117 protein-coding genes, 1 tRNA gene and 1 riboswitch (2 of these 119 running past the window's edge) are annotated in these 111489 nt (G+C 58.6%); of the genes, 47 read left to right on the forward strand and 71 right to left on the reverse strand.

Going from position 1 to position 111489, the window contains the following annotated elements:
- Together AC2FD8_RS13695 and AC2FD8_RS13700 are read left to right on the forward strand one after the other, a co-directional pair.
- On the forward strand, nt 1-117 hold the 3' portion of the coding sequence (locus AC2FD8_RS13695) for a serine hydrolase domain-containing protein (RefSeq protein ID WP_496857035.1). Its footprint begins 1047 nt before the window's first position; 117 of the gene's 1164 nt are visible here — the last part of the coding sequence; its start codon lies off the left edge, out of view; it ends in the stop codon at nt 115-117.
- 10 nt (nt 118-127) lie between these two features.
- Nucleotides 128-505: a DUF2237 domain-containing protein gene (locus AC2FD8_RS13700; protein WP_170665802.1), complete on the forward strand. Its 378-nt coding sequence runs from the start codon at nt 128-130 to the stop codon at nt 503-505.
- A gap of 139 nt (nt 506-644) precedes the next feature.
- On the opposite strand, the gene trpB is transcribed toward AC2FD8_RS13700, so the two are convergent.
- From trpB to AC2FD8_RS13740, 8 genes are all read right to left on the reverse strand, one after another.
- Nucleotides 645-1892, reverse strand: coding sequence for a tryptophan synthase subunit beta (gene trpB, locus AC2FD8_RS13705; protein WP_496857033.1), 1248 nt, complete (start codon nt 1890-1892; stop codon nt 645-647).
- A 101-nt stretch (nt 1893-1993) separates the two neighbouring features.
- Nucleotides 1994-2635 carry a phosphoribosylanthranilate isomerase gene (locus tag AC2FD8_RS13710; protein WP_496857031.1) on the reverse strand — a complete coding sequence of 214 codons (642 nt, stop codon included), beginning with the start codon at nt 2633-2635 and terminating at the stop codon, nt 1994-1996.
- A 9-nt stretch (nt 2636-2644) separates the two neighbouring features.
- Entirely contained in the window at nt 2645-2995 is a 351-nt protein-coding gene (locus AC2FD8_RS13715; protein ID WP_496857136.1) for a lipopolysaccharide assembly protein LapA domain-containing protein, read from the reverse strand.
- A 7-nt stretch (nt 2996-3002) separates the two neighbouring features.
- Nucleotides 3003-3287, reverse strand: a complete 285-nt coding sequence (gene ihfB, locus AC2FD8_RS13720; RefSeq protein WP_008758048.1) for an integration host factor subunit beta — start codon at nt 3285-3287, stop codon at nt 3003-3005.
- Nucleotides 3288-3556: 269 nt separating this feature from the next.
- Nucleotides 3557-5233 (reverse strand): 30S ribosomal protein S1, encoded by a 1677-nt coding sequence (gene rpsA / locus AC2FD8_RS13725; protein WP_496857029.1) that lies wholly within the window; start codon nt 5231-5233, stop codon nt 3557-3559.
- Between the two features lie 230 nt (nt 5234-5463).
- Nucleotides 5464-6354, reverse strand: a complete 891-nt coding sequence (locus tag AC2FD8_RS13730) for a hypothetical protein (protein ID WP_496857027.1) — start codon at nt 6352-6354, stop codon at nt 5464-5466.
- Nucleotides 6355-6603: 249 nt separating this feature from the next.
- Nucleotides 6604-8289: a tryptophan halogenase family protein gene (locus AC2FD8_RS13735; RefSeq protein ID WP_496857025.1), complete on the reverse strand. Its 1686-nt coding sequence runs from the start codon at nt 8287-8289 to the stop codon at nt 6604-6606.
- 261 nt (nt 8290-8550) lie between these two features.
- Nucleotides 8551-9087 carry a hypothetical protein gene (locus AC2FD8_RS13740; protein ID WP_496857023.1) on the reverse strand — a complete coding sequence of 179 codons (537 nt, stop codon included), beginning with the start codon at nt 9085-9087 and terminating at the stop codon, nt 8551-8553.
- A 218-nt stretch (nt 9088-9305) separates the two neighbouring features.
- Here AC2FD8_RS13740 and AC2FD8_RS13745 point away from each other — a divergent pair, with 218 nt between their 5' ends.
- The gene (locus AC2FD8_RS13745; RefSeq protein ID WP_496857021.1) at nt 9306-9782 is read left to right on the forward strand and encodes a YHS domain-containing (seleno)protein; all 477 of its coding nucleotides are present in this window, start codon (nt 9306-9308) and stop codon (nt 9780-9782) included.
- 28 nt (nt 9783-9810) lie between these two features.
- On the opposite strand, the gene cmk is transcribed toward AC2FD8_RS13745, so the two are convergent.
- The 11 genes from cmk to miaB form a co-directional block, all read right to left on the reverse strand.
- Nucleotides 9811-10425 (reverse strand): (d)CMP kinase, encoded by a 615-nt coding sequence (gene cmk, locus AC2FD8_RS13750; protein WP_496857019.1) that lies wholly within the window; start codon nt 10423-10425, stop codon nt 9811-9813.
- Complete coding sequence (gene aroA / locus AC2FD8_RS13755; RefSeq protein ID WP_496857017.1) at nt 10422-11768, reverse strand: 3-phosphoshikimate 1-carboxyvinyltransferase; 1347 nt, start codon at nt 11766-11768, stop codon at nt 10422-10424. The genes cmk and aroA overlap by 4 nt, the downstream gene beginning before the upstream one ends.
- A gap of 85 nt (nt 11769-11853) precedes the next feature.
- Nucleotides 11854-12927, reverse strand: a complete 1074-nt coding sequence (locus tag AC2FD8_RS13760) for an amidohydrolase family protein (protein WP_496857015.1) — start codon at nt 12925-12927, stop codon at nt 11854-11856.
- Between the two features lie 85 nt (nt 12928-13012).
- Nucleotides 13013-13726, reverse strand: a complete 714-nt coding sequence (gene trmB / locus AC2FD8_RS13765; RefSeq protein ID WP_496857014.1) for a tRNA (guanine(46)-N(7))-methyltransferase TrmB — start codon at nt 13724-13726, stop codon at nt 13013-13015.
- 126 nt (nt 13727-13852) lie between these two features.
- On the reverse strand, nt 13853-15034 hold the full coding sequence (metK, locus tag AC2FD8_RS13770; RefSeq protein ID WP_496857012.1) for a methionine adenosyltransferase: 1182 nt from the start codon (nt 15032-15034) through the stop codon (nt 13853-13855).
- A 5-nt stretch (nt 15035-15039) separates the two neighbouring features.
- A riboswitch (SAM-SAH riboswitch) is annotated at nt 15040-15088 on the reverse strand.
- 41 nt (nt 15089-15129) lie between these two features.
- The gene (gene lnt / locus AC2FD8_RS13775) at nt 15130-16635 is read right to left on the reverse strand and encodes an apolipoprotein N-acyltransferase (RefSeq protein ID WP_496857010.1); all 1506 of its coding nucleotides are present in this window, start codon (nt 16633-16635) and stop codon (nt 15130-15132) included.
- Entirely contained in the window at nt 16632-17513 is an 882-nt protein-coding gene (locus AC2FD8_RS13780) for a hemolysin family protein (protein ID WP_496857008.1), read from the reverse strand. Before AC2FD8_RS13780 ends, lnt begins: the two co-directional genes overlap by 4 nt.
- Nucleotides 17514-17549: 36 nt before the next feature.
- A complete protein-coding gene (gene ybeY / locus AC2FD8_RS13785) occupies nt 17550-18044 on the reverse strand; it encodes an rRNA maturation RNase YbeY (protein ID WP_496857007.1) in 495 nt (164 codons plus the stop codon).
- 34 nt (nt 18045-18078) lie between these two features.
- A complete protein-coding gene (locus AC2FD8_RS13790; protein ID WP_496857005.1) occupies nt 18079-19101 on the reverse strand; it encodes a PhoH family protein in 1023 nt (340 codons plus the stop codon).
- Nucleotides 19102-19223: 122 nt separating this feature from the next.
- Nucleotides 19224-19976, reverse strand: a complete 753-nt coding sequence (locus tag AC2FD8_RS13795) for an outer membrane protein (protein WP_496857004.1) — start codon at nt 19974-19976, stop codon at nt 19224-19226.
- Nucleotides 19977-20146: 170 nt separating this feature from the next.
- Nucleotides 20147-21469, reverse strand: coding sequence for a tRNA (N6-isopentenyl adenosine(37)-C2)-methylthiotransferase MiaB (gene miaB, locus AC2FD8_RS13800; RefSeq protein WP_496857003.1), 1323 nt, complete (start codon nt 21467-21469; stop codon nt 20147-20149).
- Between the two features lie 121 nt (nt 21470-21590).
- Here miaB and AC2FD8_RS13805 point away from each other — a divergent pair, with 121 nt between their 5' ends.
- Nucleotides 21591-22454 (forward strand): hypothetical protein, encoded by an 864-nt coding sequence (locus AC2FD8_RS13805; RefSeq protein WP_496857001.1) that lies wholly within the window; start codon nt 21591-21593, stop codon nt 22452-22454.
- Between the two features lie 64 nt (nt 22455-22518).
- Here AC2FD8_RS13805 and AC2FD8_RS13810 read toward each other — a convergent pair whose 3' ends face one another.
- Nucleotides 22519-23316 (reverse strand): phytanoyl-CoA dioxygenase family protein, encoded by a 798-nt coding sequence (locus tag AC2FD8_RS13810; protein WP_496857000.1) that lies wholly within the window; start codon nt 23314-23316, stop codon nt 22519-22521.
- Nucleotides 23317-23400: 84 nt separating this feature from the next.
- On the opposite strand from AC2FD8_RS13810, the gene AC2FD8_RS13815 reads away from it, so the two are divergent.
- The gene (locus tag AC2FD8_RS13815) at nt 23401-24312 is read left to right on the forward strand and encodes a LysR family transcriptional regulator (protein ID WP_496856998.1); all 912 of its coding nucleotides are present in this window, start codon (nt 23401-23403) and stop codon (nt 24310-24312) included.
- Between the two features lie 80 nt (nt 24313-24392).
- On the opposite strand, the gene irrA is transcribed toward AC2FD8_RS13815, so the two are convergent.
- Complete coding sequence (irrA, locus tag AC2FD8_RS13820) at nt 24393-24818, reverse strand: iron response transcriptional regulator IrrA (RefSeq protein ID WP_496856996.1); 426 nt, start codon at nt 24816-24818, stop codon at nt 24393-24395.
- A gap of 187 nt (nt 24819-25005) precedes the next feature.
- Between irrA and fabA the strand changes: the two genes are divergently transcribed.
- Genes fabA through AC2FD8_RS13840 form a run of 4 tightly spaced genes read left to right on the forward strand, consistent with a single transcriptional unit; the run spans nt 25006 to nt 27828 of the window.
- Nucleotides 25006-25515, forward strand: a complete 510-nt coding sequence (gene fabA / locus AC2FD8_RS13825; protein WP_480732430.1) for a bifunctional 3-hydroxydecanoyl-ACP dehydratase/trans-2-decenoyl-ACP isomerase — start codon at nt 25006-25008, stop codon at nt 25513-25515.
- Between the two features lie 47 nt (nt 25516-25562).
- Nucleotides 25563-26792 carry a beta-ketoacyl-ACP synthase I gene (fabB, locus tag AC2FD8_RS13830; RefSeq protein ID WP_496856994.1) on the forward strand — a complete coding sequence of 410 codons (1230 nt, stop codon included), beginning with the start codon at nt 25563-25565 and terminating at the stop codon, nt 26790-26792.
- A 5-nt stretch (nt 26793-26797) separates the two neighbouring features.
- Nucleotides 26798-27589, forward strand: a complete 792-nt coding sequence (locus AC2FD8_RS13835; protein ID WP_496856992.1) for an enoyl-ACP reductase FabI — start codon at nt 26798-26800, stop codon at nt 27587-27589.
- Between the two features lie 59 nt (nt 27590-27648).
- On the forward strand, nt 27649-27828 hold the full coding sequence (locus AC2FD8_RS13840) for a hypothetical protein (protein ID WP_496856990.1): 180 nt from the start codon (nt 27649-27651) through the stop codon (nt 27826-27828).
- 20 nt (nt 27829-27848) lie between these two features.
- Here the strand turns inward: AC2FD8_RS13840 and AC2FD8_RS13845 are convergent, their stop codons facing one another.
- Complete coding sequence (locus AC2FD8_RS13845) at nt 27849-28277, reverse strand: FKBP-type peptidyl-prolyl cis-trans isomerase (RefSeq protein ID WP_496856988.1); 429 nt, start codon at nt 28275-28277, stop codon at nt 27849-27851.
- Between the two features lie 153 nt (nt 28278-28430).
- Between AC2FD8_RS13845 and AC2FD8_RS13850 the strand changes: the two genes are divergently transcribed.
- Nucleotides 28431-29051, forward strand: a complete 621-nt coding sequence (locus AC2FD8_RS13850; protein WP_496874311.1) for an energy-coupling factor ABC transporter ATP-binding protein — start codon at nt 28431-28433, stop codon at nt 29049-29051.
- 120 nt (nt 29052-29171) lie between these two features.
- Here the strand turns inward: AC2FD8_RS13850 and rplQ are convergent, their stop codons facing one another.
- The 8 genes from rplQ to AC2FD8_RS13890 all read right to left on the reverse strand — a co-directional run bounded on the left by rplQ (nt 29172) and on the right by AC2FD8_RS13890 (nt 34821).
- Nucleotides 29172-29591, reverse strand: coding sequence for a 50S ribosomal protein L17 (rplQ, locus tag AC2FD8_RS13855; RefSeq protein ID WP_117870177.1), 420 nt, complete (start codon nt 29589-29591; stop codon nt 29172-29174).
- 181 nt (nt 29592-29772) lie between these two features.
- Nucleotides 29773-30789 (reverse strand): DNA-directed RNA polymerase subunit alpha, encoded by a 1017-nt coding sequence (locus tag AC2FD8_RS13860; protein ID WP_170377644.1) that lies wholly within the window; start codon nt 30787-30789, stop codon nt 29773-29775.
- Between the two features lie 115 nt (nt 30790-30904).
- Nucleotides 30905-31294, reverse strand: a complete 390-nt coding sequence (gene rpsK, locus AC2FD8_RS13865; RefSeq protein WP_209194638.1) for a 30S ribosomal protein S11 — start codon at nt 31292-31294, stop codon at nt 30905-30907.
- 15 nt (nt 31295-31309) lie between these two features.
- A complete protein-coding gene (gene rpsM / locus AC2FD8_RS13870) occupies nt 31310-31678 on the reverse strand; it encodes a 30S ribosomal protein S13 (RefSeq protein WP_170377641.1) in 369 nt (122 codons plus the stop codon).
- Between the two features lie 201 nt (nt 31679-31879).
- The gene (locus AC2FD8_RS13875; RefSeq protein WP_496856984.1) at nt 31880-32455 is read right to left on the reverse strand and encodes an adenylate kinase; all 576 of its coding nucleotides are present in this window, start codon (nt 32453-32455) and stop codon (nt 31880-31882) included.
- The gene (gene secY / locus AC2FD8_RS13880; RefSeq protein ID WP_496856982.1) at nt 32452-33816 is read right to left on the reverse strand and encodes a preprotein translocase subunit SecY; all 1365 of its coding nucleotides are present in this window, start codon (nt 33814-33816) and stop codon (nt 32452-32454) included. The genes AC2FD8_RS13875 and secY overlap by 4 nt, the downstream gene beginning before the upstream one ends.
- Nucleotides 33817-33925: 109 nt before the next feature.
- Nucleotides 33926-34399, reverse strand: coding sequence for a 50S ribosomal protein L15 (rplO, locus tag AC2FD8_RS13885; protein ID WP_496856980.1), 474 nt, complete (start codon nt 34397-34399; stop codon nt 33926-33928).
- A gap of 206 nt (nt 34400-34605) precedes the next feature.
- Nucleotides 34606-34821 carry a DUF1127 domain-containing protein gene (locus tag AC2FD8_RS13890; RefSeq protein WP_496856978.1) on the reverse strand — a complete coding sequence of 72 codons (216 nt, stop codon included), beginning with the start codon at nt 34819-34821 and terminating at the stop codon, nt 34606-34608.
- Nucleotides 34822-35262: 441 nt separating this feature from the next.
- On the opposite strand from AC2FD8_RS13890, the gene AC2FD8_RS13895 reads away from it, so the two are divergent.
- Both AC2FD8_RS13895 and AC2FD8_RS13900 read left to right on the forward strand, forming a co-directional pair.
- On the forward strand, nt 35263-35745 hold the full coding sequence (locus AC2FD8_RS13895) for a hypothetical protein (protein ID WP_496856976.1): 483 nt from the start codon (nt 35263-35265) through the stop codon (nt 35743-35745).
- Between the two features lie 14 nt (nt 35746-35759).
- The gene (locus tag AC2FD8_RS13900) at nt 35760-37055 is read left to right on the forward strand and encodes a hypothetical protein (protein WP_496856974.1); all 1296 of its coding nucleotides are present in this window, start codon (nt 35760-35762) and stop codon (nt 37053-37055) included.
- Between the two features lie 168 nt (nt 37056-37223).
- Here the strand turns inward: AC2FD8_RS13900 and AC2FD8_RS13905 are convergent, their stop codons facing one another.
- The 3 genes from AC2FD8_RS13905 to dgcN all read right to left on the reverse strand — a co-directional run bounded on the left by AC2FD8_RS13905 (nt 37224) and on the right by dgcN (nt 40194).
- A complete protein-coding gene (locus AC2FD8_RS13905) occupies nt 37224-38084 on the reverse strand; it encodes a D-amino-acid transaminase (RefSeq protein ID WP_496856972.1) in 861 nt (286 codons plus the stop codon).
- A 76-nt stretch (nt 38085-38160) separates the two neighbouring features.
- On the reverse strand, nt 38161-39126 hold the full coding sequence (dgcA, locus tag AC2FD8_RS13910) for an N-acetyl-D-Glu racemase DgcA (RefSeq protein ID WP_496856970.1): 966 nt from the start codon (nt 39124-39126) through the stop codon (nt 38161-38163).
- Between the two features lie 66 nt (nt 39127-39192).
- On the reverse strand, nt 39193-40194 hold the full coding sequence (gene dgcN / locus AC2FD8_RS13915; RefSeq protein WP_496856968.1) for an N-acetyltransferase DgcN: 1002 nt from the start codon (nt 40192-40194) through the stop codon (nt 39193-39195).
- Between the two features lie 296 nt (nt 40195-40490).
- On the opposite strand from dgcN, the gene AC2FD8_RS13920 reads away from it, so the two are divergent.
- A complete protein-coding gene (locus tag AC2FD8_RS13920; RefSeq protein WP_496856966.1) occupies nt 40491-41453 on the forward strand; it encodes an L-malyl-CoA/beta-methylmalyl-CoA lyase in 963 nt (320 codons plus the stop codon).
- Between the two features lie 42 nt (nt 41454-41495).
- Here the strand turns inward: AC2FD8_RS13920 and AC2FD8_RS13925 are convergent, their stop codons facing one another.
- Complete coding sequence (locus tag AC2FD8_RS13925) at nt 41496-42065, reverse strand: PA14 domain-containing protein (RefSeq protein ID WP_496856964.1); 570 nt, start codon at nt 42063-42065, stop codon at nt 41496-41498.
- Nucleotides 42066-42157: 92 nt separating this feature from the next.
- Entirely contained in the window at nt 42158-42610 is a 453-nt protein-coding gene (locus AC2FD8_RS13930; RefSeq protein WP_496856962.1) for an Lrp/AsnC family transcriptional regulator, read from the reverse strand.
- Nucleotides 42611-42683: 73 nt separating this feature from the next.
- On the opposite strand from AC2FD8_RS13930, the gene AC2FD8_RS13935 reads away from it, so the two are divergent.
- Entirely contained in the window at nt 42684-43280 is a 597-nt protein-coding gene (locus AC2FD8_RS13935) for a LysE family translocator (protein WP_496856960.1), read from the forward strand.
- Here the strand turns inward: AC2FD8_RS13935 and AC2FD8_RS13940 are convergent, their stop codons facing one another.
- Nucleotides 43281-44114, reverse strand: a complete 834-nt coding sequence (locus AC2FD8_RS13940) for an AraC family transcriptional regulator (protein WP_496856958.1) — start codon at nt 44112-44114, stop codon at nt 43281-43283.
- A gap of 123 nt (nt 44115-44237) precedes the next feature.
- On the opposite strand from AC2FD8_RS13940, the gene AC2FD8_RS13945 reads away from it, so the two are divergent.
- Nucleotides 44238-45200 carry an acetyl-CoA carboxylase carboxyltransferase subunit alpha gene (locus tag AC2FD8_RS13945; protein WP_496856956.1) on the forward strand — a complete coding sequence of 321 codons (963 nt, stop codon included), beginning with the start codon at nt 44238-44240 and terminating at the stop codon, nt 45198-45200.
- Between the two features lie 4 nt (nt 45201-45204).
- Here the strand turns inward: AC2FD8_RS13945 and AC2FD8_RS13950 are convergent, their stop codons facing one another.
- The 3 genes from AC2FD8_RS13950 to AC2FD8_RS13960 form a co-directional block, all read right to left on the reverse strand.
- Nucleotides 45205-46335, reverse strand: coding sequence for a lytic murein transglycosylase (locus AC2FD8_RS13950; protein ID WP_496856954.1), 1131 nt, complete (start codon nt 46333-46335; stop codon nt 45205-45207).
- A 211-nt stretch (nt 46336-46546) separates the two neighbouring features.
- Entirely contained in the window at nt 46547-47194 is a 648-nt protein-coding gene (locus tag AC2FD8_RS13955) for a GntR family transcriptional regulator (RefSeq protein ID WP_496856952.1), read from the reverse strand.
- Nucleotides 47195-47224: 30 nt separating this feature from the next.
- Nucleotides 47225-47920 (reverse strand): M48 family metallopeptidase, encoded by a 696-nt coding sequence (locus AC2FD8_RS13960; protein WP_496856950.1) that lies wholly within the window; start codon nt 47918-47920, stop codon nt 47225-47227.
- A 100-nt stretch (nt 47921-48020) separates the two neighbouring features.
- Here AC2FD8_RS13960 and AC2FD8_RS13965 point away from each other — a divergent pair, with 100 nt between their 5' ends.
- Entirely contained in the window at nt 48021-48347 is a 327-nt protein-coding gene (locus AC2FD8_RS13965) for a TIGR02300 family protein (protein WP_496856948.1), read from the forward strand.
- Nucleotides 48348-48486: 139 nt separating this feature from the next.
- Nucleotides 48487-48562, forward strand: a tRNA-Ala gene (locus AC2FD8_RS13970).
- Between the two features lie 605 nt (nt 48563-49167).
- Here AC2FD8_RS13970 and AC2FD8_RS13975 read toward each other — a convergent pair.
- The 14 genes from AC2FD8_RS13975 to AC2FD8_RS14040 form a co-directional block, all read right to left on the reverse strand.
- Nucleotides 49168-49791, reverse strand: coding sequence for a GIY-YIG nuclease family protein (locus AC2FD8_RS13975; protein WP_496856946.1), 624 nt, complete (start codon nt 49789-49791; stop codon nt 49168-49170).
- A 12-nt stretch (nt 49792-49803) separates the two neighbouring features.
- Nucleotides 49804-50424, reverse strand: coding sequence for a thermonuclease family protein (locus AC2FD8_RS13980; protein ID WP_496856940.1), 621 nt, complete (start codon nt 50422-50424; stop codon nt 49804-49806).
- Nucleotides 50425-50948: 524 nt separating this feature from the next.
- Nucleotides 50949-51275: an ion channel gene (locus tag AC2FD8_RS13985; protein WP_496856938.1), complete on the reverse strand. Its 327-nt coding sequence runs from the start codon at nt 51273-51275 to the stop codon at nt 50949-50951.
- A 32-nt stretch (nt 51276-51307) separates the two neighbouring features.
- Nucleotides 51308-52534, reverse strand: a complete 1227-nt coding sequence (locus tag AC2FD8_RS13990) for an HlyD family secretion protein (RefSeq protein ID WP_496856936.1) — start codon at nt 52532-52534, stop codon at nt 51308-51310.
- Nucleotides 52527-52865 (reverse strand): hypothetical protein, encoded by a 339-nt coding sequence (locus tag AC2FD8_RS13995; protein WP_449318608.1) that lies wholly within the window; start codon nt 52863-52865, stop codon nt 52527-52529. Before AC2FD8_RS13995 ends, AC2FD8_RS13990 begins: the two co-directional genes overlap by 8 nt.
- 591 nt (nt 52866-53456) lie before the next feature.
- Nucleotides 53457-54086, reverse strand: coding sequence for an urease accessory protein UreG (ureG, locus tag AC2FD8_RS14000; RefSeq protein WP_496856934.1), 630 nt, complete (start codon nt 54084-54086; stop codon nt 53457-53459).
- Complete coding sequence (locus tag AC2FD8_RS14005; protein ID WP_496856932.1) at nt 54083-54736, reverse strand: urease accessory protein UreF; 654 nt, start codon at nt 54734-54736, stop codon at nt 54083-54085. Before AC2FD8_RS14005 ends, ureG begins: the two co-directional genes overlap by 4 nt.
- Complete coding sequence (ureE, locus tag AC2FD8_RS14010; RefSeq protein WP_496856930.1) at nt 54720-55172, reverse strand: urease accessory protein UreE; 453 nt, start codon at nt 55170-55172, stop codon at nt 54720-54722. Before ureE ends, AC2FD8_RS14005 begins: the two co-directional genes overlap by 17 nt.
- A 28-nt stretch (nt 55173-55200) precedes the next feature.
- Nucleotides 55201-55425: a DUF1127 domain-containing protein gene (locus AC2FD8_RS14015; protein ID WP_109312318.1), complete on the reverse strand. Its 225-nt coding sequence runs from the start codon at nt 55423-55425 to the stop codon at nt 55201-55203.
- A gap of 121 nt (nt 55426-55546) precedes the next feature.
- Nucleotides 55547-57307, reverse strand: a complete 1761-nt coding sequence (ureC, locus tag AC2FD8_RS14020; protein ID WP_496724937.1) for an urease subunit alpha — start codon at nt 57305-57307, stop codon at nt 55547-55549.
- Complete coding sequence (locus tag AC2FD8_RS14025; protein WP_496856927.1) at nt 57282-57614, reverse strand: urease subunit beta; 333 nt, start codon at nt 57612-57614, stop codon at nt 57282-57284. The genes ureC and AC2FD8_RS14025 overlap by 26 nt, the downstream gene beginning before the upstream one ends.
- On the reverse strand, nt 57611-57772 hold the full coding sequence (locus AC2FD8_RS14030) for a hypothetical protein (RefSeq protein ID WP_496856925.1): 162 nt from the start codon (nt 57770-57772) through the stop codon (nt 57611-57613). The genes AC2FD8_RS14025 and AC2FD8_RS14030 overlap by 4 nt, the downstream gene beginning before the upstream one ends.
- 18 nt (nt 57773-57790) lie before the next feature.
- The gene (locus AC2FD8_RS14035) at nt 57791-58093 is read right to left on the reverse strand and encodes an urease subunit gamma (protein ID WP_058272437.1); all 303 of its coding nucleotides are present in this window, start codon (nt 58091-58093) and stop codon (nt 57791-57793) included.
- Between the two features lies 1 nt (nt 58094).
- Nucleotides 58095-58910 (reverse strand): urease accessory protein UreD, encoded by an 816-nt coding sequence (locus AC2FD8_RS14040; RefSeq protein WP_496856923.1) that lies wholly within the window; start codon nt 58908-58910, stop codon nt 58095-58097.
- 395 nt (nt 58911-59305) lie between these two features.
- Between AC2FD8_RS14040 and urtA the strand changes: the two genes are divergently transcribed.
- The 15 genes from urtA to AC2FD8_RS14115 all read left to right on the forward strand — a co-directional run bounded on the left by urtA (nt 59306) and on the right by AC2FD8_RS14115 (nt 74367).
- Nucleotides 59306-60586, forward strand: a complete 1281-nt coding sequence (gene urtA / locus AC2FD8_RS14045; RefSeq protein ID WP_496856922.1) for an urea ABC transporter substrate-binding protein — start codon at nt 59306-59308, stop codon at nt 60584-60586.
- 59 nt (nt 60587-60645) lie between these two features.
- Nucleotides 60646-62598 (forward strand): urea ABC transporter permease subunit UrtB, encoded by a 1953-nt coding sequence (urtB, locus tag AC2FD8_RS14050; protein ID WP_496856920.1) that lies wholly within the window; start codon nt 60646-60648, stop codon nt 62596-62598.
- Nucleotides 62599-62601: 3 nt separating this feature from the next.
- Complete coding sequence (gene urtC, locus AC2FD8_RS14055; RefSeq protein WP_496856918.1) at nt 62602-63831, forward strand: urea ABC transporter permease subunit UrtC; 1230 nt, start codon at nt 62602-62604, stop codon at nt 63829-63831.
- The gene (gene urtD / locus AC2FD8_RS14060) at nt 63828-64568 is read left to right on the forward strand and encodes an urea ABC transporter ATP-binding protein UrtD (RefSeq protein WP_496856916.1); all 741 of its coding nucleotides are present in this window, start codon (nt 63828-63830) and stop codon (nt 64566-64568) included. The genes urtC and urtD overlap by 4 nt, the downstream gene beginning before the upstream one ends.
- Before the next feature lie 3 nt (nt 64569-64571).
- Entirely contained in the window at nt 64572-65267 is a 696-nt protein-coding gene (gene urtE, locus AC2FD8_RS14065) for an urea ABC transporter ATP-binding subunit UrtE (RefSeq protein WP_496856914.1), read from the forward strand.
- A gap of 574 nt (nt 65268-65841) precedes the next feature.
- The gene (locus tag AC2FD8_RS14070) at nt 65842-66528 is read left to right on the forward strand and encodes a haloacid dehalogenase type II (protein ID WP_496856913.1); all 687 of its coding nucleotides are present in this window, start codon (nt 65842-65844) and stop codon (nt 66526-66528) included.
- Complete coding sequence (locus AC2FD8_RS14075; RefSeq protein WP_496856911.1) at nt 66528-67355, forward strand: alpha/beta fold hydrolase; 828 nt, start codon at nt 66528-66530, stop codon at nt 67353-67355. The genes AC2FD8_RS14070 and AC2FD8_RS14075 overlap by 1 nt, the downstream gene beginning before the upstream one ends.
- Nucleotides 67352-68326, forward strand: a complete 975-nt coding sequence (locus tag AC2FD8_RS14080; protein WP_496856909.1) for a threonine ammonia-lyase — start codon at nt 67352-67354, stop codon at nt 68324-68326. Before AC2FD8_RS14075 ends, AC2FD8_RS14080 begins: the two co-directional genes overlap by 4 nt.
- A 55-nt stretch (nt 68327-68381) precedes the next feature.
- Nucleotides 68382-69170 (forward strand): 3-oxoadipate enol-lactonase, encoded by a 789-nt coding sequence (gene pcaD, locus AC2FD8_RS14085; protein WP_496856907.1) that lies wholly within the window; start codon nt 68382-68384, stop codon nt 69168-69170.
- Between the two features lie 11 nt (nt 69171-69181).
- Nucleotides 69182-69895: an alpha/beta fold hydrolase gene (locus tag AC2FD8_RS14090; protein ID WP_496856905.1), complete on the forward strand. Its 714-nt coding sequence runs from the start codon at nt 69182-69184 to the stop codon at nt 69893-69895.
- Nucleotides 69896-69992: 97 nt separating this feature from the next.
- Entirely contained in the window at nt 69993-71192 is a 1200-nt protein-coding gene (locus tag AC2FD8_RS14095) for a TCR/Tet family MFS transporter (protein WP_496856903.1), read from the forward strand.
- 81 nt (nt 71193-71273) lie between these two features.
- Entirely contained in the window at nt 71274-72365 is a 1092-nt protein-coding gene (locus AC2FD8_RS14100) for a Zn-dependent alcohol dehydrogenase (protein WP_496856901.1), read from the forward strand.
- A 4-nt stretch (nt 72366-72369) separates the two neighbouring features.
- Nucleotides 72370-72738 carry a hypothetical protein gene (locus AC2FD8_RS14105; protein ID WP_496856899.1) on the forward strand — a complete coding sequence of 123 codons (369 nt, stop codon included), beginning with the start codon at nt 72370-72372 and terminating at the stop codon, nt 72736-72738.
- Between the two features lies 1 nt (nt 72739).
- On the forward strand, nt 72740-73972 hold the full coding sequence (locus AC2FD8_RS14110) for a mandelate racemase/muconate lactonizing enzyme family protein (protein WP_496856898.1): 1233 nt from the start codon (nt 72740-72742) through the stop codon (nt 73970-73972).
- 56 nt (nt 73973-74028) lie between these two features.
- A complete protein-coding gene (locus AC2FD8_RS14115; RefSeq protein ID WP_496856896.1) occupies nt 74029-74367 on the forward strand; it encodes an ArsR/SmtB family transcription factor in 339 nt (112 codons plus the stop codon).
- Nucleotides 74368-74401: 34 nt separating this feature from the next.
- On the opposite strand, the gene AC2FD8_RS14120 is transcribed toward AC2FD8_RS14115, so the two are convergent.
- Nucleotides 74402-77398 carry an ABC transporter transmembrane domain-containing protein gene (locus AC2FD8_RS14120; protein ID WP_496857134.1) on the reverse strand — a complete coding sequence of 999 codons (2997 nt, stop codon included), beginning with the start codon at nt 77396-77398 and terminating at the stop codon, nt 74402-74404.
- Between the two features lie 216 nt (nt 77399-77614).
- Here AC2FD8_RS14120 and AC2FD8_RS14125 point away from each other — a divergent pair, with 216 nt between their 5' ends.
- Nucleotides 77615-78004 carry a DUF3307 domain-containing protein gene (locus AC2FD8_RS14125; RefSeq protein WP_496856895.1) on the forward strand — a complete coding sequence of 130 codons (390 nt, stop codon included), beginning with the start codon at nt 77615-77617 and terminating at the stop codon, nt 78002-78004.
- Between the two features lie 357 nt (nt 78005-78361).
- Here AC2FD8_RS14125 and AC2FD8_RS14130 read toward each other — a convergent pair whose 3' ends face one another.
- The 7 genes from AC2FD8_RS14130 to AC2FD8_RS14160 form a co-directional block, all read right to left on the reverse strand.
- The gene (locus AC2FD8_RS14130) at nt 78362-79666 is read right to left on the reverse strand and encodes an NAD(P)/FAD-dependent oxidoreductase (RefSeq protein WP_496856894.1); all 1305 of its coding nucleotides are present in this window, start codon (nt 79664-79666) and stop codon (nt 78362-78364) included.
- Nucleotides 79663-80337, reverse strand: a complete 675-nt coding sequence (locus AC2FD8_RS14135; protein ID WP_496856893.1) for a TetR/AcrR family transcriptional regulator — start codon at nt 80335-80337, stop codon at nt 79663-79665. Before AC2FD8_RS14135 ends, AC2FD8_RS14130 begins: the two co-directional genes overlap by 4 nt.
- Nucleotides 80338-81891, reverse strand: coding sequence for a trimethylamine methyltransferase family protein (locus AC2FD8_RS14140; RefSeq protein WP_496856892.1), 1554 nt, complete (start codon nt 81889-81891; stop codon nt 80338-80340).
- Entirely contained in the window at nt 81891-84293 is a 2403-nt protein-coding gene (locus AC2FD8_RS14145) for a GcvT family protein (RefSeq protein WP_496856890.1), read from the reverse strand. The genes AC2FD8_RS14140 and AC2FD8_RS14145 overlap by 1 nt, the downstream gene beginning before the upstream one ends.
- A gap of 112 nt (nt 84294-84405) precedes the next feature.
- The gene (locus AC2FD8_RS14150) at nt 84406-85035 is read right to left on the reverse strand and encodes a glutathione S-transferase family protein (RefSeq protein ID WP_496856889.1); all 630 of its coding nucleotides are present in this window, start codon (nt 85033-85035) and stop codon (nt 84406-84408) included.
- A gap of 18 nt (nt 85036-85053) precedes the next feature.
- Entirely contained in the window at nt 85054-86202 is a 1149-nt protein-coding gene (locus AC2FD8_RS14155; protein WP_496856887.1) for an acetate/propionate family kinase, read from the reverse strand.
- Nucleotides 86203-86257: 55 nt separating this feature from the next.
- Nucleotides 86258-86755 (reverse strand): class I SAM-dependent methyltransferase, encoded by a 498-nt coding sequence (locus AC2FD8_RS14160; RefSeq protein WP_496856885.1) that lies wholly within the window; start codon nt 86753-86755, stop codon nt 86258-86260.
- Nucleotides 86756-86986: 231 nt separating this feature from the next.
- Here AC2FD8_RS14160 and AC2FD8_RS14165 point away from each other — a divergent pair, with 231 nt between their 5' ends.
- From AC2FD8_RS14165 to AC2FD8_RS14185, 5 genes are read left to right on the forward strand one after another with little or no spacing between them, the layout of a single operon-like run.
- The gene (locus tag AC2FD8_RS14165; protein WP_496856884.1) at nt 86987-88759 is read left to right on the forward strand and encodes an ABC transporter ATP-binding protein; all 1773 of its coding nucleotides are present in this window, start codon (nt 86987-86989) and stop codon (nt 88757-88759) included.
- Nucleotides 88752-90662 (forward strand): ABC transporter substrate-binding protein, encoded by a 1911-nt coding sequence (locus AC2FD8_RS14170; protein WP_496856882.1) that lies wholly within the window; start codon nt 88752-88754, stop codon nt 90660-90662. Before AC2FD8_RS14165 ends, AC2FD8_RS14170 begins: the two co-directional genes overlap by 8 nt.
- A 14-nt stretch (nt 90663-90676) precedes the next feature.
- Entirely contained in the window at nt 90677-91705 is a 1029-nt protein-coding gene (locus AC2FD8_RS14175; RefSeq protein WP_496856880.1) for an ABC transporter permease, read from the forward strand.
- A complete protein-coding gene (locus AC2FD8_RS14180) occupies nt 91702-92856 on the forward strand; it encodes an ABC transporter permease (protein WP_496856878.1) in 1155 nt (384 codons plus the stop codon). The genes AC2FD8_RS14175 and AC2FD8_RS14180 overlap by 4 nt, the downstream gene beginning before the upstream one ends.
- Nucleotides 92853-94196 (forward strand): CoA transferase, encoded by a 1344-nt coding sequence (locus AC2FD8_RS14185; RefSeq protein WP_496856876.1) that lies wholly within the window; start codon nt 92853-92855, stop codon nt 94194-94196. Before AC2FD8_RS14180 ends, AC2FD8_RS14185 begins: the two co-directional genes overlap by 4 nt.
- A 91-nt stretch (nt 94197-94287) precedes the next feature.
- On the opposite strand, the gene AC2FD8_RS14190 is transcribed toward AC2FD8_RS14185, so the two are convergent.
- On the reverse strand, nt 94288-96648 hold the full coding sequence (locus AC2FD8_RS14190) for a mechanosensitive ion channel domain-containing protein (protein WP_496856874.1): 2361 nt from the start codon (nt 96646-96648) through the stop codon (nt 94288-94290).
- Between the two features lie 272 nt (nt 96649-96920).
- Here AC2FD8_RS14190 and AC2FD8_RS14195 point away from each other — a divergent pair, with 272 nt between their 5' ends.
- The 7 genes from AC2FD8_RS14195 to AC2FD8_RS14225 are packed head-to-tail and all read left to right on the forward strand — an operon-like array spanning nt 96921 to nt 103415.
- On the forward strand, nt 96921-98135 hold the full coding sequence (locus tag AC2FD8_RS14195) for a glycosyltransferase family protein (RefSeq protein ID WP_496856872.1): 1215 nt from the start codon (nt 96921-96923) through the stop codon (nt 98133-98135).
- Nucleotides 98132-99379 carry a glycosyltransferase family 4 protein gene (locus AC2FD8_RS14200; protein ID WP_496856870.1) on the forward strand — a complete coding sequence of 416 codons (1248 nt, stop codon included), beginning with the start codon at nt 98132-98134 and terminating at the stop codon, nt 99377-99379. Before AC2FD8_RS14195 ends, AC2FD8_RS14200 begins: the two co-directional genes overlap by 4 nt.
- Nucleotides 99379-100455 (forward strand): glycosyltransferase family 4 protein, encoded by a 1077-nt coding sequence (locus AC2FD8_RS14205; protein WP_496856868.1) that lies wholly within the window; start codon nt 99379-99381, stop codon nt 100453-100455. Before AC2FD8_RS14200 ends, AC2FD8_RS14205 begins: the two co-directional genes overlap by 1 nt.
- Nucleotides 100452-101036, forward strand: a complete 585-nt coding sequence (locus AC2FD8_RS14210; protein ID WP_496856866.1) for a histidine phosphatase family protein — start codon at nt 100452-100454, stop codon at nt 101034-101036. Before AC2FD8_RS14205 ends, AC2FD8_RS14210 begins: the two co-directional genes overlap by 4 nt.
- Nucleotides 101033-102175 (forward strand): glycosyltransferase family protein, encoded by a 1143-nt coding sequence (locus tag AC2FD8_RS14215; protein ID WP_496856865.1) that lies wholly within the window; start codon nt 101033-101035, stop codon nt 102173-102175. The genes AC2FD8_RS14210 and AC2FD8_RS14215 overlap by 4 nt, the downstream gene beginning before the upstream one ends.
- Nucleotides 102172-102942 carry a polysaccharide deacetylase family protein gene (locus AC2FD8_RS14220; protein ID WP_496856863.1) on the forward strand — a complete coding sequence of 257 codons (771 nt, stop codon included), beginning with the start codon at nt 102172-102174 and terminating at the stop codon, nt 102940-102942. Before AC2FD8_RS14215 ends, AC2FD8_RS14220 begins: the two co-directional genes overlap by 4 nt.
- Entirely contained in the window at nt 102939-103415 is a 477-nt protein-coding gene (locus AC2FD8_RS14225; RefSeq protein ID WP_496856861.1) for a class I SAM-dependent methyltransferase, read from the forward strand. The genes AC2FD8_RS14220 and AC2FD8_RS14225 overlap by 4 nt, the downstream gene beginning before the upstream one ends.
- On the opposite strand, the gene AC2FD8_RS14230 is transcribed toward AC2FD8_RS14225, so the two are convergent.
- Nucleotides 103416-104558, reverse strand: coding sequence for an alpha-D-ribose 1-methylphosphonate 5-triphosphate diphosphatase (locus AC2FD8_RS14230; RefSeq protein ID WP_496856859.1), 1143 nt, complete (start codon nt 104556-104558; stop codon nt 103416-103418). It lies immediately after the preceding gene.
- A gap of 53 nt (nt 104559-104611) precedes the next feature.
- Between AC2FD8_RS14230 and AC2FD8_RS14235 the strand changes: the two genes are divergently transcribed.
- Nucleotides 104612-105295, forward strand: coding sequence for a DUF1045 domain-containing protein (locus tag AC2FD8_RS14235; protein WP_496856857.1), 684 nt, complete (start codon nt 104612-104614; stop codon nt 105293-105295).
- Here AC2FD8_RS14235 and phnN read toward each other — a convergent pair.
- Genes phnN through phnG form a run of 8 tightly spaced genes read right to left on the reverse strand, consistent with a single transcriptional unit; the run spans nt 105277 to nt 110861 of the window.
- Complete coding sequence (gene phnN / locus AC2FD8_RS14240; RefSeq protein WP_496856855.1) at nt 105277-105825, reverse strand: phosphonate metabolism protein/1,5-bisphosphokinase (PRPP-forming) PhnN; 549 nt, start codon at nt 105823-105825, stop codon at nt 105277-105279. The two genes, AC2FD8_RS14235 and phnN, sit on opposite strands and share 19 nt — an antisense overlap.
- Nucleotides 105822-106505, reverse strand: a complete 684-nt coding sequence (gene phnL, locus AC2FD8_RS14245; protein WP_496856853.1) for a phosphonate C-P lyase system protein PhnL — start codon at nt 106503-106505, stop codon at nt 105822-105824. The genes phnN and phnL overlap by 4 nt, the downstream gene beginning before the upstream one ends.
- A 22-nt stretch (nt 106506-106527) precedes the next feature.
- A complete protein-coding gene (phnK, locus tag AC2FD8_RS14250) occupies nt 106528-107298 on the reverse strand; it encodes a phosphonate C-P lyase system protein PhnK (protein ID WP_496856851.1) in 771 nt (256 codons plus the stop codon).
- Nucleotides 107295-108155: an alpha-D-ribose 1-methylphosphonate 5-phosphate C-P-lyase PhnJ gene (locus AC2FD8_RS14255; protein ID WP_496856849.1), complete on the reverse strand. Its 861-nt coding sequence runs from the start codon at nt 108153-108155 to the stop codon at nt 107295-107297. Before AC2FD8_RS14255 ends, phnK begins: the two co-directional genes overlap by 4 nt.
- A complete protein-coding gene (locus AC2FD8_RS14260) occupies nt 108152-108748 on the reverse strand; it encodes an HAD family hydrolase (RefSeq protein WP_496856847.1) in 597 nt (198 codons plus the stop codon). Before AC2FD8_RS14260 ends, AC2FD8_RS14255 begins: the two co-directional genes overlap by 4 nt.
- On the reverse strand, nt 108745-109836 hold the full coding sequence (locus tag AC2FD8_RS14265; protein WP_496856845.1) for a carbon-phosphorus lyase complex subunit: 1092 nt from the start codon (nt 109834-109836) through the stop codon (nt 108745-108747). Before AC2FD8_RS14265 ends, AC2FD8_RS14260 begins: the two co-directional genes overlap by 4 nt.
- A 3-nt stretch (nt 109837-109839) precedes the next feature.
- Nucleotides 109840-110415 carry a phosphonate C-P lyase system protein PhnH gene (gene phnH, locus AC2FD8_RS14270; RefSeq protein WP_496856843.1) on the reverse strand — a complete coding sequence of 192 codons (576 nt, stop codon included), beginning with the start codon at nt 110413-110415 and terminating at the stop codon, nt 109840-109842.
- Complete coding sequence (phnG, locus tag AC2FD8_RS14275; RefSeq protein WP_496856841.1) at nt 110415-110861, reverse strand: phosphonate C-P lyase system protein PhnG; 447 nt, start codon at nt 110859-110861, stop codon at nt 110415-110417. Before phnG ends, phnH begins: the two co-directional genes overlap by 1 nt.
- Before the next feature lie 115 nt (nt 110862-110976).
- On the opposite strand from phnG, the gene phnF reads away from it, so the two are divergent.
- On the forward strand, nt 110977-111489 hold the 5' portion of the coding sequence (phnF, locus tag AC2FD8_RS14280) for a phosphonate metabolism transcriptional regulator PhnF (RefSeq protein WP_496856840.1). It continues 198 nt past the right edge of the window; 513 of the gene's 711 nt are visible here — the first part of the coding sequence; the start codon lies at nt 110977-110979; the stop codon falls past the right edge of the window.

Raw genomic sequence — 111489 nt, forward strand, 5'->3', positions numbered from 1 at the left:
TTCGACCAGCCTCGTGGCGTTCTCATCATGACAACCGGCGCGGATCGCAAATTCCGTGATCCGGGCGTCAACGAAGAGAATGTCGAAATGTTCCGCAGTATCGCGCAAAGCCTGTAAGGTGAGCCTTATGCAGAAAGAAGACAGCATCAATGTTCTCGGAGGAGTCCTGGCCGATTGCTCGAAAGACCCGTTGACCGGGTTCTTCCGGGACGGAGCCTGCAACACCTGCATCGAGGATCAAGGCAGCCACACCGTCTGCGCCGTCATGACGGCCGAGTTTTTGGCCTATTCGAAATATGTCGGCAACGACCTCAGCACCCCTCGGCCCGAGTTCAACTTTCCGGGCCTCAACCCCGGGGACAGCTGGTGTCTTTGCGCCGGTCGCTTTCTTCAGGCGCATGACGAAGGCTGTGCGCCCAAGGTGCATCTTGAGGCCACGCATCAGCGCGCGCTTGAAATCGTGCCGCTGGACATCCTGCACCAACACGCAGCGCGCGCCAATTGACGGCAGGCGGGGAACAGGAAGACATTATCCGAGCGGAGGGGACCGCCGTAGGTTGAGCGGTTTGAAACCGGTCTGCACGAGCGGCAAAAAAACGGCCCCGCTCTTGGGGTCGGTTCTTTCTGTTACGGTCTGTCAGAGATCAATCCGCCGAGCGGCCCTCAGTATCCGACATGTCGAAGTCCAGATATTTCGCCACAGTCTGCACGTCCTTGTCTCCGCGTCCGCACATATTCATGCAGATCAGGTGATCCTTCGGCAGATCGGGTGCGATCTTCATTACATGGGCCAGAGCGTGGCTGGGCTCTAGCGCGGGGATGATGCCTTCGGTGGCACAGCATAGTTGGAACGCCTCAAGCGCCTCTTTGTCGGTGATGGCGACATAGTTCGCGCGGCCGATATCGTTCAGCCACGAATGCTCAGGCCCGATGCCCGGATAGTCCAGACCGGCCGAGATCGAATAGCCCTCGAGGATCTGGCCATCATCGTCCTGCAGCAGGTAGGTGCGGTTGCCATGCAGCACACCCGGACGACCACCTGTCAGCGAGGCGCAATGCTCCATCTTCTCGTTCACGCCTTTGCCACCGGCTTCGACTCCGATGATGTTGACCGATTTGTCATCGAGGAACGGGTAGAACAGGCCCATCGCGTTCGAGCCACCGCCGATGGCGGCAATGATCGTATCGGGTAAACGGCCCTCGGCCTTCATCATCTGCTCTTTGGCTTCTTTGCCGATGATCGACTGGAAGTCGCGCACCATAGCCGGGTACGGGTGCGGACCGGCCACGGTGCCGATGCAATAGAACGTGTCGCGCACATTGGTCACCCAGTCGCGCAGCGCGTCGTTCATCGCGTCCTTCAGCGTCCCACGGCCCGAGGTTACGGGAATCACCTCGGCCCCTAGCAGACGCATGCGGAACACGTTCGGCGCCTGGCGCTGCACGTCATGGGCGCCCATATAGACGATACATTTCAAGCCGAACTTGGCACAGACGGTGGCCGTGGCCACGCCGTGCTGCCCTGCCCCGGTTTCTGCGATGATCCGGGTCTTGCCCATGCGGCGTGCCAGAATGATCTGGCCCAGCACGTTGTTGATCTTGTGCGCGCCGGTATGGTTCAGCTCATCACGTTTGAGGTAAATCTTCGCCCCGCCCAGATGCTCGGTCAGGCGTTCGGCGTAATACAGAGGCGACGGGCGGCCCACATAATTGGCCCACAAATCGTCCATCTCGGCCCAGAAGGTTGGATCATCCTTGGCGCGGTCATATTCCTCTTCCAGCGACAGGATCAGCGGCATCAGCGTTTCGCTGACGAACCGTCCGCCGAAAATGCCAAAACGTCCCTGTTCATCAGGGCCGGACATGAAGGAATTGAAAAGATCGTTGGCCATGGAAGTCTCCCGCGTCGTACACGTTGTTCATAGGAGGTAGCGGCTGGTTTTGCCATGGCAAAACGTATCTGACCCCTGCTGGGCGCGTCCGGCTGATCAGGTCACTTTGTCGCGTCGATGAAGGCCTTCATCAGGGTGGCATCCTTCACCCCCGGCGCGCTTTCAACGCCGGATGCGACATCAACCTGCCTCGCACCGGTCATGCGGATCGCCTCGGCCACATTGTCGGGGGTCAGGCCACCGGCCAGCATCCACGGCTTGCGCCAATATTTGCGGCCCGCCAGCAGACGCCAGTCAAAGGCCAAGCCATTGCCTCCGGGCAGAACGGCGTTCTTTGGTGGCTTAGCGTCAATCAATAGCTGATCCGCCACATCACTGAACGCATCAATGGCGGCCAGGTCGGTCTCATCGGCCACCCCGATCACCTTCATCACCGGCAGCCCGTATCGATCCTTGATCTGCTGCACACGCTCAACCGCCTCGCCCCCATGCAGCTGCAGGATATCGAACGGAGCGTTCTGGGTAATGCTGTCCAGCACCTCATCCGAGGCATTCACCACCAAAGCCACCTTGGCCACGCCCGCCGGCACATGGTTCGCCAACTCGGCGGCCTGTTGGGGCGAGACATAGCGGGGGGATTTGGCGAAAAAGTTGAACCCCAGATACCGCGCACCCGCATCAACCGCAGCGCGCACGTGATCAGGGGCGGTCAAACCGCAGATTTTTACAGACACATCAGGCATTGCTTTGGCTCAGCTTGCCTCATCCAGAATGGCGAGAACCTCGTCCTTGCCTTCATTCTGCTTTTTCTTGAGCTTCTTGACCTCACGCTCAAGCTTGCGCACTTCGCCTTTCTTGACGGTCGCATCGCGACGATGCTTGTGCTCGCGCATCCATTCCCACAGGAACCCGATGACCAGACCGGCCACAACACCCCCCAGAACCACCAGAAACAGCGGCAGAGAGGTGGCCAGATTGAATCCCAGCAACTCGGCCAGAGGATCCGGCATCAGCTTGAGTTCCACGGATTCCACATTGGCAAGAGAGACCGAGATCAGGATGATCCCCAAAGTCCCCAGAAAAGCATATCGAATGTAGCGCATCATAAGGTCAGGCTTTACCGTTCAATCGGTCCCTAAGCAACTTGCCCGTCTTGAAAAATGGTACGCATTTTTCTTCGACCTGCACGGTTTCACCGGTGCGGGGATTGCGACCTACACGGGCATCGCGCTTTTTCACCGAGAACGCGCCAAATCCGCGCAACTCGACCCTGTCACCGCGCGACATCGCGTCGGTGACTTCCTCGAATACTGTATTCACAATCCGCTCGACATCGCGCTGATATAAATGCGGGTTTTCATCAGCAATTTTTTGAATCAATTCAGAACGGATCATGCGCGCTACCCTCCCAGGCGACCGGTTTACCATCTCTAGTGTTCTGGACAGTATAGAAAAAAACCGGGTTCGGGGGAACGTAAACTCTGTGTGTTGAGGCGGCTATTTCAAGCAATCTCGCATGATTTTTCTCTTGAATACCCAAAATCCCGTTCATGCACACGGGATGTACGTTTTATCGCCCAATTGGGGAACTTGTTGATTCGCAACAAAAACGGCCCCGAACCTATGTTCGGGGCCGCCAAATTCTTTCGGGTCAGAGACCGGGTTTAGTCGCCGGATTTCAGCGCTGCACCCAGGATATCGCCCAGCGATGCACCCGAGTCGGAAGAACCGTACTGTTCCACGGCTTCTTTCTCTTCGGCGATCTCGCGTGCCTTGATCGACAGGCCCAGACGGCGGGTCTTGCTGTCGACATTGGTGACGCGCACGTCGATCTTGTCGCTGACCGAGAAACGCTCGGGGCGCTGCTCAGCACGGTCACGCGACAGGTCCGAACGACGGATGAACGACTTCATGCCTTCGTATTCGACCTCGATGCCGCCATCTTCGATCGCGGTGACTTCAACGGTGATGATCGAGCCACGCTTCACGCCGCCCACGGCTTCGGCGAACTTGTCGCCACCCAGGGCTTTGATCGACAGCGAGATACGTTCTTTTTCAACGTCAACTTCCGAGACAACAGCCGAAACCATGTCGCCTTTGCGGTAGTTCTGGATCGCATCTTCGCCACGCTCGTCCCACGAAAGGTCGGACAGGTGAACCATGCCGTCGATGTCGCCTTCGAGGCCAATGAACAGACCGAATTCGGTGATGTTCTTGACTTCGCCTTCGACTTCGGTGCCCTCGGGGTGCGTTTCTGCAAACACTTCCCATGGGTTGCGCATGGTCTGCTTCAGGCCCAGAGACACGCGACGCTTGGCGCCGTCGATTTCCAGAACCATGACGTCGACTTCCTGGCTGGTCGAAACGATCTTGCCGGGGTGGACGTTTTTCTTGGTCCAGGACATCTCGGACACGTGCACCAGACCTTCGACACCGGCTTCCAGCTCGACGAATGCGCCGTAGTCGGTGATGTTGGTAACACGACCCTGATGGACCGAGCTCAGCGGGTACTTGGCAGCAACCAGATCCCATGGATCTTCCTGCAGCTGCTTCATGCCCAGGCTGATGCGGTGGGTCTCTTTGTTGATCTTGATGACCTGAACATTGATGGTTTCGCCGATCGTCAGGATCTCGGACGGGTGGTTCACACGGCGCCATGCCATGTCGGTGACGTGCAGCAAGCCGTCAACGCCGCCCAGGTCAACAAATGCACCGTATTCGGTGATGTTCTTGACAACACCTTCGACGGTCTGACCTTCGGACAGGTTGCCGATAACTTCGGCACGCTGTTCGGCACGCGATTCTTCCAGGATTGCGCGGCGCGACACAACGATGTTGCCACGGCGGCGGTCCATTTTCAGAATCTGGAACGGCTGCTTCAGACCCATCAGCGGGCCAGCGTCGCGTACGGGGCGCACATCAACCTGCGAGCCGGGCAGGAACGCAACTGCGCCGCCCAGATCGACGGTGAAGCCACCTTTGACGCGACCAAAGATTGCGCCTTCGACGCGCTGGTCGTCGGCATATGCTTTTTCCAGACGGTCCCATGCCTCTTCACGGCGGGCCATCTCGCGCGAGATGACAGCTTCGCCACGGGCGTTTTCTGCGGCACGCAGGTAGACTTCTACCTCGTCACCAACAGCAATTTCAGGGGCTTCGCCGGGATTTGCGAATTCTTTCAGATCAACGCGGCCTTCCATTTTGTAGCCTACGTCGATGATGGCCTGGCCGGCTTCGATCGCCAGAACCTTGCCTTTGACAACAGAACCCTCTTCGGGCGTGTCCATTTCGAAGCTTTCGTTCAGGAGGGCTTCGAATTCCTCCATAGTTGTATCAGCCATGTGGCGTTCATTTCCTTTACATACGTTTTTGCTGGCCGAGCGGTTGTCTCCGCCGGTCTTGTTTGATGCCCATCTGCGACGGGACTATTTGGTCACGGTTACCGAAAAACAAAGAGGGTCGGTTGTTCCGACCCTGCTCGCTCTCTCAATTTTCCGGTGTTTTCACCTTGTGGACGGTGCGTCTATAGAGGCTTCGCCCCAAACAGGCAAGGCCTCAAGCGATGTTCTGCCTACAGCGGAATTTGCAGACCGACGAAGAGCGAGAATGCGTCCACGTCGCTGCTCCGCGATCCGGTCGCGCCATGGGTGTTGCGCGTGGTCGTATTGTAATTCGTGGTGTCCATGACATTGAACAGCTTTGTGTACCCGACACCAATTTCGAGCGCCCCTCCATCAACAAGCTGCCTGACCGGCACGGCAATGCTGGCGGCCAGATCCAAAGAATAAACTGTTTGGCGCTCTTTGCGCGTCAATTCCCCGGCGTTGGATAGCCACGCGTCCTCGATTCTCAGTTCTCGGTCGCCTGTATAAGCACCTGCAAACCCCTCAAGCCGCAAAACGGCCGCGTTAGTCAGGGCGAATTCCTTGCGGGCACCGAAAACTGCTCCGACACCTGAATAGAGGCTCTCACGCCGCTGAGCCGAATATTCAGTCGCGAAAAACATCCGACCATACGATCTGGAGGAAAAGTCAAGAATCCCAAGACCACCCAGAACTTCGATCCCGGTTGATGGGAGTTGTCGCGTCGCCAAAAGTCGGACTTGCGAGAACCGAGTCGTGTTAGACGTTCTTGCGGCATCCATTCCGAGGGTATGGGACAGGCCAATGATGTCGAACGTCCTGTCACCGACCGGCCCTATGTAGTCGTCATCACCCGTGATGCGGTAGAATGTAAACGATAGTTCACCGCCAAAAGATCCGAACAGATCGCTATCAGACAGGGCAACGTAACCATACGCCCCATCGCCGAAATTCGATCCAACAACCAAATCTTCATTGGAGTCGTAAGCGTAAGGGTAATCTGACGTCGCAGAGCTGTACCCACCACGAAGCGTTAGTTTCGTTTCAGCCAACACGCTTGAGGCAAGAAACAGACCGCATAACACGGTCATCATCAGCATTTTCATTTCAACACACTTTACTGGTACCAAAAATACAGGGGTCAACATATCAGGACATCCGGCAGAAGCCTTGGGTTGCTTCACAATTGGTTAACTATTTGCCCAGCGTTGCGCATGGGCAACAGTTTCCAGTAGCATCCACAGCCGCCTATTCCCATAGCCAAGCAACTAAGTGTCACTCTGAAAAGCCAAGCAAATAAGGGAACGTTGACGCAAAGTTCTTTGCTCCCTCTACCTTGCTCAAAATGATCAGAACAACTGCAAATCCTTTGCGCCGCTTTGAATCTCGGCCAGGTTCGGCATGTTCTGGATCCTCGCCGGGGCGGGCATGGTGTCTGGCATGGCCACCGTGGGCTTCACTGCAGCCGCCTTGCCAAAGGCTGGCTTCTCCAACTCACCCCGAATATCGCGCAGAAGCGTTTTGTGATCCGGCATTGTTTGCAGAATCTCATTGAGATGCATGCGCGCGCCCTTCCACCAATGGAACCAGATCGGTTTCTTCAAGGGCCGCAGTCGGTCGCGGATACCTTCGCCATAGCCCGTATCATAAACCTGTTTGCCCAACAGAACCGTCTGATAGACGCGATGATCGAACAGGGATACGAACTCGATATCATGCTCCATCGGCAAGCGATGCTGCCAGAGTTCAAGGTTCTCGGCCAACCGGTCAGGCAGTTTCATTTCGGTCCGCGCATCAATCCAGTATTGATCATCGGTGCGGTTACCAAGGCGGTAGTGCAGACAGATGAACTCCAACACCTCGTTATAGAGCTTGTCCATCTGTCGGTTGTAGCGCGTCCGCAAGGCCGGTTCGATGTCCTGCGTCGGCAGATGCTCGGCAAACCAGCGCACGGCATGATCGATCATGTGGATCGCGGTGCTTTCCAACGGCTCGATGAACCCGCCAGACAAGCCGATCGCGACACAGTTCTTGACCCATGCGTTGCGCACACGCCCAACGCGCATCGGGATCACGCGCGGCGTCAGGCCCTTGCCGCTGTCGCCCAGCCACTCAAGGTATTCATCCGCCGCCTGATCATCCGTCCGGTGCGCGGATGAGAATACATAGCCCGTCCCCACACGGTTGAAGAGCGGCACTCGCCATGTCCAACCCGCACCAAGCGCGGTGGATCGGGTCAGGCTTTCGATCTTTTCCGGATCTGGATGTTCAATCTGCAACGCCATGGCCCGGTCATTCGGCAAATAGTCCGAATAGTCCATGAAGGGCTCACCCAAGGCCTGATTGATGATCAACCCGCGGAACCCGGTGCAGTCAATGACCATTTCAATGTCATGACGGCCTTTGCGCTCGAGCATCAGATGGCTGACATTGCCCTGCTCATCCAGCTCGACCGACTGCACTTCGTCCTGAATGTGTTCAACACCACGTTTGGTGCAGACCTTGGTCAGCATGCCCGCGAATTTCACGGCGTCCAGGTGATAGGCGTATCCGAACCGCTGCTCGAATTCAGGCGCGCCCAACGGCCGCGCGCCTTTGCACATCCGCCCCAAATCGTCATGCGGCGAGATGGACTGGGTGAAATCCCGATCCCCATTGCCAAAGCGCACGAAATACTCGGCCGCCTCCAACCCCTCCAGCATCTGACCATGGGCAAAAGGGTTCACATAGTCGATGCGATTGCCTTTAGCATCCTTGTTCCAATTGCAGAACTTTACGCCCAGCTTGAAAGACGCATTGGTTTCGCGAAAGAAATCCCGTTCCGATATACCCGCCTGCCTGAGCGTGACCGGCATTCTGGGAACCGTTGCCTCGCCCACACCGACGGTCGAGATATTGGGGCTTTCGATCAGGCAGATACGTGGGCGATCTTTAGGCGCGGAGGTGCGCGACAGCACCATCTCCAAAATCAACGCGGTCATCCAGCCCGCGGTCCCACCACCCACGATGGTGATCTTACGCAAACGTTTGGTCATGTTTGTCTGTCCCTGTTGGCTTAGGGAATTTTGTGGCCACTTCCCCCTTTTTCGGAGGTTTCCAGCAGCCTTCCCTTTTTTGCTTGTCAGCGGAGCATAACATTTTTGTTACATCTGACTAGAGTCCTATCGAAACTTCCTTTTTCATTTAAAAAGCAAAATCTTAACAGGATTTATCTGGCTTTTTCAGCTCAAATTGAGAGCTCGAACAACCCGTCAAGGCAGGGATGTGCCAAATTGAAATGCGCTCAAACTCGGGCTTCAGATCTCCTCGCCCTTTTTCAGAAGGTCGTCGATTAGGGCTCGTTGAAGATCGCCGCTATCACCTCCTCCGAATTCAGCCGCACCGCCGGAATACAGGGTGCCATAGGTGTTGGCGATGTTCACGGTTTGCGCCAGGCCCGAGATCAACTGATCTTTTTTGAGCGGCGACAGTGGGTGGATGAACACGGCCCACAAAGTGCCATTGGCAATCGCATAGCGCGCGTCCAGCGTGCTGTCGAAATTGGCCTGCATCATCCGTTGCAGATCTTCTGTCGACAGATCGGCCGTGCTGCTGATGGGCACCATGGCCCGCATTCGGTCCGCCGAGACATCGGTGATCACCAGAACCGGCACATCCGCAACGGTGATCTCGAACCCCGGCCCGCTGGGCTGCGTCTCTGGATCAAGCGCAAAGAGGATCCTGCCCAACCGCTCATAGGTCATCAAAGGCTCGCCCTCAGGCACGGGTAGTTCGGCCTGTTGCGCACTCGCGCCGCCGGCGATGAGGAACAAAATCACAGCTAGTCGGATCATGAGGCCACTCCCATAGTTGCCCCCTTACCTTAGATAGCAACCGGGTCACTGACCAAACAAAGCTGTGTGAAGTGTCTTTGCATGCAATCCGGATGTTTGAACGATCTGCACAGTTTCGCGGCTCATCTGCGATTACACGTACAGATCTTCTATCCTAGCTTTGTCACATCGGCGGAGGGACACCTCGGCCCTGATCTGAAAATGAAAGGACTACAAACATGAAATCGCTCGTCTTCACCGCTTTTGTTGCTGCTCTCGCCCTGTCGGCCCCAGCCTTTGCCGCCGATGAAATCAACGTGTCCAAGGGCATCTCGGCGGCTGGCGCGCCGCTTGCTGCGCATGGGGTGGATTTGGTCGCGCTGATTGACAGCGGCAACCCGGTTGAGGGCTTTGCCAGCCACTCGGCCACCTATGATGGCGCGTCCTACTACTTTACCACCGCCGAAAACCGTGAAGCATTCGAGGCCAACCCGGCAGCCTACCTGCCCCAGCACGGCGGCTTCTGTTCGTTCGGTGTTTCGGTTGGCAAGAAGTTCGACGGTGACCCGGATCAGTACCTGATCGCGGACGGCAAATTGTTCCTGTTCCTCAGCGCCGAAACCCGTGCCGCCTTCCTGAAAGATGTCGCCGGCACCGCCAAAACCGCCGACGACCAGTGGGCAAATATCAAGAGCATCGCCGTCGGCGAACTCTGATCCCCTCTGACAACGGCCCGCAGCGACGCTACGCTGCGGGTCTTTTCTGTGCAATGACCCCGACAGCCTTTGCCAGAGCGTCGTCGATGCTCAGCTCGGACGTGTCCAGCAGAATGGCGTCTTCGGCGGGCTTCATGGGGGCGGTGCTGCGGTCCGCATCGCGCGCATCCCGTTCGCGCACATCGGCCAGAACCTGATCGCGGGTTACATCAGACCCTTTGGCGCTAAGCTCCAGAAACCGGCGTTCGGCCCGCACCTCGGCGCTGGCAGTAACGAACAGCTTCACCTCGGCCTCGGGGCAAATTACCGTTCCGATATCGCGCCCATCCAATACTGCCCCGCCCGAACGTCGGGCAAAGGCGCGTTGGAAATCGACCAGCGCGGCGCGCACCTCGGGGATGACAGCAACCTTTGAGGCCGCCTGCGCGATCTCAGCTGTGCGCAGATCGCCTTGGTCCAATTCTTCTGCGGTCAGCGCCTGGGCCGCCGCGACGGGATCAACCCCATCCAAAACGCGGCGTCCTACGGCACGATACAACAGTCCCGTATCCAGATGCGCAAACCCGAAATGCGCCGCGACGCCTTTTGAGATCGTCCCTTTGCCCGCCGCCGCTGGGCCATCAATGGCGACGGTAAAGCTCATGTCCGTTCGACCTTGGCACCCAGCGAGGCCATCAGCGGTTCGAAGATCGGGAAAGAGGTCGCGATTGGTCCGCCGTCATCGACCGAGACCGGTGTTTTCGCGCCCATGCCCATCACCATGAAGGACATCGCGATCCTATGGTCCAGGAAGCTTTCGCAGGTGCCGCCGCCGGGAATGTTGCCGATGCCCAGCCCTTCGACCGACCACCAATCGTCGCCTTCATTCACGGTCACGCCATTGGCCCGCAACCCGCGCGCCATCGCGTCGATCCGGTCGCTTTCCTTGACGCGCAGCTCTTTCACGCCGCCCATCATCGTGGTGCCGGTCGCGTTCGCGGCAACCACGGACAGCACCGGGTATTCATCGATCATCGAGGCGGCGCGCTCGGCCGGGACCTCGATCCCCTTCATGTTGGGCGAGTATTTGGCGCGCAGATCGGCAACCGGCTCACCGCCTTCTTCGCGTTCGTTTTCATAGGTCAGATCCGCACCCATTTCACGCAGCGTTGTAAACAGGCCCGCACGGGTCGGGTTCAGGCCGATGCCGGGCACCAGAACGTCCGAACCGGGGGTGATCAGCGCCGCGCAAACCGGGAAAGCCGCGCTGGACGGGTCACGCGGGACGGCAATGACCTGAGGTTTCAGCTCAGGCCGACCGGTCAGGGTGATCACCCGCCCCTCGCCTGTATCCTCAACGGTGATCTCGGCTCCGAAACCGGCCAGCATCCGTTCCGAGTGGTCACGGGTGGCTTCTTTCTCAACCACAACGGTTTTGCCGGGGGCGTTCAGGCCGGCCAGCAGTACAGCAGATTTCACCTGCGCCGAAGGAACCGGCACCTCATAGCGGACCGGGGTCGGATCCGCCGCGCCCACGATGGTCATCGGCAGACGTCCACCCGAGCGGCCAACCGATTGTGTGCCGAACAGCGCAAGCGGATCAGTGACTCGCGCCATCGGACGTTTGTTCAGGCTGGCATCACCCGTAAAGGTCGCCGTGATCGGACACGTCGCCATAGCGCCCATGATCAGCCGCACACCGGTGCCCGAGTTGCCGCAGTCGATCACCTGATCGGGTTCGGCAAAGCCGCCGACGCCAACACCACGCACTGTCCATTCACCACCACCATGGTCGGTTACTTCGGCCCCAAAGGCGCGCATGGCCTTGGCGGTGTCCAGAACATCCTCGCCCTCAAGCAGGCCCGAGATCTTGGTTTCCCCAACCGCCATTGCGCCAAGGATCAACGACCGGTGCGAGATCGACTTGTCGCCGGGCACCTCAGCCGTTCCGTTCAACGGGCCGCAGGGATGCGAGGTCATCGGGATGGGCGTGCCGTGTCCGGACATGGGGGCTCCTGTTTTCGCTATCAGTCCATGCCGATTAGCGAATTGGGGCCAGTTGGTCCAGCGGCAATGCGGGCATGGGTGCCTCTCAGCTCTCTCCCAGCCATTTTGCCGGGTTTTCCTCGGCGATTTGTCGAAAGATCTCTTCGCCCAGAACATTGCGCAACCGGATACAGACCGCCTTTTCTGACAGCGCCTCTTGCCGGGTCATGTAGTAATCCGACCCAAACAGGACGCGCGACCGCAAGCGTTCGCTTTGCTCATCCTCGCCCATCAGAAACAGGCGCAGGAACGGTGCGTAGTCTTCGAATTGGAAAAGCGTGTAGGAGATATCCGTCCACAAGCCATCGTAATCTCCGCTGCCGATCAAGTCGCGAATGGATTTCAGCCAATTCCGGTTGAATGCATCGTCCAAAGGGTCGCGGTGGTCGGGATTGACATAAGCGTGCCAGTCCCGTTGCCCGCCAAAATGAGCCAGACAAATCCGCAGGTCAGGAAAGGCGCGCATCACCGGAACAAACGCCTCAGGCTCGGTATAGCGGTCGGCCCAATAGTCGGAAAGGTACCGCCCCTGCACCCCGCCACGCGAACAGTGGGACATCACCGGCAGGTTCTTGTCCTGCACGCGAGGGTAAACATGCTGCATCAGAACCGGGTCATCCGGCGCAAACCCCAGACGGGGATAGAGCTTGACCCCACGAAACCTCAGATCGTCAATGGCGCGCCACAGCTCAGTGGCATTGGGGTCGGCTCGTGGGTCGATTGTTGCGAAGGGAATCACCGAATGGCCAACCTCAGGGTCAGTGGACAGCTGCGCCAGCTCGTCATGCTGGTCGCGCAGCGGAACCTCGGGCGCGCCGAAGCCAAAGGCCGAAAGCTCCATCGGCAAAACGACAAAACGGGTATTGCTGGGGTAGTGTCGCCGCAGGTTGTCCAGAATCTCGCGCTGGCTACCCTCATCCGTTTCCTGCTGAAAGCGATAGAGCCGATCCAGTTTATCGGCGACACCGGGCTGGCCAATCAACCGGGCACCGAAAGCCAGAGCCTTGATCAACCACGGCATCTTCTTGAACGGTTTGAGCGCCGGGTAGGGATAGTCTTCGGGCACGTGGCGTGAATGAAACAAATGCGTGTGGCAGTTGGTAATCCGAATGTCAGACATGGCAATCCTTGAAATAAGCTGTGCTGAAAACGCGTCACGCGCGCAGCCTAGCATAGCGTTCAGGATTACAGAAATTTGAAAAAGATCAGGCGTCTGTCCGGCGGAAGGTCAGATAGTGTGGGGTCCGCCCTTCCCGCAGGGCCTTTTGCTCATAGCGGGTCGAGATCCAGTCATCCCAGGGCTCGCGCCAGTCGGCGGGACGCTCGGCCAGCCATTCGAATCCAGCAAGGGGGACTTCCTCAAGCGTCTGGCGCACGTAGTCGGGAATGTCGGTGGCCACGCGGAAGATGGAGCCGGGCTTCAGGACGCGGGCCAGAGGCTCCAGATGTTCTGGGGTCACGAAGCGGCGGCGATGGTGGCGTGTCTTGGGCCACGGGTCCGGGTAGAGCAGGAAGGCGCGGGAAATGCTGGCCTCGGGCAGCACATCGAACAGGTCGCGCGCATCACCGGGATGCACGGCAAGGTTTTCGACCCCGGCCTGGCGGATTTTGCCCAACAGCATGGCGACGCCGTTGATATATGGCTCGGCCCCGATGATGCCGATATCGGGATTGTTCGCGGCTTGATGCACCAGATGCTCGCCACCGCCAAAGCCGACCTCAAGCCAGACATCCTTGCCGCCAAACAGGGCGTCGAGGTCCAGCGGGTGGCGTTCGGGGTTCGTCTCCCAATCAACAGCGCCGGGCGACAGGGCGTCGAGGTCTTCGTTCAGATACGTCTTCTGGCTTTGCTTCAGGGTTTTGCCCTTGAAGCGGCCATAGAAGTTTCTGCGGGGGCGTTGGGGTGTCTGGTTGCTCATGTCGGTGCCCTTACTGTGGCGTTGGGCCTGTGGCAAGAGGTGGAGGTGGGGGCCAGCCCCCACACCCCCGAGGTATTTAAAAACAGAAGAAGCGGGCGCCCGCGAAGGCGCACCTGTCGACGGCAGTCAAACGGCCGCTTTCAGCGCCTCGATCAGATCGGTGCGTTCCCAGCTGAAGCCGCCATCAGCTTCGGGTTCACGACCGAAATGACCGTAAGCTGCGGTGCGCTGATAGATGGGTTTGTTCAGGTGCAGATGCTCACGAATGCCACGCGGCGTCAGATCCATGACCTGTCCAACGGCTTTTTCGATCACTGCGTCTGCAATCTGGCCGGTTCCGTGGGTGTCGGCGTAGATCGACAGCGGTTTGGAGACGCCAATCGCATAGCTTAGCTGGATGGTGCAGCGTTCTGCCATACCGGAGGCGACCACGTTCTTGGCCAGGTACCGTGCGGCATAGGCCGCCGAACGGTCCACCTTGGTCGGGTCTTTGCCCGAGAACGCCCCGCCACCATGAGGGGCCGCGCCGCCATAGGTGTCAACGATGATCTTGCGGCCGGTCAGACCTGCATCCCCGTCCGGGCCGCCGATCACGAACTTGCCGGTCGGATTCACGTGCCATTCTGTATCAGCACTCAGCCACCCTTCGGGCAGGCTTTCGGTGATGTACGGCTCGACAATCGCGCGGATGTCGTTCGAAGTCAGCGCCTCATCCAGATGTTGCGTGGACAAAACGATCGAGCTGACGCCAACCGGCTTGCCATCGCGGTAAACGACGGACAGCTGCGATTTCGCGTCCGGTCCCAAAGCAGGTTCGGTGCCGTTTTTACGTACTTCGGCCAGACGACGCAGGATCGCATGCGAATACTGGATCGGGGCCGGCATCAGCGCAGGAGTTTCCGTGGTGGCGTAGCCGAACATGATACCCTGATCGCCCGCGCCCTCATCCTTGTCGCCCGAGGCATCGACGCCCTGAGCGATATGAGCGGATTGTTCGTGCAGCAGGTTCGTCACCTCGACCGTTTCATGGTGAAACTTGTCCTGCTCGTAGCCGATATCCTTGATACAGGCGCGCGCGATCTCGTCAATGCGGCCCATATAGTCGTGCAGCTTTTCCTGATCAGACAGACCTACTTCGCCACCGATGACGACCCGATCGGTCGTCGCAAAGGTTTCGCACGCCACGCGCGCTTCGGGTTCTTCATTCAGAAATGCGTCGAGTACGGCGTCGGAAATCCGGTCACAGACCTTATCCGGGTGCCCTTCGGAAACTGATTCCGAAGTAAAAGTGTAGTTCTGTCGGGACATAAATGTGCTCCATTGAGGTTCCTCTGCCACGCCAGGAAGCCGTTGTGACAGGCACCAAGGGCATACGCGCCTTGCGAAATGACGTCAATCGGAAACTAGGTGCTGCACGGCCTCGGCATGCGCCACAGCAACACGGCCAACAAGAGCAAGACCGCGAACACGGGCAGGTCCCCGATGCGGGAATAGACTGTCGGCGCAAGAGGCAACGGCAGATCGGCGTCCACAAACCCAGCCTGCCCCAAAGGAAGCGACGCGGTAATCCGCCCCAACGGGTCGATCATCCCCGAAATGCCGGTATTGGCAGACCGCATCAATGGCAGCCCCTGCTCAATCGCCCGCATCCGGGCCTGGGCAAGATGTTGATAAGGGCCTGAACGGGTTCCGAACCACGCATCATTGGTGATCTGCAAGATGAAATCGGCCCGTTCCGGCGCGCCGTTGACGTCCTGCGGAAAGACGGCCTCGTAGCAGATCAGCGGCAGGGCCTGCCCCAGCTTGCCCGCCTGCATCACCGCAGGCCCCGGCCCCGAACTGAATCCATGTCCGGCCGTTGTGGCCATGCCCTGAATACCGAACCGGGCCATCAGATTTCCGAACGGGACATATTCGCCAAACGGGGCCAGATGATGCTTGTCATACAGACCCGTCTGCTGCCCGTCCTCATCCAGATAGATCATCGAGTTGAATATGCGCGGGCCGTCGCCTCGCTGAATACCCAGAACCAGCGGAACCCCCTGAGCCGCATCCGTGGCGGCCTCAAGGTAAGGGTCGGCACTGCTGAGCCATGCGGGAACCGCAGTCTCGGGCCAGACGATCAGGTCGGGGCGTGGTTCTGCCGCGGTGAGCTCGATCTGGCGCGCAAAGAACAGCGGCGCATAAGCTGGGTCCCATTTCTGATGCTGAGGCGCATTCGGCTGGACTAGTCGCACAGTATTTTCGCCATACTCGATCACCGGCCTGCTGGAGGCGTAGACGGCAGCAAAAACAGCGACACCGGCGAACCCAGCGACCGGAACCAGAAGCGGGCGGAGGGCCATTCGCTGCGATATCGCCGCCCCCAGCGGCAACGTCACCGCGAATGTCAGCGCAGCCAGCCCATATGGACCAATCAAAGACAAAAGTTGCGCAACCGGCGTGTCGACCCAGACCTGCGCAACCCCGGCCCAAGGGAAACCGGTCAGAAGATAGCCGCGTCCGAACTCGGCCAGTGAAAGCGTCAGGGCTAGAAACACCGCCTGACGTACAACCGGAGTATCCACCCGCCGCCCCGCCCAGAACGCCGCCGCCCAGAACAAGGCCAAGCCGCCAGCCATGAAGATCAGCGCAAAGGGGGCCATCCAAGCATGGCGCTCGGCGTCCACTTGGAAAGGCTCGATGATCCAACTCAGGGCATGGGCGAAGTAGCCGGTGGCAAAGGCCCAGCCCAACCACGCGGCCCGCGCGCGGGTTTCACAGGCGAGAAAGAACGCGGGAATTAGGGTCAGCGCAATCAGCGTCAGCGGCCAGTAGCCAAACGGCGCCAAGCCATAAGCGCCGAGCGCCCCCAAGGCAGCTGCGGCACCAAGTCTAAGCCAGAAAGGCCAACCCCGGACAGGGATCATGCAGCGACGTCCGGCAACATGACGCGCAGACGCTTGATGCGGCGCGGGTCGGCGTCGATCACCTCGAACTCCGGGCCTTCGGGATGCAGCACAACCTCACCCCGCGCCGGAACACGGCCCGACAGCATGAAGACCAGGCCACCCAAAGTTTCGATCTCTTCCTCGTCTACATCCTCGTGGCTGGTCAGAGAGCGACCGATCTCGGCCTCGAAATCCTCAAGCGGAACACGGGCCTGAACGACGTAACAACCCGGCTTTTCCTGCAGCCAAAGCTGATCCTCATGTGCATCATGCTCATCCGCGATTTCGCCGACAACCTGTTCAATCAGGTCTTCGATGGTCAACAACCCGTCAACGCCGCCATACTCATCAATCACCAGCGCCATGTGGCGGCGTTCGGTTTGCATCTTGGTCAACAAAACACCGATCGGCATCGAGGGCGGCACGAACAGCAACGTGCGCAGCATCGAGGTCAGGTCGAACTCGGATGTACCGCCATTGAACCCATGGGTGAGGGCAAAATCCTTCAGGTGGACAAAGCCAAGCGGCGTGTCCAGCGTGCCCTCATAGACAGGTATCCGAGACAGGCCGCTATCGCGAAAGACCTGCGCCAGTTCATCCTTGGAAATCGTTGAGGGGACCGAGACGATTTCAACGGTCGGAATGGCAACATCCTCAACCCGTTTGCGGCGCAGGTTGACCATGCCGCGATGTTGATTGTCGGCTATATCATGCCCGTTGGCCGGAGCGCTCTGCTCCTCTTCGGTTCCCGAAAAAGCATCCATAATCCGCGAAAAGAAACCGCTTTTCTCTTCAATGTCCAAATTCTCAGACTGCGCGCTTTGCGCCGCCCTAGAACTGCCGTCTGTATCACCCATGGTCCTGTTCCAATTGATCGGGTGAAAGTACCCGCTTCACCTACTATATGGGTCATTGATACCCAGTTTGCCAAGTATCTTGACCTCAATCCCTTCCATCAAGGTAGCATCGGGGTCACGAATGTGATCGTAGCCCAGCAAATGCAACGTTCCGTGAACGATCAGATGGGTCACGTGATCAGACATAGGTTTCCCCGCCTCGTCCGCTTCGCGCGCGCAGGTGTCGTATGAAATCGCAATGTCCCCAAGGGCGATTTCGCCGGTAAAATCGGGTTCGGGCAGTTCGGGCGTTTCACCTGCGACATTGGCCGCGAGGTCTTCGGCGGGCCAGCTCAGAACATTGGTCGGTGTCGGCTTTTCCCGGAACTCGGCGTTCAGTTCGGCAATTCGGGCGTCATCGCAGGCCAGAAGGCTGACCTCGCACAAATCCGGGTCCAGCCCGCAATGAAGCAAAACCGCCTTAATCGCGCGCAATGACAGAGGCTCAAGCCCCTGCCAGCGGTCATCTTCCACGGTGAGTTCAAGGTTCATCCTGTCGCCTCAAAGCCTGTTGTCGGGCTTTGAGTTAACTTTTCTCGCGCCCTGCATCGGCCTCATACGCTTCGATGATTGCGGCGACAAGCGGGTGCCGCACCACATCCTTGGACGTGAAGTAGTTGAAGCTGATATTCGGAATCGTATTCAACAGGCGTTCTGCATCTGCCAGCCCGGATTGGACCCCACGCGGCAAATCAACCTGAGACCGGTCACCCGTGATGACCATACGGCTGCCCTCGCCCAGACGGGTCAGGAACATCTTCATCTGCATGGTTGTCGCGTTCTGCGCTTCATCCAGTACTACGAACGCATTGGCCAGCGTCCGTCCCCGCATAAAGGCCAGCGGAGCGATCTCGATTCGCTTTTCTTCGATCAGTTTGGCCAGTTGCTTGCCGGGAAGGAAATCATTCAGCGCGTCGTAAAGCGGCTGCATATACGGATCGACCTTGTCCTTCATATCGCCCGGCAGATAGCCCAGCTTTTCGCCGGCTTCGACCGCAGGACGGCTGAGGATGATACGATCCACGTGCCCGCCGATGAACATCGACACGCCCACGGCAACGGCCAGATAGGTCTTGCCGGTACCCGCCGGGCCGATCCCGAAGGCCAGCTCATTCTGAAACAGTGACTGCACATAGGCTTTTTGCGCATCCGTGCGGGGTTCGACCAGCTTTTTGCGAGTCTTGATTTCAACGGTGCCACCCTTGAACATCTCAAGCTGGTCGCCGTCCCGGCTGCCAGTGCCCTGTTCCGAACCACCCATGCGCAGCTCTCGGTCCACATCGGCGGCCTCAACCTCGCGCCCGCCTTCCAGACGGGTGTAGAGGGCCTGCAGGACCTCGATGGCGTTTTTCTGCGAATCCTCTTCGCCCATCACAACCAACTGATTGCCGCGGCGCACAATTTGAACCGAGAGCTTCTGTTCAATCTCGGTCAGGTTGCGGTCATATTCGCCACATAAATCAATCAACAAGCGGTTGTCGGGGAATTCTACAAATGCCTCGCGCTGAGGCGTCTCATCTTGCGGTGGGGTCAGGGCACCGATGGCCAATCCGCTCTCCTGTCTTGGCGTTTCACCTTGAGCGTAGACAAGAACTCGGACCGGGTGCAAGCCACAGTTTCAAAAATTCGCACGGCGATGACAAAAGCGCCGATCGGGAGCTCTGCCCCGGTTTAGAACTTATAGTTCAAACCGAACCTCAAACCGCGATAATTTGGGGTCGATTTTGTCGAAAAACCCGATGAAAATTCAATGTCCTTGGAGTCAAACTGGACGTATTCATATTCGCCCGAAATTGACCAGTCTTCGGTCAGATAGTGTTCCGCACCAATGCTGAGCGATAGGCCGTTGCGGCGATCCGAGGCCTCAAACGACTGCGTGCCACCCGTGGACGAAATACTGTTCGTGGTTTCCACGTCACCCCAAAGGTAACCGACACTGACGAAATAAAGGATTCGTCCGCTGCGGTTGGTCAGGCCATTCCGAAACCGCAAGGTTATGATGTCCGAAACTTCCGATCCGCCCTGCACCGTTTCGGAGCCGATCACATTGGTCACGCTATCGTCCAGCGATCCGAAATCATATCCCAGTTCAAATCCATAGACATAGTCACGACCGCCCCGGGCGGGCAGAACCCCGCGCCAGCCACCGCGCACGCCGCCATAGGTTCCGCTGATATCCTGATCACCGATCCCAAAGGTATCGGTCGGCGTGGTCAGACCGAAGCGATCATCGCCTCCGCCACCATACCCCGCCGTCAAACCCAGATAAAAGGCGCTGACATCATCGCTGAACCGCTTGTCACTGAACACTTCGGGATCCGATATTTCCCCCGTCTGATCACTCGCCCATGTTGCGCTGGCCGCAAAAGCCACCAGGGTCGCGACAGACACAGACCAGAGGCCCCCAAAATTCAGAATTGCCACTCTATACCCTCCATCGACGCCACTCTCGCGAACCGCAGATACAAACTTTCCGCAAGCGGTCGAGGCCCATCAGAAAACTTAGGTTCCGTCCGAACATAGTTCCAAATAATAAATCAAGGGTAAATTTTACATACCCCAGAACTGACCCGACGTGCCGGCAAAGAACCGCCTTATTCCAACAGTTCCCCGGCCAGAGAGTTCGCACCAGATTTCACGATACGCACCTGTCGCAAATCCCCCACGCTCAATTCAGGCCCAACCACGTGAACCGAGTGGAGATAGTCTGATTTCCCGACCATCTGCCCTTCGAGCCGCCCTGGTTTCTCGAACAGAACACCAACTGTGCGACCAACCATTGAATCCTGAATTTCACGCTGGTGCTTGGTGATCAGCGCCTGCAACCGCTGCAGGCGGTCATCCGCCGCAGCCGGGTCAACCTGCGCACGTTCCGCAGCAGGGGTGCCTGGGCGGGTCGAATATTTGAAAGAATAAGCATAGCCGTATTTGACTTGCTCAACCAAATCCAAAGTCGCCTGGAAATCCTCTTCAGTTTCCTCTGGGAAGCCGACGATGAAGTCCCCCGACATCACGATATCCGGACGCGCTGCGCGGATACGCTCAATCAGCCGCAAATAGCTGTCTGCCGTATGGCTGCGGTTCATCCGTTTCAGAATCCGGTCCGACCCCGCCTGTACGGGCAGGTGCAGATAGGGCATCAGCTTGTCACAGGTGCCATGCGCCTCGATCAGATCATCCGCCATGTCATTGGGATGCGAGGTGGTAAAGCGGATACGCTCCAGCCCGTCGACCTTGTTCAATTCCCAGATTAGCCCGGCCAGCGTCATGTCTCCGTTCGGTCCGGCTCCGTGATAGGCGTTGACGTTCTGACCCAGCAAAGTGATCTCGCGTACGCCGCGTTCGACCAGATCCTGCGCTTCACGAATGATGCGGTCGGCTGGGCGGCTGACCTCTGCCCCGCGGGTATAGGGAACAACGCAGAAGGCGCAGAACTTGTCGCACCCTTCCTGCACCGTCAAAAATGCCGTCGGGCCGCGTTTGGCCTTGGGACGGTTCTTGAGCTTTTCGAACTTGTCCTCTTCGGGAAAATCCGTGTCCAGCGCTTTGGCGCCTTCGCGGGTCTTGGCCTCCATCTCCGGCAAACGGTGATAGCTTTGCGGCCCAACCACCAGATCGACCAGAGGCTGACGGCGCATGATCTCTTCACCTTCGGCCTGCGCAACACAGCCCGCCACACCGATCTTGAGATCGGGCTTATCTGCCTTCAGCCCCTTGAACCGGCCAAGCTCGGAATAGACCTTTTCGGCGGCTTTTTCCCGGATATGACAAGTGTTCAGCAGGATCATGTCTGCATCATCCGGCGACTTGGTTTCGACATATCCCTGCCCGCCCAAGGCCTCAGCCATACGCTCGCTGTCATAGACATTCATCTGACAGCCATAGGTCTTGATAAACAGCTTTTTGGGTTCAGACATGGATTAGGCCTTTGCAGTCGCTGGATCGGCGTCATCTATATGCTTCGAACGCCGCTTGCAATGCCGGCGCAATTACCCGAATTTGGCGAAACTTTCCAGCAAGACACGAATGAAACCGGCGATGCAGTACGAATCCCTCGACAGCTTTTTGAATTCAGGCCAATCCGCCCTGTCCAAAGGGCCAGTGGCCCTGATTTTCGCCGAGGACGAGACCGAGGTCGAAAGCACGCTGCACCACCATCTAGGCCTCGGCTTCAAATCCGTCGTGGCATTCATGCCCGCCGAGTTCACCCTCGGCGAAGACCTGGCCGCGCGGGTGCATCGCGTGACCCTCAGATGCGCGCCCCGGGCCGAGGTGTTCGACGCAATCAATCGTATCACAAAGGCCGCGCCGAGTGTCTGGATGTACTACTGCTACAACGCCGAATTCCTGTTCTATCCCTTCTGTGAAACCCGCAGCATAACAGAGTTGCTGGCCTTCCACGCCGAGGAACGGCGCAACGCAATGCTGTGCCACGTGATCGACCTTTATGCCGGTGACCTGACCCAGCACCCGAACGGCGTGGCCCCCGATCAGGCCATGCTGGACAGCACCGGATACTATGCCCACACCCGCCACGATACCTCGGGCCGCCCGGTCGAACGTCAGTTGGACATGTCCGGTGGCCTGCGCTGGCGGTTCGAAGATCACATCCCCTACGAACGCCGACGCATCGACCGAATCGCGCTTTTCAAAAACCGCAAGGACCTGATCCTGCAGCCCGACCACACATTCAACGAGGCCGAATACAACACCTACGCCTGCCCATGGCACCACAACCTGACGGCAGCGATCTGTTCCTTCCGGGCGGCAAAAGCCCTGAAAAGCAATGCTGGTTCGACCTTCGATATCTCCAGCTTCCGCTGGCGCAACTCCGTCTCATTCGAATGGACATCGCGCCAACTGCTCGATCTGGGGCTGATCGAACCCGGCCAGTGGTTCTGATCCGTTCTTCATCTGGCTGAAAATATCCCGGGGGAGGCGCCGCAGGTGACGGGGGCAGCGCCCCCTATCGCTGCAGCAGCATCGGGAACCAGTCTTCCCGCAAACGCTGACCCGGCATCATGTCATGCCCCGGAAACGGAGGCGACGTGCGGCCCGGGCGCTCGACATAGCGCGCATCATCCCCGACCAGCCGTAGTGAAAACGCCCGACGACGACTGTCCGAGTGATTCCCCCGCGCCCCATGCAGGGTACGGTAGTTGAACGCGACCGCGTCACCGGGTTCCATTTCGAATTCGACCACTTTCATCCCTTCCGCATCCGGATCGGGGACCGGAATGTACTGGCCTTCATCAGCAAAGAACCCCTCTTCGCTGACCCAGCGGGTCGGTAGAACCTCTTTCTCCCATCTGTGTGATCCCGCAACACAGCGCAGGGTGGCCTGTTTCACCGGATCCAAGGGCGACCAAAAGCTGATCGTCTGCTGCCCTTCGACAAAGTAATACGGCCCATCCTGATGCCAGGGCGTCGCCATCGAGGTGCCCGGTTCTTTCACCAGTACGTGGTCGTGAAACATCTGCACGGTTTTCGACTGCATCAGGTCCGCTGCAACCTCAGCCGCCGCAGAGGTCTCGATCACCTGGCGGAACTGCGGGATACGGGTCCAGTTGCAGTAATCATCAAAGAACAGCCCGGTCTGCCCCTCTTTCTTGTTGTCCGAGGCATAGGGCCCCGGCTCGGCCATATTGGCGGCAACCCCGTCGCGCAACGCGTCCACGTGATCGGCAAAAAGTCCTTTGACCAGGACAACCCCGTCTTCCTGGTAGGTGTCGATCATGTCCTGAGAAACAAGAGGGTGTGGCATGGCGTTCTCCTTGTGCTTGCCCCCGTTTAAAGGACAACAAAGCCTTCTGTTCAAATCATATCTTTCGAAGTAATAAATAACTCGATGTTATATATTTCATTGCGCCAATACGAATATGTCTGCGCCATTGGCCAACATGGCAGCCTGTCTGCCGCAGCCCATTCGCTGAACGTCTCGCAACCCGCCCTATCGACGGCGCTGACACGAGTCGAATCGTGCCTTGGCTATCCGCTGTTCATGCGTCGGCGTGGGGCGGCGATGACCACAACCCCACAGGGGCGTCTCTTCATCGAACGGGCCGAAAAACTGTTGTACTCTGCCGCGCAGATCGAAACTCCGACAGATGCACCGCACGGGTCTTCGCACTTGCGATTGGGCTGCTTCATTGACCTTGCACCGTTTCATCTGGCCTCGGCATTGCACAGCCTGCAAGTGGCGCTGCCTGATGTCACAGTCACCTATCAAGTGGATAGTTTCGAGGGCTTGCTGGACAGCCTGATCAACGGCCAGACAGACATCGCGATCACATATGACCTTGGCATGGATGCTGGATTTACCCGGCAAGAGCTGTTCGACAGTGTCCCCCACGCCCTGGTCTCACCCGATCACCTGCTTGCAAAGGCCCGCGATGTGACCTTGGCTGATCTGGAACAGGAACCCCTGATCCTGTCAAAGGAAGGGTTGTCAGCGCAGCATGTTCTGAACCTGTTTCGACGCAAGGACCTGAGCCCAACGGTCGCCCACAGGGCCGCAACGCTTGAAATCCAGCGCAGCCTTGCCGCCCATGGTGAGGGAATCGCGATCAGCTACGCCAGCCCCGACAATGCGATGAGTTACGACAATCGAATGCTGACCCGCCTGCCGATCCTAGACAATGACGCAGCTGAACCGGTTGTATTGGCACGCCATGGCACCGGCCCGGTAGACGCCACGCTGGCCTCAGCCGAACGCATCCTGTTTGAGGCGCTGACCGAGACTGGATCGCTTTGCGTTTGATTTGAATCGAAAAGCGCTGCCTCTCCCTATGGTCGAGCGCGTATTTCGATGGTCTTGCCTTAGCTAAAACGCAAAGCGCGTTAGACCTGAGGTTTCTTGCGAAGACGGATAACCACATCGACCGATGCAATCTCGACTCCGTCCGGTGCCTGCGGAAGGCGCTGGATCACCAGTTCTTCGGACGGAGCGTCGCTTAGCCTGCTTTCGTCTTCCCAATAGAAATGCGGGTGATCATGGGTGTTGGTGTCAAAATAGCTTTTCGACCCATCCACCGTGATCTCTTGCAGCACACCGGCATCGCAGAACGCGCGCAGCGTGTTGTAGACGGTCGCAAGCGAAACCGCATCGCCCTTGGTCTTGGCCGAGTCAAACAGGCTTTCTGCCGTGACATGCCGGTGACGACCATCGCCCACAAGCAACTCGGCCAGCGCAACACGCTGACGTGTGGGGCGCAATCCGGCGCTCTCCAACCAGTCTGTAGCTATCTTACGGCTCTGAGGTGTCATGAATCCGATACCCATTTTTGCTGAATATATATATAGGGGCGCAGGGATGCCAATTTCAAATGAAATTCATTCGCAAAGACAACCCGGGCGCAACATCATCTGACCGCCACTCTTGCAGGACCTTGCATACGGGTGCTAGGTGAGGCCAAATGCACCAAACGGACCCAAGGCAGAAGAGGCGGCAAGAATGGCCCAATTCCCAAGCAGTTTTGACAAAGATGATCTGCTGAAATGCGCCCGAGGCGAACTTTTTGGCCCCGGCAACGCGCAATTGCCCGCCCCTCCGATGCTGATGATGGACCGGATCACCGAAGTTTCGGGTGACGGAGGCGCGCATGGCAAAGGCCATGTTGTCGCCGAATTCGACATCACTCCCGATCTTTGGTTCTTTGACTGCCACTTCCCCGGCAACCCGATCATGCCGGGCTGTCTGGGCCTGGATGGCCTGTGGCAGCTGACTGGCTTCAACCTCGGCTGGCGGGGCTGGCAGGGGCGCGGCTATGCGCTTGGCGTGGGCGAAGTCAAGCTGACGGGCATGGTACGTCCGGACCGCAAGATGCTGACATATTACGTAGATTTCACCAAAGCCGTACAGACTCGTCGCCTGACCATGGGGGTCGCAGACGGACGGGTCGAAGCGGATGGCGAAGTGATTTATCAGGTCAAAGACATGAAGGTCGCACTGTCTGAAAGCTGACGCCAGCGGACATTACGCAAACAGGAACGGAACACAGGAGAACGCATATGCGTCGCGTCGTCGTCACCGGTCTGGGAATCGTCTCCTCGATCGGGAACAATGCCGAAGAGGTTCTCGCCTCGCTCAAAGCAGGCAAATCTGGCATCGAGGCCAATGAGCAGATGGTCGAACATGGCTTTCGCAGCCAGATCGCAGGTACGCTCAAGATCGACGTGTCCGAACACGTGGACAAACGCACCCTGCGCTTCATGGGGCCGGGTGCGGCCTATGCGCATATCGCGATGGGACAGGCAATTGCCGATTCCGGGCTGACCGAGGAACAGGTCGTCAATCCGCGCACCGGGTTGGTCGCTGGTTCTGGCGGACCGTCCACCAGCGCGATGTTGACCGCGCATCAAACAGTGCTGAAAAACGGTGCCACCAAGCGGATCGGGCCTTTTGCCGTGCCGAAATGCATGTGTTCCACGATTTCGGCCAACCTTGCCACTGCCTACAAGATCAAGGGTATCAACTATTCGATCACCTCGGCCTGCTCGACCTCGCTGCATTGCATCGGCAACGCGGCGGAACAGATCATGCTGGGCAAGCAGGACGTCATGTTCGCAGGTGGCGGCGAGGAACTGGACTGGACCCTGTCCTGCCTGTTCGACGCCATGGGCGCAATGTCGTCCAAATATAACGACACTCCGCACAAAGCCTCGCGCGCGTTCGATCAGGACCGCGATGGTTTCGTGATCTCGGGCGGCGGCGGCATTGTCGTGCTTGAGGATCTGGACCATGCGCTGGCGCGCGGTGCCAAGATCTACGCCGAGGTGACCGGCTATGCGGCAACTTCGGACGGCCACGACATGGTGGCCCCATCCGGCGAAGGCGGTGAGCGCGCGATGCGTCTGGCGCTTTCAACCTTGCCCGAAGGCCGCAAGGTTGGCTACATCAACGCGCACGGCACCTCGACCCCGGTTGGGGACGTGGGCGAAGTTGAAGCCGTGCGCCGTATCTTCGGCGAAGGTCAGGTCCCTCCGATCTCATCCACCAAGTCGATGACCGGGCACGCACAAGGCGCGGCTGGCGCGCTTGAGACGATCTTCTGCCTGCTCATGCTGGACAATGATTTCATTACTCCGTCGATCAATGTCGACACACTTGCCGAAGGCATCCAGCCCGGTGAAATTGCTACTCAAGTAGTTGAAAATGCGGGATTGGACTCGGTCATGACCAACAGCTTCGGCTTTGGCGGCACGAACGGTTCCATGATCCTGTCAAAGTATAACGGGTGAACAAGATGTCGGAAGTTCTAAAAGGGAAACGCGGCCTGATCATGGGCGTCGCCAATGATCGTTCGATTGCCTGGGGTATCTCGAAGGCGATGCACGAAGCAGGCGCCGAACTGGCCTTCACCTATCAGGGCGAAGCATTCGGGAAGCGCCTACAGCCGCTGGCCGAAAGTCTCGGCAGCGATTTCATGGTAGACGCGGATGTCACGGATGACGCTTCGCTGGACCGCGCCTTTGGCGAGCTGGGCGAGCGCTGGCCCACCATCGACTTTGTCGTCCACGCCATCGCCTATTCGGACAAGAACGAGCTGACAGGCCGGTTTCTGAACACCACACGCGCCAATTTCAAGCATTCGATGGATGTTTCGGCCTATTCGTTTATCGAAGTGGCCCGCCGCGCTTATCCACTAATGAAGGACAATGGCGGCTCGCTGCTGACGCTGACCTATCAAGGTTCAAACCGTGTGGTTCCGAACTACAACGTCATGGGCGTTGCCAAGGCCGCGCTGGAATCGGCGACCCGCTATCTGGCCAACGACCTTGGCCCCGAAGGCATCCGAGTGAACGCGATTTCGCCCGGCCCGATGAAGACCCTGGCCGGTGCCGCGATCGGCGGAGCGCGCAAGACCTACAAGTTCTGCGACCAGAACGCGCCCATGCGCTCGAACGCGACGCTTGAGGCGGTTGGCGGCACAGCGGTTTACCTGACCTCGGACGCCGGGATCTGCACCTCGGGCGAGATCATCCGGGTGGATGGCGGCTTCCACGTGCTTGGAATGCCACAGCCAGATTTCATGTGACCATATCTTTCCCAGACGCTGCCAAGATTTGACCATTTTTCGGCGTCAGGGATAAGGTCATGAGCAAAACTGACCAGATCCTTGCCAGCAACACGCGTGGCAGCCAGACAAGACGGAAAACGGGGTTCCTGAGCCCCCGTGCCCGTATTCTGCTTTTGACACTGACCACACTGCTAGTGCTGTTCGTATTTTTCACACAACCGCAGGTCCGTGCAGCGTTTGAAGGGCTTTTGGGCTAAGGCCCTCAAGCCCGCAATCTTCAGTTTACCGAGACAATCTCGATATCGAAAATCAGGTCCTGCCCGGCCAGCGGGTGATTGGCGTCCAAAGTCACCGTGGCCTCGTTCGCCTCGACAACCGTGACAGGCAGCATCTGACCATCGGGGGTCTGCATCTGCAGCTGGGTTCCAGGCTCTAGTGGGATATCATCCGGGATACCTTCGCGCGGGATATCCTGCCGCATCGCCGGGTTGATCGGACCATAAGCGTCAACACAGGCAATCTCGACCCGTTTCTTGTCGCCTACGGCCAGTCCGGGCATGGCATTGTCGAGGCCGGATATGATCTGACCCGAACCGACAACGAATTCCAACGGATCGCGCCCGTCCGAACTGTCAAAGACGGTCTCGTCCAGCAGTGTGCCGGTATAGTGGATGCGAACTGTGTCGCCTTGTTTGATTTCAGACATTGGGCCTCCGGGGCTTGTTAGGAAAGGGGCGCCGAACACAAGCGCGCTACGCCGGAGTCTGACGGACCGCACGATGCACCGGCCTGATTGCGATGTCCAGATTGTGCAGTGTAAGCGCTGTTTCTTTCTCGGATTTTCATTGGCGAGCGTCCTTTGGCCAAAAGCGCAATCCACCGCCTTCGACCCGTTGGCAAGGGATGGCTGGAGGCCGGACAACGCCTGTCACTGACCGGCCCGAACGGGGCGGGGAAATCCACGCTTCTGCGTATCACACTTGGGCTGCAACGGCCGTCCTCAGGTACGGTGACCGTCTTTGGCAAACCACGACAAGTCGAGGCTGATTACCATGAAGTGCGCCGCCATGTCGGGCTTGTCTTTCAGGACCCCGACGACCAACTGTTCTGCCCCACCGCGGCCGAAGACATTACGTTTGGTCCGCTGAACCTTGGCAAGACACCTGCTGAGGCGCTTGCTATCGTGGATCGGGTTCTAGGCGATCTGGACCTTGTGCATCTAAAGGAACGGACCACACACAAGCTGTCAGGCGGCGAGAAGCGCCTGATCACGCTGGCAACCGTTCTGACGATGGAACCGCAGGTCCTGCTGCTGGATGAATCCACCAATGCGCTGGACACCAAGAACGAATCGCGGTTGCTTGAGATCCTGCAATCGCTGCCTCAGGCGAGTCTTCTGGTCAGCCATTCTCCTGCGTTTCGCGAAGCGCTGGCCCCGGATGGGCTCGCGTTGCAAGATGGCAAACTGATCGACGTCTGATCAAGCTTTTCAAGCCTTGCAATGTGCAGGCCGCGCGCGTGAGCAAACAGTTTCATCGCCGTAAAAGAAAGAACCCCGCGTCTGGGACACGGGGCTCTTCTTGGAAAACGTGGCGCTTTCTTATTCTTCTGCAGCCTCTTCGGCGGCAACGCGCGCCTTGTCAGCCGCGCCTTTGGCGTCCAAATCACGATCAACGAATTCGATGATCGCCATCGGAGCCATGTCGCCATAACGGAAACCGGCTTTCAAGATGCGGACATAACCGCCCTGGCGCTCGGCGTAGCGAGGGCCCAGAACTTCGAACAGCTTGGCGACGTCTTTGTCTTCTTTCAGCTGCGATGCGGCCTGACGGCGCGCGTGCAGGTCGCCGCGCTTGCCCAGAGTGACCAGCTTTTCGATGATCGGGCGCAGTTCTTTTGCCTTGGGCAGAGTTGTTTTGATCTGCTCATGCTCGATGAGCGAGCCAGCCATGTTTGCAAACAGAGCCTTACGGTGCTCATGAGTACGGTTCAGGCGGCGATAACCACGTGCGTGACGCATTTTCTAATTCCTTCTTTAGCGTTTTGCTTTGTCTGGCCGGCGATGCGTGTCACCAACTCTCCTTGGGGCGGAAGTGCCCATATAGTCCTCGGCAGCCCGAGCATTTTTTGGCATGCAAGCCGGGCTGAAGCCCGGCCTACGGGTTGGTTCGAAGTAGACCGGGCTTTAGCCCGGCACCGCCTCAAAAGGCGTCTTCGAATTTCTTCGCCAGATCTTCGATGTTGTCGGGCGGCCAGTCCTCGACATCCATGCCGAGGTGCAGACCCATGCCGGACAGCACTTCTTTGATCTCGTTCAGCGACTTGCGGCCAAAGTTCGGGGTGCGCAGCATCTCGGCTTCGGTCTTCTGGATCAGATCGCCGATGTAAACGATATTGTCGTTCTTCAGGCAGTTCGCCGAACGGACCGACAGCTCCAGCTCGTCGACTTTCTTCAGCAGCAGCGGGTTGAACTCCAGACCATCGTCTTCGTCCTGGCGGCCAGCCGATTCCGGCTCGTCGAAGTTGACGAAGATCGACAGTTGATCCTGCAGGATACGAGCGGCATAGGCCAGTGCATCTTCCGGCGTGATCGAGCCATCAGTTTCGATCTTCAGGGTCAGCTTGTCATAGTCCAGAACCTGACCTTCACGGGTCGGCTGCACGTCATAGGCAACCTTTTTGACCGGCGAATAGATCGCATCAATCGGGATCAGGCCGATAGGTGCATCTTCCGGCTTGTTCTTCTCGGCCGAGACGTAACCCTTGCCGGTGTTGACGGTCAGTTCCATGAACAGGTCGGCGCCATCGTCCAGGTGGCAGATGACGTGATCGCGGTTCAGAACTTCGATACCAGCGCTTTCGCTGATGTCACCTGCGGTGACAACTGCGGGGCCTTTGGCATTGATCGACAGGCGCTTGGGGCCTTCGACTTCCATGCGCAGCGACACGCCCTTGAGGTTCAGGATGATGTCGGTGACGTCTTCACGTACGCCCGCTACGCTCGAGAACTCGTGCAGGACGTTGTCGATTTGAACGCTGGTGATGGCCGCACCTTGCAGCGAGCTCATCAGAACGCGGCGCAGCGCGTTGCCCAGGGTCAGACCAAAGCCACGCTCAAGCGGTTCAGCAACCAGTGTTGCCTGACGCGCAGGGTCGTTGCCCGGCTTGCCGTCCAGCTGGGTCGGCTTGATCAATTCTGCCCAATTCTTGTGGATCATGTAATCCCTCCATTCCTGTCCGCGCCCCATGACCAACAAGGTGCAGACGCCCGAGGTTCAAAATGACGTGCTGGGGCCGTGCAAAAACACTGGCCCCAGCTCAATTCAAAATCGCTTAGACGCGGCGGCGCTTCGGCGGGCGGCAGCCGTTGTGAGCAATCGGCGTCACGTCGCGGATCGACGTGATGTTGAAGCCAGCGGCAGCCAGCGCGCGCAGAGCCGATTCACGACCCGAACCGGGGCCCTGAACTTCGACTTCCAGCGTCTTGACGCCATGTTCCTGCGCCTTCTTGCCTGCATCTTCTGCAGCCATCTGAGCCGCATAAGGCGTCGATTTCCGCGACCCTTTGAAACCCATGGTACCGGCAGACGACCACGAGATGGCATTGCCTTGTACGTCCGAGATCAGGATCTTGGTGTTGTTGAAGGTCGAGTTCACATGGGCAACGCCCGATGCGATGTTCTTACGCTCTTTGCGCTTAACGCGAGTCTTGTCACGTGCCATCAGTCAGACCCTCCCTTATTTCTTCTTACCGGCAATGGCCTTTGCGGGGCCTTTGCGGGTACGAGCATTGGTGTGGGTACGCTGACCGCGAACCGGCAGGTTGCGGCGGTGACGCAGACCGCGGTAGCAGCCCAGATCCATCAGGCGCTTGACGTTCATCTGAACTTCACGACGCAGGTCACCTTCGACGGTGAAGTTTTCGTCGATGAATTCGCGGATTTTCAGAACCTCGGCGTCGGACAGTTCATTGACGCGACGGGTCGCTTCAATGCCTACGGCTTCGCAGATTGCTTTAGCCGAAGTGTTGCCGATTCCGGTGATATATGTGAGGGCGATTGGTACCCGCTTTGCAGTCGGGATGTTTACGCCGGCAATACGTGCCACGTGTCACTTTCCTTTTTGTTGCGGTTCCGTAACTCCGGAACCTTTTTTCACAACACCTGACCGTGGCAGTGACGCCAGAGGGTCCAGTATTATTTGAGGTGGTCGGGGCGCAGGGGACGAATCCCTCACGCATACTTGATTCCCATTAGGGATGGGGGTCGATATGGGCTTTTGGAGGGGCCGTCAAGCCCCTACCTGAAATCAGCCGAGAATTGCCTTGATCGCCGATGTTACATCCGCGATTTCCGCCAAACCGTCGACAGGCTGCAGATTGCCTTTGGCGTGGTAATAACCGATCAGCGGAGCAGTCTTTTTGTAGTACTCCATCAGGCGGATGCGCACGCTGTCTTCGTTGTCATCTGCCCGGGCGGGCTGACCGGCAGCACGCGCCTCCTCGGCGCGATTGACGATACGCTGGACCAGCGTCTCATCGTCAACCTGCAACTCGATCACACAATCCAGTGTCTCGCCCTTTTCGGCCAGCAACTCACCCAAAGCATCGGCCTGCGCCAACGTGCGTGGGAAACCGTCGAATATGAAACCGCCCTCTGCGCCCTGATCCAGCTTTTCGCGGATCAGGCCAATCACGATCTCATCAGTGACCAGCTTGCCAGCATCCATGATCGCCGCAACCTTCAGGCCCATCTCGGTGCCCGAGGTCTTGGCTTCTCGCAGCATGTCACCGGTACTCAGCTGTACCATGCCGCGTGTTTCAACAAGGTGTCCGGCTTGCGTGCCTTTTCCAGCGCCCGGAGGGCCAAGCAGAATAATATTCATCGACGAGCAGCTCCCTTTCTGCCGCGTTTCTTACCTTTGCCGCGCAGTTGGGACTTTTCGATAAGCCCTTCATATTGGTGCGCAAGCAGGTGACTCTGAACCTGTTGGATCGTGTCCATGGTCACAGATACGATGATCAGAACCGAAGTGCCGCCGAAGTAGAACGGGATGGCAAACTGGTTCCGAACAATTTCGGGCAGCAGACAAACCAGCGCCAGATAGGCAGAGCCCAGAACCAGAACGCGGTTGACCACATATTCCAGATATTCGGCGGTTTTCTTGCCGGGGCGAATGCCAGGTACGAAACCGTTCTGCTTTTTCAGGTTATCGGCAACGTCATCGGGTTTGAACGCCACGTTGAACGTATAGAAATACGCGAAGAACACGATCATCGACGCGAAGAACAGCAGGTAAAGCGGCTGTCCGGGGCCAAAGTTCGCCAGCAGCCAGGACATGATCGGACCGTTGGCCGCACCCGACGAGAAGGTCGAGATCGTCACCGGCAGCAACAAAAGCGAACTGGCAAAGATCGCAGGAATAACGCCCGACGGGTTGACCTTGACCGGCAAGTGGCTCGAACCGCCTTCATACACTTTCATACCGGCCTGACGGCGCGGGTACTGAATGTGGATCTTGCGCAAGGCCCGCTCCATGAACACCACGAAGGTGATCACAGCGATGACCATCAAAATCACACCAACGATCACGGCAGGGCTGATTGCGCCCGAACGACCCGAAGCGAAAAACTGCGCCAGAGCAGCCGGAACCTCGGCAATGATGCCGACGAAGATGATCAGAGAGATGCCGTTGCCGATGCCGCGTGCGGTGATCTGTTCACCCAGCCACATCAGGAACATGGTACCACCGACCAGAGTAATCATGGTCGACATACGGAAGAACAGGCCCGGATCGGTCGCCAGATCACCCGATTCCAGCGAAACAGCCAGACCATAAGCCTGCACGGTGGCCAGCGCCACAGTACCGAAACGGGTATACTGGTTGATCTTCTTGCGCCCCTGCTCGCCCTCTTTCTTGAGTTGCTCGAGCGCGGGGACCATGGAAGTCAGCAGCTGCACAATGATTGAGGCCGAGATATAGGGCATGATGCCGAGGGCAAAGATACCCATTCGACCCAGCGCCCCGCCGGTGAACATCGAAACCATGCCGCCGATGCCTTGCCCCGCCTGCTCCATGAACTCACGCAGAGCTGCTCCGTCGATCCCCGGCACCGGAATGAAGGTGCCCAGGCGATAAACGATCAACAAACCCAGCGTGAACAGGATGCGGTTGCGCAGATCGGTGGCTTTGCCAAGGGCAGACCAGCTTGTGTTGGCTGCCATTTGTTCTGCTGCTGATACCATAAATCGGTCTCTCTTATGAAAACACCGCCCAGAACCGTTTTCCGGCTCGGGCGGCGTCTGGGAAAACTTAGTGCTCTATGTAAGCGGGTCTTCGCCCGCTCACAAGCGCTTACTCTGCCGCAGCAGCTTTTGTGACCGTCAGTGAGCCGCCCGCTTTTTCAACTGCTTCAACAGCAGCCTTCGAAGCACCCGTCACTTCCAGGTTCAGCTTGGCGCTAACCTCGCCTTTGGCCAGAACGCGGATACCGTCCAGCTTACGACGAACCAGACCCGAAGCAATCAGTGCGTCCTCGGTAATCGCAGCCGACGCGTCCAGCTTGCCGGCGTCAACGAATTTCTGGATCAGGCCCAGGTTGATAACGGCGAATTCCTTGCGGTTCGGCTTGTTGAAGCCACGCTTGGGCAGGCGCTGGTACAGCGGCATCTGGCCACCTTCGTAGCCGTTGATGGCCACACCCGAACGGGATTTCTGACCTTTGATACCACGGCCACCCATTTTACCTTTGCCGGAACCCGGACCACGGCCAACGCGTGTCCGTTTCGGGGTGGCGCCTGGGTTATCGCGCAATTCGTTCAGTTTCATTTCGCTTCTCCTTAGCCGGATATGACCCCCGAAGCGTGATGGGCCAAACACGGCATTTCTTGATTTTGATTCTCGTGGACACAATGCCACCGGGGCGCTCTACAGCTTTGTGGCCTGCGTTGCAAGTGGCGCGTGGATACACCCTGCGCCAACCGCAAAAGAGACGCCCCGAAAGGCGTCTCTTCGCGTATGAGTGGTGCGGGTGTTCAGGCGCAGTAAGCGTGCTTGTGCGCGATATCGGCGATATCGCACCGGCGAACTCCGATATCATCCAGCTCGCGATTGCTGAGCCGTTGCAGTTCGGAAAAGGTCCGCTGATATTCGGCGTCCCGCGCCCATGCCAACTTGACGCGTTCAACAAGTGCGGTAACGCGTGCGCCGAAATTGAACGCCGAGGGTACGAGTGTTTCTGTATGTGCCATTTTCTTTCCTTTCAGACCGAGGCGTATTCCCTGGCAAACAATGTGTTCCTTCTGGATACAGCGTGCAGATAGGAGGGGATCGCGCGGCCAACAATGACAGTTTCGGTCTAGCCGCTATGCAAGGCGGGCATATCCAGGTTTGACGGGAAAGCGATGCGCGGACCACGCACCGCTTAAAATCCTGCCAAAATTGACAGATCATGCGTTTTTCGGTAGGTTCGCACCATTATTTTATGTGTTGTGGAGCCTGAAATGACGTGGAATTTCTGCACGTGTCTTGCCGTGATTTTTGCAAGTGCCATTGCTTTGACGGCTGTCTCGGCATCCCCGGCCGCCGCCTGCAATCCAAGATACCAGCTCTGTTAAATCAGCGCCTCAATCGTCGCACGCCACGCAACGCGGCTGCGAGATGAAAACCCTGCCATGGCAAAGGGGACGGACATGTCGTTCTGGACCGGAAAGAAAGAGTCGCTTGTTCAAAGCATGGTAGAGATCACCTTCAAAGCCGTACTTTCAGGCCTTGTGATCGTGTTCTTCGCTCAGTTTCTGATCGCCATGGTGGACAACCGGATCGAAGTGGCATCGAAACGCGATGCGTTGAATACGTTTCGCAATGACCAACTGTCCACTCTGACAACGCGGTTCACACAAGCCTTCATGTCCACCGATTGCGCACACAGCTTGCGCAGTATCGACCCAGATATCTGCCAGAGCGAGTTTTCGGCCTTCGTGACGGAACTTAACGGGATCTACCTTGAACTCAGGATTCACTATCCAGACCAGGGGTTCGACACACTTCTGAGCCTCCAAACCCTGGCCGAGACGATGCACGCACAACCCACGGACATTGATCAGGCCGCTCTGGACGTTTTCGCATCTACCTTTGGCGCCTCATTGGATGAAATGGCGCAGAATTTCAGATAGAAATGAGATTTTCGATGATGAAGAACACCGTCTACGCCTTCGCTCTGACCTGCTTGGCCTCAACCGGCTTTGCCCAAACCACCCTAAACGGCATCCCAGAGGGCGGACGTTGGGTCGTGGGCGGGACTTTTGCGCTGTCCAATATCGGCAACAATGACTCCAGAGGCAGGAAAAGCTACTCCGGCGCCGAAAAAGAGGCCAACAGGGTCGCCACCTTTTTGCCCGGCATGACGATTGTCTACAATCTGGAACCTGCGCCGGGGCGAGCCGGGTATCTGACCGGCACAACACATCACGGAATACGTGTCGTGGTGCTGGAGGATGAATTGTCGACCGGTGCCTTTGGCGACCGCGACACAACCGATGTGGTGACCCACCAATCCTACACCGGGTGCCGGGATCTGGCCTGCACCTCAGAAGCTCAGGTCGGAATCGGGTTCTCGTTCCAGATCGAAGAGGCGGTTGATGACAAGCTGGTTCTGTTCAATCCTCAGTCAGAACTGCGCATCGTACATACACGGGAGGGGTTCGACCAGTTGGAGGCACGCGGCTACACCACTCAGGTCAAGGACCGCATTCATCCCCGCCTGATCATCCACGACGGCTACGCGTCTGAAGTGTCAACAGGCTGCGGCCTTGTGCGCAGCGCCCTGCCCGACATCAAGGCCCCCAAGGCCGAATATGAGGCCAGGCCATCCGAATGGGCAGCCAACAGCCCCAGCTGGTCGCTCAAGGCGATTGAGGTCTTTGGCCTGGGCGATGTTACGCTGAACGAAGCAGGTACGGAATATATCGGCACCTTGGACGCCGAAATCGGAACCGGCACGGAATCTGTGGGCGGCCCGGTTTCGCTGGACTTCACGGTCATCGCCTATCGCGATTCCGAATGGGAAAAGGAAGAGTTCTACAAATTCGGCGGTCTGGCCCAGACGGTCACCTGCCGCCGCGAGAACCCAAGCTTCGGCCAGCTCCTGCCGCGCTATGTCGAAAACGCCTATCTGCATTTCGATGTGACGCCGGGGGAAGAGCCTCAGGATTTCCCTCTGGCCGGTCGCGAACTGCCCGATCAATTCCAAGGCAACAAGGACCTTCAGGATGAATTGCGGGCCTATCTTCCGCGCGCTTTCTACTACAGCGTAAACAATCACCGCCAGTATCAGGCCCTGTTCGAAACGATCGTTTCCGAGACGTCGATCCTCTACCCGTCCGCAATTGCGAATGTAATCGCACGTCTGAACGCATCATGCGCGCGACAAAGCCGCCGGGAATGCGCGAAGATCGTGGACCGGGTCGGAACCCAAAGCAACTAGAGCGCTTGAACGGTTTTGCTGGCCCGACTTGTGGCCAGCAAAAATACTGTTTTACAGAGCGATGCCCAAACAACCCTGATCTGGCGTGTCTATAGCGTTCGGCGAAAATCCTGAGACATCAAGCAACGCATATCGCTCTATAGCGTTTCGGGTTAAACCCGTGACGCTTTAGATCGCGGCCTTGCGACTTTCGTCCAAATAGATCTCGCGCAGGCGTTTGGCGATTGGGCCGGGGGTGCCATCGCCCAACGCCACGCCATCAATCTCGACCACCGGCATGACAAAGGCGCTGGCCGAAGTGGTAAAGGCCTCATCCGCTTCTTTCGCCTCGTCGATGGTGAACAAGCGTTCCTCGACCTCCATCTGCGCCTCGGCAGCCATGCGCAGAACAGCCTTGCGGGTGATGCCGTGCAGGATATCGTTAGACAACGGGCGAGTGACAATCTTGCCGTCTTTCACGAAATAGGCGTTGTTGCTGGTGCCTTCGGTGACATGACCGTCTTCGATCATCCACGCGTCATCACACCCGGCGGCCTTGGCCATCATCTTGCCCATCGACGGGTAAAGCAGTTGCACGGTCTTGATGTCGCGGCGCCCCCAGCGGATATCCTCGATCGAGATGATCTTGGCGCCCTTTTGCGCCGCCGGGCTATCCGCCAATCCCGGCTTGTTCTGCGTGAACAAAACAAGTGTGGGCTTGGTGTCAGCGGAGGGGAACACAAAATCCCGATCCCCATCGCTGCCGCGTGAGACCTGCAGATAGACCAAACCTTCGACAATCCCGTTCAACTCGACCAGCTTGCGGTGAATCTCCAGCAGCTCGTCCTTGGTGCAGGGCTCGGCCATCTGCAGCTCGTCCAACGAGCGTTTCAGGCGCACCGCGTGGCCTTCGAAGTCGATCAGCTTGCCATCCAGAACACTGGTCACCTCATAGACGGCATCTGCCATCAGGAAACCACGATCAAAGATAGATACCTTGGCCTCTGTTTCGGGCAGGTATTCGCCATTCACGTAAACGGTGCGGGTCATGTCATTTCCTTTTTGTCTCGGGGCTTCGCCCGTTCCTCACTGAAAACGATCCACTGGATCGTTTTCCAGGCGTTCGTCACCCCCAAAGCGCCGCACTGGGCGGATGCACTCCGGCGTCGTCAAAAATCAGCGGTTTGGCGCGGTCTTCGGCCAACAGAAGCGGGCCGTCAAGGTCTGTCACCATCGCACCCTGCGCCAGCAGTGTCGCAGGCGCCATGGCCAGAGAGCTGCCAACCATGCACCCGACCATGACTTTGTAGCCTTCAGCCAACGCCGCCTCACGTAGCAGCAAAGCCTCGGTCAGACCGCCGGTTTTGTCGAGCTTGATGTTCACCACATCATATTTGCCCTTCAATTTGGGCAAGCTGGTCCGGTCATGGCAGGATTCATCTGCGCAAACAGGCACCGGACGTTCCATGCCGATCAGCGCCTCATCCTCGCCCGCTGGCAGCGGTTGTTCAACCAGCTCTACGCCCAGCCGCACCAGATGCGGTGCCAGATCCGCGTAAACCTCGGCCGACCAGCCTTCATTTGCATCAACGATGATCTTGGAGTTCGGCGCACCCGCGCGCACGGCCTCAAGCCGGGGCATGTCGTCCGGGGTGCCCAGTTTGATCTTCAACAACGGTCGATGCGCATTTTCCGCCGCCTGCTTCTGCATCGCCTCGGGCGTGGCCAAAGACAGGGTATAGGCGGTGATTTCAGGCCCCGGAAGCGGCAGACCGGCCAGGTCCCAAGCGCGTTTGCCTGCACGCTTGCACTCCAAATCCCAAAGCGCGCAGTCAATGGCGTTCCGCGCGGCCCCGGCGGGCAGCAGGTCCATCAGTGATTGCCGTGTAAACTCGGCAGGCAGCGCCGCGATTTCAGCCTCGACCGACTCGAGCGTCTCATCATAACGCGCATAAGGCACGCATTCGCCCCAGCCCTGATGAGTTCCGTCCGAAACTCGAGCCGTCAGAACCTTTGCTTCGGTCCTCGACCCGCGCGAGATGGTAAACACCTGCGCCAGCCGAAACACATCCCGAGAGACCTCTACCTGCACGCGCCCGCTCCTTCATCTTTTCAAAAATACGCCCGCCGGAGGCGATCCTTCGGCGGGTTTCTTTGATCACAGAGCGGACAGAGCATCCACCAGTTTTCCCGCACCAAAGCGGTAAGGGTCGGTGGTGGGCAGGCCCATCTCTTCCTCGACCTTGGCCAGATAAGCCGTGGCTTCATCCTCGCTCAGGTGCTGGGTGTTGACCGAGATGCCGACGACCTGACAGGCCGGATTACCAACCCGCGCCAGTGGCAGAGCTGTGTCGCGCAGCTGCTGCAGAGTCGGCAGCGAATACTCGGGCAGGCCGCGCATATGGGTCCGGGTCGGCTCATGGCACAGGATCAACGCATCGGGCTGACCGCCATGGACCAGCGCCATCGTGACGCCCGAATAGGACACGTGGAACAAAGACCCCTGCCCTTCAATGTGATCCCAGTGATCCTCATCATTTTCGGGTGTCAGGTATTCAACAGCGCCTGCCATGAAATCCGCAACAACCGCATCAAGAGGAACGCCTTGGCCGGTGATCAGAATACCGGTCTGACCCGTGGCGCGGAAGGTCGACTTCATGCCGCGTTTGCGCATCTCGGCATCCATCGACATTGCCGTATACATCTTGCCCGCCGAGCAATCGGTGCCGACAGCCAGACAACGCTTGCCGCTGCGCTTTTTGCCGTTCGCAATCGGGTAGCCAACGGTCGGTACGCGCACATCGTGCAGGGTACAGCCGTGGGTCTGGGCGGCTGCAACCAGATCGCCTTCATCGCGCAGCAGGTTGTGCAGGCCCGACGCAATGTCATAGCCCATTTGCAACGCCTCGATCAGAACGGTTTTCCAGGCCTGACTGATCACGCCGCCGCGGTTTGCAACGCCAATCACCAGCGTTTTCGCGCCAGCCTCTTTGGCCTCGGTCAGGGTCATGTCGGTCATACCCAGATCGGCCTTGCAGCCCTCCATGCGGTACTGACCCACAGCGTTTTCCGGACGCCAGTCACGGATGCCGATGGCAACTTTGGCAGCCAACTGGTCGGGCGCATCGCCCAAAAACAACAGATACGGTGTCTCGATCATTGCGTTGCACTCCTTTGATTCCACCTCACGCTAGAGAACAGCTTGAACAAGCGTTTCGCGAATTTCCACCACGCGCACCCCTTCGCCAAGATTTTCTTGCGCATTTTCACCTCATACCGCAGCATTCTTCGAAGTTTTTAAACTGATTAGTCTTTGAGCACCCGTGAAATGCAGCTTGCACAACAAATGCTGCAACCGCATTGCCGCATCTGCACAATGACCCTTGCACCACATCGCGTAATTTAATATCTCGAACGCGAACAAAAACGTAACTTCATTACTCTTGCGAGGTCCAGATGAGTTTCCGCATCCAACCCGCCGCTCCGGCGCGGCCAAACCGTTGTCAGTTGTTCGGCCCCGGGTCGAACACAAAACTGTTCCCCAAGATGGCGGCCTCTGCTGCGGATGTGATCAATCTGGACCTTGAGGATTCGGTCGCACCCTCTGACAAGGACTTCGCCCGCGCCAATGTCATCGAGGCGCTGAACACCGTCGATTGGGGCAACAAATACATGTCCGTGCGGATCAACGGGCTGGATACGCCCTATTGGTACCGCGATGTGGTGGACGTTCTGGAACAGGCCGGAGACCGCCTCGACCAGATCATGATCCCCAAGGTCGGCTGCGCAGCTGATGTCTACGCCGTCGACGCTCTGGTCACCGCGATCGAGCGCGCCAAGGGTCGGAGCAAGCCGATCTCGTTCGAAGTGATCATCGAATCCGCGGCTGGCATTGCCCATGTCGAAGAAATCGCCGCGTCTTCGCCCCGAATGCAGGCGATGAGCCTGGGTGCTGCAGACTTCGCGGCCTCCATGGGCATGCAGACCACCGGGATCGGCGGCACGCAGGAAAACTACTACATGCTGCGCGAAGGTGAAAAGCACTGGTCAGACCCGTGGCATTGGGCACAAGCGGCGATCGTCGCCGCTTGCCGCACCCATGGCGTTCTGCCGGTCGATGGGCCGTTTGGCGATTTCAGCGACGATGAGGGCTATATCGCACAGGCCAAACGCTCGGCCACTTTGGGTATGGTCGGCAAATGGGCTATCCACCCCAAACAGATCGCACTGGCCAATCAGGTCTTTACCCCGTCGGACGAAGCGGTTTCCGAGGCCCGCGAAATCCTAGCGGCGATGGAACAGGCCAAAGCCAATGGCGAAGGAGCCACCGTTTACAAAGGCCGTCTGGTGGATATTGCGTCGATCAAACAGGCCGAAGTCATTGTCGCCCAGTCCGAACTGATCGCAGCAAACGGTTGAGCCAAATCAGATCAAGGCACCAAAACGGTGCCTTGGTTTGCTTCAGTTATGTCCGAAAATATCGTTGGGTACCCATTCGAGGTCCTGACCGTCCTTGCCCCACTTCATCATCAGGCAAGAGCTTCCGCCCTTCTGGAAATACAAAGTGGTAAGCTCGTACCAACCCGCCTCGGGGATTTCGACTTCGGTAACACCGTTGCCTTCGCAGGGCTGAGTCCCGTCGTAGTATCCGATGGTCTGGCCACCCAGCTTGGTTTCCGCACCATCGTTTGAGTATACCTCGAACTGGTACATGCCAGGCTCGTCAATCCTGATCAGCCCGTTGATTTCCGCCGCGACATTGTAAGGCTGCGAGGCAGTCATGACCGGGTCACCGTCTTCAGTATCGCGAAAATCAAATGCGGGCACCGGGTCGGCAAGCACGCCAATCGTGTCGATCCATTCCTGAGCCTGTTCCAGACTTTTGATCTTTTTCGGCGCTTCTGCGTAGACCACGTTCAAGCCCGGCTTTATGTCGGTCTGGACTGGTGCAAGCTCTGCAGTTTCCGCTGCGAGACTTGCCGCACCTGCGCTGACCGCAAGCATCGAGATTAATGCCAGTCGCGAATACATGTCGCCTCCCCCAATTGATATCAGTCAAGCTGCACCGAAGCATTTTGAGGAAATGAAGTCAAATTCCTGTCAAATCGGACGCAGAACCGCCTTCACGCCCGCAAATCCTTGGGCGACCCCATGACCACGTAAGACGTGATTGAAGTGACATGAGGCAATGTTCCCAGCACATCCGTGTGAAAAATCTTGTACGAAGGAAGGTCCGCACATTCTACGCGCAACAGATATTCGATCGTGCCGGTGATGTTGTGGCATTCCACCACCTCGGGCGCGCGCTGCAAGGCCCGTTCAAAGCCTTCCTGAGCAGCCTTTGTATGCTCGCCCAAACCGACGCCGATATACGCAACAAACCCTTTCCCTAGCGCAGCCGGATCGAGAACAGCGCGGTAACCGGTAATGACTCCGACCTTCTCCAACTCTTGCACGCGGCGCAAACAGGCCGAGGGGGATAGCCCGACACGATCCGCAAGCTCAAGATTGCTGATGCGCCCATCCGATGAGAGTTCACGCAATATTTCGCGGTTTATACGATCCATCTTCGTCATTAGTTGCCAGATTAGGTCATCTACGCACAATAACGCAATTTCATTTGTGCCATTTGCGGTAAATATCCCCCGCATGACCTACGATATCCTTTTGGCCCTGATCGCCTTTGCCTTCGTCTCGTCCATTACGCCGGGACCGAACAACCTGATGCTGATGGCATCTGGCGCCAATTTCGGCTTTCGGCGTACGATTCCGCATATGTTGGGTATCGGGCTTGGCTTCACCTTCATGGTGCTGCTGGTGGGCGCGGGTCTGGTGCAGGTGTTCAACCAATACCCGGTCAGCTACAGGGTGCTGAAGGCGGCCTCGGTCGCGTATCTGTTGTATCTGGCGTGGAAGATCGCGCATGCCGCACCGGCCGAGAAAGGCGCTGACGTGGGTACCCCGATGAGCTTTCTACAGGCCGCCGCCTTTCAATGGGTCAACCCAAAGGCCTGGGCCATGGCACTGACCGCAACAACAGCCTATGCGCCGGGTCAAACCCTGGATGTCGTCATCGTTGTTGCGCTGGTATTTGGTGCAGTCAACTTGCCCTCGGTCAGCACCTGGACGGTCCTGGGGCAGCAAATGGCGCGGGTCCTGACGAATCCGCGCCGGTTGGTGGTGTTCAACTGGACAATGGCGGCGCTGCTTGTGGCCTCGCTCTATCCGGTATTATGGCCAAGCTGATCACTTCAGCGGCAGGCAGATCTCGGTTAGCAAATCCTCGGGCGCAGTGTCGCGCGGATCGTTGAGGTAAATCTCATAGCAGGGTTGATCTGCTGGCTCTTCTCCTGACTCGGGCAGCCAATTCCCAAACAGACTGTGATAAGCGGCCTCTAGGCCGGAATAGGGCCCCTTGTAAGTTAACACCGCCGTCTTTCCCCCGGCGATCTGCACGTCCTCCATGCCATCGGGGGTGCCCTCCCCACGGAATTCGGCCCCGGCATAGCTGCGCAACTGATCCTCTGGCACCTCATCCGGGCTGTCAAAGTAAATACCAACCACAGGGCCAACCTGCGGCCAAAGCTGACGAGATTCGCACAAAGCACCGAACGCCTCAAAGCTTTTGCCAATCTCGGAATACGCGCCTTTGTGCGGCAGAGCGATCACCCGGCGGGCGGGTTCGGTACGGGTGGTCACGGGATGCATCGGATATCCTCCGGTTTTGAAGTTTGGATGGGCTGGCAGAAACTGACCGGCTTTGCGGAAAGCGGCAGGGCTGCTGCCATAGGCCTCGGTAAAGGTCCGGATGAAAGAGTTCGGGTTGGGGTAGCCAACGGAATGCGCAACCTGCGAAACCGAGCTGTCTGACCGGACCAGTTGGACCGCCGCACGGTGCAGCCTGATCCGACGCACCGCTTGGGCACAGGTCTCACCTGTCAAGGCGCGGAATACGCGATGCCAATGAAACCGCGACATCGCGGCGACATCGGCCAGCGCATCCAGCGACAGATCCCCATCGGGGTGATCGTGGACATAGGTCAGCACCCGTAGGATGCGGTCCTCGTAACTGGTTGCCATGTGGCATCCCTTCCTTCTCTCTGCCCATTCGTGTTCGCATAATCGGCTCTCACAAATCTTGCTGAGTTGCATCCCAAGCGACCACGCGTCATATAGCAGGGAACTTCCGCGTTGAGAGGCGTCATGACCCAGTATCTGGATTTCGAAAAACCGCTGGCCGAGATCGAAGGCAAAGCAGAAGAGCTGCGCGCCCTGGCCCGCGCCAATGAAGAGATGGATGTGGCCGAAGAGGCCTCGGCTCTGGACGCCAAAGCTGCCAAGCTGCTGGATGAGCTGTATGCCGATCTGACCCCCTGGCGGAAATGTCAGGTCGCGCGTCACCCCGAACGGCCCCACTGCCAGGACTACGTCAAGGAACTGTTCACCGAGTTCACGCCGTTGGCTGGCGATCGCAACTTTGCCGACGATCTGGCTGTGATCGGCGGGTTGGCCCGGTTCAACGATCAGCCGGTGATGGTGATCGGGCATGAGAAAGGCTCTGACACCAAATCGCGGATCGAACGGAATTTCGGCATGGCCCGTCCCGAAGGATACCGCAAAGCCGTCCGCCTGATGGAGATGGCCGGACGGTTTGGTCTGCCGGTCGTGACCCTGATCGACACCGCAGGGGCTTATCCCGGTAAAGGCGCGGAAGAGCGTGGTCAGTCCGAGGCGATTGCCCGGTCGACCGAGATGTGCCTGAAAATCGGCGTGCCTCTGGTTTCGGTCATCATCGGCGAAGGTGGCTCTGGCGGGGCCGTGGCCTTTGCAACGGCGAACCGCGTCGCAATGCTGGAACATTCGGTCTATTCGGTAATCTCGCCCGAGGGCTGCGCCTCGATCCTGTGGAAAGACTCCGAGAAAATGCGCGAGGCCGCCGAGGCGCTGCGCCTGACCGCGCAGGACCTTTACAAGCTGGGTGTTTGCGACCGTATCATCACCGAACCCAAAGGCGGGGCACATCGGGATCGTCCGGCTGCAATCGATTCGGTCCGTGCCGCGATCGCCGCCATGCTGCAAGAACTGGACGGCAAGGATGCGGCGGCCCTGATCAAGGACCGCCGTCAAAAGTTCCTGGATATCGGCTCAAAAGGGCTGGCGGCGTAAACCGTCAGCCGCCCAGCCGGCGCAACAGTTCAACAGAAGGCTTGCCGGTTACGGCCAAGCCATTGGCGCGTTGGTAGCCGCTGATAGCCGCTTCGGATTTCTTGCCAATCACCCCGTCCGCGCCTTCGGTATCGAACCCGGCCGAGGTCAGGCGGCGTTGCAATTCCTTTCGATCTTCCAGCGTGAGCCCTGTTTCATCGGGCCCGAACGACGCCTTGAACGGAGCACCGCCAGCGATTCTGTCGGACAGATGGCCCACGCCGATCGCATAGCTGTCCGAGTTGTTATAGCGTTTGATCACGTTGAAATTGCGGAACACGGCGATCTTTGGCCCCGGAACCTGCGGCTGCAAGACCGCGACGGGCGTGCCGGAAACGGTACCGACCTCTCCGCCCCAGGGCTGACCACGCACCCAACCCGCTCGCGACAGATAGGCTGCCGTTGAGGCAAGTGAGTCCGACGGATCCTCGGACCAGATATCGCGCCGCCCGTCGCCCGTGAAATCGACCGCATAGGCCAGGTACGAGGTTGGAATGAACTGCGTATGCCCCATTGCGCCAGCCCAGCTGCCGGTCATGTTGGCCGACGAAGTGTCGCCAGCCTGAATGATCTGCAAGGCCGCGATCAGTTGCTTTTCGAAAAACGCGCCGCGCCGCCCGTCATAGGCCAGCGTCGAGGTTGCCGAGATCACCGGCACATCGCCGCGGCGCGCGCCGTAGCGGCTTTCCAGACCCCAAACGGCCACGACGACCTCTTTGTCGACGCCATATTGCGCCTCAATCTGCGACAGAACACCGTTATGGCGTTGCAGCATCTGTTTGCCGGTACTGATCCGTTCATCCGAGGCGGCGATGGCCAGATAGTCCTCAAGCGAGCGCTTGAACTCAACCTGATTGCGATCCCGTTCGATCACGCCAGGCAGATAGCCCGCCCCCTGAAACGCGCGGTTCAACGTGGATTGTGATATGCCCTGCGAGGAAGCGCGGGATTTGAAACCCGCCACCCAGGCGTCATAGCCCGCGTTGGAAACAGGCTGCATTCTGGATGCAGGCGCGCGTGCAGGCGCGGTCGCATCGCTGCAAGCCGCCAAAAACGCCGCCCCGAGGCCGAGTGAAAAACTGCGTCTGTTGATCATGACTGAAATCTGCTCTGGTTTGTGATTTGCCTTAGCGTAGCGCAGTCTGCACCCGCAAACCAGAACGACTGACCCCTTCGGCCGCCGATCGAGCAAGTCGGCAATTGGCCGCTTAAAGCGTTTCGCGTTTCACCTGAAACAAGATCATCGAAATGCGCGGTCGACCGTAGGGAGAGGCAGCGTATTTCGATTCAAATCAAACGCAAACGATCTAACTGACCAGCAACCGCAAGCCCTGCGTCACGTCCGAGCGGACCGCGAGGCGCAGGCCCGGTTCATCCCCCGCCTTCAGCGCAGCAATGATCAGCTTGTGGTAATGCGGAGGCTCGGTGCGGCGCAAACGGCCATAAAGCGCGCGCATGGTGGGGCCAAGCTGCAGCCACACGGTTTCGGCCATGGCCAGCATCGCAGGCGCCTGCGCGCGCAGGTAAAGCGTTCGGTGAAATTCCAGATTCGTCCGGATATAGCCCACCGCATCGCGCTTGGTCACCATTTCGGCCACGATCATGTTGATGCTCTGCAACCGGTCGATCAGCGCAATATGCGCACGAGGCAAGGCACGGCTGGCCAGTTCCACTTCAAGCAGCGCCCTCAGGGCGGCCAGTTCTTCGATCCGGTCATTCGTCAGCTCAGGCGTCGAGACGCGCCCCGACGACGACAGAAACAATGCGCCCTCTGCGGCCAACCGGCGCACCGCTTCACGTGCAGGCGTCATCGAGACGCCGAACTCCTTGCCGATTCCCCGTAGCGTCAGCGCCTCGCCCGGGGCAATCTCTCCGTGCAGGATGCGCGATCTCAGGGTGCGGTAGACCCGGTCATGCGTTGCGATACTCGAGTCCGTGGGCCGTGTAGTAATCATGTCCCCATGTGATCACAAATTGCAGGGACGTCAACTCGTCGGTGCGTCGAACCGGAACCGGTGCAACATGGCTCCGTTGTCCCTCAGCCAGCGACGTGGGGGATCGTACGGGCCGAATATACGCTCCACCTGCGCCCAGAAGGCAGGCGAGTGGTTCATTTCGGCCAGATGCGCCACCTCATGCGCGGCGACATAGTGCAGAACTTCGGGCGGGGCGAGGATCAAGCGCCATGAGAACATCAGCCCCCCGTGAGAGCTGCATGACCCCCACCGCGACCGCGTATCCCGCAGCGACATTGTTGCATAGGAGCGCCCCAGAATGGCAGCGTAGTCATCGCAGGCCTCGCTCAGACGATCCCGCGCAAGTTCCTTGAGGAAACGAGCCAGGCGACGCCCCTCGGCCCCTGCAGGGACGGCCACTGTATCCGCCCCCAACTGAACGCGCCGACCGGTTGTCGCGACGATTCGGCGCTCAATGCCTTCAACCGGGATCAGGCCGCCGACGCGCACATCCTCCATCTCGGGCTGACCTGCCAGATGTTTGCGGATCCAGTCTTCCTTGCTGCGTGCAAATTTCAACGCTTCGACCTCAGGCACGCCATTTGGGTAAGTCAGGGTAACGCGGCCATCCAGCTGAGAAATTCGCAGACTGATCCGCCGCGCCCGCGCAGATTTGCGCAGCGTCAGCGGCACTGGCGGCCTGCCCGGCAAAGCATGTTCCCCCATATCCCTTCCTCTTCCGCGCAAAGGCTTTGACAGCACCCGCTGCCTGTGGCAGGTGAACTGAATCTTTAAGACGACTCACCTGATATCAAGGGGATTTGACATGCCCAAGGAAGAATGGGGTGTAAAGCGCGTTTGCCCGACCACCGGTAAGCGGTTTTATGACCTGAACAAAGACCCGATCGTCAGCCCCTACACGGGCGAGATCGTGGAACTTGAAACCGGCAAAAGCCGGATGATCGCCGCCGATGCCGAAGATGCGGCAACCAAGAAAGCGCGCGAGAACGCATCCGAAGAGGATCTGGTTCTGGATGATGACGACAATGTCGACGTCGATCTAGATGACGATCTGCTGGACGATGATGACGATAGCAATGATGATGTCCCGCTGGACGACATCAAGGACATATCGTCGGAAGACGAAAACTGATCCGATAGGGGGCGGCCAGTGGCCGCCCTTTTTCGTCGCGCGATGCGGCGCACAGTTTTTCTGAGATTTCAAATTTTACTCTTGCACTCGCCTGCGCTGTCTCATAAACGTCCGCCCACTGCTTCGGCAGTACCTGGAAGGGGCCTTAGCTCAGTTGGGAGAGCGCTTGCATGGCATGCAAGAGGTCAGGGGTTCGACTCCCCTAGGCTCCACCAAAATCTAACAATACAACTAGATAGCAAGCGTTAGAGCGGTGTGACACAAAATGAAGCTGCATGCGTATCTCTCGCTGTCCAGACACGGCATTTATTACTTCCGTTGGCCACTGCCAGACACAAGACCAAAACCCCACACTAGACCAAGCACTACACGTAGGACCCTTCGGGTGTCTTTGCGTACAAGATGCCCTAAAGAGGCTGGTACCAGTGCCGGTATGGTATATGCTTAGCTGATCATCTTAGCATCACATGTTTGGTATATTATATGTATATACATACCATAGCTCTGGATAGCTGATACAATCCGAATAAATTATACTAGTCTATATCTGTATATACATTAGATGTTCATAGTATAGTATATTGCTTAGTATGCTGTGCAGTGCAAATCACCTGTTTAACATCCGAATATGTTAGCCCATCTAACCAGTATTATGCTGTACAGTGTATATACATTGTGCGGTCTATTGGCGTATCTATTTGTTTTATTTTACTTAGCTACGCTCTCAGCAAGCAAATGCAGTCAACACTGCACAGTCAAAAGCATCTTCCCAACCACATTAAGGCGTCTGCATTGATTGAATGCCTCGCCGGTCAGTAGGTCACTCATCTTCCTCATCATCTGCATCCGCTAGATGTGTACTGAGCCGCTCTGAAAGAGTTTGACCGTCTAGTCCCCAGTACTGCCAACCGTTGACGGACTTCCATGTGTAGCCTTCTCGGTGCAGTAGGATTAGCGCAGCTTTGCTGACACTCATCTGTTCGCCTTCGAACAATATCTTCTTAGGCGTCACAACTTCAGCGGTGATGCCATCGTCGCCGGAGTATGTGAGAACGTCACCAACTTTCACGCCTGCATTGTCGAAAACGTAGTTGCGCCTCTTTGACACCGCTTTCGATAACGCCTCGATACCAGTGTCGTCTTCCGCAATGTCGTCTCTCGGCGTAACGTCTTTACCACCTGTCAACTTCATAGCAGCAATTACACGCTGCGGGTCAATTTTGAAAAACTCGCGGTTTGGGCGAGTACGGTGATCAGCGAAGGCTTGGTGGAGCAGTCTTTCTGCTTCGGCTTCGTTCGGAACATCTACCGCATACACACAACGAAACGGCAAGGGGATGCTAGTGTTGTCAAGTTGTCGGAGCCGCTGAGTGAGGTCGATTGTCCTTCCGATCTTCACGTAGCCGTCCAAAGCTGGATTAGTCAGTACATATACTATTGGCACCGTCGGGGTTCTCTACTTGTTTTGATTGCGTGCGGCTTGCTTGGCGTCATATTGTTCCCAGACCTTCATTCGCCCCTTTTGCCGCGCGTCAGCCAGCCACAGTTTCTTTCTTGCATCTGGTAGTTCAAGAGCGCGGTACTTGCCACCTGAGAACTTAGGCCAATCTATCGCCATCCCGAGCTTGACCATTTCTGCAGACAGGTCTCGCCCATCTTCAAGGTAGCACTTTGCCACGGTACGACCGTAGGCATCCTCGGCAGTAACCTCTGCCCTAACTCTCTGCCCCTTGCACAGAGATACCAAAGCCCACTTGGCCTTCTTGCCGTAGGGGTGGTTAATCTCAGGCGCGTCAACGCCGAACAAGCGCACTTGCTTCTTCTGTATTTTTATCGTGTCACCGTCCACAACATAGGCAGGACCTACCAACACGGTTGTGGTGGGTTTCGGTACTGCACTGCCAGCATTGAAACGTGATGGCTGTATTGTGTTCTGGGAACTCGACACACCCAGCTTCGGCTTTAACTCCGAAGTCGTTTGTCGTGTAGGCTTATTCCTTTTGTCGGGCTGGCGTTTGCTACGCGCAATGAGCAGCACAGCTACTAAGGCGACGACTAGCAGTAAAACGACTTCCACAGTATCGGACCTTGTAAACAGTTTGCTTCAATATGGCCGCAGCGAGGCCTACCGACACACTGCACGTCATAGTTGATAGTGGGGTGGCCGCGCAGTTTAATCCAGTGAAAAAAGCCTGCGTTGCTCGCTTAAGTTCTTCAACCCTCGGGCTATAGATGCTTGGCAATTGCGACAAGCGACAGGTGCGCAGTACCAAACACTCAGCCTTATGTTGCGTTTTTAGGCGCGCGCGTGGGCCACAGAAGCAATAGACGGAAACATGGCCCAAGACACCAGCCCAAAGGTAATAGTTGCCTATGTTCAGGTGTGACACTAAGGTGAGACACAGTACTAACCACCACACTACAATAGTGTTTACTATCAGTGCATTAGGCGTTCGGCGGCGTTTCCCCTAGGCTCCACCAAAACCTAACAATACAACTAGATAGCAAGCGTTAGAGCGGTGTGACACAAAATGAAGCTGCATGCGTATCTCTCGCTGTCCAGACCCGCAGCACAGCCACTAACGAGTGAGAAAGAGCGAACTAGAACTCGGCAACCATCGCAGTCTCAACTGCATGTACACCTATGCCTACGACAATGCCCGCAAAGATAAGCCCAACAAACGCGTTGATAACGGCCAAAGCCCGGCTCGCGGGTTTCTCCGGTTTAATGTCTCCGTAGCCAACCGTAGTTGCGTTTATGAAGGCATGGTAAAGGCTCGCTCCGGTCGACCAGCCTTCGATCCGACCAATTGATATCCCCAGCAAGCACACCAAAACCAACAAGAATACGAGTATCGGTGACAGGTAGATCAGGTCCCAAAGGAAAACTGATAGAAACGTGCAAATGTAGCTGGCGTCGCAACCCATGGCGAAACTCTACCTCTCTGCCAGTTGGGGGCCTATTTGAATACCAATGTCTTAACTGGAAGCAGAATGGCCTGTGCCCGCAAGACAATTGCATTTGCTATACCCATGCCATCCACAATCCTTGCAATGAAGGCTGACAGGCCTGTGATCTCACCAGCGTCGATTTCCTTTGCTCGGCTCGTGTACGCAACGCCCACGCACGCACTACCGGGCGGGATGTTATCAAGATGCTGTGGGAAAATAGGTGCTAGGAACGCTGTAACTGTACCGGGTCGCGCCCGATCCTGCTGATCCAGCAGCGCATCACCCGGTCGGAACTGCCCCGCAGCAATCGCCCCCTGCACGTCATCCACAACCATCGGGACTATGGTCAACGGTTTAGACGCGCAGGTAATTTCCACCAGCATACCCGGCTTTAGTACGCTGGCAGAAATCTGACCAAAAGCTGCGATAAAACGCCCTTGCCCCGTGACTTCAGGTACCAAAATCCCGGCCGGGCGTAGAATTGGGTTCACGATGTCACCCGGTTTCAGGAGGAACTGAGTTACAGTACCGCCCACCTCGGCAAACACGGTGGATTTTGATATCTCGGTCTCAGCCTCTCTCAAAACCGCACGCGCAGTTTCAAGCTGTGCAGGGAGAAGAGTAGTTTGGCGCAATTTGGCACCATCGAGAGAGGCAATTGCGGCTGCGCGCTGACTTTCCGCGCCGGACACTGCTGTTTGCAAACGTTCCAGTTCCTGCTCGCTAACAACGGTGTTGTTTCGTTCCGCAAGCTCCAGACGTCGCTCCAAATCGCTCGTAGCCTGAGCAAGGTCAGCTTCCGTCGCATCAACCCTTGCGGTGGCGCTCGCGACTTCTGTTGCGGTCAGACCCAGAGCTGCCTCAATCTCTTCGATACGACGCTGAGCCGTTTCCGCTGCTGCCTCCTGCCGTGTGGTGTCCAGTCGGAAAATGGCCTCACCAGCATTCACGTCGTCATTATTGGCAACGTAGACTTCCGCGACCCGACCCACGCGATCCGACAGAATGGTAACTGTGCGAAACGCCGCAGAGACATTCCGCGTTGAGGGGTGGAAATAGAAGATCACCGTGATCAACGTAACAGCCAATATTGCACAGGCGGTCAAACCCCAACGCAATTCATACCAGACATTGAACAGGGTTATTTCGTGCCCCCAACGCTTGCCTTGCCTGTAACGGCGATACAGATAGTCCGGGACGATTGTGATCAGTGCGGAGAAGACTAACTCAAGCATCGTCGCTCTCCGAGACGTCTACTTCGGTCTTGAGTGGAAAGATTTCATGCAACGGCACGGCGGCGATTAAAATGGCCGCGATCCAGAAAGCGTTGTTCAGGGTGAAGAGAGAGATCAACCCAAGCACACCGACCAACTGCATTTGCACCTTATGAGCACCTGCTGCCATGCGGTCTGGAATGGCCTGTACGGTGAAGTAGAGTGCACCAAAACCCAGCAGCACCATGACTAGAACCAATCCGACAACGATCAGAAACCCGTCTGTCTCCCCCGGAGGTGTTACCCAGAATGGGAGCCTCGCCATCGCCTCATCAGAAATAGAACTGTTCACCTGCCCCCACCCCGCCTTCAAGTGATCATATTCAAATATAACCGATTGAAATCAAAAAGACCAATCTCGCTCCAGATAGCGAAGCGGCTTTGATACGGCCAAGTACGGCATGAGTAAGGTAGTTGCCGAGCAGACCTGCACACAACCGCTCCACATCGTTCGCAACACTTCAAAATGGAAAAAGCAGTAGGTCCGAACAATAGACCAAGCAGGGCAGCAAAGAGGTTTGCATGCTTTGATGTGCACAGCTTGGCGGAAGAGATTGTGCATATTGGAGTGTGACACTAAGGTGAGGCACACTGCAAACCGACACACTACAATAATGTTTATTATCAGTGCATTAGGCGTTAGGCGGCGTTTCCCCCAGGCTCCACCAGAACCTATCATGATGCGCCGCCCATAGTTCTTCCTTTTTGGCAGCAGAACTTTCCTTTGTGGCCGAAACGGAACTAAGTTCGCTGCGCAGTTAACAAAAGAGAACCCCATGCCATCATTGCTGCACCTGCGGAACTCTATCGTTGTATTCGTAGCTCTCAGTCCAATGCGGCCGTTCGCTTAGGTGCCGACAATTCGGCATCTTCGATCTTGCAGCTAACTCCCTGCTGAGACTATCACCCCCCCCTGTTTCACCAGGAGGTCAACAATTGCACTAACCCCCTTTTTGTGGCGAAGAGACGAGAACAAAAATGGCCGTCCTTTGCGCATTCTGGCTGCATCTCTTTCCATGACCTCCAGTGAAGCGCCAACATACGGCGCCAGATCGGTTTTGTTTATGACCAGGATGTCGGATTTTGTTATTGCCGGTCCGCCTTTTCGTGGGATTTCCTCTCCAGCGGCGACGTCGATCACATAGATCGTAAGGTCTGCGAGTTCCGGACTGAAAGTAGCCGACAGGTTGTCGCCGCCGCTTTCGATCAGAACGACATCGAGATCGGGATGGCGTTCTTGCATTTCAGCAACCGCTGCAAGGTTTATGGATGCATCCTCGCGGATTGCTGTGTGTGGGCAACCGCCCGTTTCGACGCCGATAATCCTATCTTGGGGAAGGACCTGCATGCGCACCAGCGCTTCGGCATCCTCCTGCGTATAAATGTCATTGGTGATGACGCCCACTGAACAAACATCGCGCAGGGTTTCAGATAAGGCAGCAGTCAAAGTGGTCTTTCCCGCCCCAACCGGGCCACCAATGCCAACGCGAAGAGGGCCGTTCATACTGCTCATGTTCGGAATATCCTTGAATACTGTATTTCGTGTTTCATCGACGCGATGTCCGTTAGGAACGCAGTCGAACTCAATTCTTCTAAACTCGCCATTTGCGTCTTTTCGGCGATATGAGCACATAGCGGTGTCAAATTTCGGATCAGTTTCTGAGCATCGGTTTGCCCCAACGGCACAAGGCGCGTTGCGCAAGCGACCAAGTTGCATGCGAATGCTTGCAGATACATTTTTGTCGTCAGTAGCAGGGGGAGCTGCTGCAGACGCGCGGCGTGGCCTACTGAAACTGGATAGGAAAGCTGTTGGATGTCTAAATTCCAGACATCTCCTGTGACAGTCCCGAATGCCTGTCCCAGCAGTTCGGTTTCCATTTTCCTTTCGGATGACGCGCAGATAGCCCGTGCATTGGCATCGATGCTGACAAGTTCATCTTTGTCCTGCGCGTTGTATGCGGACACTACGAACAAAGCATCATTCCATCCAGATCCGTGTTCCAGTGCATCTGAAATCCAGGCTTCGGCGTCTTGGGAACTGGCGACCGCTCCTTCTTCAATTGCAGCTTCCAACCCATGAGAATAAGCAAAGCCCCCCACAGGATATGCAGGAGACAACCACTGGGTCAGCGTCAGGATATCGGCGTCAGTGGGCGTGGCCATGTGTCCTGCCATGGCCATAGGCTCCGCCTTCGGGGTTGAACGGTTCGTGCACTTCGCGCACTGTGGCTCCGATTTTCAGAAGCATATCTCGGATCACATGATCGACCTGGATCAGCAGACGGTCCTTTTCGATCTGACACGGAGTGTGGCGATTGCCGATATGCCACGCGACGCGCGTCAGGTCCGGAGCAGAAACCTCTAGCAGTGCTTCAGGTGCAGCCTGTATTTCCACTTCGCGCCCGTCGTCCAGAACCAACGCGCCACCGTGGTTCAACGAGGTGGTTTGCGCCAGATCGACAAGAATTTCCTCGCCACTTTCACAGGTCAGAACCTTGCGGCGCAAAAACCGATCGTCATAAGTCAGCGACAGGCAATCTGCAGAGTCGCCGTGCTTGTGATCCGAGTAACGGCGTGCGGTGCAGAGCAGGGCGGTCATACCGTCGCCTCCTCTGGAGCAGAAATGGTCAGAGCCAGATTGAATCCGCAAACACCCGGTGCACGATCCGTTCGCGTGATAGGCCGCGTTTTTTCAACTCTTCGTCGCTTAGCGATTGCAGGAATTCGACTTGCCGAACGCGCGATTGAGCTTCGGCCACGCTGATCAGAGCCCCGTAGACTGATGCTGCGATGGACGCGATCAGACCGGGCAGCGAAAAGCGTGCGTGAGATTGTGTTGCTGAGTGTGCCATTTGGACCCTCGTAAACGTTGGTCCTCCCTTGGGCATTAATATCTGTCATATCGGCCTCACATTGAAGTGGGTGTTTGGTCATTTCTGCGTTGCGCGCGGTGCAATGCAGCATAATTTTTAGTCAGAACATAAAGTATCGCTGTGCCATTGGCAGCACTTCGGCGGGTTGGCAGGTCAGCAATTCGCCATCTGCCCGGACTTCGTAGGTTTCTGGATCAACTTCGACATGAGGTGTCGCGTTGTTGAGCAGAAGATCCTGTTTGCCAATCTCTCGCGTGTTTTGGACCGCGACGGTCTGCTTTGCCAATCCAAGTGTATCACCGATCCCGTCCGCCAACGCGGCTTGCGACACAAAGGTGATGGCCGAGTTTTCAACGGATCGACCATAGGCACCGAACATTGGCCGACTATAAACAGGCTGCGGTGTGGGAATCGAAGCATTCGGATCACCCATCTGTGCACAAACGATGGTGCCGCCCAGCAAAACCATCTCAGGCTTCACTCCAAAAAAGGCAGGGTCCCATAGAACTAGGTCGGCGCGTTTTCCTTCCTCGATACTGCCAATCTCGTGGCTGAGGCCATGGGCAACAGCAGGGTTAATCGTGTATTTGGCGATGTAACGGCGAACGCGCAGGTTGTCGTTGTCACCGGATTCCTCCGGCAGGCGGCCTCGCTGTTTCTTCATCTTGTCAGCGGTTTGCCATGTACGGATCAACACCTCGCCCACGCGGCCCATAGCCTGGCTGTCGGACGCGATGATGCTGAACGCGCCCATGTCGTGCAGGATATCTTCAGCCGCGATGGTTTCACGCCGGATGCGGCTTTCAGCAAAAGCCACGTCCTCGGGGATGGATTTGTCAAGGTGATGGCAGACCATCAACATGTCGAGATGTTCCTCGACCGTGTTCACCGTAAAGGGCCGCGTCGGGTTGGTAGAGGAGGGTAGGACATGGTCCTCACCACAGATTTTGATGATGTCGGGGGCGTGGCCGCCGCCCGCGCCTTCGGTATGGAAAGCGTGGATAGTACGGCCCTTTATCGCGGCAACTGTATTTTCAACAAACCCTGACTCGTTGAGCGTGTCGGTGTGGATCATCACCTGAACGTCCATCGCATCAGCGACCGAAAGGCAGCAGTCGATGGCTGCCGGGGTCGTGCCCCAGTCCTCGTGCAGTTTCAGGGAACAAGCCCCGGCTCTTACCTGTTCCTCCAGAGCAGCGGGAAGCGAAGCATTTCCCTTGCCCGCAAAAGCAAGGTTCATGGGGAAAGCATCCGCCGCCTGCAACATCCGGCCGATATGCCATGGGCCCGGGGTGCATGTGGTCGCCAGAGTGCCATGTGCCGGGCCAGTGCCACCACCAAGCATGGTCGTCAGGCCAGAATGCAGCGCGTCCTCTATCTGTTGAGGGCAGATGAAGTGAATATGGCTGTCGAACCCGCCAGCCGTCAGGATGCGACCCTCGCCAGCGATGGCCTCTGTACCGGGGCCGATGATGATGTCTACGCCGGGCTGTGTATCCGGATTTCCGGCTTTGCCAATCTTCGCGATGCGCCCGTCCTTTAGACCGACATCCGCCTTGTAGATACCCGAGTGATCCACGATCAAAGCATTGGTGATCACCGTATCCACGGCGCCTTCGGCTCGCGTGGCCTGGGATTGCCCCATCCCATCTCGAATGACTTTTCCGCCACCGAACTTGACCTCTTCACCATAGACATCTTCTCGGTGGCCCGTCTCGCTGAAACGCGCAGTCGTTGCGCGCTCTACGATCAGGTCTTTTTCTACTTCGATGATCAGATCGGTATCTGCCAATCGTACTTTGTCGCCGACCGTAGGGCCGAACATGGAGGCATAGTCACTCCGACTGATCTTGCCCGGCATTTTTCAAAGCCCCCATGATGTGCATATTGAAACCGTAGATGTGTCGGCGACCCTCATATGGCACCAGTATAACTTCGCGAGTTTGGCCTGGTTCAAATCGCACCGCGGTGCCCGCCGGGATGTCCAACCGCATCCCCAAAGCTGCATACCGATCAAAATCCAGAGCCGGGTTTGCTTCGGAAAAATGATAATGGCTGCCGACCTGTATTGGTCGATCGCCGGTATTGGCGACAACAACAAGACGGCCACTGCGCCCCGCGTTCAGCGTCAGTGATCCCTCGGCCGGAAAGATCTCACCCGGGATCATTTAGGCAGCTTCAAAATTGCGGTAATGGCGATGACCGCGATCAAAGCCAACCCAGCTGCGAGCGCGGCGTAGTCACTGCCATGGGCGTGAACTTGGGTATCCGAATGGGCCATGGCCGGACCAGCCAGAATGAGAGCGGGAAACAGCATACGGTTCATGCAGAACTCCTTTGGAAATTAGCGAATGGGGTTATGAACAGTCACAAGTTTTGTGCCATCCGGGAAAGTAGCTTCGACCTGCACCTCGTGGATCATCTCGGGCACGCCTTCCATGCATTGGTCACGGGAGATCACTTCGGCCCCGGCTTGCATCATGTCGGCGACCGAACGGCCATCGCGGGCACCTTCGACTACGGCGTCGGTTATCAACGCAATGGCCTCGGGGTGGTTCAGCTTGACGCCACGGGCCAACCGTTTGCGAGCGACCTCGGCGGCCATGGCGACCAGCAATTTGTCTTTTTCACGAGGGGTCAGGTTCATGTCAGAGCATCCAGCATCGGGGCAATGTGTCTTTGTTCAGACGGCGTAGAATTGGTATCAGCGTTCGGCGCAGAGCAAAGCTGTTGCTGGCCAGAATGCGAATGACCAATAAGTCTTTCCGGATCAGGGTTACCCCGGCGATGTCCGGTAACATTTCTCGGGCAGGTTTCAGATGACCTTCGGCGGAACTTGACGCTAAGACGACTAGCGCCATCGCCCCTGCACCGTTTGCAATATGCGGCTTGGATAAATGCGTATGCCAATCACCAGAGAATCTAATCGCATCGAGAAACACTGGCGTGTCTTCGCGCCGAATCTCGATCCGATCGCGCAAGCGAATGTCCGTCAGCGTCTCGCCCATGGCAATGCGCCCAAAGACCAGCGGCTCTACCATCAGCATTTCAGCATTGAGCGCCAAGTCGATCCTGAGGCGTCGGTCCAAAGCGCTGCCGTTGTACAGAATGGTCTCTTGCGGCAACCAGTTCAGCCGGGCACCAGCTTCAACCGTCAAGTGATTTGCAATCTGGCCTCGTTCATTGGGCTGCGCTTTGTAGGCGCGCTCGCAGGCTTGTGTCGTCAAGGTTAGTGCCGTGCTTTTTGCTGCCTTGCAAGAAAACCGGAATGAATCGCCTCCGGTCACGCCGCCCGCCGTGTTCAGAAGAACCGCATCAAGATCGGGTGTGATCGTTCTGGGGAACAGGCATTTAAGGGACCCGGACTGGCGAAAACTGTCCAGCACAGTCCTGTTGCCCAATTGCTTGGTGCTTAAGCTGACAGTGCCTGCAGCACGTGGCGGTACCGCGCTGTGCGTGGGCAATATGGCTGCAACTTGTGTAATAGGGCACCTTTAGCGCGTCGTTTGGTGCCACCTGTTTCTCTGTTGAAGTGTCAGAACACTAATCTGCAGTGTCGGAATCTGCTTGTTTCCACATCGCGTGTCTAAATTTTAGACAGCAACCTCCGGCTTAGATGAAAAAATATGCGCTTCTCGCCGATTTCCCAAATTGGGCTAAAGGTAAGTTGCCAACTTTGCTGCAATGCAGAAATCGTAAGGGTGCCACCGCGGAGATGACCCGGGGGTGTGTGACGGCTGCGCGAATTGGACCTCGAACACAACCGCCACACGGAACGCAACAACAGTTGCGGGGATCAGGTAGAAGAAGAGTGTGCCTTTGCGCAAGCCCTCTCTCCCGGCCCCGCCAGGAGGATTACATGAAATCGCTCAAATCCACGCTCGCCGGATCGGTTGTCTTTGCTGCCATAGCCACCGCTGCGTTGTCAGACGAAGACACGATTAAGGTCGGAGTGCTGCATTCGCTGTCGGGCACGATGGCAATCTCGGAGACTACTCTGAAAGACACCATGCTGATGCTGATCGACCAGCAAAACGCCAAAGGTGGTCTTTTGGGCAAGCAGCTTGAGGCCGTTGTTGTGGATCCCGCATCGGATTGGCCGCTTTTCGCGGAAAAAGCGCGCGAGCTGCTGACCGTCCACGAGGTGGATGTGATCTTTGGTAACTGGACTTCGGTCAGCCGCAAATCAGTACTGCCAGTGATCGAAGAGCTGAACGGTCTGCTGTTCTATCCGGTTCAGTATGAGGGCGAAGAAAGCTCTAAAAATGTCTTTTACACCGGTGCTGCCCCGAACCAGCAGGCGATACCTGCGACCGATTATTTCCTAGAGGAACTGGGGGTTGAGAAGTTCGCGCTGCTCGGCACGGATTATGTCTACCCCAGGACCACCAATAATATTCTGGAAAGCTACCTTAAGCAAAAGGGTATTGCGGACGCGGATATATTCGTCAACTACACCCCCTTTGGCCATTCTGACTGGTCCAAGATCGTATCTGACGTCGTTGCACTGGGCGAAGATGGCAAAAAGGTTGGTGTGATCTCGACCATCAACGGAGACGCCAACATTGGTTTCTACAAAGAACTGGCCGCAGCTGGTGTTTCGGCAGATGACATTCCTGTCGTGGCCTTTTCGGTTGGTGAAGAAGAACTGTCCGGTCTGGATACCGCGAACCTCGTCGGTCACTTAGCGGCTTGGAACTATTTCCAGTCGGCGGATACTGATGTGAATGCCGAATTTGTCGAAACCTGGAAAGCCACCATGGGTGACGAACGGGTGACCAATGACCCGATGGAGGCGCATTACATTGGCTTCAACATGTGGGTAAACGCCGCGACCGAGGCCGGATCGACCGAAGTGGATGCCGTGCGCGCCGCCATGTACGGGCAGGAATTCCCGAACCTGACCGGTGGCACTGCCGTAATGCTGCCGAACCACCACCTGGCCAAGCCGGTTCTGATCGGTGAGATTCAGGAAGACGGTCAGTTCGATATCATCAGCGAAACCGACGTCGTTCCGGGTGATGCATGGACTGACTTCCTGCCAGAATCGGCAATTCTGATCTCGGATTGGAAAGAGCTGGGTTGCGGTATGTACAACACCGAGACCGAAAGCTGCGTTCAGACTTTGTCAAACTACTAAATCGTACGCAAGGCGGGTGTGATCGCCCGCCTTGCCCAAATACACGCGGGTTTCACCACATGTTAAGACTATTCCTTGCGGGCCTGGCAATTCTCTTCGCCTGCCTGAACGCCAACGCGCAAGAGCGTGGCCTGCAGCCGATCTTGCAGGATCATCAGGAGATCATTGTCAAAAGCTCGCGCAAGACGATCAAACCGGCGATTGATGCGCTTGCCGCCAGTGGGCTGCCGCAAGCGCAGGTGATGCTTGAGACATGGGCCGCCAAAGATATGTGGATGCGCAAGTCTGACGGTCTGTTCTTTGCCGGAACAAAGGCCGAAGGGCGATTGTACGAACTGACTGATTTCGACACGGGCGAAGTGGTCGGCACGTTTGAGAAATCCGACCTGAAGCAATTGAAACCCAACAGCGGTGTCCGCGCTATGATTGGAACAGCTCTAGTGCAGTTCCAGTTGACCGACCCGGACCGAAAAAAGCGCCTGGCCGCACTAAAATCCATTCAACGTGATCCCGAGGGCGCACTGCTCGAACCTCTTCGTGCCTCGATCGAGGATGAGCCAGATGTGGATTTGAGGGCCCAGAAGCAACGTCTCGAACGGCTGCTGACTATTGGATATGGCGAAGACGTTGTGGCCCGCGTGGCTGCAATTGAAGAGATGTCGAACGATCTGGGTGTCGACGTCCGCGCGGCGCTGAACCCGTTAGTGGCTACCTCACGAAAGGCCGCTGCGGACCTGCCATCGGATGTTAACGTCGCCATCATTTTGGAACCCGGATCAGACGCTTTGTCCTGGGACGACGCATACCACCTGTTGGTCGCGAGTGACTTGGCTGCGGCCCCTGTGTTGCCTGACGACATCCGCCTGGCTTTGGCTGCAAACATCGACGGTGGTCGCGTAGGGGGTATCCCGGTCGCGCAACTGAACGAGAATACTGCGCGCGCGCAAGCCTACAGCACTCTGGCCGAAGCCGGACTTGTTCCTGCGCTGGTAACTGAGGCCGATATCGACACGGCGCTGGGTGCGCATGTGTTCTTTGAGGCTTATGCCGAGCCGTCCACCGAAGTAACCGCCGCTGCCGAAAAAGCGCTAAAGAAGATCGAACTGAGAGTTGGCCTAAACCAGGCGCTCGACCTGACGTTGGACGCAGTCTCTCTGGCCTCGATCTATTTCCTTGCCGCCATTGGGTTAGCCATCACTTTCGGAGTGATGGGTGTAATCAACATGGCCCATGGCGAATTCATCATGATGGGCGCCTATACGGGCTATGTCGTTCAGCAATACGTTCCCGACCATACGGTATCGATCATCGTCGCCATCCCAATGGCCTTCGCCGTCACGTTTGCCATGGGCGTCGCCATGGAGCGCCTGGTGATCCGTTGGCTTTATGCCCGCCCGCTGGAAACACTGCTGGCGACCTTTGGTATCTCGATTGCCTTGCAACAGCTTGCCAAGAACATTTTTGGTACACAGGCCCGCCCTCTGACTGCGCCGGGTTGGCTGGACGGTGCCTGGGTGATGAACGATGTGGTTTCGATCAGCTATATCCGTATTGCGATCGTCGTGCTGGCGCTGATTTTTCTGGGGCTGTTCCTTTACATCATGAAACGGACAAGGCTGGGGCTTGAGATGCGTGCGGTCACGCAGAACCCACGCATGGCGGGGTCGATGGGGATCAATCCGGGGAGGGTGAATATGCTGACATTCGGTCTGGGTTCTGGCATTGCCGGGATTGCCGGGGTCGCAATTGGCTTGTTCGCCAAAGTCACGTCGGATCTGGGCAACGACTATATCGTGCAAAGTTTCATGACTGTAGTTGTCGGTGGTGTCGGCAACATCTGGGGCGCGCTGGCAGGCGCGGGGATGATCGGGTTCCTGCAAAAGGGGATCGAATGGTTGAACCCGTCGAACACGCTGGCGGCGCAAACCTACATGATCATCTTCATCATCATTTTCATCCAGTTCCGGCCACGGGGCATCATCGCCCTTAAGGGTCGCGCGGCGGGGGATTGAGCCATGGAACGTAGTTTTGTCGTCAAGAACCCATCTGTGCTGGTCTTTCTGGCCCTCCTGTCGCTGTTCACTCTGGGCGTAACTGTCCTGTCCGAAGGGTTCGGGATCGGTGTGATCTCAACCAGTTTCGTCAAAACGCTGGGCAAGACCCTGTGCCTGTGTTTGATCGCTGTTGCGATGGATCTGGTTTGGGGTTTCACCGGCATTCTATCACTAGGCCATTTCGCTTTCTTCGGGCTCGGAGGCTATATGATCGGCATGTGGCTGATGTACGAACGCACTCGGCTGATCGTGGTCGAATCATTGTCACAAGCCGATATCCCGCCAACGCCTACCGAAGTTGTGGACGCCATTGGCACTCAGATTTTCGGCGTAGTCGGATCATCCGAATTCCCGCTGATCTGGGCGTTTTCGCACAGCTTGACACTGCAGTTGTTACTGGTCGTTGTGGTGCCTGGCCTGCTGGCGCTGATCTTTGGCTGGCTGGCCTTCCGCAGTCGTGTGACCGGCGTCTATCTGTCGATCCTGACGCAAGCTATGACGCTGGCTCTGGCTTTGTATCTGTTTCAGAACGACAGCGGCTTGCGCGGCAACAATGGCTTGTCCGGTTTGCAAAACCTCCCCGGTGTCGCGGTCTCTCAAGACGTTGTTTCGCTCTGGTTCCTATGGGCTTCGGCTTTGGCGTTGGGACTGGGTTACATGCTGGCGGCATGGATCGTGTCGGGCAAGTTCGGCTCAGTCCTGCGCGGCATTCGAGACAACGAGGCGCGGGTTCGGTTCCTCGGCTATTCGGTCGAGGTTTACAAGTTGGCTGTCTTCACCCTTACGGCTTGCATCGCCGCAATCGCGGGCGCGCTCTATTACCCGCAGGCTGGCATTATCAACCCCGAAGAGATGGCCCCCATCGCTTCGATCTATCTGGCCGTATGGGTCGCCATCGGCGGGCGGGGCCGCTTGTACGGCGCTGTGATTGGCGCAGCTTTTGTCAGCCTTCTGAGCACCTGGTTCACGGGCGGGCAGGCACCGGATATTCCGCTTGGTTTTTACACGATCAAATGGGTTGACTGGTGGCAAGTGCTGCTGGGTGTGTCTTTTGTGCTGGTAACGCTGTTTGCTCCGCAAGGTATCGGAGGATTGTTCGACTTGTATACCAACCAGCGTCATCCCGATCGGCATGGTGCCAATCTGGGACCCGATGAAGGCGCTTTGCGTGAGAAAGAGGCTAGCCTATGAGCACCTTGTTAGAGGTAAGTGGCGTATCGGTTACCTTCGACGGGTTCCGCGCCATCAACAACCTGTCCTTCCAGATTGGTGACGCAGAGCTACGTTCCGTGATCGGCCCGAATGGGGCCGGCAAGACTACGTTTATGGACATCATCACCGGCAAGACCCGACCAGATGAGGGAAGGGTCATATGGGGTGAAAAGTGCATATCTTTGTTGGATATGACCGAGGCAAAAATCGCGCAGGCGGGAATCGGGCGGAAGTTTCAGAAGCCCACGGTTTTTGAGGATCAGTCCGTGCGCGATAATCTACTAATGGCGCTAAAGAAAAATCGTGGCTGGATTGGTGTGCTGCTTTACCGTCCATCCAAGAGTGATTTGCAGAAGGTCGAGGACCTGGCCACCGAAATTGGGCTGTATCACGAACTGAGTCGGAAGTCAGGTGAACTGAGCCACGGGCAAAAGCAATGGTTGGAAATTGGCATGCTGCTTGCGCAGGACCCACGGCTGCTATTGGTTGACGAACCTGCTGCAGGCATGACCCCGCAAGAGCGTGAACATACCACAGACTTGCTAGTTCAAGCCGCAAAGACCCGCGCGGTTGTGGTCGTTGAACATGACATGGAGTTTGTCAGGCGCCTGAACTGCAAAGTCACGGTTTTGCATGAAGGATCCGTATTGGCCGAGGGCAATCTGGATCACGTGACATCAAATCAGGACGTCATAGACGTCTATCTGGGGCGCTAGAAAATGTTGAAGCTGACCGATCTGACTTTGCACTATGGGCACTCGCAAATCCTAAACGGGATTTCCATGAAAGCCGTACAGGGTGAAGTAACGTGCGTCATGGGGACCAACGGTGTCGGAAAAACCAGTCTGATGAAGGCAATCTCAGGGGCGCATCCCCGTTCCGGTGGCGAACTGGAGCTTGACGGAAAGCAATTGGGTATTCTGCCTGCTCATCAGATGGCCTGGAAAGGTGTGGCATATGTCCCCCAAGGTCGCGAAATATTCCCATTGCTCACGGTTCGAGAAAATCTGGAAACAGGCTTCTCCTGTTTGCCCGCCAGCGAACATTTCGTCCCGGATGATATATTTGATATGTTCCCGGTCCTCAAAAAAATGCAGAACCGGCGTGGGGGCGACCTTTCTGGCGGGCAGCAGCAACAGTTGGCCATCGCACGTGCACTGATCACAAAACCGCGCCTGCTGCTGCTGGATGAGCCAACCGAAGGTATTCAGCCAAACATAATCCAACAGATTGGCGAAGTGATCCGGCACCTCAGAGAGACGAGCGGAATGGCAATTGTCTTAGTCGAGCAGTATTTCGAATTCGCCTATGATCTGGCTGACAGGTTTGTTGTGTTGCGACGTGGCGAAGTCATGGCCAAAGGCACACGAGATGACCTGACGCGTGATCAGGTGTTGCGGGCCGTATCAGTTTAGCGCTGCTCCGTGAAGTAGACTCCGGTATAGATACACAAAGCCCAGATCATGTTCTGCACTAACGCTCGGGACATGGTTCGATCCTACAAAAACGTACAATTTGAGAGATGCTTGTTTTTTGCGAAACCACCCTCCGGTACCTCTTGCCTTGATAGATGAGTACTTTCGGACAGATCGACAGGCTTGATGTTGTATCAAGGTTCGGCTTGAGCTCGACCCTTTCCGCAACGTTGCACTCCACGATGGTCAGTGCTGACCGCAGTGAAAGGGCGGTTTGGGCTTTACCGGTTTATGCCCGTGCAAACGCTCGCAAATTGGTGTCCGCTGCATTGCCGAAAACACATTGCTGCTGGCGCGAACACTTTCTGCGTCACCAGCATGCGAAATCCCAAAAGTCCGGCTTTGTCCGCGTTGCTGTCATTGGGGCACCACGCAGCGTTGGTCAAAGTGAGACTTATTTCGGGCACTCGCCACGATCTGCCCCACGGACGGTTGACACGATGTTGTAGGGCCATGGCTCTTTCCTGCGCCGCTCTCTTGTGCCACTTTGCGCCGGAAAAAGGAAAGAGAGCAGATGGCAATCACGACCTGTGTTTTTGACGCCTACGGCACATTGTTCGACGTGGCCGCTGCTGCACGTCAGGCCGCAGCCGAGCCGGGCTTTGAGGCTTTACGCGACACATGGCCGGATTTGGCCAACCATTGGCGGCTGAAGCAGTTGCAATACACATGGCTGCGCGCCGTGGCTGACGCTCATTGTGATTTCTGGGATGTCACACAAGACGGGCTGGACTGGGCGCTCGAGGCGACTGGGTTGCAAGGGGATGCCAGACTGCGCCAGCGGCTGCTGGATCTTTACTGGGAGTTGCGCGCCTATCCCGAGGTGCCCCAGATGCTGCAGACCCTGAAACAGGGTGGGTTGCAGACGGCGATTCTGTCGAACGGGTCGCCCCCTATGTTGGATGGCGCGGTGCAATCGGCCGGTATTGGCGATGTGCTGGACGATGTGCTGTCGGTCGAAAGCGTCGGCATCTTCAAACCCCACGCCAAGGTCTATGATCTGGTCCAAGACCGGTTCGGCTGCACCCGAGATGAGGTTCTGTTCGTCAGCTCAAACGGTTGGGACGCTGCAGGAGCCAGCGGTTACGGCTTTGTCACCGCATGGGTCAATCGCGCGGGCGAACCCATGGACCGGCTGCCGTGGAAACCGGCGCATGTTCTGTCCGACCTGACCTCGATCCCCGAACTGGCCGGGCTGTAATGGCTGAATTCAAGACGTCCGATGGTCTTCGGTTGCACTATGAAGACTACGGCACTGGCATACCCCTTCTGTGTCTGGCCGGGCTGACGCGCAACGGGCGTGATTTCTCGCGGCTTGCGCCGCATATGGCCGATACCCGCCTGATCACTCTGGATGCGCGGGGGCGCGGGCAGTCGGATCATGATCCGAACAACGCGAACTACAACGTCTTGCGTGAAACTCAGGATGTGGTCGAGCTGCTGGATTATCTGTCCCTCGACCGAGCGGTGGTGCTGGGTACGTCGCGCGGCGGGATGATTGCGATGACGCTCGCGACCCTGCAACCAGACCGGCTGGCGGGTGTGATCCTGAATGACGTTGGTCCGGTGATCGAGCCTGCAGGCCTTGCCCGGATCATGGACTATGTGGGCGTAGCACCCACCTCAAAGACCTATGACGAGGCCGCCGTCGTCCTGAAAGCGGTGATGGAGCCGCATTTTCCAGGCGTCCCACTGGAAATCTGGCGTTTGCAAGCCGAAAACCAGTATAAGGAAACGCCCGAGGGGCTGGCCTTGCGCTATGATCCAGCCCTGCGCGCGGCCCTGGTGGAACAGGCCGCAGCTGGCCCCATGCCCGATTTGTGGCCCTTCTTTGAGGCACTACAGGGCATTCCGACGGGCGTTCTGCGCGGCGCAAACTCGGACATCCTCAGTCAGGCAACACTAAAACAGATGCAGGCCCGCCATCCGGACCTGATCACGGCCGAAATCCCGGATCGTGGCCATGTGCCCTTTCTGGATGAACCGCAATCCCTCACCGTTATTCACAAAATTCTGGACCAAGCATGAGTACACTAGACCTGATCGAAGCCGCCGCCCATCGACTGCAAGGGCACGTCCGCGAGACGCCCCTTCTGACCTCACCCTTTCTGGACGAAATCGCCGGGCGGCGGGTGTGGGTCAAACCCGAATGCCTGCAACACACCGGTAGCTTTAAATTCCGCGGCGCATGGTCTGCTATCTCGGCGCTGAGCGAGGCGGCAAGACAGCGCGGCGTGATCGCCTATTCCTCGGGCAATCATGCGCAGGGGGTGGCTCTGGCGGCAGCGAAGCATGGGATCTCCTCGGTCATCATCATGCCTTCGGATGCACCTCAGCTAAAGATCGACAATACCCGCGCTTTGGGCGGTGAAGTTGTTCTGTACGACCGAGCCACGGAAAGCCGCGAAGAGATTGGAAATGCGCTGGCCTCCGAACGCGGACTGACGCTGATTCGCCCCTACGACGAACCCCAAGTCATCGCAGGGCAAGGCACCGCCGGGCTTGAGATCGCGCGACAAGCCAACACCGCAGGCGTGTCCAATGCCGACGTTTTGGTCTGTTGCGGCGGCGGAGGTCTGACCTCGGGCATCGCGCTTGCGCTTGAGGCTCACGCCCCCGGTCTGCGCGCCCGCCCGTGTGAGCCGGACGGATTCGACGATGTCAAACGCTCGCTCGAAGCGGGGCAGATCCAAGGCAATTCAGCCACCTCAGGCAACATTTGCGACGCAATCCTGACCCCACAACCGGGTGATATCACCTTCCCAATTCTCAACCACCTCTGCGGGCCCGGCCTTTCCGTGACCGAGGACGAGGCGCTGCATGCCATGGCGCTGGCCTTTCTACGCCTCAAGATCGTGCTAGAGCCGGGCGGTGCGGTGTCGCTGGCCTCGGCGCTGTTTCGCAAGGACCAGATCGAAGGGGATGACGTGATCGTTGTTGCCTCGGGCGGGAATGTTGATCCCACCGTCTTTGCGCGTGCGTTGGAATTCCTGACCTGACACCCATATCGGGTGTGTGCAATCTGCACGCAAAGGCCGAGCAAGGAATCAAAGCATGACGATCGCTGATCTGGGTGGCGTTCAGCTGAACTACCGGATTGATGGCGCGCCAGACGGTGCGCCCATCGTGTTTGCAAATTCGCTGGGCACCAATCTGCACCTGTGGGACGATGTGCTGCCACATCTGCCCGACGGGCTGCGGATCATTCGCTATGACAAGCGCGGCCACGGACAATCCTCGGCCCCGCCTGCGCCTTACGCTATGGGCGCGCTGATCCGCGATGCCGAGGCACTGTTGGATCACCTCAACGTCCGCGATTGCGTCTTCGTCGGCTTGTCGATTGGTGGTATGATTGGCCAAGGGCTGGCGGTGAAACGGATGGATCAGGTCCGCGCACTGGTACTGTCGAACACCGCTGCCAAGATCGGAATGCCGAAAATCTGGCAGGACCGGATGGAGGCCGTCCGCACCGGCGGGATCGAAGCGCTGGCCGATGCGACGATGGAGCGGTGGTTCTCGCGCGATTTCCGGGCCACCAACCAACACCTCGCATGGCGCGAGATGATGGTCAGCCAACCGGTCGAAGGGTATCTGGGCTGTTGTGCGGCCATTGCGGGCACCGATTTCTATACGCCGACCAGCGGCCTGCGCCTGCCCACACTTGGGATTGCAGGCAACGAGGACGGCTCGACCCCGCCTGATCTGGTACGCGAAACGGTGGACCTGATCCCCGGCTCGCGGTTCGAACTGATACGCCGGGCAGGCCATCTGCCTTGCGTCGAAAAACCCGCCGAATACGCCGCCCTGTTGCGGCAATTCCTGACCGAGATCGGTCACATCTGAAGGAGCGTCCCTTGGCCGAGTTTCTGTTGGTCCATGGATCCTGTCACGGCGCCTGGTGCTGGCGCGACCTGATACCCGAGCTTGAGGGTTTCGGCCACTCCGCCCGTGCAATCGACATGCCCAGCCACGGCGCGGACCCGACCCCGATCTGCGAAGTCACGCTGGAGAGTTGCAGGGATGCGGTACTGGCGGCCTCGACACCGGACACGATCATTGTCGGGCATTCCTGGGGCGGCTATCCGATCAGCGCCGCAGCCGAGGCTGACCCGCGCGCCATGCGCGCTCTGATCTATCTTTGCGCCTATGTCCCGCAGGACGGGTTGTCTCTGGTCGACATGCGCAGACGTGGTCCGGTACAGACCATTGGCGATGCGGTCGACAAATCCACCGACGGGCTGTCCTATACTGTGCATCCCGACCGCGTTCAGGACCTGTTTTATCATGATTGCACGCCCGACACCCTGCCCTATGCATTCGCCCGGCTATGCCCGCAGGCCATCAAGCCGCAGGACACACCGCTTTCAATAGGGGATCACTTTGACCGGGTCCCAAAGGCCTATATCCGTACAACCGAAGATCACACTATCCCTCCGGCCTATCAGCAAGACATGAGCGCCCGGATTCCGGCCCATTTGCGAAGGGATATCGACAGCTCACACTCTCCGTTCTTCTCACACCCCCGCCAACTGGCGCAGATACTGGATGAGCTGTCGGACAAGCTGTAACCCACTGACGAGGCGTCGTCCGGGTTGGAGTCTTTACGCCCTTCCCTCATCCTGCTGGCCCCTCTAGGGTGAGCGACGGGTCAAATAGCCGGGTTCCATGCGTCTTCCATTTGTCTTTGTTCTTCTGACCGTCATGATTGACGCGATGGGTATTGGCCTTGTGATGCCGATCATGCCGCAACTGATCGTCGAGGTGCAGGGCGGAACGCTTGCTGACGCCGCGCTTTGGGGAGGCGTCCTCAGCACCGCTTTTGCCGCCATGCAATTCGTGTTCGGTCCTATTCTGGGCAACCTGTCAGACGCCTATGGCCGTCGGCGTGTCTTGCTGGTTTCGTTGTTTGTGATGGCTTTGGACTATGTGGTCATGGCCATCGCGGGCAGCATCTGGTTGCTTTTGATCGGTCGACTTGTCGGCGGCATCACGGCCGCGACCCACGCGACCGCAGCTGCATTCATGGCCGATGTCTCGAAACCAGAAGACAAAGCAGCCAATTTCGGCCTGCTGGGCGCGGCCTTCGGCATGGGATTTGTTCTGGGCCCCGTGATGGGTGGGCTGCTTGCCGAATACGGAACCCGCGCGCCATTCTGGGCGGCTGCGGCACTTTCAGCCCTCTCATTCGGCCTCGGGCTAATGGTCATGCCCGAAACGGTCACAGACAAAACCCGCCGCGCCTTCAGCCTGCGACGCGCCAACCCTGTCAACGCCCTAAAGGCCATTGCCGCCCTGCCGGGAATTCGCCCCCTGCTGTGGGTCTATTTCCTCTACTCGGTGTCAATCTACGTCTACCCGGCGATCTGGTCCTATTTCACGACCGAGCGTTTCGGGTGGTCGCCGCAGATGATCGGGGTATCGCTGGGCATCTATGGCATTGGCATGGCCGCCGTTCAGGGCGGTTTGATCAGACCCGCGACACGTCATCTTGGGGAACGTATGACCATCATCTGCGGCATGGTTTTCGAGATCATCAGCTTCGCCCTACTGGCCTTCCTGACCAATGGCACTATCGCCTTGATGTTGATCCCGATCACCGCCTTGGGCGCCGTGATCACGCCCGCCCTGCAGGCACTGACCTCACGCGCGACACCGGATTCGCAACAGGGCGAGCTTCAGGGTGTTCTGACGTCTCTGCACGCCTTGTCCATGGTGATCTCGCCGCTGTTGATGACCAGCGTGTTTGCGTGGTTCATCCGCCCCGACACTGCGATCTACCTGCCCGGAGCGCCCTTTCTGTTTGCTCTGGTTCTCATGGCTGCCGGATTCATCCTGTTTCTGCGCGCCCGACCTACCGTAGCGTAACAGCGACATACCTGTGACGGTTTCCGTCTTGCGAGATGCCAATTCCCGCGCCACCGTAAAACAAACGGAGTGAGGGACAACATGCAAACCATCAAAGCCGCCGTATGCCGGGCGTTCGGGGAACCTCTGACCATAGAAGAGGTGCAACTGGCCGCCCCCGGCACCGGCGAGGTCGAGGTTACACTGGACGCGGTGGCCATCTGCCATTCGGATATTTCATTTGCCGACGGCGCATGGGGCGGATTTCTGCCCGCTGTCTACGGGCATGAGGCCGCCGGGGTCATCAGCGCAGTGGGCGAGGCCGCAGGGGATTTCAAACTGGGCGATCCGGTGGTCGTCACACTGATCCGGGCTTGCGGCTCTTGCCCCTCTTGCGCGGGCGGCAAGCCCACGATCTGCGAAACCCCCTATGACACGGTCAAAGGTCCCTTGCGCACAAGCGACGGTGGACCTTTGGAACAGGCGATGGCCTGCGGTGCCTTCGCCGAGAAAGTCGTGGTCAGCCACCGGCAGATCGTCCGGATACCTGAAACCCTGCCCAAAGACCTCGCCAGCCTGTTGTCTTGTGGCGTGATCACCGGGGTCGGCGCGGCAGTCAACGCCGCAGGTTTGCGCCCCGGGCAAGACGTGGTGGTGATCGGCGCGGGCGGAGTGGGCCTTAACGCCATCCAAGGCGCGCGGATCGCCGGCGCGCGGCGTATCGTTGCGGTCGACATGACCGAAGAGAAGCTTGCGATCGCCAAGGAATTCGGGGCCACCCACGGCGTCCTCGCCAGCCTGAAAGAGCCTTGGAAAGCGGCCCACGAAGCGCTGGGCGGACGCGGCGCAGATGCGGTTTTGATCACCGTTGGCGCGATCCCCGCCTATGATCAAGCCCCACGATATCTGGGTCTGGGCGGCAAGGCCGTGATGATCGGCATGCCCCATTCCGGGGACGAAGCCCGCTATGAGCCGGTGATCCTTGCCGCGCTTGGTCAGGGTCTGGTGGGGTCAAAGATGGGCGACGTGGTCATCCAGCGCGACATCCCCTGGATGATCGACCTTTATGAGCAAGGACGGCTGAAACTGGATGAACTAATCTCGGGACGCTGGTCTCTGGATCAGATCAACGACGCGATTGCCGATACCAAGACCGGATCGGCCAAGCGCAACGTGATCCTGTTCGACAGGTAGGCCGATGCTGCGTTTCCTGACCGATCTGTTCAAACCCGAGGCAGCGAAACCTGCGCCCTCCACCTCGGAAACGTCGATGAATTTTGATCTGGCAGAGGTCCCGCCATTTCTGACCGGCCTCGCCAACAATCCCCGGTTTGGACTGCCCGACGCTCTGGTCACCCAGATCGCGGACAACCTGTCGGATTTGCCCGTGGACCAGAGCAGCCGTTGGCAGATCGAGGGCAGTTTCGACGGCAAGCCAGCGCTGATCGAAATTCAGGCATTCATGGATGATGTCAACGCGCCGGATATGGCATTCTTCGGCAGCGCCGAGGTGGTGGCCGAGATTGACCGCGAACTTATCGCCTTTGACAAAGCACGAGAGGGTTAGAATGAAACTGCAAGACCTCGATATCATTGTCACGGCCCCGCCAGCCCCCGGTTGGGGCGGGCGCTATTGGATTCTGGTCAAGCTGACCACGGATACCGGCATTACCGGCTGGGGTGAGTGCTATGCCTCGTCCATTGGCCCCGACGCCATGCGCCACGTGATCCGGGATGTGTTTGACCGCCACATGCTGGGCGAGAATCCGGAAAACATCGAGCTGATGTTCCGCCGCGCCTATTCCTCGGGCTTTACGCAGCGCCCGGACCTGACTGTCATGGGGGCGTTTTCGGGGCTTGAGATCGCGTGCTGGGACATTCTGGGCAAAGACCGCGACCGCCCGGTCTATGCGTTGTTGGGCGGCAAGATAAATAACCGTATCCGCGCCTATACCTACCTCTACCCCCTGCCCCAGCACAACCTGACCGATTTCTGGACCTCGCCCGAACAGGCGGCTGAGGCTGCGGCCGATGCAGTTCGTCGCGGTTATACCGCCGTCAAGTTCGACCCCGCCGGGCCCTATACGATCCGGGGCGGCCACATGCCTGCGATGTCCGACATCTCTATGTCCGTTGCGTTTTGCAAAGCGATCCGCGAGGCGGTGGGCGACAAGGCCGATCTGCTGTTCGGCACCCATGGCCAGTTCAACACCGCCGGTGCCATCCGGCTGGGTCAGGCGATTGAACCATACTCTCCGCTTTGGTTCGAAGAACCCACCCCGCCCGACAATATCGAGGACATGGCCCGCGTTGCCCGAAACGTCCGCATCCCAGTGGCGACCGGAGAACGCATGACGACCAAGGCCGAATTTGGCGCGGTTCTACGCGCGGGCGCGGCCGAGATTCTGCAACCGGCGCTAGGGCGTGCAGGCGGCATCTGGGAAATGAAGAAAGTCGCCGCAATGGCCGAAATGTTCAATGCGCAGATGGCTCCGCATCTATATGCCGGACCGTTGGAGTGGGCTGCGAACATCCATCTGGCGGCCTCCATCCCGAACCTGTTGCTGCTGGAAACCATCGAAACGCCGTTCCATGACCAGTTGATCAAGGGCTCGATCCGGGTCGAGGACGGTTTCGTGACCCCTCCAACCGGGGCGGGGCTTGGGATCGAGGTGGACGAAGATCTGGCCCGCGCGCACCCTTACAAAGGTAACGAGCTTCACCTTCAGATGCAGGAAGAACCGTGCGATTATGCCAATGGCAACGCGTTCCAGGGCGGGGCTCCGGCGACCGAGGGGTGACACTATAACGTTTCTTGGGGCATATTGTCAGAATCTATGGTTCAAAGAACGGTTGAATGGTGACACTCGACGACAACCCCGCAAGACGTTCGGTCGAATTGGCCGAAATGAAAGAGAACGCAACCCGTGCTGCGGCGTTTTTGAAAACGCTGTCCCATGAAGGGCGGCTGATGATCCTGTGCCATCTCGGAGACGGAGAGAAATCGGTCGGGGAGCTAGAAGTGCTTTTGCAAATCCGACAGGCGGCCGTCAGCCAGATGCTGGCCCGCCTGCGCGAGGACAGGTTGGTCTCGACCCGGCGCGCCGGGAAAACGGTGTTTTATTCGCTTGCAGACGGCAACACGAAACAGGTGATCGAGTTGCTCTATCAACAGTTCTGTCAGCCGAAAGACTGACATGACGGCGTTCCACGCCTAACCCAAAACGGCTCTAGTTCGATACATATCCCGCAACCACCTGCAGCAGCTTGAACGCTGTCGCCGCGTCGTTCTCGACCACGGCCAGGAATTCCTCTTCCCCGATGCGCAGGCAGGACAGGTCGGTTTCAGACACCATACTCAGCGCTCGGGGTTCTTTGCGGATCAAGCCCAACTCGCCCACCAACGCCCCCGGCCCGACGCGTAGGATCAGCTCATCTGGCGTGCCCGATTTGGGCAGATACAGACCTGCCTCGCCTTCGAGAACGACGTAGGCACCATCCGTCGGTTGGTCATCCTTGAGGAAGATCACCTGCCCGGCAGAGGCCTCAAACCACCGCGCCCCAAAGGCCAGCAGGCGCAATTGCCGCCGATCAAGGCCCGAAAACAGCGGGGTCTGTTCCAACGCGCGCAGTTTGCGTGCCAGGTCGGCCGAAGCCGCGCTGTCCTCTTCCACATCCCCCGGCCCTTCGTCCGAGACGACGCGACCCTGACGGATTTCGACATACATGTCGAAAACATCGGGGCTTTGGAATTGGTCGTTCAGATAGATGACCGTGGTTTCGGGCAACAGCGCGCGTAGGTTTTTATAGACTGCGACCTGCGTTTGCATGTCATAACTGGCCAGCGCGTTCTCCAAAATCAGAATATCGGGTTTCTTGATCGTCGCACGGGTAAACGCCAGGGGTTCAGCAAAAACCGCAGGCAGGTTTTGACCGCCAAGCGCGACCGGCACGTCATAGATCAGCTCAATCACCAACGAACGCGCGCCGTGTTCGGCCAGAACGTCGACGATCAGCTTGCGCACCTCGTCCGAGCGCGCGCCGCCGATCTCGCTGACCTTGCCGAACAGCGCGTTCTCCATCACGGTCAGGCCGGGTGCTGTGGCCTCGGGGTCAAGCGGCACGAACACGTCCATCAACGGCTGTAACAGCTTTTCCGAGTGGCTGTGACGCAGCTCCAGAATGCGATCTTTCAACTCATCCGAAAAGGCCGGACCGATCTGTTCGGCCGAGACGACCAAAGGCACCGCCAGTAAGGTGGCCAGCTGTTCGTCATCCAGACCCTCGGCGCCTTCCTTGCGGGTGCGTTCGACCAGTTCAACAGCTGTCTCGTAGGTCTGAGCCTCAAGCCCCAGCTTGCGAAACAGGGGGTGATCCGTCCCATCCAGCCCGAAGATCTGGCGCAGTAAGTCAATCACATCACGGGTCAGGGCGATCAGGGTCTCATCCAATCCCAATTCGCGCAATTGACCCAGAAAGACCCTCTGCTGTGCCAACAGCGCTTGCGTGACTGGCACGCGGGGCGTGGCAAACAGCAGGTTCTCGGCCACAGGCAAGGCCGGGTTATAGGTCGTCTTGTCGAAGATCAGCGCCTGCTGCTCAAGCCCAGCCTTCTTCACCGCCTGCTGTACCAACGGGCGCAGTTTCACCAGTTTCTGCGCCAGTTCCGGATGCAATGCTGCGTCGAAAACCTGCTCGGCCCCGCGCTGGAACAAGGCCGCGCCTGACCCCATTCCATCAATCAACTGCAGCCACCAATCCCGCAGGGCATCCGCCGTTTCCAGCCCTGCAAGAGACGGGTCCAGCCACTCGGCCTTGAAGGGGTCGGCGCTGTTGCCTGCCCGCAAGGTTTCGGCAAAACCGGGATCGTCGCCTACTTCCGACAGGGGCTTGTAGCGCATCGGCATCATCACGTTGTCGCCCAGCGATCCCTGAAACATCACCGGTCGAGATGAGGCATAGCCGATCCGCGCGGCGACGACGCCCTGATGAAGCTCGGCCAGATTCTGCGCGCCAATCCGCACCTGCCCAGCGCTTGGCAAAATCTCACGGGTCAGCAGCTCGGCAATGGCGCGGCGGTCTTCTTCGCTGGGCGCGGCGATGCCGATCGTTTGACCACGCGGGAAGGTCAGGTTCAGATCGTCCAGGATCTGGTTTCCGTCCATATCTCGCACTGACACCCGGTCCAAAGCGATGTCGCCATCAAGATGCGGGCGGGTTTTTGGTTCACCTTCAAACAGCGATTCATCCTGCATTCCGGTCGGTGCAAACCGTTCCAGCACCACATCCCAGCGCAAAGACATGTCCTGCGTCTGGTTGTAATAGGTCAGCAGTTCCTTCCACGGAGAGCTGAGGTCCTTGTACGCCGCCAGCGCCGCCACCAACGCGCCCAGCGAGACCGAGCCTTGCAGGACCAGCAGACCGCCCACCAGATAAAACATGAACGGCGTCAACTGAGAGATGAAGTTGTTTATGAACTTCATAAAGAACTTCTTCTGGTAGATCTCGAACCGGATCCCGAACAGACGCCCCAGTTGATCCGAAATCATCGCCCGGCGATAGCGCCAGCCCCCATTTGCGCGCAGGGTCGAGGCCCCCGCCGCGTTCTCACCGATCTGGGCGGCAAGGATGCGCACCTCCTGAATGCGCTTTTTATTGAGAAGGTTGATCTGGCGTTGCAGCTTGGGAATCAGCCAGGCCTGCACGGGGATTAGCGCCACCGCGGCCAGACCGAACCAGACGCTTTGCAGGAACAGAAACGACAGGATGGTGATCATCTGCCCCGCCTGAAGAACCGGCTGGCTGATCGCATCCCCCATCAACCCACCCATCGGCTCGCTTTCGGCGGTGATCATCGAGACCATCTCACCCTGGCTGACCCTCTCAAAATAGGGCTGAGGAAAGCGCAGGGCGCGGCTGATCAATTGATAGCGAAAGCGGCGCAGCATGCGCTCGCTCAGGGCACCTTTCATGGTGTTGATGCGCATTTTCATCAGGCCGTGGGCCAACACCGCCGCCAGAAAGGCAAAACAAAGTATGATCAGGAAATTCGTCTGCGGCAAGCTGTAGCCCCAAACCTGAACCACACTGCTCGAAGCACCGATCGCGTCATTGATAATGCGTTTGGGCAGCTCAAGCGTCAGATAGAGCAGCGGGAACAATGTCGAGGTCACGGCCAGCAGAATCAACTGGTCGCGTTTGGAATATTTCCAGATGAAGCGGAAAATCGTGCGTTCTATGGAACCCGTCCCTGCGTTTGTTCAATGATCCGATTTCGAAACGATGCGCGGAAATTTAACAGCCTGAATTTACAGTCATCTTGCTTTGCTAGGCAAATAGTTTCCGACAACGCGCCAATCCTTGCGCATGTGTGAACTAGTTCATTTGCCTATGCGCATTTTAGCGCCTAGAGTTCCCTTTAGAACGATATCGGGAGGATACGTTTGCCCGAAAGCTATGGTGCCGTGTTGCTGTTGCTCTGCTTGTTGCAGATCAAACATATGTTCGCGGATTTCTATCTTCAGACGCCCAAGATGTTGGCTGGGCGTGGCGAGTATTTTCATTTGGGACGCGCACAGCATGCAGGGGTGCATGTTGTGGGCTCGGCCCTTATTTTTTTGCTCTTTGGCGCACCGATCAGCTTTATCGTGATCATCTCGGCCTTGGAATGGATCATCCATTTCAACATTGATTTCGCCAAGGCGAGCTATTCAGACAAGAAAAAGCTGCAGCCCAATCAGGCCGCGTTCTGGCGGGCAACTGGTCTGGACCAGCTGATGCACAGCCTGACTTACATTGCGATGGTTTGGGCCTGGATTACTTTCGTCCCCTGAGCCATCTGGCGATACCGTTCAATTGCACGATCTGGCAGACGGACATCCAAAGGCACGCTTCGGTCTCCAGCACGTCATGCAATCGGCAAGTCAACGGCATCAGGTCGCCTTCCATTCTCGCCCTGTTCCGTGGCGGATAAGGCAACCCGCTTTCACGTACCGACAAACGCACCATGCGACACCCCTGAGCGGCAGCGGATCAGCGGTTTCCGTATCGTAGTGTCGCGTCTTCCGCGATCCCGGGCAGCCACCGCAAACGGCGCGCTGCCAAGGATCAGGGCGTTGTTTGGCATCTGATCCATCACGTATCTGTTCTTTCTCGCACTTACGTGATGTCAGGGCCAATTTTTGGATCGTCTATCCCAGGACCGAAAAACTGCTTTCTTCATTGATCGGACGATTGCGCGAATAGAAGCCCACATCAATCACGCGCTTGATATAAGGCAGTTCAAACTGCAAAGGCTGGGCATCGTGATCGGCGCCACCTTCGCAATACTCGATCAGAGCCGTCATCATCTTGCCCGCAATCGGCGCGTTTTTATATTGGTTCCCGCTGGTGCCACAGGCCATGTAGAACCCCGGCAGGCTGGATTTGTCGTAGATCGGAATCCAGTCGGTCGACGCATCATAAAGGTCAACAACGCCCCGCGTTTTGGACGGAATACCAAGGCTCGGCACCCGCTGTGCGTATCGCATCGCTTGCGTCGTCCACTGGTCGGTGAAGTCGCGGTTGTATGCCTTGTCATCCTCGCACCATTGATGCGGATCGCATTCAGGGTCCTCGGACCCCACGAGGATATGGTTGCCATGCTCGGGGCGGCAGTAGCAGGCGATGTCACTGTCCGAGACGATGGTCCCGTTGTTTTCGAAATCGAACCCCTCAGGCGCGGGAACATGGACCACTTCTTGCCGCAAGGGGCGGGTTTCAATGGTCATGTCGTCCAGAACGCCCGCCATGCCGTTGACAATAGCCGATCCCGGCCCGGCCACGTTCACCACGACCTTGGCGCGTATCTCTTCACCCGAGGCCAGTTTGACACCCGCTGCGCGCCCGTCCTCGATCAGGATTTCGACGACCTCGGCCCCGGTGCGCAGCTCGGCCCCGCTCTGGATCGCCGCATCCATCAGGTTCTGCGCCGAAAGCGCCGGATCGGTGACATAGCCTGCCTGAGGCCAGAACACCCCGCCCTGCATCTTGCGCCCATTTGGTTGTCCGAACTCCGGGTCGTCCATCCGGCGGGCAGGGGCGAAACTGTCCTGAGAATAGACCGGCAGGCGTTCGGTAACAGTCTCGGGCGACCATTCCTCGAACGGGCAATCCAGATCCGCACTGTTTTCCATGTGCTTTTCCAGCATCCCGTTGGCATCTGTTTTCATCACCAGGCACCCGGTCTCGCGGAACTGCGCCAGATTGGCATCTGCGGGCAGGCCCAGATACGCGGCCCAATCGCGCCAATAGTGATAGCCCTCCCACGCGAAAGCCGTGCCATCAAACGTCGAATAGTGCATACGAATGATCGCACAGGACCCCGCGGTCGAGCCATGGCCAACCTGCGTATTGCGGTCCAGCGAAAGGGTTTTCCAACCTGCCTTGGCCATCTCGAACGCGATGGCCGCGCCAATGACACCTGTCCCGATTATGATTGCATCTGGTTGGCTCATTCTGTCTTTCCCTCCCAATAGCGCTTTGAATAGGCGCGAAACTCTTCAATTTCCTCAGCCTGAGGCTGAACCCCTGTGAAAGCATGCAGGTAGTGAGGCACCAACGACAGCCGCGTTTCCATCGGCTCATTCAGCTGCGCCAGATCATACCCGATCTGCATATAGTAAAGGACACGCGCCCGGGTTTCGGCCTCGATGTCCGAATAGCCATACCGCGCAAACATCGCATGCAGCGCCCTAAGGCGGCGCGTGTCCGACTGATCCAGTGCATTTCGCACCTTGCCCGATTTGCGGGCCCAGTCCCGGATGGCAAAATCCAGTGCCGTATCGAACAGATCGGTGTTCACCACGCATCGCTGCACGTTGCAAACCGCGCTGGTAATTGTCTCGGCCGGGGCCTCGGCCTGCGCGATCAACGCCGCCGTATTGGTTGCCTGCCACCGCGCCAGCAACGCATCAAGAAGCTCCTGCCGCGATTTGAAGTACCAATAGAAAGACGAGCGGGACACAGCCATGCGCTCCGCCAGGTTCATGACCTTGATCTGATCTACCCCGTCCGAGATCAGCACGTCCATCGCCACATTCAGCCAATCATCCCGCGTGACTTTAATATTGCCGACCAGTGGCTCGGCCTTGGGGTCATCACGGTGCAGGATCGGTTTGGTGCTCATTTAACTCTCCGGCGGCGCGCCGCCTTCGGCAGTTCGCTTGGCGATGAAATCCTGCAAGGCGCCCAGACGATCGCTATCGCCTGCGGGCGGTTTGAAATCGCTCAGGATGCTTTTCCAAACACCCGTTGCACGGTGATTGGCATCGACAGATCCACGCTCGGCCCAGGTTCCGAAATTGGCGTAGTCGTGGACATGCGGCTGGTAGAATTCGGTATTGTAGCGCTCCATCGTCTGGGACGAGGCAAAGAAATGCCCGCTGGGGTCAACCTCACTCAGGGCGGTGTCAAAGCCGATCTCGGCCTGTCCGGCCTGCGCGCCTGCACATAGCTCGGCCACCATGTTCAGCACTTCGGCGTCGCAGATCATCTTCTCAAACGACACGCTCAACCCGCCTTCGAGCCAGCCTGCCGAGTGGATGATCACCGTCGCCCCGGCCATCAAACAGCCCCAGAGGCCAAACTGGTTCTCATTCGCGGCCTGCACGTCGTTGATGTTCGAAGCCGACCCCGCCGCCGACCGCCAAGGTAGACCAAGGAACCGTGCCAATTGGCCCGCCGCCAACGAGGCCTGAAAATGCGATGGTGTCCCAAAGGCCGGGGCACCGGATTTCATGTCGACATTGCTGGTGAAGGTTCCATAGCAGACCGGCGCGCCGGGGTTCGTCAATTGCGTCAGGGTCACTGCCGCCAGAGCCTCGGCATGGGAAAGCGTGATGGCCCCCGCGACCGTGATCGGGGCCATCGCCCCCATCAGGGTGAACGGCGTGACGATCGACATCTGACCATGACGCGCAAAGTCGATCAGGCCTTGCGCCATCGGGATATCCAGCGTGCGCGGGCTGTTGGTGTTGATGATCGTATAACAATGCGCGTTTCCGCGGAATTCATCATCCGAAAGACCCCGCCCGATAGACAGCATCTCAAAGCTGTCCAACACCTGCGGGGTGCCGCGCGAAAAGAAGAAAGGAAACTTGTCCGTCAACTCCATCTGCGCCTGCGTTGTGAAATAATGGCGCACGTGGGTCGGAACATCCTGCGGCTCGACCTGAGGCGAAATCATCTGGAAGACGTCAAAGTGATGCGTCAGCTTCAGAAACTCGATGTAATCCTGACCCGACGCCGGGCGCCTGCCCCGTTCCAGATCGGTTGCGTTCGGAGCACCTGCACCGGGTTGAAACACAAGCGAACCCAGTTCGAGGGTAAAGTCGCGCTCTCTCGCCCCGGCACGGCAGGCGATGGATTTGGGGGCCGAGGCCACCGCGGCCTCGACCACATCGCGCCCGATAAAGACCATCTGGTTGTCTTCATCCACGCGCGCACCTGCCTTGGCAAAAATGCGACGCGCTTCGGGCAGCAGGACTTTCACACCAAGTTCCTGCAACATACGCAGCGCCGTCTCGTGCATGTCCGCGATCTGATCTTCGGGGAACACCTCCATCTGCGGGAACGGGTTGCGCAGCTGGCGGTAGTTCACATCGCGCGAGGGCGGTGGGGCGGCATCTGCACCCCGCCCGCGCCGTCTCCGACCACGTTCGGACGTTTTTGAGATCACCATCAGCCCCTCATCGCCTTGCCCTGTGGATCGTAAGGAGACGGTGCAACCACGCGCGCAGGCCGTTCCACACCGACCACATGCACGCTCAGTTCCGTTCCCGGTTCGGCCTTGTCGCGATTGATCAGCGCCATCGCCAGAGACTTGCCCGTGTAGTGCCCGTAGCCGCCCGAGGTGACAAAGCCGACGCGTTCGCCATTGGACCAGATCGGCTCGTACCCGCTGGCGTCGGCATCTTCGGCATCAACCTCGAGCGTGACCTGAATCTGTGCCGGGCCATTGCCGTCGCGTTCGGCCAGCGCGGCCTCTTTGCCGACGAAGTCCTTGTCCCAGTCGATCCAGCGATCCATGCCGGTCATGCCCGGCGTGTAAGCTTGGGTGAACTCTGCCGTCCAGATGCCAAAGCTTTTCTCAAGCCGGGTTGATCCCATCGCGTTGAAACCGCATTCCCGAATGCCTTCTTCTGCCCCGGCTTCCAGCAACAGCCGGCGCAGTTTGATGTGATCGCCGTAACGGCAATTGATCTCATAGCCCTTCTCGCCCGTCACCGACATGCGGGCGACGCGGGCACGAACAAGGCCAATGTCGAAATCACCGCATCCCATGAATTTCAGTCCCGAGATATCCTGTTCCGCCAGTTTCTCGACCACCGCCTGCGACTTGGGGCCAACCACGGCGAACCCGCAGTATTCTTCGCCCAGATCACGGACGGTCACGCCGTCCATCATGTGGTCATCGAACCAGCGCATATGCCACGCGCGCAAATAGTAGCTGCCCATGATCCACCAGGTGCCATCTCCCCAGTTGAGCACGGTCAGGTCGCCCTTCAGCCGCCCGTCCTCGCCCAGCATCGGCGCCAGCTTAGCGCGCCCTGGCGCAGGCAATTTCGAGGCCATGACCTTGTCCAGCCAGGCCTCAGCATTCGGACCCGTCACCTCGAACCGGGAAAAGCCCGATATATCCATCAGGCCGACGCCTTCGCGGATGGTCTTGCATTCCTCGGCCACAATATCATGCGCGTTCGAGCGCTTGAGCGTCGGTGTTTCCTCAAACCCTTTCGGCGCGAAATACAGCGGTACCTCAAGGTCCCAGCTGACACCCCATTTGCACCCGGCCTCGGTCATGGCGTCATGCGCGGGGGCCATTTTCAGCGGACGACCGGCAGGCAGTTGTTCGTTGGGATAGGTCATCACAAAACGGCGGGAATAGAACTGGCCCGTGGTTTCGCGGATATAGCGTTTGTTCTGCGCAAAATCGCCATAGCGGGCAACGTCCATTGACCACGCGTCTGCCTCGGGCTCGCCATGGATCATCCACTCGGCCAGCGTCTTGCCGACACCGCCACCTTGCAGGAAACCTGCCATCACGGCGCAGGCCGACCAATAGCCACGCTTGCCCGGAACCGGACCGACCAGAGGGTTCCCGTCGGGCGAGAAGGTGAACGCGCCGTTGACCCATGTCTTGATGCCCACGTTCTGGATCGACGGGTAACGTTCAAAGCCCAGCGTCAATTCGTTCTCGATGCGGTCCAGCTGTTCCTGAAACAGTTCCTCGCCATAATTCCACGGCGCGCCGTCCATGGCCCAATGTTCATGATCGACCTCGTAGATGCCAACCAGAACACCCTTCTGGTCCTGTCGCATGTATGTGAAACCTTCGAGGTCCACGACCATCGGCATCTCAAAATCGGCCTCAGCCACTTCGGGCACGGTGTCGGTGATCAGGTAATGATGTTTCAGCGGCGAAACGGGCAGCTCCACTCCGGCCATGCGCCCCACCTGCTTGGCCCATAGACCGGCGGCGTTGACCACATGTTCGCAGGTGATGGTGCCCTTGTCGGTCACAACTTCCCAACCATCCGCAGTCTGCGTCAGGCTTTCGACCTTTGTTTCCTCATAATACTCGGCACCGCGTTTCTTCGCCGCCGTTGCGTAGGCCTGCACAGTACCGGTTGTGTCGATGTAACCTTCGCGGTCCGCCCACATGGCGCCCAGCACACCGTCGGTGGACATGATCGGGCAGCGGCGCTGCGCCTCTTCCGGGGACAGCAATTCGCAATCGTCAATGCCGATGGATTGGAAGATACGATAGTTGGCCTGCAACCATTCCCATCGTTCAGGAGTGCCCGCCAGCGTAAGTCCACCGGTCATGTGCATACCGATATTCTGGCCCGACTCTTTCTCGATCTCGCTGAGCAGGTCAATGGTATAGGATTGCAGCGCCGCCATGTTCGGATCGGCGTTCAGCGCGTGAACACCGCCCGCCGCGTGCCAGGACGAGCCGGAGGCCAGCCTTCGCCGCTCCAACATGACCACATCCGACCAGCCGAACTTGGCCAGATGATACAGGACCGAGGCCCCAACGACACCGCCCCCGATGACCACTACGCGATACTGAGATTTCATCCTGCCCTCCGCTGCACGACTCGGGTGCAACGCTAGAGGCACTGTTCACTTCTGTCTAGACATTTCTGTACAGTGTCGGGCGCTAGCTGGATGCGGCCAATTCAGGCGCCTTTTAAAGGCTGGCGCTAGGTCGGGACTTGATCGTGTCGAACCAGGCTTGAGTCGCGGTATTTGCTTCCGGGATACGCATTTTGATCACACGGGCGAAATCGACAAAGACGAACCCGGTGATATCGGCGAGGCTGAAATTCTCGCCCGCCAAAAACGGGCTACCCTGCAATTGGTCCTCGAGCAAATCGAAGAACGCCACCACCCTGTCGCGACCCCGTTGCGCAAGTTCGGGGATTTGCGGATAGTTTTCAGGCCCCGGAATGGGGCGGTCCTTGAAAGCTGGGTGACCGTTGCGCAGGGCCTCGGCGATGGGCATGCCGCCTTGCTGCTCGGCGATTGCGTTCCACATCAGAACACGGCCCTTTTCATCCGGCGTCCTGCCCATCAACGGGGGTTCCGGGCTCTGCGCCTCAAGATACGCCGCAATCCCAAGGTTCTCGGTCAGAACCGTGCCTTCGTCGGTCACCAGCACAGGGATCGTGGCCCGAGGGTTAACGGCGCGAAAAGCATCGCTCAACTGCTCTCCTTTTGCGATCGAGATTTGCCGGGTTTCGATCTCCAGGCCCTTCTCGGCAATGAACATACGCGCGCGGCGCGGGTTCGGAGCAGTGGCGCAGTCGTAAAAGATCATCCGTTTTCCCTCTGGTGTTTAGGTCAAGGCCGTGGCGACCGCCCGTGCGATCACCCGTTCTTCGTCGGTCGGTATCACAAGCACCGGTATACCGCCGTCTGATATCACCGTCGCGTTTTGGGCGTTGGCCTCGGCATCCAGATGGATGTTGAGAAATCCCATCCCATCCAGCACACTTTGCCGAACAGGCGCAGCGTTTTCACCGATGCCGCCGCAGAACACGACCGCATCTACCCCACCCAGAACCGCCGCCATCGCGCCCAGTTCCCGCCTGATCCGGAAGACATAATAGTCTATCGCCTCACGTGCATGCGGGTCATCACTGTCCAGCAATGTGCGCATATCGTGGCTGATCCCGCTGAGGCCAAGCAGGCCACTTTTCTTGTAGAGGATATGCGTGATCGCCTCGGCAGAGTGACCTTGCTCCATCAGATAGAGCAACACGCCGGGATCAAGCTGACCACATCGGGTCCCCATCGGCAGCCCATCGAGCGCCGAAAAGCCCATGGTTGAGCCGATACTCTTGCCATTGGCCACAGCGCACATCGACGCTCCGTTGCCCAGATGCGCGATCACCACCCGGCCTGCTGCGAGATCCGGGAAATCCTCAGCCATCTTGCCGGTGATATAGTCGTAGGACAGTCCGTGGAACCCATAGCGCCGAACGCCCTTCTCATAAAAACGGCGCGGAATGGCGAAGGCATCGTTCACAAACGGATGGCCGACATGAAAGGAGGTATCAAAACACCCGATTTGCTTCGCGTCCGGGAAAGCCGTTCGCGCAGCGCGGACAGCCGCCAGATTGTGCGGCTGATGCAACGGCGCCAGTGACGAGAGCGTTTCAAGTTGGGCCAGCACATGATCATCCAGAACCGTGGGCCCTTCGAAGGTCTGCCCGCCATGGACAATGCGGTGGCCTACACCAGTGATTGGATTCGATCGCAGCAGAGGCTCAATGGCCAGCAAGATCGCCGAAACCCCAGCCGCATGGTCCGCTGGCCCGATATCGCGCGATTCGTCCAAGCCGTCGCCTTTCACCTGCAATTGGGCGACCGGTCCCAGATTGTCCACCTGCCCGTGCCACAGCAACTCGGGCTCAGCGTCGGCGCGATAGACACCGAATTTGATGGTCGAACTTCCCGCGTTCAGCGTCAGGATAGCTTGCATTGCGTCCCTCCGGTTTGCCCGGCCTTTTCGTGGTACCTCGGCGACGCCTGAGGCGTCATCTCCGGTAGATAAAACAGCGCCCTTCAACCGCGCCCGCTGGCAACGGCAATTCAGTCAGCGTATCGAAATACATCCGGTCGCTGGACACCATCAGTCCACCGGGTGCCAGAAGCGGTTCAATCAAAGGCGAAACAAGCCGCGCAAAGGCATCGTTTTTTGTGCGGTTGTGCCCGCCCAGATCCGCATGAATCAGGCTGGCCGCCGCACCGAACCGATCCACTGATGCTGGCAGAGTGTCGCGCACGTCGCCCAAAATCACCTTGTCCTCGGGCGGGGTCGAGTCGGGGTGTGACGCCACCGCGCGTTCAAAGACAAATACCGGGCGATTTTGGATGTACTGGATCATGTGGTGGTAAGTTCGACCATTGCCCAGACCCAGTTCAAACACCGGCCCCGACATGCCATTTGTCTGTTCGATTGCAAAATCAAGGCAGGCGCGCTGCGACACCATGCGGTCAATAAACAGATCCAGTCGGCTTTGGTTTTCGGACACAGGGGATTCTCTCTTTGATAATCAACGCCAGCTCAATTGTTGCTGGTCACGAACTTGATGGCAAAAACTCAACTGTTTGTGTAGTTGTAGTTGCGAAAGTTTCACATTCCCGCGACATTTCAGCCTAAGAACGGGTTTGACGAGTCGCGTGAAACCGCGCGACAGTAAGTCAAAAAACGGGGAGACTGAAAAGCCGATGCTCATCTACGGCCAAACGGGTGGAAAACCCGAATGACTGCGTTGTTGTCCGTCAGGGATCTCAGCATCGGTTTCGGCACGGCAGATTCAGTCGTGCGAGACGTGAATTTCGATGTGGAGGCCGGACAGACACTTGCTTTGGTGGGTGAGTCGGGCTCGGGCAAAACAATCTCCTGCCGGGCCGTGTTGCGTATCCTACCGCGCGTAGCGCAGATTCGCAGCGGCTCGATTATTCTGAACGATTCCAAGGGCAAGGCCGATCTGACGCGAATCAATGAGCGGGAGATGCGCAGCATTCGCGGCAACCGCGTCTCGATGATCTTTCAGGAGCCGATGCGATCTTTGTCGCCACTACACAAGATCGGCAATCAGGTCAGCGAGGTCCTCTGGCTGCATCGCGGCGCGTCCGAAGCGCAGGCCCGCAAGGAAGTTCTAACCCAATTTGAACGCGTGGGCTTTCCCGACCCGCAGCGGGCCTATGACTCTTATCCCTTCGAGATGTCTGGCGGTATGCGCCAGCGCGCCATGATCGCCATGGCGATGGTGTCCAAACCTGAACTGCTGATCGCAGATGAGCCGACCACTGCGCTGGACGTGACCACGCAGGCGCAGGTTCTGGGGCTGATCAAGGAACTTCAGCGCGAAACCGGTATGGCACTGATCCTTGTTACACATGATCTGGGTGTGGTGGCGAATATGGCTGAACAAGTCGTCGTCATGCACAAGGGTCGCGTGATGGAGTCAGGCCCCGCCGCCCCCATTCTGACCGCCCCCGCGCATCCCTATACCAAACAGTTGTTCGATGCGGCCCCGGCCATTCCCGATCAGGACGCCGTCGGGTTGCCGATGCCCGACGAGGACCTGATCCTGCATATGAAAGGGGTCTCAAAGACCTATACGATGCGCTCCAGCAAGGGCTGGCAGGCCGACAAGCAAATCCATGCCTGCCGTGGTGTCGACCTGAAACTTGCACGTGGCAAGACGTTGGCGATTGTCGGCGAAAGCGGCTCAGGCAAGACAACGGCCGCCCGGATCGCCCTTGGTGCCGAGCTTCCCGACCCCGGCGGAGAGGTTCTGTTTTGCACCGCACAGGGCGAAGACCCTATCCCGGTTCACCAGATGACCCGCGCCCAGCGCACCGCGTTTCAACGCAAGGCGCAGATGGTGTTTCAGGACCCCTACAGCTCACTCAGTCCGCGGATGCGAATACAGGATGCGATGACTGAGCCGCTGGAAATTCACCGCATCGGTTCGATCTCGGAACAACGCGACAAGGCCGCCGAGATGCTGCAACGCGTGGGGCTGAACTCGGACATGCTGAAACGCTATCCGCATGCGTTTTCCGGCGGACAGAGGCAGCGCCTTTCTATCGCGCGCGCCATGATGCTGGACCCGCAGTTGATTGTCTGTGACGAGCCGACCTCGGCGCTGGATGTCTCGGTTCAGGAACAAATCCTGACACTGTTGGAGAACCTGCAGGACAGCCTGAACCTGTCTTATTTCTTCATCTCACACGACCTTGCCGTAGTCGCCCGTATCGCTGACGAAGTCGCCGTGATGCGTCGGGGGCTGATTGTCGAACAAGCCCCTCCCGAAACACTCTTCTACAATCCGCGCCATCCTTACACCAAGGCGTTGATTGCCGCTCAACCAGAACCCGACATTAACCGCCCGATTGACCTGCAAATGGTCTCTCTGGGTGCCGGCGCGCCGGACAGTTGGGATGAGGCCTTTCGTTTCTCGGACACCGTGATACCTTCGCTGGTGGAATTGGAACCGGGCCATAAGGTACGTTGCCATGTTTAAGACCACTCGCCCTCTGATGCTGGCCGCCACGCTGGCCTTTGGCTGGACGCTGCCCGCGCTGGCCGATCTGCCCGTCCTGCAAGAAAGCGGCTTTTGGTCGGATGAGGTGAACGCGGGCGATCTGCCCCCGGTCGCGGACCGTCTGCCCAAAGACCCGCTGGTGGTGGATTTGGCCGCGAAGGGCCGTGAATTCGGCACCCCCGGCGGCACGATGCGGACCATGGTGACCCGGTCCAAGGATATCCGCCAGATGGTTGTCTACGGCTACGCCCGACTGGTTGGGTTTGATGAGACCTATAGTATCGTGCCCGACATTTTGGCCTCGGTTGACAATGACGGGAACCGCAAATTCATCCTGCATTTGCGCGAAGGGCATAAATGGTCCGATGGCTCGCCGTTTACATCCGAGGATTTTCGGTATTGGTGGGAAGATGTCGCCAATAACGAGCTACTCAGCCCCTCCGGACCACCTGATTTTCTGATCGTCGAGGGCAAGGCCCCAACCGTCTCGTTCCCGGACGAGACGACAGTAATCTACGAATGGGATGATCCGAACCCGGATTTCCTGCAAACGCTGGCACAGGCCCGCCCGCCTTTCATCTACCGCCCGTCGGGTTTTCTGAAACAATTTCACGAGAACTATGTCGACCCCGAGGATCTGGCCGCGCAGGTCGATGATGCCCGCGTCAAAAGCTGGGCCGCCCTGCACAACAAACTCGACAACCTCTACAAGTTCGACAACCACAAGCTGCCCACGCTTCAGCCCTGGCTGAACGCAAGCTCGGGCAAGAAAATCCGCCACAACTTCGTCCGCAACCCGTATTACCACCGCATCGACTCCAAAGGGGTGCAATTGCCCTATATCGACGTGGTCGAGATGGAGATTGTGGCCCCCGGATTGGTGGCCGCCAAAACCAATGCGGGTGAGACCGACCTGCAAGGGCGTGGTCTGGCGTTCCGGGATGCTTCGATCCTGAAAAAGGGTGAGGCGGTTGGCGACTACAAGACGCTGCTGTGGGAAACCGGTGCGGCCTCGCAAATCGCGATCTATCCGAACCTGAACTACGCGGATGAGGTTTGGCGAGACGTGATGCGAGACGCGCGTGTGCGCCGCGCCCTGTCTTTGGGGATTGATCGCAAGACCATCAATCAGGCGCTCTATTTCAAACTGGCAAAACCGGGCGCGATGGCAGTTCTGCCTGCCTCTCCCTTCTACAGCGAGGAAAACGCGCAGGCCTGGGCCCAGTATGATCCCGATATGGCGAACGCCCTGCTGGATGAGGCCGGGCTGGCCGAGCGCGACAAGAACGGCATTCGCCTGCTGCCCGATGGCCGCCCGATGGAGTTGATCATCGAAACCGCCGGTGAGCGGCAGGAGGTCGAAAATGCCCTGCAGATCGTCACCGACACCTGGCGCGAGATTGGCGTCGATCTGGTGATGCGCCCACTGGACCGCGATATCCTGCGCAACCGGGTGTTTGCGGGCAACACCATGGCCTCGGTCTGGTTCGGCTGGGATGACGGTCTGCCGCAAATCCACACCTCGCCTGCCTATCTGGCCCCGACGGATCAGGTGTTCCTCGCCTGGCCAAAATGGGGGCAGTATTATCAGACCGGCGGCGAAGTGGGTGAGGCCCCCGACATGCCCGAGGCTGAGCGCCTGATGACCTTGGCCCATGACTGGGAAATCGCCGCCACAGATGAACAGCGCGCTGCCGTCTGGACCGAGATGCTGGATATCCACGCCGACCAGCTATACGCCATCGGTATTCTGAACGGCGCGCCGCAGCCCATTGTCGTCTCGAACCGTATGCGCAATGTCCCCGAGCGGGCCATGTGGGCGTGGGAACCCGGCGCACATTTCGGCGTGCATCGCCCGGATGAGTTCTTTTTGGTCGACTGAGCAGGAGCAGCTAAATGATCATGCTGCGCTATGCGGTTTATCGCTTCTTCACGATGCTGCTGACCCTTTTGGTGGTCTCGGTTCTTGTTTTTGTCATCATCAACCTGCCGCCCGGCGACTACCTGAGCAATCAGATCGCCGAGCTTCAGGCCTCAGGCCAATCCGCTGGTGTCGCCAAGGCCGAGTTTCTGCGGGCCGAATACGCATTGGACCGCCCCATGTGGGAGCAATACCTGATCTGGATGGGGTTCTGGCCCGGTCCTCATGGGTTCGACGGCCTGATCCAAGGCAATTACGGCTGGTCGTTCGAGTTTGACCGCCCTGTCTCGGATATTGTGGGCGACACGCTCTGGCTGACGGTTGTGGTCAATCTGGCGGCGATCCTGTTCGTCTACGCCGTCGCCCTGCCGCTGGGTGTGATCGCCGCCGCGCGGTCGCGGACGTGGATCGACTATACCTCGGCCTTTGTCGGCTATCTGGGTCTGGCCACGCCGAACTTTCTGCTGGCGCTGATCCTGTTCTACTATGGACACCAATATTTCAACCTGCCCATCGGTGGCCTGATGGACCCCAAATTCGAAGGCGAACCGATGAGCTGGGACAAGCTGAAATCCATCCTTGTCCACCTGATCGTGCCTACCTTCGTCATCGGCACCTCGGGCGCGTCGGCGATGATGCAGCGCCTGCGCGCGAACATGCTGGACGAACTGGGCAAGCCTTATGTTGAGACAGCCGTTGCCAAGGGCATGGCCCCGTCGCGGATGCTAACCAAATACCCGTTGCGCGTGGCCTTCAACCCGTTCGTCGCCGACATTGGCAACCTGCTGCCCTCGATGGTGTCCGGCTCGGTTCTGGTGTCGGTGGTGTTGGGCCTGCAAACCATTGGCCCGACCCTGCTGACGGCGCTGAAAACGCAGGATCAGTTTCTGTCGGCGTTCATTTTGATGTTCGTGGCACTGCTGACCCTGATCGGCACCATGATCTCGGACATCCTGCTGGTCCTGCTCGACCCGCGCATTCGGTATGAGGGGCGAGACGCATGACCCAACGCCCTGACGATCGCTATGTTGACGACGCCCCGTTCGATCCGCAGGCCTCGGTCCAACAGCTTGAGCGCGCCGATCTGGACGCCCCGAACTGGGTGCTGGTCTGGCGTAAGTTCCGTACGCACAAGCTGGGCCTGATTTCGGGCGTCTTTCTGCTGTTGTGCTACCTGATGCTGCCATTTGCAGGATTCATCGCCCCCTATGGCCCCAATGACCGGAACGGAGAGCACCTCTACGCCCCGCCCCAGTCGATCAACTGGTTCCACGAGGGCGAGTTCGTCGGTCCATATGTCTACCCCATCACGGCCGAAGCGGATCTTGAGACCTTCCAGTGGAAGTTCATTCCCGACACCGAGGATCCTCGTCCGATCAAGTTCTTCTGTGAAGGGTCCGAGTATCGCTTGGCCGGATTCATCCCCTCTGACACGCATCTGTTCTGTGCCCCTGATGGCGCGACACTGTTCCTCTGGGGCTCGGACCGGCTGGGCCGCGATATCTTCAGCCGCATCCTCTATGGCGCGCAGTTGTCGCTGACCGTCGGTCTGATCGGCATTTCGGTATCGTTCTTCCTTGGCATCCTCTTCGGCTCTATGGCCGGGTATTTCGGAGGGCGGATCGACTGGAGCATCAACCGCGTGATCGAAGTCCTGCGATCCCTACCTGAACTGCCGCTCTGGCTCGCCTTGTCCGCCGCCGTGCCCTCAAACTGGAGCCCCGTCGCAGTCTTCTTCATCATCTCGATCATCCTCGGCATTCTCGACTGGCCCGGCCTCGCCCGTTCCGTTCGCGCCAAGTTCCTGTCCCTGAGGGAAGAGGAATATGTCCGCGCGGCTGAGATGATGGGCGCAAGTTCGAGCCGGGTCATCCGCAAGCACCTGTTGCCGAACTTCATGTCGCATCTGATCGCCTCGGCCACCTTGTCGATTCCCGCAATGATCCTCGGGGAAACGGCGCTGTCCTTCCTCGGCCTCGGCCTGCGCGCGCCTGCGGTCAGTTGGGGCGTGATGCTGAACGATGCGCAGAACCTCGCCTCGATCGAGATCTACCCATGGACGGCCATTCCGATGCTGCCCATCATCGTCGTCGTTCTGGCCTTCAACTTTCTTGGTGACGGTTTGCGCGACAGTCTGGACCCCTATCAGCAATGAGCCTGCTGTCCTCCCTTCCGGCGGCCGACAGCTATCGCACCACCGGCGAGGGATCCCTACCCAGCGCCTTTGCCGTCTCCGAGCTGGCAACAGCCAGCTTTGCAGCCGTTGGTCAGGAGCTGGCCCGCTTCATGGCCGCCGCAAACCTGTCATCAACCGTGCCAGAGATCACGGTAGATCATCGCCTCGCTTCGCTCTGGTATCGCTATTCCTTCAAGCCCGATGGCTGGGAAATGCCTAACCTGTGGGACGCCATCGCAGGCGACTACCGCGCGTCTGACGGTTGGATCAGGTTGCACACCAACCTGCCCCACCACCGCGCTGCCGCCCTGAAGGTTCTGGGTTCAGAAGCCGACCGCGAAGCCGTATCTCAGGCCCTGCGCAGCTGGGCAGTCGCTGACCTCGAAAGCGCCGTTGTGGCCGAGGGCGGCGTCGCAGCCGCCATGCGCAGCCGCGCCGATTGGCTGGACCACCCGCAAGGCCGCGCCGTTGCCCGCGACCCGCTGATCAGTTGGCAGAACCCTCGGCAGATCACTCTGCAAGATCGGCCGGCTGCAACAGCCGAACGCCCGCTTGCCGGCCTGCGCGTCCTCGACCTGACCCGCGTTCTGGCTGGTCCTGTCTCAACCCGCACACTGGCAGGATTCGGAGCAGATGTATTGCGCATCGACCCTCCTGACTGGGATGAACCCGGCGTGATCCCCGACATCTCGCTGGGCAAACGCTGCGCCTATCTGGATCTGAAGTCGACCGAAGGCCTGACCCAACTGCAAGACCTGTTGTCACAAGCAGATGTATTCATCCACGGCTACCGCCCCGGCGCGCTTGAGGCCCTGGGGATTGGCAGAGCGAAACGCGACGAGCTTGCCCCCAACCGGATCGAGGTCACTCTGGACGCCTATGGCTGGCAGGGCCCTTGGGCCACACGCCGAGGTTTCGACAGTCTGGTTCAGATGAGCGCGGGCATCGCGCATGCCGGGATGGAATGGGCAAAGGCCGACAAACCCACCCCATTGCCGGTTCAGGCTCTGGATCACGCGACCGGATATCTGATGGCAGCAGCCGTTCTCTCGGCACTGGCCGAGGCAGCATCGGGGAACTCGATCATGCACGCCCATCTGTCGTTGGCACGCACCGCCGAGTTGCTGGCCATTCTTGGCAAAACCGACGCAGGGCAAGACAGGATCGAGGCTAAGCAACCCGACTATGGCGATGAAACGGAACAGTCCGGATGGGGGGTCGGCCATCGCCTGAAATCGGCACTGACCATTGGTCAAACAGCGATGAGGTGGGACCTGCCCGCCCCCCGACTGGGCACATCGAACCCAACCTGGCCCTGATGCGCCCACCGCCGCGCGGCACGCGCGGCCTGGCCCAACGCTTTGGAAGGCGTCTCGTCAGAGACGCAGCCCAAAGCGGCGGGAGAGCGCCCTAGCGGTCGTCGCCACCCGGTCCGATATCGTCCAGATAGTCCTCGTCAATCGCGGCCTGAACCGCGCCCGTCACCGCCTCGCGCTGTTTCGGCGTCAGGTCTTCGGCCTCTTTACCATCGGCTAGGCGAACGGTCACCTCGCGATGGGCAAACTTGATGCCTTCGCGGGCAAACAGCTCTCGGATGTCCTGATAGACCTTCTTGCGCACCAACCACTGATCACCCGGCTTGGTCATGAACTTGACCCGGATGATCATCGCCGAATCCTGCATCTCGATCACACCCTGCGACTTCAGCGGCTGGATGAAATTGTCACCGATCACCGGATCACTCAGCAACTCCTGACCCAGTTTCTTGATCAACTTGCGCACCTTTTCAACGTCCGTGTCATAGGTCACGCGCAGAGGCAGCTTCATGATCACCCAGTCACGCGAATAGTTGGTCAGAACCTTGATCTCGCCAAAGGGAATGGTGTTCAGCGCGCCCAGATGGTGGCGCAGCTGGAATGACCGGACCGAGATCTTCTCGACCGTCCCTTTCACATCGCCGATGTCGATATACTCCCCCTTGCGGAACGCATCATCCATCAGGAAGAACGCGCCGGAAAAGATGTCCCGCACCAGAGTTTGCGAGCCAAAACCAACCGCCAGACCAACAACGCCAGCACCAGCAAACAGCGGGCTGACATTGATCCCCAGCTCCATCAGCGCGATCAGCACGATGGTCACGACAACAACGGCCAGAATGGCCCCCCGGAACAGCGGCAGCAACGTGGCCAGACGGCTTTGCCCGCCTTCACCGCCTTCATCGCCCAGTTCGGCCTCGTCGCCACTATCGGCCACTTCATCGGCAATCTTGGTGTCGATCCAGATGCGGAAGAAATTGAACAGGATATAACCGATGAACAGGATCACCATCACATCCAGCGCCCGGCCTACGGGCAAATCCTCGCTCCAGCTTGCCTCGGGGTTCCAGATCACCACCAGCGCGTAGCTGCCCACGACAAATGCCAGAATGCCAGCCACCCGGCGGGCCAGATCCTCGAATGTCAGAATGGCATGTTTGCGCTGCGCCGCCTCGGGCGAGGGCGCTATTTGCTCGATCTCTGCCTCGGCATTGATCCGCTCGATCTGGCGGTTGCGGTCAAAATAGCGCTCCAACAGATAATTCATCGCGCCATAGGCCACGACAACCGACATGAAGATCGCATAGCTGCTGGCAACAATCGGGATCGAATTGTCATTCTCCAGCACAAGATCCACAGCCAGTTTGCACCAGCTGAAGGCGATGTACACAATCAGGACCGGCGCCCAGGCATAGGAGATAGAGCGCAAGATCCAGGACACCTGACCGGGCGCGCGGCCGCCTCGGATCGCGTTCGAAATGGCCCCCGCATTGAACAGGATCATCAGGATATTCAACAGCGCGCCAAACAGGGTCAGGCACCCATAAACCAAAGCGTACACGTTGTAGTTCAGACCGAAATCCGCCACCCAGGTCGAAAACAGAACGACCGATACGTCATAGGTCGCCACCGCCGAGGCCCAGATATACAACCGCTTGGCGTGGCGGTCGGAAAAGGGTGGCAGGCGATATTGGCTCAGATAGGGTGACAGAACCATCCGCCACAGATCCGAAATCGTGCGGGACAGGAAAAAGGCCGTGAAAATTGCGGTCACGGTAAACTGGATCGAGATATCTTCAGCCTCGCCAAAGAACAGATAGCCCACGATCAACGCCATCAACATGGCAAAGATCGTGCCGCCAATCCCCATTACAAACCGATAGACAAGAAACGGCATCTTCTCGCGATAGCCTCGCGGGTTTTCCTTGATCCGGGCCACAACCCAGCGTTTGGCGAACCGTTTGCCGTAAATCTCGGTCGACAGCCAACGCCCCAACAACAGGAAGAGGATGTTCCAGCCCAGAACCTCGACATAGGTCTGGATACGGCCGTCCGGGCTGGTTTGACGCAGGACATACTCGACTTCGAACACCGAATAGGGCAACGCCTCAAGGCGCGACTGAACCGACGCGCGGAACTTCGAGAAACGCTCCTGCGTCCTCATAAGTTGCGAGGACTCGGCCATGGGGTCAGCATCAGCTGGTTCTGCTTCGGGCTGCTCGCCCGCGGACGAGACCAGATTGCCCGAACTGTCTATGACAATGACGCTGGCACCGGCCTCGGTGGCGGTACGGATCGCGTCAGCCAGATCGCTGTCTTCTGTCGAATTATCCTCGGACACCGTGCCCGAACTATAACCCGGTATCAGCGAGGTTTGCGCCATGACACTGGCCGGAAATGCCAACAACAAGGCCCAAATCGCAAAGAGCGTCGCGGCCAGAAAGTTCGTTTTCATAGGGTCTTGCATCCAATTGCGGTACTGGCGCACACCGTACAGAACCTGTTGGCCATGTTCAAATCCTCACGCTCGACTGTTTTCAACCGATGACCGAAACGGCAAAGACTGGTGCAAATTGAACCCATACCCCAATATCCTGTTGCCAAATCGCCATGTTTGCCACATTTGCAGGCAGGCGATTTCCCCTTTGGCAAGCGCATCATAAGGATATACGGTAGCGCTTGCATACGCGCGGATGCAGCACCCAGACCAATAAAACGGGCGACCCTATGAGCCTAGGCAAAAAACAAGACAATCCGGACCGCGCGCCGCGCCTGCTATTTTACAGCCACGATACCTTTGGGTTAGGCCACTTGCGCCGTTCGCGCGCGCTGGCGGCGGCGATGACCGAAGCCGACCCAAGCGCATCCGCGTTGATCCTGACCGGATCGCCTGTGGCCGGGCGTTTCACCTTTCCCCGCCGCGTCGACCATGTGCGCCTGCCCGGGGTGACCAAACGCTCGGACGGGTCCTATGCGGCCCGCACGATTGGCATGGGTATTGATGAGGTGACCGAGCTGCGCTCGAGCCTGATCAAGACAGCCGTTCAGCAATTCGACCCCGATGTCCTGATCGTCGACAAGGAACCCACCGGTTTTCGCGGAGAGCTGCTGCCGACGCTGGAATTCCTCGAACAGTCCTGCGACACCAAGCTGGTTCTGGGCCTGCGCGATGTTCTGGACGAGCCCGAGGTTCTGGCCGCTGAATGGGACCGCAAGGATGCGATCGCCGCGACCGAACGGTTCTATCATGAAATCTGGGTCTACGGATTGCATTCGATCTACGACCCGACCGAGGGTCTGCCCCTCAGCCCCTCGGCCCGGTCGCGCCTGCACTGGACCGGCTATCTGCGCCGCGACCTCGGCCCGATCGGAGACTCCCCGGAACAACCCTATATCCTGATCACGCCCGGTGGTGGCGGCGATGGCAAGGCGATGGTCAATCTGGTCCTCTCGGCCTACGAACAGGACCCGACCCTGTCGCCCCGTGCGGTGCTGGTCTATGGGCCCTTCCTGTCGGGCGAGTCGCGCGATGAGTTTGAAACCCGCGTGGCCGCGCTGAATGGGCGCGTGACGGCGGTCGGGTTCGAATCCCAGATCGAAACGCTTTTTGCCGGGGCAGCGGGCGTTGTCTGCATGGGCGGTTACAACACGTTCTGCGAGGTGCTGTCCTTCGACAAACGTGCGGTCATCGTGCCGCGCACCACGCCCCGATTGGAACAATGGATACGCGCCTCGCGCGCTGAAAACCTTGGCCTTGTCCGCATGCTGGACGAACAGCGCGACGGGTTGACGACAGACGCAATGATCCGCGCAATCCGCGAACTGCCGAGTCAGCCCCTGCCCTCGCAGGCGATCAGCGACGGTTTGCTGGACGGTCTGGACTATGTGACAGGCCGCGTCGATGCGCTGCTGCGTCGGGAACAGGAACGAGCGACCGGATGACATCCCAAGACCCGAAACTCGCGGTGCTGGTCAAAGGATGGCCGCGCCTGTCCGAGACGTTTATTGCTCAGGAACTGGTCGCCTTGCAGGAGGCCGGGCATCAGTTTGACATCTGGTCCCTGCGCCACCCAACCGACACCAAGCGCCATCCTCTGCATGACCGGTTCAAGGGTCAGGTGCGCTATCTGCCCGAGTACCTCTATCAGGAACCACAGCGCGTCTGGGCCGCACGGGCCATCGCCCAGCGCCTGCCCGGCTATGCCGAGGCCCACCGCGTTTGGCGGCAGGACCTGCGCCGCGACCCGACCCACAACCGCATTCGCCGCTTCGGACAGGCCTGCGTTTTGGCAGCGGAACTACCGGGCGCAACGCAGGCGCTCTATGCCCATTTCATGCACACGCCCTCATCGGTGGCGCGCTATGCCGCCATCATGCGCGGTGTACCATGGAGCTTTTCGGCCCACGCCAAGGATATCTGGACTTCGCCCGAATGGGAAAAGCGCGAAAAGCTGCAAGCGGCAACCTACGGCGCTGCCTTCGGGGCCACATGTACCGCTATAGGGGCCGCCCATCTGCGGGAGCTGGCGGATGACCCCGCACGCGTTGACCTGATCTACCACGGGTTGGACCTTGCCCGCTTTCCAAGCCCCGCGAACCGGGAGCTTCGCCCGGCGGACGGGCCGTTTCAAATGATCTCGGTCGGGCGGCTGGTCGAAAAGAAAGGCTTCGACCGCCTGATTGATGCCTTGGCCTTGCTGCCCGAGGCGCTGGACTGGCATTGGACCCATATCGGCGGTGGCGCCTTGGGGGACGTACTGCGCGACCGCGCCACGGCAGCCGGCATCGCCGACCGGATCAGCTGGAAAGGCGCCTGCGATCAGCCTGAAGTGATCGAGGCCATGCGCGCGGCCGACCTCTTCGTCCTGCCCAGCCGCATTGCCGAGGATGGTGACCGCGACGGGTTGCCCAATGTGTTGATGGAGGCCGCCTCGCAACGCCTGCCGATCCTATCGACGCCGGTGTCGGCGATTCCTGAATTCATCACCTCAGGCACCCACGGCATCCTGTCGGATGACGACCCAAAGGCGCTGGCCGACGCGATGCTGATGCTTGCGCGCGATCCCGAAACCACCGCCAAAATGGCCCATGCCGCCTATGACCGTTTGCTGGCCGAGTTCCGGATGGACCCGGGTATCGCGCGGCTTTCGGATCGGCTGAACGCTTTGTGCCCGGAAACGGTCTGATGGCTCGCGTGGCGTTCTACGCCCCTATGAAGTCTCCACACAGCCCGACCCCTTCGGGCGACCGCGAGATGGCGCGGAACCTGATCACCGCCATTGCCGCCGAGGGGGATCACGTCGACCTTGTCTCCGAGCTGCGGATCTATGACAAGCACGGAGATACCTCCAAACAGCACGCCTTGCGCGCGGCGGCCGAAGCCGAAACTCAACGCCTGATCACCGCGTTGCCGCAAGACACTTCGCTTTGGGTGACCTATCACAACTACTACAAAGCCCCGGATCTGATTGGCCCGCAGGTCTGCGCGGCGCGGCGGATCCCCTATGTTCAAATGGAAAGCACACGGGCCAGCAGCCGCCTGAATGGCCCTTGGGCCGGGTTCGCGCAATCCGCCCATGAGGCCTGCGATGCGGCCAAGGTGATTTTCTATCACACCGCAAATGATCTGATCACGTTGGAGCGAGACCGCTTTGGCACTCAGGCTCTGGTCGAATTACCACCGTTTCTGCCGATTTCGGATTTGCCCCCTCAGGCCGCTGCCGAGGGCCCGATGCTGGCGGTCGGCATGATGCGGCACGGGGACAAGCTGGCCTCATATCAGCTGCTGGCCGAAGCCCTGACATATCTCACTGGCGATTGGCAGTTGCAGATCGCAGGCGACGGACCGGCCCGAGGCGAAGTTGAAGCACTCATGGCCCCGTTCGGCGAAAAGGTCACGTTACTGGGCCAACTGGATCAAGAGAGCTTGGGCCAACTCTATCAGAACTCGGGGTTTGTGGTCTGGCCCGGCGTCAACGAAGCCTACGGCATGATCTATCTTGAGGCTCAGGCCGCGGGCCTGCCTGCGGTCGCGCAAGACCGCCCCGGCGTGCGTGACGTGCTTTCGCCCTCGGACTACCCGAGTGTCGAACAAGCGGCGCAAGGCCTGGCCCGACACATGCAGTCCCTGTTGCAAAACCGTGAAGAGCGGCGGCGGCTGGGGAGAAAGGCTCGCCAATACGTTGCCGACCGCCACCTGATGTCGGGCGCGACGCGGCGGTTCTGGCAGGCCCTCCGGCCCATGTTGGAGGGTTCCGCATGACCAGATTGGCCTTGCTGCGACACGGTCATACACCTTGGAACCGCGCCGGACAAATTCAGGGGCGCAGCGACATCGCACTGGACCCCGAAGCGCGGACTGAACTGTCCGGATACGCTCTGCCCGCCTCTTGGGAGCAGGTCCAGATCTGGGCCAGCCCGTTGCATCGTGCGCGTGAGACGGCGCAGATCATCTCGGGCCGTGCCCCGATGACCAGCGATGCGCTGATCGAGATGAACTGGGGCGATTGGGAGGGGCTGCGCGGTGTAGACCTGATTGCAGACCCGGCCAGCGGCTACAAACATATCGAAGACTGGGGTTGGGACTACCGCCCTCCGAATGGCGAAAGCCCAGCTGAGGTTGCAGATCGTCTCGCGCCTTGGCTGGCAGAACTCCGGCAAGACGCCCTGGCCGTATGTCACATCGGCATCATGCGGGTCATTCTGGCGCGGGCCTGGGGATGGGGTTTTGAAGGCCCTGCCCCTTTCAAAATCAAGCGCAACAGGCTCTATGTCATCGACATGGAGACGATGACGCCCGAAGCAGAACCAACCCGCCTGAACAAGCGCGAGGCCACGCCATGAAAGTGATGCTTGTCGTCACCCACCTGTTGGGAACCGGGCACCTGAGCCGAACCTTGACGCTGGGGCGTGCCTTTGCTGGTGCAGGCCATGAGGTGATGGTGGTTTCTGGCGGCATGTCAGCGCCGCAGCTTGACAGCACGGGCCTGACGCTGTTTGGCTTGCCGCCGTTGCGCTCGGACGGGACCAACTTTACCCGGCTGTTGGGTGAGGATGGCAAAGAGGCCGATGAAACCTATCGCAACGCGCGAACCGTGGCGTTGGTTGAGGCCGTCCGCTCGTTCCGTCCGGACGTGCTGATCACCGAGCTTTTCCCCTTTGGCCGCCGCGTGTTGGCAGGTGAATTCGAGGCTGCTCTGACCACCGCGCGGGCACTGCCGCACAACCCCGTCATCCTCAGCTCAATCCGCGATATTCTGGCGCCGCCGTCCAAACCCTCCAAGGCCGAACGGGCCGAAGAGATAATTGACGCGTTTTATGACGGTGTTCTGGTTCACGCGGATGAGCGTATCACGCCGCTGACTGTCAGCTGGCCCGTCTCGGAGCGGCTGGCCGGATATTTGCACTATACCGGCTTTGTCGCGCCGGTTGCACCGCAGCCCCATCCGGACGGTGTTGGTGAGGGAGAGATTCTGGTCAGCGCGGGCGGTGGATCGGTAGGGCAGCCGATCTTTCACGCGGCCATCGAGGCCGCCCGAAAGATGCCCAACAGGCGCTGGCGCCTGTTGGTGGGCGGGCGTGATGCCGAAGCACGCATTTCTGAACTGTCGCGGCTGGCCGAAGGCGCGCCTGTGATCATCGAACCTGTGCGCCCGGATTTTCGGCAAATGCTCCCTCATGCAGCGGCGTCGGTGAGCATGTGCGGCTACAACACCGCAATGGACCTGCTGCAATCGGGTACTCCGGCGGTGATGGTGCCGTTTGATGACGGGAATGAAGTGGAACAAAGCCTGCGCGGGCAAAGCCTGTCTGCGCTTTCGGCGATGGAAGTTCTTCCCAGCAAAGACCTTGACGCGGCCCGTCTTTCCGAGGCGCTGCAGAGAGTCATTTCAGACGTGCCCCGTTCGACGCAGGGCTTTGGCTTCGACGGAGCACAGCGCAGCGTTGAGATCGCTCAGAGGCTCTGGGACGCGCGCAGATGATGGTAGACTGGCACATATTGGACGAAGAACTGGCGATTTGGCGCGACCAAGGGTTGTCTTTTCCGCTGTGGTGGCGGGACGACGATGCGATTGCTCCGACGCCTCAGTTGGACCAACTCTCCGCCTTGTCTGAACGGCTTGGGATTTCGGTTCACCTGGCGATCATCCCGCGTGATGCGACAAGCGAACTGGCCTCTTCCATGGCGCAGCGGCCGAACCTGATACCGGTTGTCCACGGCTGGGCGCATGAAAACCACGCTCCGCCAGAGGAAAAGAAATCCGAATTCCGGCTGCACCGTCCCATGGAGACGATCTTGCAGGACGCCGAGGCCGGTATGACGCGCCTGCAATCCCTATTTCCGGATAGTTTGTGTCCCATGTTCGTCCCCCCGTGGAACCGTATCGCGCCCGAGATTGCCGCACGTCTGCCCGATCTCGGGTATGAAATCCTCTCGACCGCGACCCCTCGGACATCGGCGCAGGCCGCGCCGGGGTTGGAGCAGGTCAACACCCATATCGACCCGATCGACTGGCGCGGCAGCCGCAGTTTGGCGGCACCTGACGCGCTGATCCGGGACACCACCGCGCTGCTGCAGGACCGCCGGGAAGGGCGCGCCGACAACAGCGAACCGCTCGGCGTATTGACCCATCATCTGGTCCATGATCAAGACATCTGGGCCTTTACCGAAGCCTTGCTGAAACACCTGCTGAACGGGCCGGCGACCCTCTGGACCGCCCCCGGACACGGAAACGGAGACCCCGAATGAGCCGACTGGATTCCATGCTGCGCCGCCTGACCGCGCAACGCGACGGGCTGAATTGGGCCGCTGCGAAGATCGCTGATCAGACAGGTGATGTGCTGGACATGGGGTTGGGCAATGGGCGCACCTATGACCATCTGCGTGAAATCCTGCCTGAGCGTCGCATCTGGGTGATGGATCGCGTTTTGCAATGCCACCCCGACAGCACGCCTCCGGAACAGGATTTCCTGCAGGGCGAGGCCGAACCGATGCTGCGAAAGCTTGCCAGCGCAGGTCACAAGATGGCGATGGCGCACTATGATTTCGGTCGGGGGATCAAGGCGGATGACGTGGCCGAGGCGGCGCGCCTCAGCCCTCTGATCGCGCAGGTGATGCAGCCCGGAGGATTGCTGATCTCGGGCCAGCCACTGGTCGGGTTCGATCAGATCGAAGGGCCAGAAACCATCGCTCCGGACCGCTACCTGTTCTACATGGCCTGATCAGGCGACGCGTCGCCCGCGCGACCAGACCGCATTCAGGGCGGGAACACCTGCCCGCATGCGGAACCGGATCAGATCCGCGCGGGCGCCGGTGCGCAACACGCCCCTGTCCTCGAGCCCCACGGCCTGCGCCGGGGATTGGGTTGCAGTCCGCAGCCCGCGCGCCATGTCACCCCACATCTGCCCCAACCGCACAGCCGACAGCAGCAAGGCCGAGGGCACGTAGTCGGACGAGATGATATCCAGATGGCCCAGATCGGCCAGTTCCTGCGCCGCGACGTTGCCCGAATGCGACCCACCCCGGATGATGTTCGGCGCCCCCATCATGACCTTTATATCGTGCATGTGGCAGGCACGAGCAGCTTCAACCGTCGTCGGGAACTCGGCCAGACGAATGCCGTGATCTGCGGAAACCCGGACCTGCTCTTCCGTCGTGTCATCGTGGCTGGCCAAAACCGCACCAAATCGGTTGGCGGCCTTGACGGTCTCAACCTCATGCTTTTCGCCATTCCGGTCACGCAGCCCTTTCAGATGGGCCACGTGTTGCATGAACGTATCATCGTCCATGGCGTATTTGCCCTTCATATAGGCCTCAAGCTTCGAGAGATCGCGAAACTGCCTCTGACCCGGTGTGTGATCCATGATCGAGACAAGACCAACACGGTCCTCAGGGCCGAACTCGTCTAGTTCTTCGACCAGTGTTTCAGAACACACCTCGGCCCTGAGATGCAGGAAGTGGCTGATCTTCAGCGCATCCTGTTCGCGCAGGTCCCAAAGTTCCTGCGACAGGCCGCGCGCGTATTTCAGATACCGGGCCGCGCCTGAGGGGATGGACCCGATCCGCATCGCGTCAAACACGGTGGTGATCCCGGTGCTTGCCAACTCGGCATCATGGGCGAGGATCGCGGCGGCGTGGGGCCAGTCGACCTTGGGGCGCGGCTGGATGTGACGCTCAAGGTTGTCCGTGTGCAGCTCGACCAGACCCGGGCTGATATAGTCGCCTTCGCAATCGACCGCGCCAGCGGGGACCACAGCGCCTGTGTCGATATCCGCAATGCTTTCTCCTATGACCCGAACGCTCCCTGTGACGGTTTCGTTCGGAAGAACGAGCGTGGCATTGGCAAGGATCATTTCTTCTGTCATCTGAACTTCACACAGTTTGAGCTATTGAACGGGCCACGAAATAGGAGGCCAATGTGACATTCACGCGATACGCGATCTACTATGCCCCCCCTGCCGATGCAGAGTGGACGCAATTTGCAACCAGCTGGCTGGGCTGGGACATAGAGACCGGCGCACCGGTGGCGCATCCCGCCGTGGACGGGATCGACGTTGCCTCGGTCACCGAGGTGCCGCGCAAATACGGGTTGCACGCGACGATGAAACCTCCGTTCCGGCTGCGCGATGGGCAGACGGTTGAGGCGCTCTACGACGCCTGCGCTACGCTGGCCGCACGCCAAGCGCCGGTCTCGCTGGACGGACTGGAGATCGCGCGACTGGGCCGGTTTCTGGCGTTGCGCCCGGTCGGAGAGACCTATGCCCTGAACGCCCTCGCCGCGGCCTGTGTGCAAGAGCTTGACGCGTTCCGCGCGCCTGCGTCCGAGGCCGAACTGGCCCGCCGACGCGCGGCAATCCTGACCCCGGTGCAGGACGTCAATCTGGTGCAGTGGGGCTATCCTTACGTGTTGGAGGCCTTCCGCTTCCACATCACGCTGAGCGGAAAACTGGCGAAACCCGTTCTGGCGGAGGTCGAAGCGGCTTTGGACGCGCATCTGGCCCCAAAGCTGCCCGCGCCCTTTCGGATCGACGATCTGGCCCTGATGGGCGAGGCCGAGGATGGTCGTTTTCACCTGATCCATCGCTACGCCCTTTCCCGCTGAAGCCGCGCAAGGATCGCGCTGACCGTATCGTCCAGCGCGCCCGAGTTGTCGATCTCGATCACCCGGCGCAATCCTTCGGGCAGAGGCGCTTTTGCACGGCCAAGGCGCCTAGCCTGTTCTTCGGTGGTCTCGCGCGCCCGTGCCGCAAGGCGCTGTTCCAGAACCTTCGCGTCGGCGGTCAGCGAAATCACGATGAGGTCCCCGAACACTTCCTGCGCTTGCAGCAGAACCGCACGGGAGAAATTGACCAGAACAGCCTGACACTGCGTGCGCTGTTCCGCGATCTGCACAGGTACACCGTAATGCAGCCCATGCGCCTGCCAGTGCATCGAGAACGCTCCGTCCAGCACCATCTGCTCAAACACCTCGACCGAGACCCGGTCGAAATCCTCGCCCTCTTCCCCCTCGGGCCGCGTGATCACACGGCGCAAGCGCTGAATTCCCAACGCGCGGGCCTCTAGTGCAGCCATGACGCTGTCCTTACCCACACCTGACGGGCCAACAACCGCTATGACGGGTGCAAGGCTCATGCCGCCTGTCCGGGCGTGAATTCCGAGACATTCACCGAACGGTCGCACACACGCTCGCGCGCCTCGACGTCGTGGAAAATCCCAACAATTGCGGCCCCGCGGGCCTTGGCCTCTTCGATCAGCGACAAAACCGTTTCCCGGTTCTGCGCGTCCAGGCTGGCCGTCGGCTCGTCCAGCAGCATCGCTGGGTAGTCATGCGCAAAACCGCGCGCGATATTCACGCGCTGCTGCTCACCGCCTGAAAACGTAGTTGGGCTGAGCGACCAGAGCCGTTCGGGAATGTTCAACCGAGCCAGCAACCCCGCCGCCTTGTCCAAAGCGGCTTGCCGGTCACAGCCTAGCGCCAAAAGCGGCTCGGCTACGACCTCAAGCGTGGGGACCCGAGGGACAACCCGCAGGAATTGGCTGACATAGCCCAGCGTCTCACGCCGCAGCGCCAGAATCTCGCGCGGTTGGGCTTTTGCCACGTCCAACCCGCCGACCAAGACCGTGCCAGAAGCTGCCAGATAGTTCCCATAGATCACCCGCATCAAGGTGGATTTCCCCGCGCCCGAGGCCCCGGTCAGCGCAACGCATTCACCGGGTCCTACTTTCAGCGAGGCACCCTCCATCACCGGAATGACCGCACTGCCCTGATTGTGCAGGGTAAAGCTCTTGCTGACGTCTGTAAGCTCAATCATCGCTTCATCTTTTCCCAAATAATCAAACCTGCAGAACGCTGGACACAAGCAGCTGCGTATAGGCGTGTTGCGGATCGTCCAGCACCTGATCGGTCAGGCCGGTTTCCACCACATGGCCGTCTTTCATCACCATCAACCGGTCTGCCAGCAGGCGCACAACAGCCAAATCATGGGTGACGATGATCGCGCTCAGACCCATCTCACGCACCAAACCGCGCAAAAGGTCCAGCAAACGCGCCTGAACCGAGACGTCCAGCCCTCCGGTCGGTTCATCCATGAACACCAGCCGAGGCCCCGTCACCAGATTGCGCGCGATCTGCAGACGCTGCTGCATCCCGCCCGAGAACGCCGTGGGCCGATCGTCGACCCGCGCCTCGCTGATCTCGACCCGGCCCAACCAATCGATCGCCTTGTCGCGGATGTCGCCATAGTGACGATCCCCGACGGCCATCAGGCGCTCGCCGATATTGCCGCCCGCACTGACCGACATCCGCAACCCGTCGCGGGCGTGTTGATGAACAAAGGCCCAATCTGTGCGGCTCAGCATCCGCCGCTCGGGCTCGGACATGGTGACCGTATCGACAGGACCGTCTGCGCGGGTGTCAAAGATTACCTGCCCAACATCAGGTTCAAGATGACCCGCCAGACAGTTCAACAACGTCGATTTACCCGACCCGCTTTCGCCGACAATCCCCATCACCTCACCGGGATAGAGATCAAAACTGACATCCGTACACCCGATCCGGGCGCCGTAGTTCTTTTCGATGTCCTTGACTTGCAACAGCGGGGTCATGCCGCGTCCTCTCTGGTCATGGGGCCTTGGTGGCCCGCTTCACGGCGCGACCGGCAGTAGTCCGTATCCGAGCAGACAAACATCCGACTGCCCGCGTCATCCATGATGACTTCGTCCAGATAGCTGTCCTCGGCCCCGCAAAGGTCGCAAGGGTGATCGGCTTTGGAGGCCTCAAACGGGTAGTCCTCAAAATCGAGGCTGACGACCTTGGTATGCGGCGGCACCGCGTAGATCCGCTGTTCGCGTCCCGCGCCGAACAGTTGGATTGCGTCCATTTCCAGCTTCGGGTTGTCGAATTTAGGGATTGGCGATGGGTCCATCACATAGCGGTCCGACACTTTGACCGGGTAAGCATATGAGGTCGAGATCGCGCCATGTTGGCTGATATCTTCATAAAGCTTCACGTGCATCAGCCCGTATTCCTCAAGGCTGTGCATCTTTCGCGTCTCGGTCTCGCGTGGTTCGAGAAAGCGTAGAGGTTCTGGGATCGGGACCTGATAGACAAGGATCTGATCCTCGGTCAGCTTTGCTTCGGGAATGCGATGGCGGGTCTGGATGACGGTGGCCTTCTCGGTCTCTTCCGTGGTCGCAACACCGGCTGTGTTCTCAAAAAACTTGCGGATCGACACAGCGTTGGTCGTGTCATCTGCACCCTGATCAATCACCTTGAACGTATCGTCAGGCGTCAGCGTTGCTGCCGAGACCTGAACACCGCCGGTACCCCAGCCATAGGGCATCGGCATCTCGCGGCTGGCAAAGGGCACCTGATATCCCGGCACCGCCAATCCTTTGAGGATCGCCCGGCGGATCATCCGTTTGGTCTGCTCATCCAGATAGGCGAAGTTGTACTCGGTCATAGCAAACCTCTTTCTGTCAACGCGACGTCCAAAGCCTGCGGCGACGTGAAGTGAATGGCGTCCATTCCCACTGCCTTTGCACCTTTGACATTGTGCAGGCCGTCGTCGATGAACACGCAGTCTTCGGGCGCGTGGCCGGAACGTTCGCACAGGATCTCGAAAATCCGGGCATCAGGCTTCATCACACCCTCCTGCCCCGACACGACCAGCGTGCCAAAGACCTCACCCAACCGTGGTTGCACCTTCAGCCCCTCGGGCCAGGTTTCCGCCGACCAATTGGTGATGGCGTGGACCGGCGTGCCTTGCGTCTTCAGACGGTCCAGAACGTCCCATGTGCCGTGGATCGGTGTCTCGACCGTGCGGGCGTAGAGGTCGACATAGGCTGCGAACAGCTCCTGATCGCGGGGGTCCGAAAGCTCCTGCGCCATATCGGCGAAGCGCTCACCATTGTCGCCCCGCGCGTTGCGCGCAAGGAAATCTGTCCTTTTGATGAAGGCATGGGCGGCGTCTTCCGATCCCAACGCCTCAACCCACGCCAGATGCGGTTGCCAATCGACAAGTACGCCACCGATATCAAAAACAACTGCTTTCATTCTGCGGCCTCCTTGGGGGCTATGCGTTCTTCCGCCTCGCGGCGCAGCTTGCGCACAAGTTCCAGTTCCGATTGGAAATCCACGTAATGCGGCAGCTTGATGTGTTCGAGGAACCCGGTGGCCTGAATATTGTCCGCGTGACTGAGGACGAATTCCTCATCCTGTGCTGCAGCCCCCAGGTTGTCTTCGCCCAGTTCTTTCCAACGCAACGCCCGGTCGACCAGAGCCATCGAGATCGCCTTGCGTTCGGACTGCCCAAAGACCAGACCATAGCCGCGGGTGAACTGCGGCGGTTCCGTCTTGGAACCCTGGAACTGGTTGACGGTTTCACATTCGGTCAGCTCGACCTCGCCGATCTCAATGGCGAAACCCAGCTCAGGGATTTCCATCTCGACCGCAACTTTACCGATCCGCAGCTCACCCACAAAGGCGTGGTTGCGGGCGTAGCCGCGTTGGGTTGAATAGGCCATTCCCAGAACGAACCCCTCATCCCCGCGTGTCAGGGCCTGCAAGCGCAGAGGGCGGGTCGACGGAAACTCCATTGGTTCCCGCGTCAGGTCGCCCGGCGCATCCTCGCTGAGCGGCTCGTCCTGAATAACTCCCTCACCCTTGAGAAAGCTCGTGATATGCGGTGTCGGCTCTTGCCGGGCGTCGCCTTCGGGTGCCGGGGCAACCCCTCCATCGGCGGCCAGTTTGAAATCCAGCAGACGATGCGTGTAGTCGAATGTCGGCCCCAGCACCTGCCCGCCCGGCGCGTCCTTGAACGTGGCCGAGACGCGACGGTCACAGGCCATATCCCCCGTCTTGACCGGGTTGGAATAGCCAAACCGGGGCAGCGTGGTGCGATAGGCGCGGATCAGAAAGATCGCCTCGATCAGATCCCCGCGCGCCTGCTTGATCGCCAGCGCGGCGAGGTCCGGGTCGTAAAGCGACCCCTCGGCCATGACCCGATTGACGGCAAGGCTAAGCTGTTCGCGGATTTGCGCGATGCTCAGATCGGCGATGTCGGTATCGCCCCGGCGCTCCTCGGCCAGCCAGGCATGGGCGTTTTCGATGGCCTTTTCACCACCTTTGACGGCTACATACATCGGCTATCCCTCTGCCTGAATCTGCGTGCTGCGCGGCAAGGCCGCGACCTGATCCCCGCAGGTGAAGAAGAAGTCACAGCCCAAGGGAAAGAGCATCGCATTGTCCTGTAGCGCCGGGATATCCGGCAGCGACAGACGTGCCGCGGTCTTGATCCCCGGGCCGCTCAGAACCGCACCCTTAGGCGCGAGTGCATCACTCTCAACAATCAAAGTGGTCGAGCGATCGGGGTATTCGGAGGTGCCGATCCTGTAGTCACCCAGAGGCATCAGATCAGACCAGCGGCCCACGGCGAAATCCGCTTTTGATGCCTCGACTATCGGCGCACCTGTATGAAACCTGAGCCATTGACGCATTTCCGGCGTATCTGCCGCGCCCGCCAGATAGACGCCCGTATCCGCATCACACAGCGTCAACAACAACGTGCCTGCCGCGACTGATAGCGGTGCCGGAGGCGCTGCCCCGACCAGCGTTCTGATCTCGCCGGGCCGTGCCATCACGGTCATCGCGGCCCGAAACGCGTACGCAGCATCGCGCGGGGCGTCCTGAAATCCACCTGAAAAATGCGATTGTGCGTTCATCAGTCCTCTCCCCGGACCAGCGTGAAGAATTCGACCTTGGTGGCCGCCGCTTTTGCCGCACGTGCCCTGCGGGTATTCTGCATCTGGGTCTTGAGCGGCGTGATCACCAGTTCGGTCAGACGATCCGCCGCCTCGGTCTGCATCAGAGCATCAATCAGTGCGGCGGTCTCGGCCTTGGGCTTGGAGCGGCCCTGGACATAGCCATGCCCCACTGTGCCGTCCTCCAAGGCCAACGAACAGCGCGTGACCGTCATTTCACCCAGATTGAACGGGGTCCCAACGGCGCCCGCACGACCGCGCACCATCACTCCGCCAATCTCGGGGCTGCGCAACCACTTGAACGACGGACGATCCGCCACCTTGTCCCAAAGCAGCATCATCGCATCTTCGGGGGCGCGGGCCAGGAGGCCCATCCATTCCTGACGCGTGATCCCGTTGCTTTTCATCTGTTCTGTCATCGAAAGCCCTTGTCGCGGTTGTCTGCTCGAACTATACAACTAGACAAATCTTAACCTGCATCCGCCTTTTAGGCAATCCATGAGACCGTGAAGTTTTGATGACATGAGCAAAACACCGATCTGGAAAAGCATCGCACTCAGCCTGACCTCGGATATCGCCGAGGGGCGCTTTGGTACAGGCGACCGGCTGCCGACCGAGGCGCAGCTGGCGGCAACCCACGGCGTCAATCGCCATACGGTCCGGCGCGCGCTGGCCGAGCTGGCAGAGCAGGGTTTGGTTCAGCCTCGCCGCGGGGCGGGTGTTTTTGTCACCGCGCGGCCAACGGATTATCCGATTGGCAAGCGGGTCAGGTACCACAAGAGCATTTCCGCCAGCGGCAAGATACCGGGCAAGCGCATCCTATCCCTGACCACGCGCGCCGCTGATGAGGCCGAAGCCGAAGCACTGGCTTTGCGGCCCGGTGATCCGGTTCATGTCTATGACGGACTGTCACTGGCAGACGGCCAACCCATCGCACTGTTTCAAAGCGTCTTCCCGGCGTTCCGTTTGCCTGAAATCCTCACCCACCTGACCGAAACGCAATCCGTCACCAAGGCACTTCAGCTCTGCGGGATT

It is taken from the genome of Ruegeria sp. YTSC192 (genome assembly GCF_059609705.1).

Coding starts and splice junctions, on each gene's coding strand:
- AC2FD8_RS14095 (WP_496856903.1), top strand. CDS start 69,993: ATGCGTCTTCCATTTGTCTTTGTTCTTCTGACCGTCATGATTGACGCG.
- AC2FD8_RS13875 (WP_496856984.1), bottom strand. CDS start 32,455: ATGAATATTATTCTGCTTGGCCCTCCGGGCGCTGGAAAAGGCACGCAA.
- AC2FD8_RS13925 (WP_496856964.1), bottom strand. CDS start 42,065: ATGTATTCGCGACTGGCATTAATCTCGATGCTTGCGGTCAGCGCAGGT.
- AC2FD8_RS14005 (WP_496856932.1), bottom strand. CDS start 54,736: ATGGCCACGCCCACTGACGCCGATATCCTGACGCTGACCCAGTGGTTG.
- AC2FD8_RS13935 (WP_496856960.1), top strand. CDS start 42,684: ATGACCTACGATATCCTTTTGGCCCTGATCGCCTTTGCCTTCGTCTCG.
- AC2FD8_RS13960 (WP_496856950.1), bottom strand. CDS start 47,920: ATGGGGGAACATGCTTTGCCGGGCAGGCCGCCAGTGCCGCTGACGCTG.
- AC2FD8_RS13735 (WP_496857025.1), bottom strand. CDS start 8,289: ATGACCAAACGTTTGCGTAAGATCACCATCGTGGGTGGTGGGACCGCG.
- secY (WP_496856982.1), bottom strand. CDS start 33,816: ATGGTATCAGCAGCAGAACAAATGGCAGCCAACACAAGCTGGTCTGCC.
- lnt (WP_496857010.1), bottom strand. CDS start 16,635: ATGATCCCTGTCCGGGGTTGGCCTTTCTGGCTTAGACTTGGTGCCGCA.
- AC2FD8_RS13710 (WP_496857031.1), bottom strand. CDS start 2,635: ATGCCTGATGTGTCTGTAAAAATCTGCGGTTTGACCGCCCCTGATCAC.
- AC2FD8_RS14035 (WP_058272437.1), bottom strand. CDS start 58,093: ATGAACCTGACCCCTCGTGAAAAAGACAAATTGCTGGTCGCCATGGCC.
- AC2FD8_RS13840 (WP_496856990.1), top strand. CDS start 27,649: ATGAGCAAAACTGACCAGATCCTTGCCAGCAACACGCGTGGCAGCCAG.
- AC2FD8_RS13990 (WP_496856936.1), bottom strand. CDS start 52,534: ATGCTTGAGTTAGTCTTCTCCGCACTGATCACAATCGTCCCGGACTAT.
- trpB (WP_496857033.1), bottom strand. CDS start 1,892: ATGGCCAACGATCTTTTCAATTCCTTCATGTCCGGCCCTGATGAACAG.
- aroA (WP_496857017.1), bottom strand. CDS start 11,768: ATGTCCGGACACGGCACGCCCATCCCGATGACCTCGCATCCCTGCGGC.
- AC2FD8_RS14070 (WP_496856913.1), top strand. CDS start 65,842: ATGGCAATCACGACCTGTGTTTTTGACGCCTACGGCACATTGTTCGAC.
- AC2FD8_RS14190 (WP_496856874.1), bottom strand. CDS start 96,648: ATGAAAACGAACTTTCTGGCCGCGACGCTCTTTGCGATTTGGGCCTTG.
- AC2FD8_RS13920 (WP_496856966.1), top strand. CDS start 40,491: ATGAGTTTCCGCATCCAACCCGCCGCTCCGGCGCGGCCAAACCGTTGT.
- rplO (WP_496856980.1), bottom strand. CDS start 34,399: ATGAAACTGAACGAATTGCGCGATAACCCAGGCGCCACCCCGAAACGG.
- AC2FD8_RS13890 (WP_496856978.1), bottom strand. CDS start 34,821: ATGGCACATACAGAAACACTCGTACCCTCGGCGTTCAATTTCGGCGCA.
- rplQ (WP_117870177.1), bottom strand. CDS start 29,591: ATGCGTCACGCACGTGGTTATCGCCGCCTGAACCGTACTCATGAGCAC.
- AC2FD8_RS13835 (WP_496856992.1), top strand. CDS start 26,798: ATGTCGGAAGTTCTAAAAGGGAAACGCGGCCTGATCATGGGCGTCGCC.
- irrA (WP_496856996.1), bottom strand. CDS start 24,818: ATGACACCTCAGAGCCGTAAGATAGCTACAGACTGGTTGGAGAGCGCC.
- AC2FD8_RS13905 (WP_496856972.1), bottom strand. CDS start 38,084: ATGACCCGCACCGTTTACGTGAATGGCGAATACCTGCCCGAAACAGAG.
- AC2FD8_RS13900 (WP_496856974.1), top strand. CDS start 35,760: ATGATGAAGAACACCGTCTACGCCTTCGCTCTGACCTGCTTGGCCTCA.
- AC2FD8_RS14145 (WP_496856890.1), bottom strand. CDS start 84,293: ATGAAATCTCAGTATCGCGTAGTGGTCATCGGGGGCGGTGTCGTTGGG.
- urtD (WP_496856916.1), top strand. CDS start 63,828: ATGAGCACCTTGTTAGAGGTAAGTGGCGTATCGGTTACCTTCGACGGG.
- AC2FD8_RS13940 (WP_496856958.1), bottom strand. CDS start 44,114: ATGGCAACCAGTTACGAGGACCGCATCCTACGGGTGCTGACCTATGTC.
- AC2FD8_RS14155 (WP_496856887.1), bottom strand. CDS start 86,202: ATGCAAGCTATCCTGACGCTGAACGCGGGAAGTTCGACCATCAAATTC.
- AC2FD8_RS14185 (WP_496856876.1), top strand. CDS start 92,853: ATGAGCCTGCTGTCCTCCCTTCCGGCGGCCGACAGCTATCGCACCACC.
- AC2FD8_RS14150 (WP_496856889.1), bottom strand. CDS start 85,035: ATGATCTTTTACGACTGCGCCACTGCTCCGAACCCGCGCCGCGCGCGT.
- AC2FD8_RS14265 (WP_496856845.1), bottom strand. CDS start 109,836: ATGTATGTAGCCGTCAAAGGTGGTGAAAAGGCCATCGAAAACGCCCAT.
- AC2FD8_RS13965 (WP_496856948.1), top strand. CDS start 48,021: ATGCCCAAGGAAGAATGGGGTGTAAAGCGCGTTTGCCCGACCACCGGT.
- fabA (WP_480732430.1), top strand. CDS start 25,006: ATGGCCCAATTCCCAAGCAGTTTTGACAAAGATGATCTGCTGAAATGC.
- AC2FD8_RS13860 (WP_170377644.1), bottom strand. CDS start 30,789: ATGATCCACAAGAATTGGGCAGAATTGATCAAGCCGACCCAGCTGGAC.
- AC2FD8_RS13945 (WP_496856956.1), top strand. CDS start 44,238: ATGACCCAGTATCTGGATTTCGAAAAACCGCTGGCCGAGATCGAAGGC.
- AC2FD8_RS14220 (WP_496856863.1), top strand. CDS start 102,172: ATGATGGTAGACTGGCACATATTGGACGAAGAACTGGCGATTTGGCGC.
- fabB (WP_496856994.1), top strand. CDS start 25,563: ATGCGTCGCGTCGTCGTCACCGGTCTGGGAATCGTCTCCTCGATCGGG.
- AC2FD8_RS13985 (WP_496856938.1), bottom strand. CDS start 51,275: ATGGGTTGCGACGCCAGCTACATTTGCACGTTTCTATCAGTTTTCCTT.
- AC2FD8_RS14180 (WP_496856878.1), top strand. CDS start 91,702: ATGACCCAACGCCCTGACGATCGCTATGTTGACGACGCCCCGTTCGAT.
- AC2FD8_RS13950 (WP_496856954.1), bottom strand. CDS start 46,335: ATGATCAACAGACGCAGTTTTTCACTCGGCCTCGGGGCGGCGTTTTTG.
- rpsK (WP_209194638.1), bottom strand. CDS start 31,294: ATGGCACGTGACAAGACTCGCGTTAAGCGCAAAGAGCGTAAGAACATC.
- ihfB (WP_008758048.1), bottom strand. CDS start 3,287: ATGATCCGTTCTGAATTGATTCAAAAAATTGCTGATGAAAACCCGCAT.
- AC2FD8_RS14115 (WP_496856896.1), top strand. CDS start 74,029: ATGGTGACACTCGACGACAACCCCGCAAGACGTTCGGTCGAATTGGCC.
- AC2FD8_RS13845 (WP_496856988.1), bottom strand. CDS start 28,277: ATGTCTGAAATCAAACAAGGCGACACAGTTCGCATCCACTATACCGGC.
- AC2FD8_RS14210 (WP_496856866.1), top strand. CDS start 100,452: ATGACCAGATTGGCCTTGCTGCGACACGGTCATACACCTTGGAACCGC.
- phnG (WP_496856841.1), bottom strand. CDS start 110,861: ATGAAAAGCAACGGGATCACGCGTCAGGAATGGATGGGCCTCCTGGCC.
- AC2FD8_RS14230 (WP_496856859.1), bottom strand. CDS start 104,558: ATGACAGAAGAAATGATCCTTGCCAATGCCACGCTCGTTCTTCCGAAC.
- AC2FD8_RS13805 (WP_496857001.1), top strand. CDS start 21,591: ATGCAGTACGAATCCCTCGACAGCTTTTTGAATTCAGGCCAATCCGCC.
- AC2FD8_RS13930 (WP_496856962.1), bottom strand. CDS start 42,610: ATGACGAAGATGGATCGTATAAACCGCGAAATATTGCGTGAACTCTCA.
- ureC (WP_496724937.1), bottom strand. CDS start 57,307: ATGCCGGGCAAGATCAGTCGGAGTGACTATGCCTCCATGTTCGGCCCT.
- AC2FD8_RS13740 (WP_496857023.1), bottom strand. CDS start 9,087: ATGATCCGACTAGCTGTGATTTTGTTCCTCATCGCCGGCGGCGCGAGT.
- trmB (WP_496857014.1), bottom strand. CDS start 13,726: ATGAGCAACCAGACACCCCAACGCCCCCGCAGAAACTTCTATGGCCGC.
- AC2FD8_RS14030 (WP_496856925.1), bottom strand. CDS start 57,772: ATGAACCGTATGCTGTTTCCCGCTCTCATTCTGGCTGGTCCGGCCATG.
- dgcN (WP_496856968.1), bottom strand. CDS start 40,194: ATGATCGAGACACCGTATCTGTTGTTTTTGGGCGATGCGCCCGACCAG.
- AC2FD8_RS14130 (WP_496856894.1), bottom strand. CDS start 79,666: ATGAGCCAACCAGATGCAATCATAATCGGGACAGGTGTCATTGGCGCG.
- AC2FD8_RS14195 (WP_496856872.1), top strand. CDS start 96,921: ATGAGCCTAGGCAAAAAACAAGACAATCCGGACCGCGCGCCGCGCCTG.
- AC2FD8_RS14215 (WP_496856865.1), top strand. CDS start 101,033: ATGAAAGTGATGCTTGTCGTCACCCACCTGTTGGGAACCGGGCACCTG.
- AC2FD8_RS14260 (WP_496856847.1), bottom strand. CDS start 108,748: ATGAAAGCAGTTGTTTTTGATATCGGTGGCGTACTTGTCGATTGGCAA.
- miaB (WP_496857003.1), bottom strand. CDS start 21,469: ATGTCTGAACCCAAAAAGCTGTTTATCAAGACCTATGGCTGTCAGATG.
- AC2FD8_RS14015 (WP_109312318.1), bottom strand. CDS start 55,425: ATGGCACACTCAGCAACACAATCTCACGCACGCTTTTCGCTGCCCGGT.
- AC2FD8_RS14025 (WP_496856927.1), bottom strand. CDS start 57,614: ATGATCCCGGGTGAGATCTTTCCGGCCGAGGGATCACTGACGCTGAAC.
- phnK (WP_496856851.1), bottom strand. CDS start 107,298: ATGACCCCGCTGTTGCAAGTCAAGGACATCGAAAAGAACTACGGCGCC.
- AC2FD8_RS13700 (WP_170665802.1), top strand. CDS start 128: ATGCAGAAAGAAGACAGCATCAATGTTCTCGGAGGAGTCCTGGCCGAT.
- phnH (WP_496856843.1), bottom strand. CDS start 110,415: ATGAACGCACAATCGCATTTTTCAGGTGGATTTCAGGACGCCCCGCGC.
- AC2FD8_RS13955 (WP_496856952.1), bottom strand. CDS start 47,194: ATGATTACTACACGGCCCACGGACTCGAGTATCGCAACGCATGACCGG.
- ureE (WP_496856930.1), bottom strand. CDS start 55,172: ATGACCGCCCTGCTCTGCACCGCACGCCGTTACTCGGATCACAAGCAC.
- AC2FD8_RS14225 (WP_496856861.1), top strand. CDS start 102,939: ATGAGCCGACTGGATTCCATGCTGCGCCGCCTGACCGCGCAACGCGAC.
- AC2FD8_RS14175 (WP_496856880.1), top strand. CDS start 90,677: ATGATCATGCTGCGCTATGCGGTTTATCGCTTCTTCACGATGCTGCTG.
- AC2FD8_RS14200 (WP_496856870.1), top strand. CDS start 98,132: ATGACATCCCAAGACCCGAAACTCGCGGTGCTGGTCAAAGGATGGCCG.
- AC2FD8_RS14170 (WP_496856882.1), top strand. CDS start 88,752: ATGTTTAAGACCACTCGCCCTCTGATGCTGGCCGCCACGCTGGCCTTT.
- pcaD (WP_496856907.1), top strand. CDS start 68,382: ATGACGATCGCTGATCTGGGTGGCGTTCAGCTGAACTACCGGATTGAT.
- ureG (WP_496856934.1), bottom strand. CDS start 54,086: ATGAGCAGTATGAACGGCCCTCTTCGCGTTGGCATTGGTGGCCCGGTT.
- AC2FD8_RS13810 (WP_496857000.1), bottom strand. CDS start 23,316: ATGCCACACCCTCTTGTTTCTCAGGACATGATCGACACCTACCAGGAA.
- AC2FD8_RS14075 (WP_496856911.1), top strand. CDS start 66,528: ATGGCTGAATTCAAGACGTCCGATGGTCTTCGGTTGCACTATGAAGAC.
- phnN (WP_496856855.1), bottom strand. CDS start 105,825: ATGAGCCTTGCACCCGTCATAGCGGTTGTTGGCCCGTCAGGTGTGGGT.
- AC2FD8_RS14255 (WP_496856849.1), bottom strand. CDS start 108,155: ATGACCGAGTACAACTTCGCCTATCTGGATGAGCAGACCAAACGGATG.
- AC2FD8_RS14135 (WP_496856893.1), bottom strand. CDS start 80,337: ATGAGCACCAAACCGATCCTGCACCGTGATGACCCCAAGGCCGAGCCA.
- AC2FD8_RS13730 (WP_496857027.1), bottom strand. CDS start 6,354: ATGCTGATGATGACCGTGTTATGCGGTCTGTTTCTTGCCTCAAGCGTG.
- urtA (WP_496856922.1), top strand. CDS start 59,306: ATGAAATCGCTCAAATCCACGCTCGCCGGATCGGTTGTCTTTGCTGCC.
- urtB (WP_496856920.1), top strand. CDS start 60,646: ATGTTAAGACTATTCCTTGCGGGCCTGGCAATTCTCTTCGCCTGCCTG.
- AC2FD8_RS14165 (WP_496856884.1), top strand. CDS start 86,987: ATGACTGCGTTGTTGTCCGTCAGGGATCTCAGCATCGGTTTCGGCACG.
- metK (WP_496857012.1), bottom strand. CDS start 15,034: ATGTCCCGACAGAACTACACTTTTACTTCGGAATCAGTTTCCGAAGGG.
- AC2FD8_RS13895 (WP_496856976.1), top strand. CDS start 35,263: ATGTCGTTCTGGACCGGAAAGAAAGAGTCGCTTGTTCAAAGCATGGTA.
- AC2FD8_RS14100 (WP_496856901.1), top strand. CDS start 71,274: ATGCAAACCATCAAAGCCGCCGTATGCCGGGCGTTCGGGGAACCTCTG.
- ybeY (WP_496857007.1), bottom strand. CDS start 18,044: ATGAACCTTGAACTCACCGTGGAAGATGACCGCTGGCAGGGGCTTGAG.
- urtC (WP_496856918.1), top strand. CDS start 62,602: ATGGAACGTAGTTTTGTCGTCAAGAACCCATCTGTGCTGGTCTTTCTG.
- AC2FD8_RS14080 (WP_496856909.1), top strand. CDS start 67,352: ATGAGTACACTAGACCTGATCGAAGCCGCCGCCCATCGACTGCAAGGG.
- AC2FD8_RS14105 (WP_496856899.1), top strand. CDS start 72,370: ATGCTGCGTTTCCTGACCGATCTGTTCAAACCCGAGGCAGCGAAACCT.
- AC2FD8_RS13745 (WP_496857021.1), top strand. CDS start 9,306: ATGAAATCGCTCGTCTTCACCGCTTTTGTTGCTGCTCTCGCCCTGTCG.
- AC2FD8_RS14205 (WP_496856868.1), top strand. CDS start 99,379: ATGGCTCGCGTGGCGTTCTACGCCCCTATGAAGTCTCCACACAGCCCG.
- urtE (WP_496856914.1), top strand. CDS start 64,572: ATGTTGAAGCTGACCGATCTGACTTTGCACTATGGGCACTCGCAAATC.
- AC2FD8_RS13715 (WP_496857136.1), bottom strand. CDS start 2,995: ATGCGCTACATTCGATATGCTTTTCTGGGGACTTTGGGGATCATCCTG.
- cmk (WP_496857019.1), bottom strand. CDS start 10,425: ATGAGCTTTACCGTCGCCATTGATGGCCCAGCGGCGGCGGGCAAAGGG.
- AC2FD8_RS13815 (WP_496856998.1), top strand. CDS start 23,401: ATGTTATATATTTCATTGCGCCAATACGAATATGTCTGCGCCATTGGC.
- phnL (WP_496856853.1), bottom strand. CDS start 106,505: ATGATTGAGCTTACAGACGTCAGCAAGAGCTTTACCCTGCACAATCAG.
- AC2FD8_RS14140 (WP_496856892.1), bottom strand. CDS start 81,891: ATGGTGATCTCAAAAACGTCCGAACGTGGTCGGAGACGGCGCGGGCGG.
- rpsA (WP_496857029.1), bottom strand. CDS start 5,233: ATGGCTGATACAACTATGGAGGAATTCGAAGCCCTCCTGAACGAAAGC.
- AC2FD8_RS13760 (WP_496857015.1), bottom strand. CDS start 12,927: ATGTCTGACATTCGGATTACCAACTGCCACACGCATTTGTTTCATTCA.
- AC2FD8_RS13780 (WP_496857008.1), bottom strand. CDS start 17,513: ATGGGTGATACAGACGGCAGTTCTAGGGCGGCGCAAAGCGCGCAGTCT.
- AC2FD8_RS14110 (WP_496856898.1), top strand. CDS start 72,740: ATGAAACTGCAAGACCTCGATATCATTGTCACGGCCCCGCCAGCCCCC.